The organism is Arthrobacter sp. FW306-06-A, from assembly GCF_021870055.1.
Lineage (GTDB): Bacteria > Actinomycetota > Actinomycetes > Actinomycetales > Micrococcaceae > Arthrobacter.
This window is the reverse complement of the sequence record NZ_CP084552.1, coordinates 2619954-2727669: the sequence shown is the minus strand read 5'-3', so window position 1 is coordinate 2727669 and position 107716 is coordinate 2619954. Positions and strand designations below refer to the sequence as shown.

Annotated in this window: 136 protein-coding genes, 3 tRNA genes, 1 other RNA gene, 3 pseudogenes and 1 riboswitch (2 of these 144 only partly in view); of the genes and pseudogenes, 50 read left to right on the top strand and 93 right to left on the bottom strand. The window is 64.5% G+C overall.

Annotated elements, in window-relative coordinates; all coding sequences use genetic code 11:
* On the top strand, nt 1-1252 hold the 3' portion of the coding sequence (gene ffh / locus LFT49_RS12770) for a signal recognition particle protein (protein WP_237428442.1). The gene continues 332 nt to the left of window position 1, outside the view; the window shows 1252 of its 1584 coding nt (coding positions 333-1584); its start codon lies off the left edge, out of view; its stop codon occupies nt 1250-1252.
* Nucleotides 1253-1355: 103 nt separating this feature from the next.
* A complete protein-coding gene (locus LFT49_RS12765) occupies nt 1356-2090 on the top strand; it encodes an alpha/beta hydrolase (protein WP_237428441.1) in 735 nt (244 codons plus the stop codon).
* Here LFT49_RS12765 and thiC read toward each other — a convergent pair.
* Entirely contained in the window at nt 2087-3913 is a 1827-nt protein-coding gene (gene thiC, locus LFT49_RS12760) for a phosphomethylpyrimidine synthase ThiC (RefSeq protein WP_237428440.1), read from the bottom strand. The genes LFT49_RS12765 and thiC overlap by 4 nt on opposite strands.
* Nucleotides 3909-4016, bottom strand: a riboswitch (TPP riboswitch). (Overlaps the previous gene by 5 nt.)
* 80 nt (nt 4017-4096) lie before the next feature.
* On the opposite strand from thiC, the gene LFT49_RS12755 reads away from it, so the two are divergent.
* The 16 genes and pseudogenes from LFT49_RS12755 (at nt 4097) to LFT49_RS12680 (ending at nt 16327) form a co-directional block, all read left to right on the top strand.
* Entirely contained in the window at nt 4097-5179 is a 1083-nt protein-coding gene (locus tag LFT49_RS12755) for an amidohydrolase family protein (RefSeq protein WP_237428439.1), read from the top strand.
* Nucleotides 5180-5278: 99 nt separating this feature from the next.
* Nucleotides 5279-6154, top strand: a complete 876-nt coding sequence (locus LFT49_RS12750; RefSeq protein WP_236819868.1) for a VOC family protein — start codon at nt 5279-5281, stop codon at nt 6152-6154.
* Between the two features lie 144 nt (nt 6155-6298).
* A complete protein-coding gene (locus LFT49_RS12745; protein WP_236798656.1) occupies nt 6299-6751 on the top strand; it encodes a hypothetical protein in 453 nt (150 codons plus the stop codon).
* A 225-nt stretch (nt 6752-6976) separates the two neighbouring features.
* The gene (gene rpsP, locus LFT49_RS12740; RefSeq protein ID WP_236798655.1) at nt 6977-7399 is read left to right on the top strand and encodes a 30S ribosomal protein S16; all 423 of its coding nucleotides are present in this window, start codon (nt 6977-6979) and stop codon (nt 7397-7399) included.
* A 1-nt stretch (nt 7400) separates the two neighbouring features.
* A complete protein-coding gene (locus tag LFT49_RS12735) occupies nt 7401-7643 on the top strand; it encodes an RNA-binding protein (RefSeq protein WP_018759999.1) in 243 nt (80 codons plus the stop codon).
* 118 nt (nt 7644-7761) lie between these two features.
* A complete protein-coding gene (gene rimM / locus LFT49_RS12730; RefSeq protein ID WP_237428438.1) occupies nt 7762-8310 on the top strand; it encodes a ribosome maturation factor RimM in 549 nt (182 codons plus the stop codon).
* The gene (trmD, locus tag LFT49_RS12725) at nt 8311-9123 is read left to right on the top strand and encodes a tRNA (guanosine(37)-N1)-methyltransferase TrmD (protein ID WP_237428437.1); all 813 of its coding nucleotides are present in this window, start codon (nt 8311-8313) and stop codon (nt 9121-9123) included. It begins immediately after the preceding gene.
* A 235-nt stretch (nt 9124-9358) separates the two neighbouring features.
* Nucleotides 9359-9718: a 50S ribosomal protein L19 gene (gene rplS / locus LFT49_RS12720; RefSeq protein WP_018768283.1), complete on the top strand. Its 360-nt coding sequence runs from the start codon at nt 9359-9361 to the stop codon at nt 9716-9718.
* 82 nt (nt 9719-9800) lie between these two features.
* A complete protein-coding gene (gene lepB / locus LFT49_RS12715; protein ID WP_237428436.1) occupies nt 9801-10481 on the top strand; it encodes a signal peptidase I in 681 nt (226 codons plus the stop codon).
* Nucleotides 10482-11315 (top strand): signal peptidase I, encoded by an 834-nt coding sequence (lepB, locus tag LFT49_RS12710; RefSeq protein ID WP_237428435.1) that lies wholly within the window; start codon nt 10482-10484, stop codon nt 11313-11315.
* 2 nt (nt 11316-11317) lie between these two features.
* Nucleotides 11318-12157 (top strand): ribonuclease HII, encoded by an 840-nt coding sequence (locus LFT49_RS12705; RefSeq protein WP_237428434.1) that lies wholly within the window; start codon nt 11318-11320, stop codon nt 12155-12157.
* Nucleotides 12158-12205: 48 nt separating this feature from the next.
* Nucleotides 12206-12532, top strand: a complete 327-nt coding sequence (locus tag LFT49_RS12700) for a DUF2469 domain-containing protein (protein WP_056335405.1) — start codon at nt 12206-12208, stop codon at nt 12530-12532.
* Between the two features lie 98 nt (nt 12533-12630).
* A complete protein-coding gene (locus LFT49_RS12695; RefSeq protein ID WP_236798650.1) occupies nt 12631-12987 on the top strand; it encodes a YraN family protein in 357 nt (118 codons plus the stop codon).
* Nucleotides 12987-13670: pseudogene (locus LFT49_RS12690) on the top strand (magnesium chelatase domain-containing protein); the annotation flags it as partial. The gene LFT49_RS12695 and the pseudogene LFT49_RS12690, both read left to right, overlap by 1 nt.
* Nucleotides 13671-13816: 146 nt before the next feature.
* On the top strand, nt 13817-15349 hold the full coding sequence (locus LFT49_RS12685; RefSeq protein WP_192477168.1) for a hypothetical protein: 1533 nt from the start codon (nt 13817-13819) through the stop codon (nt 15347-15349).
* A gap of 96 nt (nt 15350-15445) precedes the next feature.
* The gene (locus LFT49_RS12680; protein ID WP_237428433.1) at nt 15446-16327 is read left to right on the top strand and encodes a hypothetical protein; all 882 of its coding nucleotides are present in this window, start codon (nt 15446-15448) and stop codon (nt 16325-16327) included.
* On the opposite strand, the gene LFT49_RS12675 is transcribed toward LFT49_RS12680, so the two are convergent.
* Nucleotides 16324-16776 (bottom strand): DUF488 domain-containing protein, encoded by a 453-nt coding sequence (locus tag LFT49_RS12675; RefSeq protein WP_192477076.1) that lies wholly within the window; start codon nt 16774-16776, stop codon nt 16324-16326. The two genes, LFT49_RS12680 and LFT49_RS12675, sit on opposite strands and share 4 nt — an antisense overlap.
* Nucleotides 16777-17696: 920 nt before the next feature.
* Between LFT49_RS12675 and LFT49_RS12670 the strand changes: the two genes are divergently transcribed.
* Nucleotides 17697-19202 carry an MFS transporter gene (locus LFT49_RS12670; protein WP_237428432.1) on the top strand — a complete coding sequence of 502 codons (1506 nt, stop codon included), beginning with the start codon at nt 17697-17699 and terminating at the stop codon, nt 19200-19202.
* 84 nt (nt 19203-19286) lie between these two features.
* Here LFT49_RS12670 and LFT49_RS12665 read toward each other — a convergent pair whose 3' ends face one another.
* Nucleotides 19287-21119, bottom strand: a complete 1833-nt coding sequence (locus LFT49_RS12665; protein WP_192477086.1) for a sigma-54-dependent Fis family transcriptional regulator — start codon at nt 21117-21119, stop codon at nt 19287-19289.
* A 13-nt stretch (nt 21120-21132) separates the two neighbouring features.
* Nucleotides 21133-22191, bottom strand: a complete 1059-nt coding sequence (locus tag LFT49_RS12660; RefSeq protein WP_192477088.1) for an alcohol dehydrogenase — start codon at nt 22189-22191, stop codon at nt 21133-21135.
* A gap of 245 nt (nt 22192-22436) precedes the next feature.
* Between LFT49_RS12660 and LFT49_RS12655 the strand changes: the two genes are divergently transcribed.
* The 3 genes from LFT49_RS12655 to LFT49_RS12645 all read left to right on the top strand — a co-directional run bounded on the left by LFT49_RS12655 (nt 22437) and on the right by LFT49_RS12645 (nt 26546).
* Nucleotides 22437-23372: an alpha/beta hydrolase gene (locus tag LFT49_RS12655; protein WP_192477090.1), complete on the top strand. Its 936-nt coding sequence runs from the start codon at nt 22437-22439 to the stop codon at nt 23370-23372.
* Between the two features lie 70 nt (nt 23373-23442).
* Nucleotides 23443-25068 carry a flavin-containing monooxygenase gene (locus LFT49_RS12650; RefSeq protein WP_192477092.1) on the top strand — a complete coding sequence of 542 codons (1626 nt, stop codon included), beginning with the start codon at nt 23443-23445 and terminating at the stop codon, nt 25066-25068.
* A 98-nt stretch (nt 25069-25166) separates the two neighbouring features.
* The gene (locus LFT49_RS12645) at nt 25167-26546 is read left to right on the top strand and encodes an NAD-dependent succinate-semialdehyde dehydrogenase (protein WP_192477095.1); all 1380 of its coding nucleotides are present in this window, start codon (nt 25167-25169) and stop codon (nt 26544-26546) included.
* A gap of 53 nt (nt 26547-26599) precedes the next feature.
* On the opposite strand, the gene LFT49_RS12640 is transcribed toward LFT49_RS12645, so the two are convergent.
* Nucleotides 26600-27142, bottom strand: a complete 543-nt coding sequence (locus LFT49_RS12640) for a TetR/AcrR family transcriptional regulator (protein WP_225668760.1) — start codon at nt 27140-27142, stop codon at nt 26600-26602.
* Nucleotides 27143-27346: 204 nt separating this feature from the next.
* Between LFT49_RS12640 and LFT49_RS12635 the strand changes: the two genes are divergently transcribed.
* Together LFT49_RS12635 and LFT49_RS12630 are read left to right on the top strand one after the other, a co-directional pair.
* Complete coding sequence (locus LFT49_RS12635; RefSeq protein WP_192477099.1) at nt 27347-27760, top strand: carboxymuconolactone decarboxylase family protein; 414 nt, start codon at nt 27347-27349, stop codon at nt 27758-27760.
* A 61-nt stretch (nt 27761-27821) separates the two neighbouring features.
* Nucleotides 27822-28658, top strand: a complete 837-nt coding sequence (locus LFT49_RS12630) for an NAD(P)-dependent oxidoreductase (protein ID WP_237428431.1) — start codon at nt 27822-27824, stop codon at nt 28656-28658.
* A gap of 180 nt (nt 28659-28838) precedes the next feature.
* Here the strand turns inward: LFT49_RS12630 and LFT49_RS12625 are convergent, their stop codons facing one another.
* The 5 genes from LFT49_RS12625 to LFT49_RS12605 form a co-directional block, all read right to left on the bottom strand.
* Complete coding sequence (locus LFT49_RS12625; RefSeq protein ID WP_192477103.1) at nt 28839-29720, bottom strand: 3-hydroxyacyl-CoA dehydrogenase family protein; 882 nt, start codon at nt 29718-29720, stop codon at nt 28839-28841.
* Nucleotides 29721-30527, bottom strand: coding sequence for an enoyl-CoA hydratase/isomerase family protein (locus LFT49_RS12620; protein ID WP_192477105.1), 807 nt, complete (start codon nt 30525-30527; stop codon nt 29721-29723).
* The gene (locus tag LFT49_RS12615; protein WP_192477107.1) at nt 30527-31750 is read right to left on the bottom strand and encodes a thiolase family protein; all 1224 of its coding nucleotides are present in this window, start codon (nt 31748-31750) and stop codon (nt 30527-30529) included. Before LFT49_RS12615 ends, LFT49_RS12620 begins: the two co-directional genes overlap by 1 nt.
* Before the next feature lie 66 nt (nt 31751-31816).
* Entirely contained in the window at nt 31817-33022 is a 1206-nt protein-coding gene (locus tag LFT49_RS12610; RefSeq protein WP_192477108.1) for an acyl-CoA dehydrogenase family protein, read from the bottom strand.
* A 66-nt stretch (nt 33023-33088) separates the two neighbouring features.
* Nucleotides 33089-34333: a CaiB/BaiF CoA transferase family protein gene (locus LFT49_RS12605; protein ID WP_192477110.1), complete on the bottom strand. Its 1245-nt coding sequence runs from the start codon at nt 34331-34333 to the stop codon at nt 33089-33091.
* Nucleotides 34334-34439: 106 nt separating this feature from the next.
* Here LFT49_RS12605 and LFT49_RS12600 point away from each other — a divergent pair, with 106 nt between their 5' ends.
* A complete protein-coding gene (locus LFT49_RS12600; RefSeq protein WP_192477111.1) occupies nt 34440-35360 on the top strand; it encodes a LysR substrate-binding domain-containing protein in 921 nt (306 codons plus the stop codon).
* Between the two features lie 91 nt (nt 35361-35451).
* A complete protein-coding gene (locus LFT49_RS12595) occupies nt 35452-35883 on the top strand; it encodes an acyl-CoA thioesterase (protein ID WP_192477112.1) in 432 nt (143 codons plus the stop codon).
* A 127-nt stretch (nt 35884-36010) separates the two neighbouring features.
* Here the strand turns inward: LFT49_RS12595 and LFT49_RS12590 are convergent, their stop codons facing one another.
* Complete coding sequence (locus LFT49_RS12590; protein ID WP_237428430.1) at nt 36011-36448, bottom strand: helicase associated domain-containing protein; 438 nt, start codon at nt 36446-36448, stop codon at nt 36011-36013.
* Nucleotides 36449-36905: 457 nt separating this feature from the next.
* Here LFT49_RS12590 and LFT49_RS12585 point away from each other — a divergent pair, with 457 nt between their 5' ends.
* Nucleotides 36906-37157, top strand: a complete 252-nt coding sequence (locus tag LFT49_RS12585; RefSeq protein ID WP_234752110.1) for a helix-turn-helix domain-containing protein — start codon at nt 36906-36908, stop codon at nt 37155-37157.
* Nucleotides 37158-37161: 4 nt separating this feature from the next.
* Here the strand turns inward: LFT49_RS12585 and LFT49_RS12580 are convergent, their stop codons facing one another.
* Entirely contained in the window at nt 37162-37326 is a 165-nt protein-coding gene (locus tag LFT49_RS12580) for a hypothetical protein (protein WP_237428429.1), read from the bottom strand.
* 77 nt (nt 37327-37403) lie between these two features.
* On the opposite strand from LFT49_RS12580, the pseudogene LFT49_RS12575 reads away from it, so the two are divergent.
* The 4 genes and pseudogenes from LFT49_RS12575 to LFT49_RS12560 all read left to right on the top strand — a co-directional run.
* Nucleotides 37404-38279: pseudogene (locus LFT49_RS12575) on the top strand (YifB family Mg chelatase-like AAA ATPase); the annotation flags it as partial.
* Nucleotides 38280-38395: 116 nt separating this feature from the next.
* A complete protein-coding gene (gene dprA, locus LFT49_RS12570) occupies nt 38396-39532 on the top strand; it encodes a DNA-processing protein DprA (protein WP_237430514.1) in 1137 nt (378 codons plus the stop codon).
* Nucleotides 39533-39578: 46 nt separating this feature from the next.
* Complete coding sequence (locus LFT49_RS12565) at nt 39579-40505, top strand: tyrosine recombinase XerC (protein ID WP_237428428.1); 927 nt, start codon at nt 39579-39581, stop codon at nt 40503-40505.
* A 235-nt stretch (nt 40506-40740) separates the two neighbouring features.
* Nucleotides 40741-41244, top strand: coding sequence for a DUF3145 domain-containing protein (locus LFT49_RS12560; protein ID WP_237428427.1), 504 nt, complete (start codon nt 40741-40743; stop codon nt 41242-41244).
* Nucleotides 41245-41355: 111 nt separating this feature from the next.
* Here the strand turns inward: LFT49_RS12560 and fabF are convergent, their stop codons facing one another.
* The 6 genes from fabF to aceE all read right to left on the bottom strand — a co-directional run bounded on the left by fabF (nt 41356) and on the right by aceE (nt 49335).
* Nucleotides 41356-42591: a beta-ketoacyl-ACP synthase II gene (fabF, locus tag LFT49_RS12555; protein ID WP_236798646.1), complete on the bottom strand. Its 1236-nt coding sequence runs from the start codon at nt 42589-42591 to the stop codon at nt 41356-41358.
* 175 nt (nt 42592-42766) lie between these two features.
* Nucleotides 42767-43012, bottom strand: coding sequence for an acyl carrier protein (locus tag LFT49_RS12550; protein ID WP_009359314.1), 246 nt, complete (start codon nt 43010-43012; stop codon nt 42767-42769).
* Nucleotides 43013-43089: 77 nt separating this feature from the next.
* Complete coding sequence (locus LFT49_RS12545; RefSeq protein WP_236798645.1) at nt 43090-44151, bottom strand: beta-ketoacyl-ACP synthase III; 1062 nt, start codon at nt 44149-44151, stop codon at nt 43090-43092.
* The gene (locus tag LFT49_RS12540) at nt 44148-45077 is read right to left on the bottom strand and encodes an ACP S-malonyltransferase (RefSeq protein ID WP_237428426.1); all 930 of its coding nucleotides are present in this window, start codon (nt 45075-45077) and stop codon (nt 44148-44150) included. Before LFT49_RS12540 ends, LFT49_RS12545 begins: the two co-directional genes overlap by 4 nt.
* An 88-nt stretch (nt 45078-45165) precedes the next feature.
* Nucleotides 45166-46410 (bottom strand): PucR family transcriptional regulator, encoded by a 1245-nt coding sequence (locus tag LFT49_RS12535; protein WP_236798643.1) that lies wholly within the window; start codon nt 46408-46410, stop codon nt 45166-45168.
* 171 nt (nt 46411-46581) lie between these two features.
* Nucleotides 46582-49335 (bottom strand): pyruvate dehydrogenase (acetyl-transferring), homodimeric type, encoded by a 2754-nt coding sequence (aceE, locus tag LFT49_RS12530; RefSeq protein ID WP_237428425.1) that lies wholly within the window; start codon nt 49333-49335, stop codon nt 46582-46584.
* A gap of 427 nt (nt 49336-49762) precedes the next feature.
* Between aceE and LFT49_RS12525 the strand changes: the two genes are divergently transcribed.
* From LFT49_RS12525 to LFT49_RS12510, 4 genes are all read left to right on the top strand, one after another.
* Nucleotides 49763-50182 carry a DUF3052 domain-containing protein gene (locus LFT49_RS12525; protein WP_236798641.1) on the top strand — a complete coding sequence of 140 codons (420 nt, stop codon included), beginning with the start codon at nt 49763-49765 and terminating at the stop codon, nt 50180-50182.
* Nucleotides 50179-50673, top strand: coding sequence for a peroxiredoxin (locus LFT49_RS12520; protein ID WP_236798640.1), 495 nt, complete (start codon nt 50179-50181; stop codon nt 50671-50673). The genes LFT49_RS12525 and LFT49_RS12520 overlap by 4 nt, the downstream gene beginning before the upstream one ends.
* A 6-nt stretch (nt 50674-50679) precedes the next feature.
* The gene (locus LFT49_RS12515; protein ID WP_237428424.1) at nt 50680-51600 is read left to right on the top strand and encodes an NAD-dependent protein deacetylase; all 921 of its coding nucleotides are present in this window, start codon (nt 50680-50682) and stop codon (nt 51598-51600) included.
* Nucleotides 51601-51693: 93 nt separating this feature from the next.
* A tRNA-Val gene (locus LFT49_RS12510) sits at nt 51694-51766 on the top strand.
* 176 nt (nt 51767-51942) lie between these two features.
* Here the strand turns inward: LFT49_RS12510 and LFT49_RS12505 are convergent.
* A complete protein-coding gene (locus LFT49_RS12505) occupies nt 51943-52173 on the bottom strand; it encodes a hypothetical protein (RefSeq protein WP_237428423.1) in 231 nt (76 codons plus the stop codon).
* A 111-nt stretch (nt 52174-52284) separates the two neighbouring features.
* Here LFT49_RS12505 and LFT49_RS12500 point away from each other — a divergent pair, with 111 nt between their 5' ends.
* Complete coding sequence (locus tag LFT49_RS12500) at nt 52285-52977, top strand: SGNH/GDSL hydrolase family protein (protein WP_237428417.1); 693 nt, start codon at nt 52285-52287, stop codon at nt 52975-52977.
* Here the strand turns inward: LFT49_RS12500 and LFT49_RS12495 are convergent.
* Genes LFT49_RS12495 through LFT49_RS12485 form a run of 3 tightly spaced genes read right to left on the bottom strand, consistent with a single transcriptional unit; the run spans nt 52974 to nt 55551 of the window.
* Nucleotides 52974-54290 (bottom strand): SGNH/GDSL hydrolase family protein, encoded by a 1317-nt coding sequence (locus LFT49_RS12495; RefSeq protein WP_237428408.1) that lies wholly within the window; start codon nt 54288-54290, stop codon nt 52974-52976. The two genes, LFT49_RS12500 and LFT49_RS12495, sit on opposite strands and share 4 nt — an antisense overlap.
* Nucleotides 54287-54544, bottom strand: coding sequence for a hypothetical protein (locus tag LFT49_RS12490; protein ID WP_237428407.1), 258 nt, complete (start codon nt 54542-54544; stop codon nt 54287-54289). Before LFT49_RS12490 ends, LFT49_RS12495 begins: the two co-directional genes overlap by 4 nt.
* Nucleotides 54541-55551 carry a hypothetical protein gene (locus LFT49_RS12485; RefSeq protein WP_237428406.1) on the bottom strand — a complete coding sequence of 337 codons (1011 nt, stop codon included), beginning with the start codon at nt 55549-55551 and terminating at the stop codon, nt 54541-54543. Before LFT49_RS12485 ends, LFT49_RS12490 begins: the two co-directional genes overlap by 4 nt.
* A 168-nt stretch (nt 55552-55719) precedes the next feature.
* Between LFT49_RS12485 and LFT49_RS12480 the strand changes: the two genes are divergently transcribed.
* Nucleotides 55720-55911 (top strand): hypothetical protein, encoded by a 192-nt coding sequence (locus LFT49_RS12480; RefSeq protein ID WP_237428403.1) that lies wholly within the window; start codon nt 55720-55722, stop codon nt 55909-55911.
* Between the two features lie 23 nt (nt 55912-55934).
* Here the strand turns inward: LFT49_RS12480 and LFT49_RS12475 are convergent, their stop codons facing one another.
* From LFT49_RS12475 to LFT49_RS12190, 63 genes and pseudogenes are all read right to left on the bottom strand, one after another.
* On the bottom strand, nt 55935-56306 hold the full coding sequence (locus LFT49_RS12475) for a hypothetical protein (RefSeq protein ID WP_237428402.1): 372 nt from the start codon (nt 56304-56306) through the stop codon (nt 55935-55937).
* Between the two features lie 4 nt (nt 56307-56310).
* Entirely contained in the window at nt 56311-57234 is a 924-nt protein-coding gene (locus LFT49_RS12470) for a M23 family metallopeptidase (protein ID WP_237428401.1), read from the bottom strand.
* Complete coding sequence (locus tag LFT49_RS12465; RefSeq protein WP_237428400.1) at nt 57234-57656, bottom strand: hypothetical protein; 423 nt, start codon at nt 57654-57656, stop codon at nt 57234-57236. The genes LFT49_RS12470 and LFT49_RS12465 overlap by 1 nt, the downstream gene beginning before the upstream one ends.
* Nucleotides 57656-58297, bottom strand: coding sequence for a hypothetical protein (locus LFT49_RS12460; protein WP_237428399.1), 642 nt, complete (start codon nt 58295-58297; stop codon nt 57656-57658). Before LFT49_RS12460 ends, LFT49_RS12465 begins: the two co-directional genes overlap by 1 nt.
* A 25-nt stretch (nt 58298-58322) precedes the next feature.
* The gene (locus tag LFT49_RS12455; protein ID WP_237428398.1) at nt 58323-59261 is read right to left on the bottom strand and encodes a hypothetical protein; all 939 of its coding nucleotides are present in this window, start codon (nt 59259-59261) and stop codon (nt 58323-58325) included.
* Nucleotides 59258-60421, bottom strand: coding sequence for a hypothetical protein (locus LFT49_RS12450; protein WP_237428397.1), 1164 nt, complete (start codon nt 60419-60421; stop codon nt 59258-59260). Before LFT49_RS12450 ends, LFT49_RS12455 begins: the two co-directional genes overlap by 4 nt.
* Nucleotides 60422-60430: 9 nt before the next feature.
* Nucleotides 60431-61282: a hypothetical protein gene (locus LFT49_RS12445; RefSeq protein ID WP_237428396.1), complete on the bottom strand. Its 852-nt coding sequence runs from the start codon at nt 61280-61282 to the stop codon at nt 60431-60433.
* On the bottom strand, nt 61279-63954 hold the full coding sequence (locus tag LFT49_RS12440; RefSeq protein ID WP_237428395.1) for a hypothetical protein: 2676 nt from the start codon (nt 63952-63954) through the stop codon (nt 61279-61281). Before LFT49_RS12440 ends, LFT49_RS12445 begins: the two co-directional genes overlap by 4 nt.
* A 160-nt stretch (nt 63955-64114) precedes the next feature.
* Nucleotides 64115-64570, bottom strand: a complete 456-nt coding sequence (locus LFT49_RS12435; RefSeq protein WP_237428394.1) for a DUF7426 family protein — start codon at nt 64568-64570, stop codon at nt 64115-64117.
* Nucleotides 64571-64938: 368 nt separating this feature from the next.
* Complete coding sequence (locus tag LFT49_RS12430; RefSeq protein WP_237428393.1) at nt 64939-65640, bottom strand: phage tail tube protein; 702 nt, start codon at nt 65638-65640, stop codon at nt 64939-64941.
* Nucleotides 65641-65735: 95 nt separating this feature from the next.
* On the bottom strand, nt 65736-65960 hold the full coding sequence (locus LFT49_RS12425) for a hypothetical protein (RefSeq protein WP_237428392.1): 225 nt from the start codon (nt 65958-65960) through the stop codon (nt 65736-65738).
* Between the two features lie 10 nt (nt 65961-65970).
* Complete coding sequence (locus LFT49_RS12420) at nt 65971-66444, bottom strand: minor capsid protein (protein ID WP_237428391.1); 474 nt, start codon at nt 66442-66444, stop codon at nt 65971-65973.
* 19 nt (nt 66445-66463) lie between these two features.
* On the bottom strand, nt 66464-66799 hold the full coding sequence (locus tag LFT49_RS12415) for a minor capsid protein (RefSeq protein WP_237428390.1): 336 nt from the start codon (nt 66797-66799) through the stop codon (nt 66464-66466).
* Nucleotides 66800-66809: 10 nt separating this feature from the next.
* On the bottom strand, nt 66810-67127 hold the full coding sequence (locus LFT49_RS12410) for a hypothetical protein (protein ID WP_237428389.1): 318 nt from the start codon (nt 67125-67127) through the stop codon (nt 66810-66812).
* Nucleotides 67124-67576, bottom strand: a complete 453-nt coding sequence (locus LFT49_RS12405) for a hypothetical protein (protein WP_237428388.1) — start codon at nt 67574-67576, stop codon at nt 67124-67126. Before LFT49_RS12405 ends, LFT49_RS12410 begins: the two co-directional genes overlap by 4 nt.
* A gap of 60 nt (nt 67577-67636) precedes the next feature.
* On the bottom strand, nt 67637-68008 hold the full coding sequence (locus LFT49_RS12400) for a hypothetical protein (protein WP_237428387.1): 372 nt from the start codon (nt 68006-68008) through the stop codon (nt 67637-67639).
* A complete protein-coding gene (locus tag LFT49_RS12395) occupies nt 68005-68370 on the bottom strand; it encodes a hypothetical protein (RefSeq protein WP_237428385.1) in 366 nt (121 codons plus the stop codon). Before LFT49_RS12395 ends, LFT49_RS12400 begins: the two co-directional genes overlap by 4 nt.
* 15 nt (nt 68371-68385) lie before the next feature.
* Complete coding sequence (locus LFT49_RS12390) at nt 68386-69234, bottom strand: hypothetical protein (protein ID WP_237428384.1); 849 nt, start codon at nt 69232-69234, stop codon at nt 68386-68388.
* Between the two features lie 30 nt (nt 69235-69264).
* The gene (locus LFT49_RS12385; RefSeq protein ID WP_237428383.1) at nt 69265-70002 is read right to left on the bottom strand and encodes a hypothetical protein; all 738 of its coding nucleotides are present in this window, start codon (nt 70000-70002) and stop codon (nt 69265-69267) included.
* A gap of 34 nt (nt 70003-70036) precedes the next feature.
* Nucleotides 70037-70513 carry a hypothetical protein gene (locus LFT49_RS12380; RefSeq protein ID WP_237428382.1) on the bottom strand — a complete coding sequence of 159 codons (477 nt, stop codon included), beginning with the start codon at nt 70511-70513 and terminating at the stop codon, nt 70037-70039.
* A gap of 11 nt (nt 70514-70524) precedes the next feature.
* Nucleotides 70525-71664, bottom strand: a complete 1140-nt coding sequence (locus LFT49_RS12375; RefSeq protein WP_237428381.1) for a phage minor capsid protein — start codon at nt 71662-71664, stop codon at nt 70525-70527.
* A 13-nt stretch (nt 71665-71677) separates the two neighbouring features.
* On the bottom strand, nt 71678-73351 hold the full coding sequence (locus LFT49_RS12370) for a phage portal protein (RefSeq protein WP_237428380.1): 1674 nt from the start codon (nt 73349-73351) through the stop codon (nt 71678-71680).
* 22 nt (nt 73352-73373) lie between these two features.
* Complete coding sequence (locus tag LFT49_RS12365; RefSeq protein ID WP_237428379.1) at nt 73374-73550, bottom strand: hypothetical protein; 177 nt, start codon at nt 73548-73550, stop codon at nt 73374-73376.
* A gap of 24 nt (nt 73551-73574) precedes the next feature.
* Nucleotides 73575-74843, bottom strand: a complete 1269-nt coding sequence (locus tag LFT49_RS12360; protein ID WP_237428378.1) for a PBSX family phage terminase large subunit — start codon at nt 74841-74843, stop codon at nt 73575-73577.
* Nucleotides 74840-75334 carry a hypothetical protein gene (locus LFT49_RS12355; RefSeq protein WP_237428377.1) on the bottom strand — a complete coding sequence of 165 codons (495 nt, stop codon included), beginning with the start codon at nt 75332-75334 and terminating at the stop codon, nt 74840-74842. The genes LFT49_RS12360 and LFT49_RS12355 overlap by 4 nt, the downstream gene beginning before the upstream one ends.
* A gap of 276 nt (nt 75335-75610) precedes the next feature.
* Nucleotides 75611-75683, bottom strand: a tRNA-Leu gene (locus tag LFT49_RS12350).
* A 259-nt stretch (nt 75684-75942) separates the two neighbouring features.
* A complete protein-coding gene (locus LFT49_RS12345) occupies nt 75943-76692 on the bottom strand; it encodes a hypothetical protein (RefSeq protein WP_237428376.1) in 750 nt (249 codons plus the stop codon).
* A 35-nt stretch (nt 76693-76727) separates the two neighbouring features.
* The gene (locus LFT49_RS12340) at nt 76728-76901 is read right to left on the bottom strand and encodes a hypothetical protein (protein WP_237428375.1); all 174 of its coding nucleotides are present in this window, start codon (nt 76899-76901) and stop codon (nt 76728-76730) included.
* 61 nt (nt 76902-76962) lie between these two features.
* Entirely contained in the window at nt 76963-77376 is a 414-nt protein-coding gene (locus LFT49_RS12335) for a hypothetical protein (protein ID WP_237428374.1), read from the bottom strand.
* Entirely contained in the window at nt 77373-77555 is a 183-nt protein-coding gene (locus LFT49_RS12330; protein ID WP_237428373.1) for a hypothetical protein, read from the bottom strand. Before LFT49_RS12330 ends, LFT49_RS12335 begins: the two co-directional genes overlap by 4 nt.
* Nucleotides 77555-77779 (bottom strand): hypothetical protein, encoded by a 225-nt coding sequence (locus tag LFT49_RS12325; protein ID WP_237428372.1) that lies wholly within the window; start codon nt 77777-77779, stop codon nt 77555-77557. Before LFT49_RS12325 ends, LFT49_RS12330 begins: the two co-directional genes overlap by 1 nt.
* A 170-nt stretch (nt 77780-77949) precedes the next feature.
* Complete coding sequence (locus LFT49_RS12320; RefSeq protein WP_237428371.1) at nt 77950-78258, bottom strand: hypothetical protein; 309 nt, start codon at nt 78256-78258, stop codon at nt 77950-77952.
* A gap of 82 nt (nt 78259-78340) precedes the next feature.
* A complete protein-coding gene (locus LFT49_RS12315; protein WP_237428370.1) occupies nt 78341-78526 on the bottom strand; it encodes a hypothetical protein in 186 nt (61 codons plus the stop codon).
* Nucleotides 78523-78648 carry a hypothetical protein gene (locus tag LFT49_RS22615; RefSeq protein WP_272912517.1) on the bottom strand — a complete coding sequence of 42 codons (126 nt, stop codon included), beginning with the start codon at nt 78646-78648 and terminating at the stop codon, nt 78523-78525. The genes LFT49_RS12315 and LFT49_RS22615 overlap by 4 nt, the downstream gene beginning before the upstream one ends.
* Nucleotides 78641-78769 carry a hypothetical protein gene (locus LFT49_RS22610; RefSeq protein WP_256371466.1) on the bottom strand — a complete coding sequence of 43 codons (129 nt, stop codon included), beginning with the start codon at nt 78767-78769 and terminating at the stop codon, nt 78641-78643. The genes LFT49_RS22615 and LFT49_RS22610 overlap by 8 nt, the downstream gene beginning before the upstream one ends.
* On the bottom strand, nt 78766-79020 hold the full coding sequence (locus LFT49_RS12310; RefSeq protein ID WP_237428369.1) for a hypothetical protein: 255 nt from the start codon (nt 79018-79020) through the stop codon (nt 78766-78768). The genes LFT49_RS22610 and LFT49_RS12310 overlap by 4 nt, the downstream gene beginning before the upstream one ends.
* A 47-nt stretch (nt 79021-79067) precedes the next feature.
* Nucleotides 79068-79430, bottom strand: coding sequence for a hypothetical protein (locus tag LFT49_RS12305; protein WP_237428368.1), 363 nt, complete (start codon nt 79428-79430; stop codon nt 79068-79070).
* A complete protein-coding gene (locus LFT49_RS12300; RefSeq protein ID WP_237428367.1) occupies nt 79430-80767 on the bottom strand; it encodes a replicative DNA helicase in 1338 nt (445 codons plus the stop codon). Before LFT49_RS12300 ends, LFT49_RS12305 begins: the two co-directional genes overlap by 1 nt.
* Nucleotides 80764-81492: a hypothetical protein gene (locus tag LFT49_RS12295; protein WP_237428366.1), complete on the bottom strand. Its 729-nt coding sequence runs from the start codon at nt 81490-81492 to the stop codon at nt 80764-80766. Before LFT49_RS12295 ends, LFT49_RS12300 begins: the two co-directional genes overlap by 4 nt.
* Nucleotides 81492-81947 carry a hypothetical protein gene (locus tag LFT49_RS12290; RefSeq protein ID WP_237428365.1) on the bottom strand — a complete coding sequence of 152 codons (456 nt, stop codon included), beginning with the start codon at nt 81945-81947 and terminating at the stop codon, nt 81492-81494. The genes LFT49_RS12295 and LFT49_RS12290 overlap by 1 nt, the downstream gene beginning before the upstream one ends.
* A 167-nt stretch (nt 81948-82114) precedes the next feature.
* Complete coding sequence (locus LFT49_RS12285) at nt 82115-82375, bottom strand: hypothetical protein (RefSeq protein WP_237428364.1); 261 nt, start codon at nt 82373-82375, stop codon at nt 82115-82117.
* Nucleotides 82376-82673: 298 nt separating this feature from the next.
* Nucleotides 82674-82892: a hypothetical protein gene (locus tag LFT49_RS12280; RefSeq protein WP_237428363.1), complete on the bottom strand. Its 219-nt coding sequence runs from the start codon at nt 82890-82892 to the stop codon at nt 82674-82676.
* Nucleotides 82889-83569, bottom strand: a complete 681-nt coding sequence (locus LFT49_RS12275) for a hypothetical protein (RefSeq protein ID WP_237428362.1) — start codon at nt 83567-83569, stop codon at nt 82889-82891. Before LFT49_RS12275 ends, LFT49_RS12280 begins: the two co-directional genes overlap by 4 nt.
* Complete coding sequence (locus tag LFT49_RS12270; RefSeq protein WP_237428361.1) at nt 83566-83745, bottom strand: hypothetical protein; 180 nt, start codon at nt 83743-83745, stop codon at nt 83566-83568. Before LFT49_RS12270 ends, LFT49_RS12275 begins: the two co-directional genes overlap by 4 nt.
* A gap of 321 nt (nt 83746-84066) precedes the next feature.
* Nucleotides 84067-84486: a single-stranded DNA-binding protein gene (locus tag LFT49_RS12265; protein ID WP_237428360.1), complete on the bottom strand. Its 420-nt coding sequence runs from the start codon at nt 84484-84486 to the stop codon at nt 84067-84069.
* The gene (locus LFT49_RS12260; RefSeq protein WP_237428359.1) at nt 84483-84743 is read right to left on the bottom strand and encodes a glutaredoxin family protein; all 261 of its coding nucleotides are present in this window, start codon (nt 84741-84743) and stop codon (nt 84483-84485) included. Before LFT49_RS12260 ends, LFT49_RS12265 begins: the two co-directional genes overlap by 4 nt.
* Entirely contained in the window at nt 84740-85117 is a 378-nt protein-coding gene (locus tag LFT49_RS12255; RefSeq protein ID WP_237428358.1) for a hypothetical protein, read from the bottom strand. Before LFT49_RS12255 ends, LFT49_RS12260 begins: the two co-directional genes overlap by 4 nt.
* A complete protein-coding gene (locus tag LFT49_RS12250) occupies nt 85078-85440 on the bottom strand; it encodes a hypothetical protein (RefSeq protein WP_237428357.1) in 363 nt (120 codons plus the stop codon). Before LFT49_RS12250 ends, LFT49_RS12255 begins: the two co-directional genes overlap by 40 nt.
* A complete protein-coding gene (locus LFT49_RS12245; protein ID WP_237428356.1) occupies nt 85437-86111 on the bottom strand; it encodes a hypothetical protein in 675 nt (224 codons plus the stop codon). Before LFT49_RS12245 ends, LFT49_RS12250 begins: the two co-directional genes overlap by 4 nt.
* Complete coding sequence (locus tag LFT49_RS12240) at nt 86108-86878, bottom strand: hypothetical protein (protein ID WP_237428355.1); 771 nt, start codon at nt 86876-86878, stop codon at nt 86108-86110. The genes LFT49_RS12245 and LFT49_RS12240 overlap by 4 nt, the downstream gene beginning before the upstream one ends.
* Nucleotides 86875-87048, bottom strand: a complete 174-nt coding sequence (locus LFT49_RS12235) for a hypothetical protein (RefSeq protein ID WP_237428354.1) — start codon at nt 87046-87048, stop codon at nt 86875-86877. The genes LFT49_RS12240 and LFT49_RS12235 overlap by 4 nt, the downstream gene beginning before the upstream one ends.
* A gap of 100 nt (nt 87049-87148) precedes the next feature.
* Nucleotides 87149-87271 carry a hypothetical protein gene (locus LFT49_RS22605; protein WP_272912516.1) on the bottom strand — a complete coding sequence of 41 codons (123 nt, stop codon included), beginning with the start codon at nt 87269-87271 and terminating at the stop codon, nt 87149-87151.
* The gene (locus tag LFT49_RS12230) at nt 87268-87642 is read right to left on the bottom strand and encodes a hypothetical protein (RefSeq protein WP_237428353.1); all 375 of its coding nucleotides are present in this window, start codon (nt 87640-87642) and stop codon (nt 87268-87270) included. The genes LFT49_RS22605 and LFT49_RS12230 overlap by 4 nt, the downstream gene beginning before the upstream one ends.
* Before the next feature lie 104 nt (nt 87643-87746).
* On the bottom strand, nt 87747-88061 hold the full coding sequence (locus LFT49_RS12225) for a hypothetical protein (protein WP_237428352.1): 315 nt from the start codon (nt 88059-88061) through the stop codon (nt 87747-87749).
* Nucleotides 88054-88335: a hypothetical protein gene (locus LFT49_RS12220; protein ID WP_237428351.1), complete on the bottom strand. Its 282-nt coding sequence runs from the start codon at nt 88333-88335 to the stop codon at nt 88054-88056. The genes LFT49_RS12225 and LFT49_RS12220 overlap by 8 nt, the downstream gene beginning before the upstream one ends.
* Complete coding sequence (locus LFT49_RS22745) at nt 88332-88619, bottom strand: DUF4326 domain-containing protein (RefSeq protein WP_442863708.1); 288 nt, start codon at nt 88617-88619, stop codon at nt 88332-88334. Before LFT49_RS22745 ends, LFT49_RS12220 begins: the two co-directional genes overlap by 4 nt.
* Nucleotides 88620-88660: 41 nt before the next feature.
* Entirely contained in the window at nt 88661-88858 is a 198-nt protein-coding gene (locus LFT49_RS12215; RefSeq protein ID WP_237428350.1) for a helix-turn-helix transcriptional regulator, read from the bottom strand.
* Nucleotides 88855-89316, bottom strand: a complete 462-nt coding sequence (locus LFT49_RS12210; protein WP_237428349.1) for a hypothetical protein — start codon at nt 89314-89316, stop codon at nt 88855-88857. The genes LFT49_RS12215 and LFT49_RS12210 overlap by 4 nt, the downstream gene beginning before the upstream one ends.
* Nucleotides 89313-89489, bottom strand: a complete 177-nt coding sequence (locus LFT49_RS12205) for a hypothetical protein (RefSeq protein WP_237428348.1) — start codon at nt 89487-89489, stop codon at nt 89313-89315. The genes LFT49_RS12210 and LFT49_RS12205 overlap by 4 nt, the downstream gene beginning before the upstream one ends.
* Nucleotides 89486-89641, bottom strand: a complete 156-nt coding sequence (locus LFT49_RS12200; RefSeq protein WP_237428347.1) for a hypothetical protein — start codon at nt 89639-89641, stop codon at nt 89486-89488. The genes LFT49_RS12205 and LFT49_RS12200 overlap by 4 nt, the downstream gene beginning before the upstream one ends.
* A gap of 259 nt (nt 89642-89900) precedes the next feature.
* A complete protein-coding gene (locus LFT49_RS12195) occupies nt 89901-90137 on the bottom strand; it encodes an AP2 domain-containing protein (RefSeq protein WP_237428346.1) in 237 nt (78 codons plus the stop codon).
* Nucleotides 90138-90176: 39 nt separating this feature from the next.
* Nucleotides 90177-90305: pseudogene (locus tag LFT49_RS22740) on the bottom strand (HNH endonuclease); the annotation flags it as partial.
* A gap of 98 nt (nt 90306-90403) precedes the next feature.
* Nucleotides 90404-90667 carry a helix-turn-helix domain-containing protein gene (locus LFT49_RS12190; RefSeq protein WP_237428345.1) on the bottom strand — a complete coding sequence of 88 codons (264 nt, stop codon included), beginning with the start codon at nt 90665-90667 and terminating at the stop codon, nt 90404-90406.
* A gap of 250 nt (nt 90668-90917) precedes the next feature.
* On the opposite strand from LFT49_RS12190, the gene LFT49_RS12185 reads away from it, so the two are divergent.
* The 4 genes from LFT49_RS12185 to LFT49_RS12170 all read left to right on the top strand — a co-directional run bounded on the left by LFT49_RS12185 (nt 90918) and on the right by LFT49_RS12170 (nt 93281).
* Nucleotides 90918-91289 carry a hypothetical protein gene (locus tag LFT49_RS12185; RefSeq protein ID WP_237428344.1) on the top strand — a complete coding sequence of 124 codons (372 nt, stop codon included), beginning with the start codon at nt 90918-90920 and terminating at the stop codon, nt 91287-91289.
* Between the two features lie 116 nt (nt 91290-91405).
* On the top strand, nt 91406-91702 hold the full coding sequence (locus tag LFT49_RS12180; protein ID WP_237428343.1) for a hypothetical protein: 297 nt from the start codon (nt 91406-91408) through the stop codon (nt 91700-91702).
* The gene (locus tag LFT49_RS12175) at nt 91689-92816 is read left to right on the top strand and encodes a tyrosine-type recombinase/integrase (RefSeq protein WP_237428342.1); all 1128 of its coding nucleotides are present in this window, start codon (nt 91689-91691) and stop codon (nt 92814-92816) included. The genes LFT49_RS12180 and LFT49_RS12175 overlap by 14 nt, the downstream gene beginning before the upstream one ends.
* A gap of 174 nt (nt 92817-92990) precedes the next feature.
* Nucleotides 92991-93281, top strand: a complete 291-nt coding sequence (locus LFT49_RS12170; RefSeq protein ID WP_236798638.1) for a hypothetical protein — start codon at nt 92991-92993, stop codon at nt 93279-93281.
* Between the two features lie 197 nt (nt 93282-93478).
* Here the strand turns inward: LFT49_RS12170 and LFT49_RS12165 are convergent, their stop codons facing one another.
* A complete protein-coding gene (locus tag LFT49_RS12165; protein ID WP_237428341.1) occupies nt 93479-94204 on the bottom strand; it encodes a FadR/GntR family transcriptional regulator in 726 nt (241 codons plus the stop codon).
* 256 nt (nt 94205-94460) lie between these two features.
* Here LFT49_RS12165 and gndA point away from each other — a divergent pair, with 256 nt between their 5' ends.
* Nucleotides 94461-95897: an NADP-dependent phosphogluconate dehydrogenase gene (gene gndA / locus LFT49_RS12160; RefSeq protein WP_237428340.1), complete on the top strand. Its 1437-nt coding sequence runs from the start codon at nt 94461-94463 to the stop codon at nt 95895-95897.
* 83 nt (nt 95898-95980) lie between these two features.
* Here the strand turns inward: gndA and epsC are convergent, their stop codons facing one another.
* The 3 genes from epsC to msrA all read right to left on the bottom strand — a co-directional run bounded on the left by epsC (nt 95981) and on the right by msrA (nt 98129).
* On the bottom strand, nt 95981-96565 hold the full coding sequence (gene epsC / locus LFT49_RS12155; RefSeq protein ID WP_142133583.1) for a serine O-acetyltransferase EpsC: 585 nt from the start codon (nt 96563-96565) through the stop codon (nt 95981-95983).
* A gap of 39 nt (nt 96566-96604) precedes the next feature.
* Nucleotides 96605-97540, bottom strand: coding sequence for a cysteine synthase A (gene cysK / locus LFT49_RS12150; RefSeq protein WP_236798635.1), 936 nt, complete (start codon nt 97538-97540; stop codon nt 96605-96607).
* A 64-nt stretch (nt 97541-97604) separates the two neighbouring features.
* Complete coding sequence (gene msrA / locus LFT49_RS12145; RefSeq protein ID WP_237428339.1) at nt 97605-98129, bottom strand: peptide-methionine (S)-S-oxide reductase MsrA; 525 nt, start codon at nt 98127-98129, stop codon at nt 97605-97607.
* A 101-nt stretch (nt 98130-98230) separates the two neighbouring features.
* On the opposite strand from msrA, the gene LFT49_RS12140 reads away from it, so the two are divergent.
* On the top strand, nt 98231-99154 hold the full coding sequence (locus tag LFT49_RS12140; RefSeq protein ID WP_237428338.1) for a Nif3-like dinuclear metal center hexameric protein: 924 nt from the start codon (nt 98231-98233) through the stop codon (nt 99152-99154).
* Between the two features lie 90 nt (nt 99155-99244).
* Nucleotides 99245-99982 (top strand): zinc ribbon domain-containing protein, encoded by a 738-nt coding sequence (locus LFT49_RS12135; protein ID WP_237428337.1) that lies wholly within the window; start codon nt 99245-99247, stop codon nt 99980-99982.
* Nucleotides 99983-100021: 39 nt separating this feature from the next.
* Here the strand turns inward: LFT49_RS12135 and LFT49_RS12130 are convergent, their stop codons facing one another.
* Nucleotides 100022-100786 carry a YaaA family protein gene (locus LFT49_RS12130; protein ID WP_237428336.1) on the bottom strand — a complete coding sequence of 255 codons (765 nt, stop codon included), beginning with the start codon at nt 100784-100786 and terminating at the stop codon, nt 100022-100024.
* A gap of 56 nt (nt 100787-100842) precedes the next feature.
* On the opposite strand from LFT49_RS12130, the gene rnpB reads away from it, so the two are divergent.
* From rnpB to LFT49_RS12105, 5 genes are all read left to right on the top strand, one after another.
* An RNA gene (gene rnpB, locus LFT49_RS12125) (RNase P RNA component class A) lies at nt 100843-101231 on the top strand.
* A gap of 45 nt (nt 101232-101276) precedes the next feature.
* Nucleotides 101277-101810 (top strand): TspO/MBR family protein, encoded by a 534-nt coding sequence (locus tag LFT49_RS12120; RefSeq protein WP_236798630.1) that lies wholly within the window; start codon nt 101277-101279, stop codon nt 101808-101810.
* A 304-nt stretch (nt 101811-102114) separates the two neighbouring features.
* A complete protein-coding gene (locus LFT49_RS12115; RefSeq protein ID WP_236798629.1) occupies nt 102115-103557 on the top strand; it encodes a glyceraldehyde-3-phosphate dehydrogenase in 1443 nt (480 codons plus the stop codon).
* 74 nt (nt 103558-103631) lie between these two features.
* Entirely contained in the window at nt 103632-103841 is a 210-nt protein-coding gene (locus LFT49_RS12110) for a hypothetical protein (RefSeq protein ID WP_236798628.1), read from the top strand.
* 126 nt (nt 103842-103967) lie between these two features.
* Complete coding sequence (locus LFT49_RS12105) at nt 103968-104783, top strand: HNH endonuclease family protein (protein ID WP_237428335.1); 816 nt, start codon at nt 103968-103970, stop codon at nt 104781-104783.
* A 63-nt stretch (nt 104784-104846) separates the two neighbouring features.
* Here the strand turns inward: LFT49_RS12105 and def are convergent, their stop codons facing one another.
* The 3 genes from def to orn all read right to left on the bottom strand — a co-directional run bounded on the left by def (nt 104847) and on the right by orn (nt 106340).
* Nucleotides 104847-105419 carry a peptide deformylase gene (gene def, locus LFT49_RS12100; protein WP_237428334.1) on the bottom strand — a complete coding sequence of 191 codons (573 nt, stop codon included), beginning with the start codon at nt 105417-105419 and terminating at the stop codon, nt 104847-104849.
* A 131-nt stretch (nt 105420-105550) separates the two neighbouring features.
* Nucleotides 105551-105623, bottom strand: a tRNA-His gene (locus LFT49_RS12095).
* 129 nt (nt 105624-105752) lie between these two features.
* Nucleotides 105753-106340: an oligoribonuclease gene (gene orn, locus LFT49_RS12090; protein ID WP_236802877.1), complete on the bottom strand. Its 588-nt coding sequence runs from the start codon at nt 106338-106340 to the stop codon at nt 105753-105755.
* A gap of 197 nt (nt 106341-106537) precedes the next feature.
* Here orn and mptB point away from each other — a divergent pair, with 197 nt between their 5' ends.
* Nucleotides 106538-107716, top strand: the 5' portion of a protein-coding gene (gene mptB, locus LFT49_RS12085) for a polyprenol phosphomannose-dependent alpha 1,6 mannosyltransferase MptB (protein WP_237428333.1). It continues 378 nt past the right edge of the window; the window shows 1179 of its 1557 coding nt (coding positions 1-1179); it begins with the start codon at nt 106538-106540; its stop codon lies off the right edge, out of view.

The following is a 107716-nucleotide window of genomic DNA, read 5'->3' as shown; positions in this document are numbered from 1 at the left end:
GGGTAAGACCACCCTCGCGGGCAAGCTGTCCAAGTGGCTGAAGGCCCAGGGCCACAGCCCCATGCTGGTGGCCTGCGACCTCCAGCGCCCCAACGCCGTCACCCAGCTCCAGGTAGTGGGCCAGCGCGCCAACGTCCCCGTCTTCGCACCCCACCCGGGCGCCACCTCGACTGAGCTGGACCAGCCTGCCGGCGACCCGGTCGCCGTGGCGCGTGCCGGCGTCGAGGAAGCACGCCAGAAGCTGCACGACGTGGTGATTGTTGATACCGCCGGCCGCCTTGGCGTGGACGCCGACATGATGGAGCAGGCCCGCCAGATCCGCCGGGCCATCGTGCCCAACGAAGTCCTGTTCGTGATCGACTCCATGATCGGCCAGGACGCCGTGAACACGGCCCTTGCCTTTGACGAAGGCGTGAACTTCACCGGCATCGTGCTTTCCAAGCTCGACGGCGACGCCCGCGGCGGTGCCGCGCTGTCCGTCGCGTCGGTCACCGGCAAGCCGGTCATGTTCGCCTCCACGGGCGAAGGCCTGGACGACTTCGAGCTCTTCCACCCGGACCGGATGGCCTCGCGCATCCTGGACATGGGCGACATCCTCACGCTCATCGAACAGGCTGAGAAGGCTTGGGACAAGGATGAAGCCGCCCGGATGGCGAAGAAGTTCGCCGACCAGGAAGACTTCACCCTCGAGGACTTCCTCGCCCAGATGCAGCAGATCCGCAACATGGGCTCCATGAAGAAAATGCTCATGATGATGCCTGGCGCGCAGAACATCCGGCAGCAGCTGGAGCAGTTCGACGAGCGGGAGATTGACCGCGTCGAGGCAATCGTGCGGTCCATGACCCCGCACGAGCGGCTTGCCCCGAAGATCATCAACGGCTCGCGGCGCGCCCGCATCGCCCGTGGTTCCGGCGTCCACGTGTCGGAGGTCAACGGCTTGCTGGAGCGGTTTGCGCAGGCCCAGAAGATGATGAAGAAGATGGCCCAGGGCGGCATGCCGGGAATGCCCGGGATGCCCGGCCTGCCTGGTGCCGGCGGCGGTGCCCGCAAGAACGCCAAGAACGCGCCCAAGAAAAAGGCAAAGTCCGGCAACCCGGCCAAGGCTGCGCAGGAGCGCAAGGAAGCCGAAGCCCGGCGCGCCAATGCGGCCAAGGCACTGCCCACCGGGGCCGCCTTCGGCCAGCAGGGCAGCGACTTCGACCCGTCCCAGCTGAACCTCCCCAAGGGCTTCGACAAGTTCCTGGGCAAGTAGCAGTTCACCATCATCGTGCAGCGCCAGGTGTCGTTTTGATCGCTCAAGACGACACCTGGCGCTTTTCGGTGGGGATGTCGGCACCGTGGAATAGGGTTGGGACATGTTCAAGCAGAGGGTAGTGTTCGTGCACGGCGCCGGAAACTTTGGCGCTGCCGCGTGGCCGCGCCAGCACGGCATGGCACTGTCCTATGACGCCCTGTTCCTCCGGCGGCACGGCTACGATGCCGTCGCGGAGCCGCTGGAGTCCTCCTTCGCCGCAGACACCGCCATCATCCTGCGCTCCCTCGCCGATGACGGCCGCGGCGCCGCCGGCGGGCACGTTGTGGCCCATTCCCAAGGGGCAATCGCCGCCATGATGGCCGCGGTGGAAAGCCCGGACCTGGTCTTCTCATTGACCCTGGTGGAACCGGCGTGCCTGTCGCTGACCGCGGAACTGCCGGCCACAGCCGCCCACATCAGCTTGATGCAGCCCCTCTTCGAGGTGCGCCACCAGCTAAGCGACGAGGACTTCCAGCGCGAATTCGTCCGCCGGGTCTATGCCACGGACCTCCAGGAGCCGGCCACCGCCGAGGAGAAGAGGTCCGCCCGCAGGCTCCGGCTCCAGTCGCCGTCCTGGGAGGCGCCGCTGCACATCGTCCCCGGCGTGCCCACGCTGGTCCTGACCGGCGGCTGGGAGCCGCTGTATGAGGAAATCGCCGGGTACCTTCGGGAGACCGGCGCCCTGCACCGCGTTGCCACGGGAGGGCACCGGCCCCAGGACTCCCCGGAGGGGGACCAGGCAATCCGGCAGTTCATTCGGCAGGTCAGCCGGAGCCAGCCGGCCCGGGCGTCCTAGCTTTCCGCGGGAACCCGCAGCTCCGGCAGGTACACCTTGCCGCCCGCGGCCAGGAACTCCTCGCTCTTCTCCCGCATCCCCGATGCCACGCCGGCAAGCGCCGCTTGGGCCTCCGCGGAGCCGAATTCATCACGGATGTCCTGGCTGATCCGCATGGAGCAGAACTTAGGCCCGCACATCGAGCAGAAGTGCGCCGTTTTGGCGGGCTCGGCCGGCAGCGTCTCATCGTGGAACGCCTCGGCGGTGACAGGGTCCAGGGACAGCGCGAACTGGTCCCGCCAGCGGAACTCGAAACGGGCCTTGGACAGCGCGTCGTCCCGCTCGTGCGCGCCCGGGTGGCCCTTGGCCAGGTCCGCAGCATGGGCGGCGATCTTGTAGGTGATCACGCCGGTCTTCACGTCGTCCTTGTTGGGCAGGCCCAGGTGTTCCTTCGGGGTGACGTAGCAGAGCATCGCGGTCCCGTACCGGGCAATCTCGGTGGCACCGATGGCCGACGTGATGTGGTCATAGCCCGGGGCAACATCAGTCACCAGCGGCCCCAGGGTGTAGAACGGCGCGCCCTTGCACAGCTCTTGCTGGCGCTCGACGTTTTCCCGGACCAGGTGGAAGGGGACGTGGCCAGGGCCTTCCACCATCACCTGCACGTCGTATTCCCAGGCGCGCTGCGTCAGCTCGGCCAGCGTGTCCAGCTCCGCGAACTGGGCGGCGTCGTTGGCGTCAGCGGTGGAACCGGGGCGCAGACCGTCACCCAGGGAAAACGCAACGTCGTACTTCGCGAAGATCTCGCATAGCTCATCGAAGTGCGTGTACAGGAAGTTTTCCTGGTGGTGGGCCAGGCACCAGCCGGCCATGATGGAGCCGCCGCGCGAGACGATGCCCGTTACGCGGTTGGCTGTGAGCGGGACGTACCGCAGCAGCACGCCGGCGTGGATGGTCATGTAGTCAACGCCCTGCTCGCACTGTTCAATGACAGTGTCGCGGAAAATCTCCCATGTCAGCGCGTTGGCCTCGCCGTTGACCTTTTCCAGGGCTTGGTAGATCGGTACTGTCCCGATGGGGACGGGGGAGTTGCGGATGATCCATTCCCTGGTGGTGTGGATGTCGTCGCCGGTGGACAGGTCCATGACGGTGTCGGCGCCCCACTGCGTGGCCCACTGCAGCTTGTCCACCTCCTCCGCGATGGAGCTGGTGACCGCGGAATTGCCGATGTTGGCGTTGATCTTCACCAGGAAGGCCTTGCCGATGATCATCGGCTCGGACTCGGGATGGTTGATGTTGCTGGGGATGATCGCGCGGCCGGCGGCCAGCTCGCTGCGGACCAGCTCGACGTCGCAGTTTTCCCGCAGCGCCACGAACCGCATTTCCTGGGTGATGATGCCCTGCCGGGCATAGTGCATCTGCGTCACTGTCCGGCCGTCGACGGCGCGGCGGGGCACCGGCCGGGCGCCCTTCCATTCTGCAGAGGCGGCACCCCGGCGGACTGCCGAGCGGCCGTCATCGAGCAGGTTGCGCTCCCTGCCGGTGTACGCCTCGGTGTCTGCCCGTGCCTCAATCCACTCCGAACGGAAGGGCTGAAGGCCCCGGACGGGGTCGCTGCCCGGCCCCGCTGTCCGGTAGGTGCGGAACGGTTCGTTGGGCCGGCCGTTGGGGGATGGCTCAAGGGAAATTTCCGTTACCGGCACCCGGATCCCGGCGCCGGGATCTTCGATAAAGGCCAGCGAATGCGACTTCAGGGACTGGGTCACCTGAAGTGCTGTCTGAGCGTCCGCTGTTGTTTCTGCCTGGATTTGGGCAGCGTTTAACTGGGTGTTTTGTGTACTCAAGGGAATACTCACTTCCTTCGCCGGCATTACCCGGACAGGTTCAACGGTCGCAGGCCGCGTCAGCCCGATCTCAGCCCCTGCAGGGGCACCCGTGTGGTCAGGAACGAAGCTACCACAGGCCCCTGGGACCGCGTTGTCACAATCCGCGGTGCTAGCCTGTCCGGGCAATGAAAGGAAGTCCTGATGCCACAAGTCATTGAATTCAGCGGACCCGTCCTGACCGGACCCGACAGCATCCGGTACGGGCTTTGGTCCGTGGACGGGAGCCTCACCTTCACCCGTCCCGTGACGGAGCCGGGCAGGGTCCTCCATGGCTGGGTACTGCCGGGTTTCGTTGACGCGCACTGCCACATCGGGCTGGGACCGGGCGGCCCCGTTGACGCCGCCACGGCTGCGGAGCAGGCCCTGGCTGACCTCAACGCAGGAACCCTGCTGGTCCGTGACGCCGGTTCACCGGCCGACACCCGCTGGATGCAGGGCCGCGGGGATTTCCCGCTGCTGATCCGTGCCGGGCGGCACATCGCCCGAACGCGGCGCTACCTGCGCGGCTTCGCGGAGGAAGTGGAGCCGGAGGGCCTCGTGGAGGCCGTCCGCAAGCAGGCGCGCGACGGCGACGGCTGGGTCAAGCTGGTGGGGGACTGGATTGACCGCGGCGCCGGTGACCTGGCTCCTTCCTTTCCCGCCGCCGTCGTCCGTGACGCCGTCCAGGCAGCGCATGACGAAGGTGCCCGGGTGACCGCCCACTGTTTCGCCGAGGACACCCTGGACCAGATGCTGGATGCCGGAATCGACTGCATTGAACATGCCACGGGCCTCCTGCCCCGCCACCTGCCCCGGTTCGCCGAACAGGGCATACCGATCGTGCCCACCCTCATCAATATCGCCACCTTTCCGGACATCGCGGCGCAGGCGGATTCCAAGTTCCCGCGCTACGCCGCCCACATGCGCGCCCTGTGGGAACGCAGGCTGGAACGGGCGGCCGAGGCCCACGCAGCCGGCGTGCGCATCTTTGCCGGAACCGATGCCGGCAGCACAATCCGCCACGGCAGGATCGCGGACGAAATCCTTGAACTGCACGGCGCCGGCCTGCCAATGACGGCAGCACTGGATGCCGCATGCTGGGCCGCCCGGACCTGGCTGGGGGCGGGCGTCCTGGCGGAAGGAGCGCGGGCCGACGCGGTGGTGTGCCGGGAAGACCCCCGGGCCGTGCCGGAGACCATCAGGTCGCTTGAGCATGTGGTGCTGGGCGGCCGCATCATCCGCTGACCAGAGGGCCCTTGGGGACTTGGAATAAATTGAAGCTTCAAGTAATTTTAATGTGTGACAGGCCGCCATTGGGACGGCCTCCAACACAAGGAGCCATCAATGACCGCAGCAGCCAGCAGCCAGGATCTTCTTCCTGCCGACCTCGCCATGGGCACCGTGATGCTCAAGGTGGGCGACATGAAGCTCATGGCCGACTACTACCAGCGCGCGCTGGGACTCGAGGTGGTGGCTGAGCAGGACGGCGGACTCTACCTTGGCCGGCTCGGCAGGCCGCTGGTCCACCTGGCCCCGGCGCCGGGACTGCATATTCCCGGCAGGGGAGAGGCGGGCCTGTTCCACACCGCCCTGCTGTTCGAAGACCAGGCTTCCCTGGCCGCCACCGTCGCCACGGCCGCCCAGTACGAGCCGCGGTCCTTCACCGGCAGCGCCGACCACTTGGTGAGCGAGGCCTTCTATTTCACCGACCCCGAGGGCAACGGCATTGAACTGTACTGGGACCGCCCGCGCAGCAACTGGTCCTGGAACGGGACGGACGTCGTCATGGACAGCCTTGCCCTCCCGCCGCAGCGCTACCTGGAGCAGTACCTCACCGAAGAGTCGCTGGAAGGCCAGCGCCGGACAACCGCAGGCGTTGGCCACGTGCACCTCCAGGTGGGTGACGTCCAGGCCGCCCGGGACTTCTACGTGGGAACCCTCGGCTTCGAAAAGACGGCCGGCTGGCACGGGCAGGCATTGTTTGTTTCCGCCGGCCGCTACCACCACCACATGGCAATGAACGTCTGGAACAGCCGCGGTGCCGGGCCGCGCAAGGACACCCTGGGGCTCGGCGAGGTGCTGATTGAAGTTCCTTCAGGGGACGACGTCGGGGCGCTGGCGGACCGCCTCAAGGTTGCCGGAGTGGCCTCGCACCACACCGGTGCCGAGCTCCGCTTCGAGGACCCGTGGCGCAACCGGATCCGGGTAGCCGTCCGCTGACGGGTGGACTTGGCCCCCGTTTGCGCGGCGGGGCAGCACAGAAAGGGTCCGGCGTGCGCGGGCAGGCGGGCAACTACTAGGCTGATCCCGTACGGCCGGGCAGCGCCCGGCGCGCTGTCCCGCTAACGGAAGAAGGGCAACCCCATGGGCTTCACCGAGATCTTTGTCGCCACCCATGACGCCGCGCTGAAACGCGCCGGCATCCTCGACGAGGGCAGCGGCTCCGCGGCTGGCGGCCCTGCCGCCCATGCGGTGCGGATCCAGGGAATCAGCGACTTCGAGGTTGAGCAGCTGGGCGACCTGGCGGGAACGGCCGTCCACGCGGGCGGCGCCGACTACGAGCTGACCATGGTGGACGTTGCCAGCGACTCGCTCCTCGCCGTGCCGCCGGCCATGGTCCGCGCCCTGGCGGATCTGCTCTCATACGAAACCGAAGGCGAAGGCAACGTCCTCGACGACGTTGCCGAACAGTGGGCCGCCCAGGAGGACATGCCCTTCGACGCAGGCCAGGCCCGGACCTATGTGCAGCAACTGGCGCAGCTCGCCGCCGGAATCGACGATTCAGAACGGACCGGACTGTACGTCTGGTCCGCCTGAGCCGGGTCCTGGAACCCTTCGGCGCTCCCCGTATGGCCGGCGCGCCAGCCACGCCCGCGCCAAGTCGAATTAACCGCGCTCATCTGGCACAATGGACAGGTACTCGATCTGCGCGGCCCCTCTCTCCGCGTCCGGATCCTGTCCTTCGAGCCCGCAAGTACGGCCCGCCCCACGGGTGCAGAAAGCCGGGTTCACCCCTTTTCTGAAACAGGAGTGACCACAAAAGTGGCCGTAAAGATTCGCCTTAAGCGCTTCGGTAAGATGCGCGCACCGTACTACCGCATCGTCGTCGCGGACTCACGCACCAAGCGTGATGGCCGTGCCATCGAGGAGATCGGCAAGTACCACCCCACCGAAGAGCCCTCATACATCGAGGTCAACTCAGAGCGTGCCCAGTACTGGCTGTCCGTCGGCGCCCAGCCGTCCGAGCAGGTTGCCGCGATCCTGAAGATCACCGGTGACTGGCAGAAGTTCAAGGGCCTGCCGGGCCAGGAAGGCACCCTCAAGACCAAGGTCGAGAAGGAATCCTTCGTCGCCCCGGAGAAGGGCTCGGTCATCATCCCGGAAGCCATCACCAAGAAGGCCTCCAAGTCTGACGCTGCCGAGGCCCCTGCCGACGCCGAAGCTGAGACCACCGAGGCTGAGTAGATTGCTGGCAGAAGCGCTGGAGCACCTGGTCCGTGGAATCGTCGATTCCCCGGATGACGTCAAGGTCAGTTCGAAGAACAACCGCCGCGGGGATACCCTCGAGGTGCGCGTTCACCAGGATGACCTTGGACGGGTGATCGGCCGCCAGGGCCGCACGGCACGCGCACTGCGCACCGTGGTGGCAGCACTGGCCGGTGGCGAACCGGTACGCGTCGACGTCGTCGACACCGACCGCCGCCGCTGAGCGCTCGGCAACATTCAGTTCTTGCTCCGGCCCCTCCACCATCAGGTGGAGGGGCCGGTTTGCTTTCAACAACACAGTCCTTTCATCAGAAACACCACAACCCGGAACAGAGGAACAGATGCAGCTTCAGGTGGCGCGGATCGGCAAGCCGCACGGCATTCGCGGGGAAGTCACGGTCCAGGTGCTGACGGACGCCCCGGAGGACCGGTTTGTCCCCGGTACCACGTTCGTGGTTGAGCCTGCTGCGTCCGGTCCCCTCACTGTGAGCAGCGCCCGCTGGAACAAGGACATCCTGCTGCTCGGATTCGAGGAAGTGGCTGACCGCAACCAGGCTGAAACCCTTCGCGGCGCCAAGCTGTTCATCGAAACCGAGGAGCTTGACGAGGACGACGATGACGAGGGCTGGTACGAGCACGAACTGGTCGGCCTTGAGGCCAGGATCGGCTCCCGGGTGGTGGGCAAGGTGACGGCGCTGAACACCATGCCCGTCCAGGACCTGCTCATGGTCACCACCCCCGGCGGTGAAGAAATCCTCATCCCGTTCGTGGAACAAATCGTGCCGGAAGTCAACGTCGAGGAGGGCTACATCCTCCTCACCCCGCCGGACGGGCTCTTCGAACTGAACTCCGACGAAGCTGCTGCCCCCGAAACGGAAGGCAGGGACTAGATGCGGATCGACGTCGTCAGCATCTTTCCTGAATACCTTGCCCCGCTGGAACTCTCGCTGATCGGCAAGGCCCGCCAGGATGGAATCCTGGACCTGCACGTCCACGACCTGCGCAGCTTCACCACTGACAAGCACCGTTCCGTGGACGACACCCCGTACGGCGGTGGCGCTGGAATGGTCATGAAGCCCGAGCCCTGGGCGCAGGCCCTCACCGCCGTGGCGGAAGGGCGCCCGGATCCGCAGCGCAAGCCCGTGCTCATCGTTCCGTCCCCTGCGGGCGAGCGGTTCACCCAGGCCCTAGCCTATGAACTGGCGGAGGAGCAGCATCTGGCGTTTGCGTGCGGGCGGTACGAAGGCATCGATGAACGCGTCATCGAATGGGCGCAGGAACACTTCACCGTCCGCCCCGTCAGCCTGGGCGACTATGTGCTCAATGGCGGGGAAGTGGCCGTCCTTGCCATGGTGGAGGCCATCGGCCGCCTGCTCCCCGGCGTTGTCGGCAATCCCGAGTCCCTGGTGGAGGAATCCCACTCCGACGGGCTCCTGGAATACCCGGTCTACACCAAGCCTTCGGTCTGGCGGGACCGCGAAGTGCCGCCGGTGCTCCTCAGCGGCAACCATGGCAGGATCGCCCAGTGGCGCCGCCACGAACAGTACCGCAGGACGGCAGAGCGCCGCCCGGACCTCCTGCAGGGGTTCGACGCCGGCAGCCTCCCACGTGCCGACCGCACCGAATTGCACAACCTGGGCTACGACGTCGTGGACGGCCGCCTGGTCCGCCGCCCGGAACCGGACGCCGCACAGGAGGGTTAACCCCGGCGGAATTGGCGTAACCCTGCTGCTGTGGCAAAATTAACCCTTGTGTCTGCTGGGTCCGCACCTGCCACAGGGGGTAGCGCGGCCAACAGCGTGGCAACCGGCCCCATCAAGCCTTGAAGCGGCCGGACTACTTTACTTCGGCGGTGATGCCCGGCCTGCTTTCCAGTGGGCCGACTTGCCTGCCGTTACCCAAAGTGAATGACCTGTGGCGTTCACCAGGAGTGCAATCATGCATATTCTCGACTCCGTCGATGCAGCCTCGCTGCGCAACGATGTTCCCGAGTTCCGCGCGGGCGACACCCTGAAGGTGCACGTGAACATCATCGAAGGCAAGAACACCCGTGTCCAGGTCTTCCAGGGCTTCGTCCTGGGTCGCCAGGGCGATGGCGTTCGCGAAACCTTCACCGTCCGCAAGGTTTCCTTCGGTGTCGGCGTGGAGCGTACCTTCCCGGTGCACTCCCCGATCATCGAAAAGATCGAGGTTGTCACCAAGGGTGACGTCCGCCGCGCCAAGCTGTACTACATGCGTGCACTGCGCGGTAAGGCCGCCAAGATCAAGGAAAAGCGCGACTTCAGCTCCGCCAAGTAAGTCCAGCCCGGACTCACTGCCACGCCGGAGCGCGGCCGTAGCCGGCAAGCGCCGGAGCAACACCAGCGCCAGGATACGGACCATGCACCAGACAAAACGCCAGCCCCGCAAAAAGGGCTGGCGTTTTGTCGTTGCAGCGGCGTTGCTCCTTGCTGTTGCCATCAGCGGACTGGTCCGGTCACTGTGGCTGGATGTCTACTTCATCCCCTCGCAGTCCATGGAGCCGCTCCTGGAAGGCGGGGACCGCATCCTGGTATCGCGCACGGACTTCCAGTCCGAACCCATCCGGCGCGGGGACGTTGTCGTCTTTGACGGCCGCGGCAGCTTCGCCCCGCTGAATAGCGGCAAGGGCCCCTTCGCGGACGCCGCGGCGTCCGCCCTGCAGTGGCTCGGCGTCGCCGGCAGCGACACCACCTACGTCAAAAGGGCCATCGGCGTTCCAGGCGACACAGTGGTCTGCTGCGACGCTGCCGGGAAGGTCACCGTCAACGGCGTTCCCCTTGACGAGCCCTATGTTTTTCCGGGGGACGTGCCCAGCACCCAGAAATTCAGCACCCTGGTTCCGGAAGGCAGGCTATGGCTGATGGGGGACCACCGCTCCGTCTCCGCCGATTCCCGCAGCCTGCTCGGCGCCCCGGGCGGTGGCCTGGTGCCGCTGGACCGGGTGATCGGCCGGCCGGTCCAGATCCTTTGGCCGCTTGATAGATTTGCTCCTGTAGCACGGCCGCCCGCAACGGGGCCAACAACACAGAACGGACGGTAAATGCCCGAGAACCACGCGCGGAAACCTGAACCGCGCCACGACGGCGCTTCAGAAACGCCCGCCGTCCAGGCCTCCTCCACGTCGGCTCCGGGGGAGGATCCGGAGTCAACCGCACCCGTCCACCGGCGGAACCGGGCGGAGTCCAAGGCTGCCGGCAAGTCCACCGGCAACCCCTTCCTCGGGTGGCTGAAGGAAATCGCCACGGTGGTGGTCATCGCGGTGGTGCTGTCCTTCCTCATCAAGACCTTCCTCTTCCGGGCATTCTTCATCCCCTCCGAATCCATGGTGAACACCCTGGACGTGGACGACCGCATCTTCGTCAACCTCCTGGTCCCGGAACCGTTTGCCCTGAGCCGCGGGGATGTTGTGGTGTTCCGTGACACCAAGGGATGGCTGCCTCCGGCACCGGCCAAGGCACAGGGCCCGTTCACCTGGGTCCAGGACGGCCTCACGTTCGTTGGCCTCCTGCCGGACAATTCGGAGCAGCACCTGGTCAAGCGCGTCATCGGACTGCCGGGCGACCACGTGGTTTGCTGTGACGCCGGCGGTAAACTGACCCTTAACGGAACCTCGCTCGACGAGACCTACATCAATCCCGCCGAGGTGCCGCAGGTCCGCAACTTTGACGTCACCGTCCCGGAAGGCAAGGTGTGGGTGATGGGTGACAACCGGAACCACTCCGCCGATTCGCGCGCCCATATGGAGACCGACGGCGGATTCATCGACCTCAAGGATCTGGAAGGCAAGGCCGCCGTGATCGCGTGGCCGCTGAACAGGATCAAGACCTTGGACAACTATCCGGACGTGTTCAAGAACGTCCCGGCGGCGAAGTGACCATGTCCCCGGCAGTGCATGCTTCTCCATCGGTGGAGGTTTCACCGTCGGTGGAGGCTTCCCCGTCAGTGCAGGCTTCTCCGGCAGCGAAGGCGCGCGCAGCCTCCAAGCCGGTTGCACGTGGCGCCAAGGCGCCCACCCTGAGGTATGAGCGGACCTTCAAGGCCCAGGGCGTACGGTTCCTGGCCGGCGTGGACGAGGTGGGCCGCGGGGCCCTTGCAGGCCCTGTCAGCGTGGGAATCGCCGTCGTCGACCTGGAGCGCCAGAAGCCGCTGGCAGGCGTGCGGGACAGTAAACTGCTCAGCCCGGCCGAGCGGGAACGGCTGGATCCCCTGGTGCGGCGGTGGAGCGTGGCCTCAGCGGTGGGGCACGCCAGTGCGGACGAGATCGACTCCCTGGGGATCATTGCCGCCCTGCGGCTGGCGGGAACCCGCGCCTGGGGGAGCATCCTGGACGCCGGAACCATCCCGGACGCTGTGCTGCTGGACGGAAGCCACAACTGGCTTTCCCCGGCGGAACAGCTGTCCCTGTTTGACCAGCCCGTGCTGGAGGCGGGCTGCGAGGCTCCGGTCCACACCAAGGTCAAGGCGGACATGCAGTGCCTCAGCGTGGCCGCCGCCAGTGTCATCGCCAAAGTGGAGCGGGACCGGATGATGCGGGAACTGCACACTGAGTATCCCGATTATGGATGGGACATCAACAAGGGCTACGCCACCGCTGGCCACCGGAACGTGCTGCGTGCTGCCGGCCCCACGCCCTACCACCGGGTCAGCTGGCGGCTGTTCGGCGGGGAGCTGCAGGGCGTGGACGTCCCTGACGGGGAAGAGTCGTACGAAGACTGACTCCTGCGCCCGGCGCCAGGCGCGCCGCACATGGTGCAAGATGGAAGCATGAGTGCTGAAGATCTTGAGAACTATGAAACCGACATGGAGCTTCAGCTCTACCGTGAATACCGCGACGTCGTCGGCCTGTTCAGCTACGTTGTCGAGACCGAGCGCCGCTTTTACCTTGCCAACCACGTGGACCTCCAGGCCCGCAGCGCCGACGGCGAGGTCTACTTCGACCTGACCCTCCAGGATGCCTGGGTGTGGGACGTCTACCGTTCGGCCCGGTTCGTCAAAAGCGTCAGGGTCCTGACCTTCAAGGACGTCAACGTCGAGGAACTGCCCCGCAACGAGGAGCTGGCCCTGCCCAAGGATGTGGACCTGGGCAACTAGCGCCACCACTTTCCCTCCACATCAGGCCCTGTCCACATACGGCAGGGCCCTTCTGTCTCCCGCAGACCTCCGCCGCCAGGCTGGTTGCGGAGGTAGAAATGAAATCAAAAGACCTGTTGGGCAGGCACGGCGAGGACCTCGCCGCCGGCTTCCTTGAAGCTTTGGGCATGCTGGTGGTGGAGCGCAACTGGCGGTGCGCCGAGGGCGAGATTGACATCGTTGCCCTTGACGGCGATGCCCTGGTCATCGCCGAGGTAAAGACCCGCCGCTCCCTGGACTATGGCCACCCTTTCGAGGCAGTGGGCCCGGAAAAGCTGGCACGGCTGCACCGTTTGGGCGCTGCTTGGTGCCGGGACCGGGAACTGCGAATGCCGCTGCGCCGGGTGGACGTCATCGCCGTAGTGGACGACGGCGGCGGCGAACCTGTGGTGGAGCACCTCAAGGGGGTGGGGTGATGGCGCTTGGCCGCACCTACTCCATCGCCCTGGTGGGACTGAATGGCTACCTGGTCGAGGTCGAGGCGGATATCGGCCAGACGCTGCCGGCGTTTGTCATTTTGGGCCTGCCGGATGCTTCGCTGAACGAGGCCAAGGAGCGTATCCGTTCCGCCGCCAAGAACTCCGGCATCCCGCTTAGCCGCAGGAAGATCACCGCCAATCTCATACCCGCCTCGCTGCCCAAGCGGGGATCCGGGTTCGACCTCGCCGTGACCATGGCGGTGCTCCGGGCAGCGAACGACATCAAGCCCACCGGACGCACTGTCTTCATCGCTGAGCTGGGACTCGATGGAAGGCTGCGGCCCGTCCGTGGCATTCTGCCTGCGGTCATGGCGTCGGTCCAGGCAGGCTACTCCGAGATCGTGGTGGCACAAGCGAATTTTGCCGAGGCTTCCCTCGTCCCGGGTGCCAGTGTTCGCGGGTACCGCACACTGGCGCGGCTGGCCCTCGACTTCGGCGCTGATCCCCAGGAGCTTGCCCTGGATTTCGAACCGGACGACTCCGACGATCACGCGGATGGTGCTTCGCCGCCGGGGCCGTGTCCGGACATGGCAGATGTCTCCGGCCAAGGCGACGCCCGCAGGGCATTGGAAGTTGCAGCCGCAGGGGCACATCATCTGCTTCTCACTGGGCCGCCGGGTCCCTGTCCTTAACCATCGATATGACGTTGCGCTCGTATATCAGGATTATCTGGTGTTGGCACTGTCGCCGTGGACGTTCTGTAACCGAGTGATCAGTGGCAGTGTCAAAGAGAACCGGGCACCGACCAGCCCGTTAGGATCGGAGCATGATCATCACCAGCAGCACACCTGGATATCCATATCAACAAGGACGGAAATCTGCTAGCTGGGAAGACTTCAAGGGCCAAATCCGCAGCGTTGATCGCGATACTCTCCTGATTCAATGCGCCGCGGCGAGTGCGGCGATTACTCCCAATGACGACCGCGACGATTCCCTGAGTCGGCGGGGGCTCAACCCGTGGAATATTGCCGACGTTGCGCGCACGTCACTTGCATGGGGATCGTTCCAACGACCACAAGCTGACAGCAAAGTCCTTCTGCGCCTTTGTAATATGAACGTGCACCTGACCGATGAGGAACTTCGCTCAAACCCCGATCGGTCTGATGCTTTCGCGAAGACCCTCACGCGGATGTACTTCGAGCAGTTCCCCGGCCAGCGAAATATTTTCCCGGCGCTCTCAAGAACCATTCTCCTCTTTGGCTCAATGAGCGAACATCCAAACGGCTTTTCGCCGGAAAAGATGACCGCAGGTTGGTTCGAGGAGATCACGAACGGCCTGACGCTTGACGACTACGTCGAATCGGTGTTTGTCATATCTGTTGGCGCTCATTCCAACAACGGCGTATTTAGTCTTCAGTGGCTAACCGGTGAGGCATTTCAGGGGCTGGGGGAGGTGCTCTCGTTTAAGGCGCTGCGGCAGACGTTTACTGAGCAGCTCGTCACCTCCGTGGCCGAGTTCAAGCGGGTGAACCGTCAGTTCCAAGACCATGCGACCTCGGCTCAGAAGAAGTTCGCGTTTAACCCCCTTGCGAATCGACCATTCATCGACGGAATTACTGATGATCCGATCGCGCCTTGGTGCCAGGCGATCATTGCCAAGGCCCTTCCGCCGGCCATCTATTTTCTCGGCGTCCAAGCATTCGGCGACGGTTTCGCTCGAGATCTGGGTCACGTGTTTCAGCATTATGTAGGCCGTCACCTGGAACTCGTCAGCGGTGATTGCTCGTCCAAGCCTGAGGTTCCGTATCTTTTCAAGAAGAACCGCATCGATTCTTGTGACTGGTTCCTTGACCTCCCCGGGTTGCTCGTGCTGATTGAGTGCAAGGCAAGACAGCCCATTGAGGCTCTTAGGGTCGGTAGGGACAGCTGGCTCGATTCGGTCTCCGGCTCAATCGGCAAAGGCATTGACCAGCTGAACCGGTCGCATCGAGATATCGAAGCTATCGCAGCCGTCAACCCGGAAATCGACCCGACAAAAACACGCGTAGGGCTCGTCATTACCTTGGAACCGTTCTATATGGACCAAAACTGGCCGATGCGCGCGCAACTACCGGATGCGGATTTCCCTGTGGGGGTGCTGTCCATCGAAGAACTGGAGTCGCTTGTCACGCTCTCGGGCGATGAACTGGCCGACCTACTAACGAAAGCAGCGCACGATTCCGTTGACGGAGTATTGCTGATGACGCCTACCCTGAAGGCGGCGGCCGGACGGGAGAACCTGCTCCTGGCGTCCACCTGGGATTCAATTGGGCTGTTCAAGCGCATTGATGACGAGCAGAACCGCAAGGCAGCTACCTAAGTGTGCTTCGAAGCTTCCGCGTCGATGTTGCCCGGTGCAACGCCAAGGCACAGTGGCACCGACCGCTAGGATCGAAGGGATGGTCCCGATAGTCGAATGACTGCGGGTTATTTTTTGGGGGCAGCTGAAATGATGTTCGGGGAAGGGCTGTTCGCCAACGGCCGGCCTGAGTATGAAAAGGAACTCGGAGCGGGTATCACGGAGGCGAAAGTGCTGATTACGGTCAAGGCCGCTCCACAGCCCTCGGCTAACCATGGTGACACTGTTTGCGTGGCCGGTCTCAGACTTGCGGAAGGTGGCCCGGAATGGATCCGTCTTTACCCGATTCCTTTCCGCTATCTCCAGGCTGACGCGAAATTCAAGAAGTACGACATCGTGAAGCTAAAGCTCACACCAGCGGCCAAAGATCGACGACCCGAGAGCTACACCCCTATCCTTGATTCCTTGACCATCGACTCCCACCTTGAGCCGTGGAAGCCACGGCACCCACACGTTGACCCGCTTATCGATGCATTCAACACCTGCGAACTCAACTCCCGCGCTTTGAACGGATCGGCCGGCCCATCCCTGGCTGCCGTAGTGCCGGCGGACATCGACAAGCTGGAATTACGACTTTTCGACGGGTGGACCTCGGAGCAACAAGCCAAGATGGAAGCCCATCTGAACCAAGACACACTCTTTGGACCCAAGACGGACAAATCGATCCTGTCCCCGCCGAGGTTTGAAGGTCATTATCGCTACCGCTGCACTGGCAGGATTTGCAAAGGACACCGGCAAGGTCTGCTGGATTGGGAATTCACCGAACTTCAGCGGCGGCACGCGGGGGACACCGATGAAGCCGCCAAAGCGGCAATCCAAAAGAGATTCCTGGATCAGCTGTGCGCTCCGGCCCGCGGTCCGGTGTTTTTCCTGGGTAACCAGCTGAAAAGACCCCAGGCGTTCGGAGTCTTGGGCGTTTATGCAGCAGGGGTTCGTTAGCTGCCGACCAGAGCCGCCAGGCGTTCTTTTACGCGCGTGAGAACGTATTTGCGGTGGCAGCACAGCTCGCTGGCCTCAAAGCACAGCACGGCCACACGCTGCCGGGAGGCAAGGTCGGTGAGCTCAATAATCTTTTCAGCAGCTGATTCGCTGTCAAGCAGAGACTCGAAACGCTCGCCCGCAACCTTTGCAGCCGGAGTTCCCGGAGCCCAGAAACCTTCACGGTTGTCTTTGGGATTCCCTAACGCCGGCATGTGGCTGTAGCCGATGCCGGCTTCGGCTAGTGCTTCGCTCAGCGCCCTCTTTGAGAAGCCTTTTTTCCTTGAGATCGGGTTCAACCGAACGTCCACGACCGTCCCGATTTTCCAAGCCGTCAGTTCCTCAAGGAACGACGCAATGTCCTTCCCTTCGTAACCAACACCGATGACGCCGCTCGTTTCAGTCCACATGGTTTCATTCTTGCACGGGCGCAAAATCGGCCGACGTCGCACCGCTTTGCCGCAGCCTCTACCGGTGCGGTCAATCCCATGTCTGGCCGCACCAGCAGCGGCCCTCCTGGTGCTCCTGGATGACAAGGACACGTTCCTCTCCGAGCAGGATGATGTCTTCGTAGCTGAGCATGCCCCCAGTGCAGCATCAGCGGGCCGGCTGCCGGTAGGGGCGTCTTGGTCTATGTGGAAAACCGCAGGTAACGGCATCGGAGCCCTCTGTCCGTGAGCCTGCTGTGACTACCACCGAAATCCGAACGGCGGCGAACCAGGGACGAGTCTCCAGTTCCGGGGACCTACGCTGATGCACCATCAACTCTTTCCCTCACCCTCGACGGCGGGTTTGGCCAGCGTGTGCTGTCGGAACTCGACAGTTAGTGAACATGTGGTGATTGCAGTGGAAGGGGGACGTTTGTGCTGATTTCGCAGGGATCTTCCCCCCTCGTTTATGAGGTGGGAAACATACCCCTCACATAGACCTCCGGGGGTATGACCTTAAACATGTATATGAGAAGGGGCCAGCACGCCAAGCCATCTCACGGCCGTCTCTGGTCTTCAGATGGTCCTGAACTCCATCAGCCCTCGGCCTCGGCCCGTTCTTCCGCACGCCTGCATCGACCCGAATGCCTCTAGGACGACGGGGCCTCCAAGAGGAGAAGGTTTTCGCCCCGACGCGTCAGGTTGTGGTGTGTGCCCTAGCCGGACTCGCCTAGCGCCTGCGTCGCTGTGATGTTAGACGGGAAGGGCGTCCCTGCCGACATCTCTGAACAGTAGCTGGGATTCATGCGTCACTTCACGACTGGGGCCCGGTTGATAGCGGCGGAGGCTGTTTCACAGTTGGAACACTGTGGGCTGCGACACACTCTTTACCGTGGATACAGATGCCGTGGCGGCTGTCACATTTGGGGGCGCCGCGGCATGACTACCCGCGCTTCTTAGAGCGGGTGCAAGGACATTCCCACCTATCTGTTCCGCTGGCCAATGAGCCTGTTTCAAGGGAGAAACACATGACAAGCACCAAAGCATCGCCGCCGGCGATGACGCCCCGCCGGGCGGCGACAGCCGCCCTCCTCGGTAGTGCACTGGAGTACTACGACTTTTTTGTTTACGGCGCGGCAGCGGCCCTCGTTTTCAATGTGCTGTTCTTTCCTTCCGGAGATCCCGCTGTTGCCTTGATCGGATCGTTCGCGACTTTCGCGGTGGGTTATGTGGCACGGCCCGTCGGCGCAATGGTGATGGGGCACTTCGGCGATCGTCTTGGCCGCAAGAAGGTCATGCTCGCCACGGTGGTCATGATGGGTGCCGCCTCGTTCTCCATCGGATGTCTTCCGACATTTGACCAGGTGGGACTGCTGGCCCCGGCACTGTTGGTGGTCTTGCGAGTGGTCCAGGGTTTCTCCGCGGGGGCTGAATCCGCAGGCGCCTCGACGTTGACAGTTGAACATTCCCCCGTTGGACGCCGGGGCTTCTTCACCAGCTTCGTTATGGTTGGCTACGCGGTCGGCTGCTCGTTGGCGACCATTGTTTTCCTTCCCGTGGCGCTCCTGCCCGCCGAACACCTCTATGGCTGGGGCTGGCGGGTTCCCTTCTGGCTCAGCGCGGTCGTTGTCGTGATTACTTACTACGTGCGGAGCCATCTGGAGGAAACGCCCGTGTTCGCTGAAGCGAAGGAAGAACGCGCAGTCCGGAAGCTGCCGCTGAGCGATGTTTTCAAGTACCACTGGCGCAGTGTGATTTGTGTTGCCGGGGCATCGCTGATGGCAGCGATGCAGACTTTGTTCGCTGTTTTCAGCTTGTCCTACGGAACCTCGGTCGGGGTGGACCGGAGTGCGATGCTCGCGGTCATCTCGGGCGCCATAGCGCTGTCCGTCTTCACTCTTCCGGCAGCGGGCTACCTCTCTGATGTCATCGGCAGGAAGCGGACGATGCTGATTTCCTCTGTAGGGTGTGCGGTCACGATCTTCGGTTACCTTTGGGCGATATCGACGACGGACGTCCTGCTGATCGGGGTCTCCGCGTTCATCAACATGACGTTGTTCTTCAGCTGCTACAACGGGGTGTGGACGTCGTTCTTTGCCGAGCAGTTCCCGGCACCTGTGCGCTTCACAGGCATGGCTGTCAGCAATCAGCTGGGCAATCTCCTGGCCGGCTTCGCGCCGATGGTCGCGGCGATGATTCTCGTGCCGGGCCCGTCCGGCTGGCTGCCGGTAGCAATCTTTGGTGCGGTAGCCGCCGGCATCGCGGCCGTCGCAGTCCTCGGGATGCGCGAGACTTCCAAAACCCCCACAGAGCTGCTCGGTGGGCCGCGGGCTCAACCCACAAATCCCAAACGTTCCCTGGACGAGCCTGCCGGGACCAAGAGGACCGTTCAGGCGGTAACGGACTAGACCCAGTAGACCCTAAAAGGATGGGCCCCCGACGGTTTTTCGTCGGGGGCCCATTTATTTTGGCCTGTGTTGCTCGTTCCCGGGCTAGGGTCCCGGAAGGATCATTCGTTCGTCGTCGTCAATTTTCAGGGCACGCATTTTCCGGTACATGGTGGTGCGCCCGATACCCAGAATTTCCGCGGCACGGGACTTGTTGCCGTTGGCTTCCGCCAGGGCGGCGACGATGGTATCGCGCTCGGATTGCTCGTAGCGGCTGAGCGAGGAGAGGGTTGTCTGCCGCATGGGGGCTGGCAGGTCTTTTGTTTGGATCAGGCCGGTGCCGGCCGAACGTCGCAAGTGGGCAAGGAGCCGTGCCATCTCGGCGACGTTACCGGGCCAGCGCCAGGCCAGCAGGCATTGGAGGGCTGCGGGGGAGAACCGTGGCGCCGGCGCCCCGGGAAAGAGTTCGGCCGAAACCTCACGCACGATGTCCAGCAACTCACCGCGCAGTTCCACAAGGGAAGGCAGTCGTACCAGCCCTTGAAGGTCCTCGGCTTCGTGATTGGGGTTGAATGGGCCGCTGGTCCGTTCGGTAAGGATGACACGTGCCCCGGGGTGGACGCCGGGGCGGTGGGCCGCCGCAAACTCGGTGAGTCGGTCCACCAGATCGTGGCCGATGCCTGGTCCGGCGGTAACGAGGATTCCGCAGCCCTCGGCTAATGCCGCTTCCATGAGGGCCCAGGCCGTTGGGTCCTCGGTGAGCATTTCTGCGGTGAATGTCTTGGGCTCTCGCCCAGTGTGCTGGCGCAGCCATTTTGAGGACTGGTGATGCTTCCCGGTACCAGGGCCCCCGGTGACGCGGATCAGGCCATCGGCCGTGGCGGCAGCGGTGAGTTCGCGTTGGAGCACGCCGTAAGAAGTCGTCGTCCGGGCTTGGCGGGAGGATAGGCCGTCCAGCACTTCGCGGAGCGCGGGCGCAGACCTTTGCTCTGGGTGTTTGCCGACGGAAACCCCGCCCTCGGCGGGCGCACTGGCTGGCTCCGTAAATTCCAGCGCGAAGATCGCGTCCTGGCCAGCGCGGCCGAGACGGCGCACCATGGCTTCGGTTCCGAGCACCGGAAGTTCGAGTTGCAGCTTGTCCTGGTCCCAATGGTGCATGCGCAGCATCTCCCACAGGTAGGCGTGGGACTCGGCGTCAAAATGGGCGAGTGCGGGAAGGTCTGTCATCACGGTTTCTGAGTTCATGACCAGGACCGGATGCTTGGAGGACCGGAACTGGCGGTACGTTCGGGCCAGCTCGAGGTTCCGGGAATCGGCCATCAGCTCAAGCGCCTCGGCGATCTGATGACCGGCCTGCCGGGCCATGGAAACCATCAAGGGGCTTGAGGCGTCAACGTGGGAGGCGATGGACAGCGATCCCACGATCCGGCCCGTGATGGGGTGCTTGATGGGCGCTCCCGCGCAGGCCAGTCGGGCCAGGGCATCGTTAAAGTGTTCGTGGCCGCGGACGAAAACCACTCCGCGCCCCTCAATGGGGGTGCCGAGCCCGTTGGTGCCCAGAGCCTGTTCGGAAAAGACGAACCCCTCCGCGGCGTTGGCGTTGTCCAGTGTGCGCGTGTCCTGGGCATCGACAATGCGCCGGGAGACGATCCGGCCCTCCTCATCGGCGAGGAAAAGGGCCATCCGGGTGTCGGTGAGATTGTTTTGCCACTGGTCCAAAATTCTTCCGGCAGCGCGCAGGATTGCACTGTCCGGATCGACTTCGCCAAGGATGTGGGGGCCGGTTGCAGGGTTGACGTGGTTCGAGACGGATCGCCGCCAGCTTTGTTCGATTTCTTCAGCTACCAGCGACGCGGGGATGGAAGCCCTGACGAGGCCTTCCGTGATCAGCCGCTCGCGGGCGCTCCGGAGCGCGTCTTCGCGGCGTGATTTGTCCATCACTTACTCATTCTCAAGCAGTCAAAACGATGCGTCCAGCAATCCCGCCGGCGGTCAGGTCGTCCAGGGCCCGGGACACTTCGGCCGCAGACAGGGTCCTTTCGGACACCGGGATGGTGGGAAGTTCCCCTGCTTTGGCAATCCGGACCAGATCCTGCAGTTGTGAAAGTGTCCCGACAAAGCTGCCTTCGATGCGGATCATGCGCAGCGCCAGCATGGCAGTCGGAAGGGTGACTTCACCGCCGAAGAGTCCTACCTGGACCATTGTCCCCGCTTTGGCGAGGGCGTCGAACGCGGCCGTAGCGGTGGCACCGTTGTTGACGAAGTCGACGACGGCGCTGGCCGGCCCGCCTGCCGCGCGTTGAATGTCGGCTGCCCCGCTGCCGGCTCCGGAAAGGACCGTGCTGGTGGCGCCCATGTCCCGGGCCAGGGCCAGGTTCCGTTCCGCGACATCGACCGCGCAGATGTTCCGGTGGCCCCGGGCACGGAGGATCGCTATGGCGGTCAGGCCCAGCCCTCCTGCCCCGAAGATGACCACAGGCTCGTCCGGCTCAAGCGGAAGAACCTTGTCCACGGCACTGTGGGCGGTGAGGCCGGAACACGCCAAGGTCGCTGCCCAACTCGGGTCAAGGCCCTCAATGTCCACGAGGTACTTCTCGTCGGGCACGATGATGTACTCGGCGTAGCCGCCGTGGCGTGCGACCCCAAGGTTCTGTCCGGCGGCGCAGCGGTTATCGTGGCCTTCCCGGCATTGGCGGCATGTGCCGCAGCCGATCCACGGGTAGATCAGTCGCACGTCTCCGGCGCTGACGGATGCAACGTCAGCACCTACCTGTTCGACAACGCCGACTACTTCGTGGCCCAGTACCATCGGGTACTGGATGCCGCGGTCTTTCATGCTCATGTGTCCGCGGCTGCCCAGGTCGTAGCCGCCTTCGCGGAGGTGGGTGTCGGTGTGGCAGACGCCAGCCCGCATGACCTTCAGAAGTACCTGCCGCCCCTCGGGGCGTGGCGTCGAGAACTCCAGGTCATGGATGGTGGCATCGTCCGGGAGGACGGCGAATGCATGCATTGCGGAACACCTCTTCATTGTGGCAATCGGTATCCATCCATCATGACCAACTATTGCTGCAGCTTCCAATACCAATCCGGGACCCCTTTAGTGGGCGATCCGGTATCAATGCATCCGCTGGAGTGTTTCACATTGGAACACGTGTGGCATGGAACACAGACCTACCTTTGATTCAGAGGCCGCGGCACCCACCACAACAAAGGAGGGCCGCAGGCACCCACAAACCACGTCAAAGGAGACCTACCATGACCACCAACCTTGTTGAACAGTCCGGCACCGCTTCCGCCGAAGCCGGGAGCCAGGACGTACTGCGGAACCTCTACGCTGATTGGGCAGAGATCATGGCGACCACGCCGGACCTGACCATGCGCCTGTTCCGTTCCATTTTTGACGAGTGGCACCAGCCAACGGTCGAGCCCGAGGGCGTCATGTACCGTGAGGACACCGTTGGCGGGGTTCCGGGCATCTGGTGCCTGCCCGAGGGGGCGGACCAGAGCAAGGTGCTCCTGTACACCCATGGCGGTGGATTCGCCGTAGGTTCGGCCTCCAGCCACCGCAAACTGGCAGCCCACGTCGCCAAAGCACTTGGATCCGTCAGCTTCGTGCTGGATTACCGGCGCGCCCCCGAATTCCAGCACCCGGCACAGATCGAAGACGGCGTGGCCGCCTTCGATGCCCTCGTCGCCTCCGGCATCGCCCCTGAGGACATCACCACCATCGGTGATTCCGCCGGCGGCAACCTCGCCATCGCCATTGCCCTCGCGCTCAAGGAACAGGGCAAGCGCACCCCCGGCCGAGTCATCGCCTTCTCACCGTGGCTGGACATGGAAAACAAGGGCGAAACCCTCGTCACCAACAACGACACGGACGCCCTGATCACCCCCGAGCTGCTCGAAGGCATGATCGCCGGCGTCCTCGGCGGCACCATCGATCCCAGGACACCCCTGGCCAACCCGCTGCACGCCGACTTCAACGACTTCCCGCGTCTGTACATCACCGCCGGCAGCGTCGAGTCGCTCCTGGACAACGCCACGCGTCTGGAGCAACGCGCCAAAGCCGCCGGCGTGGACGTCACCTTGTCCATCGGCGAGGGCCAGCAGCATGTCTACCCGTTCCTGGCCGGGCGGTCCGCCCTCGTGGCACAGGAGTTCGACAAGCTCGCGGCCTGGTACCGGAAATAACCCGGCCACCTTACGAAGCCACACCATCCACTATTTCGTCCCCTGCATCAGAACGACAAAGGAGTTCGCCATGACTGCACAGAACACTTTCCAGACCGTTGACGCCGTCGTCATCGGCGCCGGCTTCGGCGGCATCTACGCCGTCCACAAGCTTCACAACGAGCAGGGTCTGACCGTTGTCGGCTTCGACAAGGCCGACGGTCCCGGCGGCACCTGGTACTGGAACCGCTACCCGGGCGCTCTCTCTGACACCGAGAGCCACGTCTACCGCTTCTCCTTCGATAAGGGCCTCCTGCAGGACGGCACCTGGAAGCACACCTACATCACCCAGCCCGAGATCCTCGAGTACCTTGAGGACGTCGTTGACCGCTTTGACCTGCGGCGCCACTTCCGCTTTGGTACCGAGGTCAAGTCCGCCACCTACCTCGAAGACGAGGGCCTGTGGGAAGTGACCACCGGCGGCGGCGCGGTGTACCGGGCTAAGTACGTCATCAACGCCGTGGGGCTGCTGTCAGCCATCAACTTCCCGAACCTGCCCGGGATCGACACCTTTGAGGGCGAGACCATCCACACCGCCGCCTGGCCGCAGGGCAAGTCCCTCGCCGGTCGCCGCGTGGGTGTGATCGGCACCGGTTCCACCGGCCAGCAGGTCATCACGGCGCTGGCACCGGAAGTTGAACACCTGACCGTCTTCGTCAGGACCCCGCAGTACTCCGTCCCGGTGGGCAAGCGCCCCGTGACCACCCAGCAGATTGACGAGATCAAGGCCGACTACGACAACATCTGGGCACAGGTCAAGCGTTCCGGCGTAGCCTTCGGCTTCGAGGAAAGCACCGTGCCGGCCATGAGCGTCACCGAAGAAGAACGCCGCCAGGTCTACGAGAAGGCCTGGGAATACGGCGGCGGCTTCCGCTTCATGTTCGAAACCTTCAGCGACATCGCCACCGACGAGGAGGCCAACGAGACTGCGGCATCCTTCATCCGGAACAAGATCGTCGAGACCATCAAGGATCCGGAGACGGCACGGAAACTGACGCCGACGGGCTTGTTCGCCCGTCGCCCGCTCTGCGACGACGGCTACTTCCAGGTGTTCAACCGGCCCAACGTCGAGGCTGTCGCTATCAAGGAAAACCCCATTCGGGAAGTCACGGCCAAGGGTGTGGTGACGGAGGACGGCGTGCTGCACGAGCTGGACGTCATCGTCTTCGCGACCGGTTTCGACGCCGTGGACGGCAATTACCGCCGCATGGAGATCAGCGGGCGCGACGGCGTGAACATCAACGACCACTGGGACGGGCAGCCCACCAGCTACCTGGGCGTTTCCACAGCGAAGTTCCCCAACTGGTTCATGGTGCTGGGACCCAACGGCCCGTTCACGAACCTGCCGCCGAGCATCGAGACGCAGGTCGAATGGATCAGCGACACGGTGGCCTACGCGGAGGAAAACGGAATCCGGGCGATCGAGCCGACCCCGGAGGCCGAAGCCGAGTGGACCGAGACGTGCACACAGATCGCGAACATGACGGTGTTCACCAAGGTCGATTCATGGATCTTCGGCGCGAACGTTCCGGGCAAGAAGCCCAGCGTGCTGTTCTATCTGGGCGGCCTGGGCAACTACCGCGGCGTCCTGGACGATGTCACCGCCAACGGATACCGCGGCTTTGAGCTGAAGTCGGAAGCCGCCGTCGCTGCCTGACCCGGCAGCCCTCACCGCTGCCGGCCGGCGCCATCGACCTGATGGTGCCGGCCGCCGGCCTTGATTATTACGTCATTCACCACAGAGGAGAACCACCCATGGGTGTGTACACCACGATCGACCCGGCCACCGGGGACGCAACCGCACAATACCCGGAGATCTCCGACGCCGAGCTGGACACTCTCATCAAAAACAGTGCCGCGGCCTACCGTTCCTGGCGCACCACAACCCTGGAACAGCGCCGTGCCGTCCTGACCCGCACCGCCGAGATCCACCGCGAGCAGGCAGAAGAACTGGCCAAGCTCCTCACCCTGGAAATGGGCAAACCAATCGCGCAGGCCAGGGGAGAGGTGGAACTGGTCGCGTCGATCTACCAGCACTACGCCGACAACCTGGAGGAGTACCTGGCCGATGAATCCCTCACCTTCAGGGGCTCCGGCACGGCTGTCGTCCGCACCGAACCGATAGGACCACTCGTCGGGGTCATGCCATGGAACTACCCTTACTACCAGGTCGCCCGGTTCGCCGCCCCGAACATCGCCTTGGGCAACACCATCATCCTCAAGCACGCCCGTAACTGCCCCCAGTCCGCCCTTGCCATCGAAAGAGTGCTCACTGAGGCCGGATTGCCGGCGGGTGTATACGCCAACGCGTTCATCTCTTCGGCCCAGGTCGCTGCCGCCGTCGCTGACCGGCGCGTGCAGGGAGTGTCCCTGACCGGATCCGAAAAGGCCGGAGCTGCCGTCGGCGAGGTCGCCGGCCGGAATCTGAAAAAGTGCGTCCTGGAACTGGGCGGGTCAGACCCGTTCATCGTCCTCGATGATGCCGACATCGACGCCGCAGCGGCCGCCGCCGTTATCGGCCGGCTCTCCAACGGCGGCCAGGCCTGCACGGCGTCGAAGCGGTTCATCGTCGCGGACAGCGTGTACGAGGAATTCCTTCAAAAGTTCCTCGACGCGATGGCCTCCTGGCAGACCGGGGATCCCACCGACTCCGGGACCAAGCTCGGACCACTGGCCTCGGCCGCGGGCGTCGAGGAACTGGACGAGCTTGTGCAGGACGCAGTCTCCCACGGCGCGAAACTCCTGCTCGGTGGGGAACGCCCCGACGGTCCCGGCGCCTATTACCCTGCCACGGTCCTTGCAGGCGTCACACCTGCAATGCGTGCCTTCACCGAGGAACTGTTCGGCCCCGTAGCCGTCGTCTACCGCGTCGGCTCCCTGCAGGAAGCGATCGATTTGGCCAACAACTCACCGTTCGGACTGTCCTCCAGCGTGTTCACATCTGATGCCAGGAACGCGGAGCGGCTGGCCGAGGAGCTTGAGGTCGGCATGGTCTGGATCAACAGCACCAGCAAGAGCTCGCCCGACCTGCCGTTCGGCGGCGTCAAGGGCTCGGGCTTCGGGCGGGAACTGGCCGGGTACGGCTTCAACGAATTCGCCAACAAGAAGCTGGTCCGGAATCCGGGAGCTCGCTGAGTTATGGAAGCGTCATGCTGCGGGCTTATCTGCCTGCAGCATGACGCACCCAGTTAAGCAGGGTGAGGTTCCTTTGCGAAAGCGGGGAAGAGGGCAGCGACAAGCCGTCTGCCAAACCCTTCATCCAGGGGAGAACCGCTGAGGAACAAGCGGTAGTAGATCGGGCCGAGCAAGAGGTCGGTGACCAGCTCGGGGTCAAGTCCCTCCCTCAGCTCTCCTCTTGCAATGCCCCGTTCGACGAGTGCCGTGACCTCCTGGACGCGTTGGCTCACCACCCTCTCCCGGTAGGTTCGGGCAAGCTCTGCATCGGCGGCAACTTCTGAAACCAGGCCCTGCATGATCCGCCCCAGGAGCGTGTTGGACATGAGGTCCACGGTCCGGTCGACCAGCCGCGTCAGTTCAGTCAGTGTGTCAAGAGCATACGGCTGCGTGCTAACGTCGCCGACCATGTCCAGCAGCACAGCAAGGGCCAGATCATTCCGTGACCGGTGGCGGCGGTAGATGGTGGTCTTCGCGACCCCGGACCGTTCAGCCACTCCTTCAATGGTCAGGCTGCCGAAGCCGGATTCCGCCAATAGCTCCCGGGCAGCGTCCATAACCGCCCGTTCCGTCCTGGCGCGCCGCTTCTGATGCCCCGACACTACGCCCCCAGCTGATGCCCCCTGGCCACCGCCTAAAGAATTCATTGGGATACCGCCCTTCCGTCGCCGCGCCATCAAGTGCTAATATTGCTACGCAACGTAGCGTTTTATTTCTATTGTAAGGCTACCACCCCCGGACCAGCCTAGAAGGGCAGCATCATGGCCACAGATCGATACCAGCGCGGGCTTGACCGCATGATGGAACTCGTCTCCACGGAACACTCCAACACGTTCGACCACGCCAAGCTGGTCGAGTCATACCAGGCTCTGGACTCGGAACTGGGGGACTACATCGTGTCCTTTGCCTTCGGTGACATCTACTCCCGCGACAGCCTGACCCAGCAGGAACAGACGATGGTGACCATTTCCACGCTGGCCGCACTGGGCACGGAGGTCCAGCTGAAGCTTCATATCAACGTTGGCTTCAACGTGGGCCTGACGAAGGAGAAGATCGTCGGCGCCCTGATCCAGTGCATCCCCTACATCGGTTTCCCCCGCGTCCTCAATGGCCTGACCCTCGTCAAAGACGTCATGGCAGAACGCGGCAGGACCTCCGAAGCCGGTACCGACTGAGGCCTGACCTCGGGCTCTCCTGCGTCCCGACGCCCCACTACTACGACGAAAAGATCACATCATGAGCAAGAAAATCGGTTTCGTAGGACTCGGAACCATGGGACTTCCCATGGCAGTCAACCTGAATAGGGCCGGCTTCGAGGTGATCGGGTACGACGCCTTCGAGGGATCCCGCCAGAAGGCTATTGCGGCGGGAATCACCATGGCCGAAACCTTGAAGGACGTCGCCGAACAGGCCGACGACGCGATCGTGTCCATGGTCCGTGACTACGCCCAGAACGTCGACGTCATCCTGGGCCAAGACGGGCTCCTGTCCGCCAATCCCAAAAACCTGACCATCATCGTCATGAGCACCCTGGACCCGGACACCATGAACGAACTGGGCCAGCAGGTCGAGGAACACGGCGAGGTCAGGCTCATCGCCGCCGCCGTCAGCGGGGGTTCGACCGGGGCCGAGGCCGGCACCCTGTCGATCATGGCATCCGGTGCCGAAGACGTGGTGACCGCCGCCTCGCCGTACTTCGACGCTGTCGGATCCAACACCTTCTACTACGGCAGCAAGCCCGGCAACAGCCAGGCAGCGAAGCTGGTCAACAACCTCGTCCTCGGCATCAACATGAACGCCGTCGCCGAAGGGCTCAAGTTTGGCGCGCAGTACAACCTGCCCGAAGCCGAACTGCTCAACCTCTTCAAGGTCAGCACTGGCGACAGCTGGGTTGCCCGGAACTGGGACGCAGTCTCGGAGTGGACCGCTGACACCGCCCTCGCAGTGCTGCTCAAGGACCTCAAGGCCGCACACCTGAAGGGCCTCGAGCACCACGTGGCCATGCCCTTCAACGCCCTGTCCTCCACCCAACTGTTCGACTCCATGGGACAGAACAACCTGCAGACCAAATAGCCGAACCTGGAGCGGACAGCACGGCGGAAGCGCGGTCCACCACGCAGTAGTGGTGGGCCGCGCTTGGGTGGAGTAACCGCAGAACCGCACCTGGCGTCCTTGAAGCCGGCCGACGGCAGGGTCATCGACAGGGGCTGCACGGCGGCTGGCGAAAGCGTGGCGTGGGGGCAGCCTGCTGATTCAGCTCCAGTCGAAGAAGCCCTTGCCGGTTTTCCGGCCGAGTTCGCCGCGGGCGACCTTTTCACGCAGTATCTGTGGGGGAGCGAACCGCTCACCGAGGGTTTCATGGAGGTATTCGGCGATGCCGAGGCGCACGTCCAGGCCAACGATGTCTGTGGTGCGCAGCGGCCCCGTGGGGTGTTTGTAGCCGAGGACCATGGCGTTATCGATGTCCTTAGCTGAGGCAACGCCTTCCTCGACCATGCGCATCGCTTCCAGGGCAATCGCTACACCGAGCCGGGATGACGCGAAGCCAGGGGCGTCGTTGACCACGACGGCGGTCTTGCCCAGCCCCTGGACCCAGCTCCGTGTCTGCTCGACGAGATCGGGCCGGGTCTGCTTGCCAATGACCACCTCAATGAGGGTGGAAGCCGGGACGGGGTTGAAGAAGTGCAGCCCCAGGAAGTCCTGCGGCCGTTCCAGCTCCTCCGCCAGGCCGGACACCGACAGCGAGGATGTGTTCGAGGCCAGCACCGCGCCAGGGGTGAGTTGTTCTTCGACCCTGCGGAGCGCTGCCACCTTCAGTGTCCAGTCCTCGGGTACGGCTTCCACGACCAGCTCGCGGTCACCGAAGTCCGCGTAGTCCACAGAAGTCTTCAGGCGGGAGACCATCTCATCGAGGTTGCCACTGTGGGGGTCACGCTCGATGGATTTCGCTGCTGAGGATGCGACCCGCTCACGGCCTGCTTGCGCGGAGGCTTCATCACGTTCGATGACCACCACGTCTGCCCCCTTGATGAGGAAGGCGTGGGCGATGCCCGCTCCCATGCGACCGCCGCCAAGGACGCCAACGCGCGCAGGGAGCTCGCCGGTTCGACCGGATGGCTCTGATGGATTATTCATTTACTTCTTCTTCCTGTCGAGGAACGCCTGCATGCGGTCGAACTTTGCCTGGGACTCGAAAAGCATGCCCTGGGCCAGGGTGTCGATGACGGGATGGACCTCCCGTGGGGCGTGGAACACGGCCTTGGTGAGGCGTACTGCCAGCGGATCCTGCACCGCAATGGCGTCCGCCAGGGCGTGCGCCGAGTCCATCAGTGTGCCCGGCTCCACGAGTTCGGTGATCAGCCCGACCGCGAGGCACTCCTGAGCCGTGAGGACTTTGCCGGCGAGCAGGATCTGCTTGGCTACCGGCTCCCCGACGAGCTCCTTCAACCGCCAGGTAGCACCGGCCGCGGCCAGGATGCCCAGGTTCGCCTCGGGGTTACCCATCCGCAGGGCAGGAGTGCCGATCCGGAAGTCGGCCGAGTACGCCAGTTCCGCGCCTCCGCCGAGCGCGTATCCGTCCAGCGCGGCGATGACCGGCATGGGCAGCTTGGCGATCCGGTCGAAGATCCCGGAATTGATTCCGGCCAGCGCGTCATCACGGCGCCGCTCACGCAGCTGTGCGATGTCAGCCCCGGATGCGAAGACGGCTTTGGTCCCCGTGTCAGGGTTGCCGGGCGTGCCCGAGAGGATCAGGATTTTCGGTGTGCGTTCCAGGTGCGCGCACACTGCGTGCAGCTCATCCACCATGGCCTGGTCGATGGCATTCTTCACCCCGGGGCGGTGCAGCCGAACCGCTAAACGGTCCCCGCGCTCCTCAAACAACAGCGTCTCGAAACGTGAGCCGTCCAGCCTTGTCCCGGCGTCGTTCACTACGGCTGTCATCAGATGCCTTCCAGGAGCAGGGCCGTGCCCTGTCCGACACCCACGCACATCGTGGCCAGGCCCAGCTTTCGGCCATCCGTGGCCTCGCGCTCGAGGCGCCCGAGCAGCGTGATGACCAGCCGGGACCCGGAGGAACCCAGCGGATGCCCGAGCGCGATGGCGCCGCCGTCGTTGTTCACCGTGTCGGGTTCGAGCTTCAGCTCGCGCATGCAGGCCAGGGCCTGCGAGGCGAAAGCCTCATTAAGTTCTACGGCAGCCAGATCGGCTACCGCGACGCCGGTCCGGTCCAGGACTTTGCGGGTGGCCGGGACCGGGCCCATGCCCATGATTTCCTGGGCGACACCCGCGGACGCGCCATCGAGGATGCGTGCCCGTGGAGTGAGGCCATACTTTTGCACGGCTGCCTCGGACGCGACGATGATCGCCGAGGCGCCGTCGTTGAGCGTCGATGCGTTCCCGGCGGTGACGACGCTGCCGCCCTTCACTACCGGGCGGAGGCCGGCGAGGACGTCCACTGAGGTTCCGGGGCGAGGACCTTCGTCGGTGTCCACGTTGGTTTCGGCGCCCTTGCGGCCCCTGACCGTGACTGGGACAATCTCGTCGGCGAAGCGCCCGGATTCGATGGCTGCGAGGGCGCGCTCGTGGGAGCGGACGGCGAACTCGTCGCAGTCAGCACGGGAGATGTTGTATTCCCGGGCCACTTCCTCTGCTGTTTCGGGCATCGAATAGGTTGCCTTGCCATCACGTGAGAGTTCCCCGGACAGGAAGGCAGGGTTGGGGAAGCGCCAGCCGATGGAGGTGTCAACGACGGCGCCGGGTTTGGCGAAGGCTTTGTCCGGTTTCTCCATGACCCACGGAGCGCGGGACATGGATTCGACACCACCGGCAACCACGATGTCCGCGGCACCGGCCTTGACCATGTGGGAGGCCATGATGATGGCGCTCAGCCCGGAGGCGCAGAGCCGGTTGACGGTAACACCGGGGACCGTGTCGGGGAAGCCGGCGAGCAGCCAGGCCATGCGGGCAACGTTCCGGTTTTCCTCGCCGGCGCCGTTGGCGTTGCCGAGGATCACCTCGTCCACGACGGCCGGGTCAAGGCCTGCGCGTTCGACGGCGGCCCGAACAGCGATGGCAGCCAGATCGTCCGGGCGGACGGAGCTCAGGGCGCCGCCGTAACGACCGACAGGGGTGCGTGCCCCGCCGATGAGGAATGCTTCAGTCATGGAAAAGCTCCTTCAGTGAATCTTGGTAAGGGTGAAGATGAGTCAAGGCAGGGCCATGTCCTCGGGTCAGCGGAAGGCTGAGATTCCCGTGATGTCGCGGCCTACCAGCAGTGCCTGGATGGAGTCCGTGCCCTCGTAGGTGGACACGACCTCCATGTCGGTCAGGTGGCGGGCGACATGGTTTTCGAGCAGGAGGCCGTTGCCGGCGAGCAATTCCCGTGCCTCGTTGCAGATCCACTTGCCTTTTTGCGCGGTGGCCATTTTGACCATGGACGCCATGGCGTTGGTCAGGGTGCCCTTCTCGGCCAGTTCAGCCATGCGGTTGACCATCAGTTGCATCGCGGTCAGCTCGCTGAGCATGTTGGCGAGCCGGTGCTGGACCAGCTGGTAGCTGGCGATCGGGTTGCCGAACTGGACCCGCTTGGCGGCATAGTCGGCCGCGATCTCGAAGCACGCCATTGCGTGGCCGACGGCCTCCCATGCAGCGCCGCCGCGGGTTGCCTGCAGGACGCGGGAGACATCGGCGAAGGACCTGCAGTTCTCCAGGCGGTTGGTCTCAGGGATCCGCATGCCCTCGATGACGATGTCGGCCTGCAGGATGGCGCGTTTGCCGATCTTGCCGGTGATGACGGTGGGGTTGTAGCCGGCCGGGTGGTTGCCGTCAGCGTCCTTTTCGACGACGAAGGCGTTGACCTTGCCGTCTTCGGTGTTGCGGGCGAAGAGGACCACGACGTCGGCCGCGTGGCCGTTGCCGATCCAGCGTTTGTGGCCGTCGATGATCCAGGTGCCTCCCTCTCGGCGGGCGCTCGTTTCCAGCGCCACCGTGTCGGACCCATGGTTGGGCTCGGTGAGGGCGAAGGCACCCGTTTTCTCCAGCCGGGCCATGGCAGGCAGCCAGCGCTGCCGCTGCTCCTCGTTGCCCAGCATGTACAGGGCGCCCATGCAGAGATTGGAGTGGACCCCCAGGAACGTGTTGATGCTTCCGTCAGCCCGCGCCATCTCGCGCGCGACCATTCCCGCGCCCTTGCGGCTCATCCCCGGGCATCCATATCCCTGAATGTAGGTCCCGATGATGCCGAGATCCGCGAGGCCGGGCAGCAGTTCGTCCGGGAACTCCGCACGTTCCCAGTAGTCGTTGATGATGGGAAGGACCCGCTCTTCGGCGAACTGGCGGACTTTGTCGCGGATGGCCAGCTCTTCTGGGCCCAACTCGTCGTCGAGGTTGAAGTAGTCGGAGTTTACGGTGCTGCGGGCAGTTGCAGTGGTTGTCATGAGAGGTCCTTTATGGTTCCGCGGACGGGGTGCTGGTTGCTTGTGGGGTGGCTGCTCGGGAGCGGGCTAAGCCTGCGGCGTCGACTGCAGCCACTGGAGAATGTCCCCCCGGTCTGCGTCGATGCCGGGCGGCACCAGGTCATAGCTGGCGGGTGTCGCTGAGAAGGTGATCGGGTTACGGACGCCGGGGATGGTTTCTTCACCGGTTCCCACGTTCACTACCGGTTCCAGTCCCAGGCGCTGGGCAAAATCAATCCCACCGCGGACATCGTTGATCGGAGCACATGGAAGCCGTGCCTCGGTGAAGATGTCGAACCACTCCGATGCGGTCCTGACGGCCAGCAGTTCCTGCAGGATGGGGCGCAGCGCCGACCGGTTGAGGCTGCGGTCCGGGGGTGTGGAGAACCGGGGATCGTCGGCGAGCTCGGGGGCGGCAATGACGTTGCAGAGCGTCCGGAACTGCCGGTCGTTGCCGATAGCCAGGACGATTTCCCCGTCCGCGGTGGGGAGCGGTTCATAGGGGTAGATGCTAGGGTGCTCGTTACCCATGCGGGTGGGCACGTTTCCGCTGAGCAGGTATCCGCCTGTCTGGTTAACCATGCCGGACAGGGCCGAGGACATAAGGTTCACCTCGATGCGTTGTCCGCGGCCGCTCTGGCTCCTTTCATGCAGCGCTGACAGGACGCCAATGGCGGCATGGAGTCCTGTGATGACATCAAAGACCGCAACACCGGAACGGTACGCGGGGAACTCCGGGTCCCCGGTGAGGCTCATGAGCCCGGACATGGCCTGGACGAGCAGGTCGTAACCCGGCAGGGCCGCTCCGCCAGCGGAGCCGAACCCGGTGATGGACGCGTAGACCACAGCGGGGTTGCGTTCGGTGATGGACGCGTAGTCCAGGCCGAAACGGTCCAGCCCGCCAGGTTTGAAGTTCTCGATGACGACGTCGGCGCCCGCAGCAATGTTCCGTGCCGTGTCTATGTCATCCGGATCGCCGAAGTCCAGTGCGATGGATCTCTTGTTCCTGTTGATTGAGAGGTAGTACGTGGATTGGCCATCGAAGACCGGGGGCTTCCAGGCCCGTGTTTCATCGCCGGACCGGCTTTCCACTTTGATGACCGTGGCACCCATGTCCGCCAGGAGCATGGTGCAGTACGGTCCGGCGAGGACCCGACTGAAGTCGGCAATGACGATTCCCGCCAAAGGACCGCTGGCGTTGCGACCGAAGGCGTCCCGGCGTGCGTGATCGGGCTGGCGGTCGTGAGCAGCAGCCCCTGGAGCCAGGGGAGCGGCGTTGCTCTGCAGTGTCATGGGTCCTCTTCCATAGGCGGTTCTTTTTCACTATCCCACCGGGCATTACAGCGCGTCCAATACTTATTGGGAGCCCGATTATTGATGCTCCTGCAATAATGGCGGGATGGAGATTCAACAAATACGGGTGTTCCTCGCCGTGGCGGAGGAATTGCATTTCGGCCGGGCTGCAGCCCGGCTCCATATGGCTCAACCACCTGTGAGCCGGATCGTGCGGCAGCTGGAGCGGGATCTCGGGGTCGACCTCTTCATCCGGAGCACACGCAGCGTCCAGCTAACGGCGGCCGGAGTGGCCCTGATGGCATCAGCCCGGGAGATCCTGGCTGCAGCGGAGCGTGCAAGGGCCGGCGCACTTGCCGCTGGCCGCGGCGAGGCGGGAATGGTCAAGCTCGCCTACGCCGGCGCATCAACCCATGTTCTCGTGGGAGTACTGGCACGGGAAGTCCGAAAGGCCCACCCAGGCATAGAAGTTCGCCTCAACAGCCAGGACTTCGCACTCCCAGCCCTCGCCCGGGTCCTCCGCGGTGAAGTTGATATCAGTCTCGGCCGTTGGGACTTTGTGCCCGCGGGCATCAAGTCCCGCATCGTCGTGGAGGAACATCTCGTGATGGCCGTCCCTGCATCACACCGCCTGGCCTCGCAAGGCGAAGTTCGTTTCGCAGAACTAGCTGGCGAACCGTTCGTCGCACTGCCCCCGCATGAAGGTTCTGTCCTGACCGACCGCCTGCGCCGGTTGAGCCTGGGAGCCGGATTCGATCCCGACATAGTGCAAAGTGCACCCGATTCGTGGACCGCAATGGCCCTGGTGGGAGCCGAAGTAGGATGCTCCCTAACGGTTTCCTCCGTCGCGGAAAACGTAACCGACCCGCATGTACGGTTCTTGCGGGTGCTCGACGAGACCCTGCCGGTCTACCTCAGGATGGCGTGGCGCGGGGATTCGGACAACCCGGCGCTCCCACCGGTCCTCACGCTTGCGGAACAGGTTTGGGTCGGTCGTCCCGACAGCCTCGCCGGTGTCGAGTCATAGCCCACCAATCGGTGGACGCTGCTACGACCGCCAGAACTGGTCTCAAAGACATAAAACCAAACCATCTTCACCGCAGAAGTAAGGTCACACCATGGAATCCTCCGATATAACCTTCCGCACTCGAAAATGGGTGCGCCCAGAAGACCTAAACGCCAACGGCACCCTGTTCGGTGGCAGCCTCCTCAAATGGATCGACGAGGAAGCAGCGATCTATGCCATCCTCCAACTGGGCAACGGCAGGGCGGTGACAAAGTACATTTCGGAAATCAACTTCGTCAGCTCCGCAGTCCAAGGGGACCTCATTGAGATGGGTCTGACAGCAACTAAATTTGGCCGAACCTCACTGACCATGCGAGCGGAAGTCCGGAACATGATCACTCGACGAAGCATCCTCACCATCGAGGAGATCGTGTTCGTGAACCTGAACATCGCGGGTAAGCCAGAGCCGCACGGCTACAAAGAAATCACCTACGACAGAGACAGGATACCCACGCACCACCTTACGGAAACGCCACACGGCTAGGAACGGTAACTGTCTCGACCGGTTGGTGCGCGTTGCAGAGGTCTTGGGCCCCCTGAACGTCTGTTCCACTAGATACCTGCACCGGCCGGAGCGAGTGCTCTGAAGGTATAGAGCTGCTTGCTTCCCGCTATCTGCGCCGGCCGCCCCGGTGACCTCTGCCTTCCCGCCACCCTGGCAGGCGCCTGTCCAGCTGCTCCGCCTTGGCCTGGTCGATTCTGCCAGCGCGGTAGTCGATGCGCTGGGCGTGCAGCCACACGCCCAGCGTGCGTTCGTGGGCATCGTCCGTCTTCTGGTGCCGCGGCCACTCACCGCCGGCAGCCCTGATTCTCTGGAGCTCCTCCAACCGATGCTGCCAACGCGCCTCATCCTCGGCCTTGCGGGTTGAAGGCTTGTCCCAGCCGGCGATCACCGCCAGGGCGTCCCTGTAGGTGGGGGAGAGGGTCTTCTCGGCGGACTGCCGGCGGCGGTTTGCCAGCCATGCTGCCAGCGCCCGCTCGCGCGAGGTCTTCCCGTGGCTGACCGGCAACCGGTCATGAGCCTCATGGAAGGCGAGGACATCAGCCAAGTTCCTCAGGCCCGCCTCGGATGTTCTCGGAGCTGCAGGGGCCAGCGCCGCTTTGTGCTCTTCCCGTATGCCCGGCTCTGCCTTTGCAGCAATCTGGAGGTGATACCGAACGGTCGTTTCCGCGGCGCCAGCCAAGGCGGCAATCCTGGACGTCGGGATACCCTGCCGGTACATCTGCACCCATTCGAGGTCAGGTGCGGTGCGCCTTAAGCCAATCATTGCCGTCCGGAATCGCCCTTAGGTGTTCCAAGTATCCCGAGTATTCCCTTCACGACTTCCCCCTGTGTTGAATTTGACGGGTCGCCCCGGCCAGAGAGCCTGCACAGGTGACTTCCGTTCTAAGCCTAGGGGAAAGCAACGCGACCCTAGCGAAACGTCGCGCGCCGGCTGTCTCCTTTCGCCCTTTCACCATTTGTTCCTGCACTCAGCCGGGCCAGCCCAAACTTAGGATGGTCTGGTGACAGACGAACCCACAAAGCGCCGCTTCCTGACAGTCGAGCAGGCGGCCGAAGAGCTCAACGTGAAGTCGAGCCTCATCCGGGGCCTGATCAGCAGTGGAGAGCTGCGCGCAATTCAGGTCGGCGGGAGGGGCCTGTGGCGCATCGGCCTCCAGGATCTGGAAGACTACATCGCCGAAGCGTACCGGCGCACAGCCTCACACATTGCCGCTGGCGATCTCCCGGACGACGGGGAACAGGACAGCCAGTAGCCGTTTACTGGTGCAGCCTGATGATCAGGGTAGCGACCTGGGGTTCGTTCAGGTCCGGGCTGGTTACGTTCAGGAGGTAGGCGTACTCGCCGTCGGTTCCTTCCGAGTCGCAGACAGTCGTGGGGCCGATGGCGTTCGACCGCCGCTGGCAGATCTGGCTCTTCTTCATCTCAAAGCCAACCTTGGAGACAACCGCCGCGACTTCTGCGGCGCTAGCAGGGCGCGCACACATGGTCTTTACGCTTTCCTGCACCTCCGGGTGCGGGCAAGACCATGCTGGCCGAGCGGCTGCCCGGTTTGCTGCCGGATCTTGGCGACCAGGAGTCCATGGAGGTCACCGCCATCCACTCGCTGTGCGGCCTGCCGGCCTCCGCGGTGCAGCTCCTGCGCCGCCCGCCCTTCGAAAACCCACATCATTCAGCCACCGCTGCAGCCATCATCGGCGGCGGCTCGGGTCTGCCCAGGCCGGGCGCTGCGTCCAGGGCCCACCGCGGTGTGCTTTTCCTAGACGAGGCCCCCGAATACGAACGGCGGGTCCTGGATGCCCTGCGCCAGCCGTTGGAGAGCGGAGAACTGGTGATCCACCGGTCTGCGGGCACGGCGGCCTATCCGGCCCGGTTCCAGCTGGTGCTCGCCGCGAATCCCTGCCCCTGCGGCAAGGCCTCGGGGAAGGGCCTGGACTGCACCTGCACGCCTATGATGCGCCGCCGTTACCTCGCCAGGATGTCCGGGCCGCTACTGGACCGGGTGGACATCCAGCTGCAGGTGGAGCGTGTGTCCCTGGCTGAGTTCGGACAGGCCGGTACCGAAGAGGACACCGCATCGATCGCGCGCCGGGTGCTGGACGCCCGTGCCAGGCAGGCCGAACGCCTGCACTGCTTCGGCCTCGAGACGAACTCGCAGGTGCCGGGACGGGTCCTGCGTGGTGTCTTGCGGCTCCCGGCAGGTGCCACCCGGATCCTGGACCAGTCCCTGGAACGGGGAGTGCTCACCGCGCGGGGGTATGACCGGGTCCTCCGGCTTGCCTGGACGCTGGCGGACCTGGGGCACCGGGACGCGCCGGACACAAACGACATCGGGCAGGCGTTGGGCCTGCGGCAGGCCGCGGCGGTTGCGGCATGACAGGAGTGGCAGGACGGAGCGGGTTGAAGGAACTGGGTGTGGAAAAGGAACCGGGTGTGAAGAAGGAAACGGGTTTGGACGCGGAACGAGTGGCCCGGGCCGCGCTTTCGCGGCTGATGGAGCCGCAGGATACGGCCGGCCTGGCCCTGGTTCAGGTCGCCGGGGCAATGGACGCCCTGCGCATCGCCACCGGCCAGATATCGGCAGGCCCCGACCTGGAGCGCGAGATCACCCTTCTGCTGGCGGACAGTGGTGCCGGCGGAAGCTGGGCGGGGCTGGCCGCCGCGCTGAAGCGCTGGCAGCCTCGGCTTCCCGACCTTGCGCCGGAACGCGACCTTGCCACCATGGCACGCCTTGGTGGCCGTCTCATCATTCCAGGCGATGAGCTGTGGCCGGTCCAACTCGCGGACCTGGGAATCCAGGAGCCCCTCTGTCTCTGGTGGCGCGGCCAGCAGCAGCCGTTGCCGGCCGTGGACAAGTGCATCGCCCTGGTGGGATCAAGGGACAGCACCAGCTACGGAGCAGCCGTCACAGGGGATCTCGCGTACTCGCTGGCGCAGCGCGGCTTTACCGTGGTTTCAGGCGGAGCCTACGGGATTGATGCCCACGCCCACCGGGCAGCGCTTGCCGGTGGCTCCACCGCCATCCCCACCATCGCCGTCATGGCCGGGGGAGTGGACCGGTTCTATCCATCGGGCAACGATGATTTGCTGCGCACTGTGGCAAACCAGGGCGCGGTACTGGCCGAGGTGCCGCCTGGGTCGGCACCGACCCGCTTCCGGTTCCTGCAACGGAACCGCCTGATAGCTGCCCTCTCCGCGGTGACCGTCGTGGTGGAGGCACGCTGGCGCTCAGGAGCACTCAACACGGCCCACCACGCCGAAACCCTGGGCCGCGCCGTCGGTGCCGTTCCCGGATCGGTCCACAGCGCCAATTCCGCCGGCTGCCACCGCCTGCTTCGGGACGGGGGTGCCGTCTGCGTCACCGATGCAGCCGAGGTGGCCGAGTTGGCTTCACCCAGCGGAACGGCCCTGCCGGAACAGCGTACGGCGGAAGCCGCAGTGCAGGACGGGCTGACCCTGGAGGACCTGATCCTGCTGGACGCGCTGCCGCTGCGTTCCACCACTTCCGTGGAAAAGCTTTCCGCGGTGGCGGGCCTTGGCCAGGATTCGGTCCGGGCAGGACTGGGGAGGCTGGGGCTGCTTGGACTCGCTGTCTCCGAGCGGGGCGGGTGGAAACGCGGCAGGGGATGACCGTGTCTGCCTGGGGAGGACGCCATGCAACTGGGAAGGTAGAGGAGTGGATAATGATGAACTGCCCGCGGAGCTCGGCGCGGCCCTGGACGGCTTTGCCGGTTACTTGTCAGGGGAACGTGCGGTATCGGCCCATACCCGGCGCGCTTACCTGGGTGATCTGCGCAGCCTCCTGTCCCATGCGGCATCAGAAGGCGTGGCAGGGCTGAACGACCTTGAACTGGGGACATTCCGCCGCTGGCTGGGCAATCAAAGCTCATCGGGGGCCTCCCGGGCGACCCTCGCGCGCCGGGCTGCTACGGCCCGGACGTTCACCGCCTGGGCGCTCCGTGAGGAACTCATCGACGTGGACCCTGCGCTGCGGCTCAAGGCACCCAAACGCGAACGATCCCTGCCTGGCGTCCTGCAGGCCTCCCAGCTCACGCGGATCCTGGAGCGGCTCGAGATCTCGGCCGTTGAGGGCGAACCCATCGCCGTGCGGAACCGGGCCATGGTCGAACTCCTCTACGCCACGGGCATCCGGGTAGGCGAACTTGTGGGCCTGGACATCGATGACCTGGATCCGGACCGCCGGACGCTCCGGGTGATCGGCAAGGGCAACAAGGAACGCACCGTCCCGTTCGGAGTTCCCGCAGCCCTGGCCCTCGACGACTGGCTCCGGCGGGGACGCCCGGCACTGGCCAAGGACACCAGCGGACCGGCCCTTTTTCTCGGCGCCCGCGGTGCACGGGTGGACCAGCGCCAGGTCCGCGCCCTGGTCAATATGCTCTTTGAAGCACTGGGAGATACCTCCGCGACTGGACCCCACGCGCTCCGGCACTCTGCCGCCACCCATCTGCTCGACGGCGGAGCGGACCTTCGCGCCGTGCAGGAGATCCTGGGCCACAGCAGCCTGGCCACCACCCAGATCTACACGCACGTCTCGGTGGACCGCCTGCGGAAGAGCTATCAGCAGGCCCATCCCAGGGCTTGACCACCGCAGCTAATCGCACTGGCGTAATTCCATGAGGTACGGCACAATAAGAGTCACGTCCGGCAACTTTCAAGTACCGCTTGAAACCCCTGTGGTTTCGTTCGGCGCGGCAAGTCCGGACACAGCTTTATCTGATACATCTGAATACAGGGAACCACCGCCGCAGTGAAGGCATGGCAGTTCCATCCAGGCAGAGGTCGTTGGGGAAGACGTACCTAGAGCTATGGAGGATGGAATGTCTATTGCAATGACCCGTGGTGTGCTGTTCGTTCATTCGGCCCCTACGGCGCTGTGCCCCCACGTTGAGTGGGCGGTCGGCGCTGTGGTGGACAAGCGGACGGACCTTGAGTGGACCGCTCAGCCAGCCGCGCCCGGAATGTTCCGGGCCGAGCTGTCCTGGACCGGCGCGCCCGGTACAGGTTCGAAACTGGCGTCCTGCCTCCGTGGCTGGGCGCACCTTCGGTATGAGGTTACTGAGGAGCCCAGCCAGGGCGTGGACGGCGGCCGCTGGTCGCACACCCCCGAGCTGGGAATTTTCCATGCCGTCACTGACGTCCATGGCAACATCATGGTGTCCGAGGACCGCATTCGGTACGCCTATGAGTCCGGCGCCGGCGACCCATCCGCCGTCTACCATGAACTGTCCCTCGCCCTGGGCGAAGCCTGGGATGAGGAACTTGAGCCGTTCCGCCATGCTGCCGAAGGCGCCCCGGTCCGCTGGCTCCACCAGGTGGGCTGACCGCCGTCGTCCATTCCCGGGCGGCTAAAACAGCAGCAACACTTCCATAGCACAAAGGAGGCCCCGCCAGCCGGCGGGGCCTCCTTTCGTATCCGGGACAACCCGCACGGACTACACGCTGCGGATGGCCACCACGGCGTTGTGGCCGCCGAAGCCGAACGAGTTGCTCAGCGCCACGATGCTGCCTGCGGGCAGTTCGCGGGCGGATGTGACAACGTCGAGCGGGATTTCAGGGTCCTGGTTTTCAAGGTTGATGGTGACCGGGGCCTTGCGCTCATGGACGGCCAGGACGGTGAGGACAGCCTCCACGGCACCGGAGGCGCCCAGGAGGTGGCCCATCTGCGACTTGGTGGCGGAGACGGCCACGTTCTCCACGTGGGCGCCCAGGGCGGCACGCAGCGCCGTGTACTCGGGCTTGTCGCCAACGGGGGTGGAGGTGGCGTGCGCGTTCACGTGAACCACGTCTTCAGCGTGGATCCGGCCATCGAACATGGCAGCCTTCAGCGCGCGGGTGGCGCCCAGCCCTTCGGGGTCCGGGGCCGTGATGTGGTAGGCGTCCGCCGTAACCGAGGTACCGGCGAGCTCGGCATAGATGCGGGCTCCACGGGCAAGCGCGTGTTCCTCTGCTTCGAGGACCAGGGCGCCGGCGCCTTCACCCATGACGAAGCCGTCACGGGCAGTGTCGTACGGACGGGAGGCGCGCTCGGGCTCGTCGTTCCGGCGGGACAGGGCCTGCATGGATGCGAACGCTGCCAGCGGCATGGGGTGGATGGCGGCTTCCGCGCCACCGCACATCACCACGTCTGCCTTGCCGGAGCGGATGAGTTCCAGGCCGAGGTGCATGGCCTCGGTGCCCGAGGCGCAGGCAGATACGGGTGTGTGGGCGCCGGCTCGGGCGCCAAGATCCAGGCTGACGGCCGCGGCAACGCCGTTGGGCATCAGCATGGGGACGGTCATGGGCAGGACGCGGCGCGGGCCTTTTTCCTTGAGCGTGTCCCAGGCGTCCAACAAGGTCCAGACGCCGCCGATGCCGGTGGCAAAGGCCACGGCAAGCCGGTCCTGGTCGAATTCCGTGATGCCGGAATCAGCCCAGGCTTCGCGGGCGGCGATGACGCCGAACTGCGTGGAGGGGTCCATCCGCTTGGCTTCAACGCGGCTCAACACGTCGAGGGCCGGCGTGCTGCACCGGGCGGCGAAGTGGACAGGGAGCTCGTACTTGGCTACCCAGTCGTCCTCGAGGGTGCGGGCACCGGAGACCCCTTTTAGGGCGTTGTTCCACATGGTGGGAACATCGCCGCCGATGGGCGTGGTGGCACCCAGACCGGTAATGACTACTTTGCGTGTCATGGGATCACTCTTTCGTCGGTGGGGAATCCGGCTGCGTCCGCCGCAGGGTCCCGCACATGTTGATGATCGGCCAGTCCCGGTCGGGGTACTGCGCCGGATAAATGCGGCGGGCTGCCGGTCCGGTCAATCCGGACCGGCAGCCCTGCCAAGCCGTAAGACGGCGAAAAGCCTGTGACTAGGCCTGTGCTCCGGCAATGAAGCTGACAGCGTCGCCAACAGTCTTGAGGTTCTTGACCTCTTCGTCCGGAATGCGGACGCCGAACTTTTCCTCGGCGTTGACCACGATGGTCATCATGGAGATGGAGTCGATGTCCAGGTCCTCGGTGAAGGACTTGTCCAGCTCGACGGCCTCCGGGGCCAGGCCGGTTTCCTCGTTGACGATTTCAGCCAGGCCGGCCAGGATCTCTTCGTTGCTAGCCATGTGTGGCTCCTTTTCTTGTATTGCCGGCAGAGGCTGCCGGAAACGGTCCAGGCCGCGGTTGCGGCCCTTGGGCGTATCTAGGGAAGGACAACTACCTGTGCGCCGAACACCAGGCCGGCACCGAAACCGATCTGCAGGGCCAGCCCGCCGCTCAGTCCGGGGTTCTCCTGAAGGAGCCGGTGCGTTGCCAGCGGGATGGAGGCAGCGGATGTGTTGCCGGCCTCGGCAATGTCCCGTGCCACTGTAACCGTCTCGGGCAGCTTCAGCTTCTTCACCATCTCGTCGATGATGCGCATGTTGGCCTGGTGAGGGATGAAGGCCACCAGGTCTTCGGCCTCGATGCCGGCGGCGTCGAGTGCCTGCTGGGCCACCTTGGCCATCTCCCACACTGCCCAGCGGAATACGGTCTGGCCGTCCTGCCGGAGGGTGGGGTACAGCTCCTGCGCCTCTTCCAGAAGCGCGAGGTCGCCCGTGGAGTCGGACTGGCGGGCGGCGAGTCCCAGGTCGCGGACATCCAGCAGGGAGCGGGTCATGCCAATGGCATTCCACTTGCTGCCGTCAGAACCCCACACCGAGGGGGCGATGCCCGGGGTGTCGGAGGGGCCGACGACGACGGCGCCGGCACCGTCCCCAAGGAGGAAGGAAATGGTGCGTTCGCGGTTGTCGATGACGTCCGACAGCTTCTCTGCGCCGACCACCAGGACATACTTGGCGGCGCCGGAGCGGACCAGGGCGTCCGCCTGGGCAATGCCGTAGCAGTAACCGGCACAGGCCGCGGAGATGTCAAAGGCAGGAGCCGGAGTGGCCCCGATCCTGTCGGCCAGGCTGGCTGCGGCGGAGGGCGTGGCGTAGGGGTGGGTCACGGTGGAGACAATCACGGCACCCAGGTCCGAGCCATCAATGCCGGCCTTCTCCATGGCTTCGCGGGCCGCTCCCTCAGCCATGTCGATCACGCTAACGTCGGCAGCAGCGCGGTGGCGGGTGATGATGCCCGTGCGCTGGCGGATCCACTCATCAGAGGAATCGATCCACTGGCATACGTCCTCGTTGGTGACGATGACATCCGGCCGGTAAGCCCCCAGGCCCACGATCCGGGTGTGCTCCTGGATGGGAGCCTGCTTCAGTGTGGGAACGCTCATGCGTTGCCCTCCAGTTCTGCGAAGAGCGCCAGCGCGGCGGAAAGGTCGTCGGGGGTCTTGACTGCAACGGTCTTGACGCCGGGCATCCCGCGCTTGGCGAGTCCGGCCAAGGTGCCCGCAGGAGCCAGCTCGATCAGGCCGGTGACGCCGCGCTTCACCATGGTCTCCATGCACAGGTCCCAGCGCACCGGGCGGGACACCTGGGCGATCAGCCTTTCGACGGCGGCGCCTCCGTCGGTGACTTCCCCGCCGTCGTAATTCGACAGGAGGGGCACCTTCGGGGCCACCGGGTTCAGCTGCGGCGCCAGCGCCTCCAGGGCGGCTACTGCAGGGGCCATATGGCTGGTGTGGAATGCGCCGGCAACCTTGAGCGGAATGACGCGCGCCTTGGCGGGCGGGTTGTCAGCAAGCGCTTTGAGCTGTTCAAAGGTACCTGCGGCAACTGTTTGGCCGGCACCGTTGACGTTTGCCGGTGTGGCACCGGATGCCTCGATCGCCGCAAGCACCCCTGCGGGGTCACCGCCCACGACAGCGCTCATGCCGGTGGGTGTGACGGCTGCCGCGGCGGCCATGCTGTTGGCGCGCTCCCGGACAAACGTCATGGCTTCCTGCTCCGTCAGCACTCCGGCGAGGGCGGCAGCGGTGATCTCACCCACCGAGTGGCCGGCCAGGATGACCGGAAGGGAGTTGAGTTCAACATCGAAGAGGGAGGCGGCGGTGACCAGCCCCGCGGCAACGATCAGGGGCTGCGCCACGGCAGTGTCCTTGATGGTTTCCTCGTCGGAGGTGGTCCCGTGGGCGATCAGGTCGATCCCTGCGATGTCACTCAGGGAGGCCAGTTGGCCTGCCACCGAGGGTAGTTCCAGCCAAGGGGCCAGAAAACCCGGGGTCTGTGAGCCCTGTCCAGGGCAGACTATTGCAAGCACGTAACCAGCTTTCCAAATTACTGTGTGATCCAGCGGTGTTTCTCCGCACCAAGCTCACGGGGTCAGGTTGTAGGAAGTCTACAATGCCTCAGGCCTGGTTCCGGGAAGCCTGCCGCTCCGTGGCGGCCTTCGGCGGGGCTGAAAGACGGCCCACGACCAGTGCGGCCTGCAGCACGAACGCCTCCCGCGGGAGCAGCGGGTCCCAGCCGGTGACGTCGCAGACCCGCTTCAGTCGGTACCGGACGGTGTTTGCATGGACGAAGAGTTCGCGCGCCGTGGCCTCCAGCGAGTGGCCCAGTTCCAAGTACGTTCCCAGCGTTTCCACCAGGCCGTTGGAGGCCGCCAGGAGCGGCCGGTAGATGTTCTTCACCAGGGAACGGCGGGCAGCGTCGTCGCCCGAAATAACCCGCTCCGGCAGCAGGTCATCGGCGGCCACCGGACGGGGTGCGGACGGCCAGGCCCGGGCAGCGGTCAGCCCGGCAAACGCCGATTGGGCGGAGCTGCTGGCCTCCAGCAACGAGCTGGCCTCCGGGCCATAGACCACGGGCCCGGGAGCGAACATGTCGCTCAGCTTCACGTACGCGGTTTCGCGGTCCTGGACCCCGCCAAGGATGAGGATCAGCCGGTCGCCCTGGATCCCCACCAGCGCATCCTCGGCGTACCGCCCAGCCATTCGGCGCAGCTCGCTGACGTAGCTGGCGCTGGGTTCGGACGGCGAATTGCCCACCATGACCGTGAACCGTTCCTGCGCCTTCCAGCCAAGCGCTGCAATGCGTGAGCGCAGTGCGTCGGTGTTTTCGCCGCGCAGGATCGCATCCACGATCAAGGCTTCCAGGCGCGTGTCCCAGGATCCACGGGACTCGGCAGCCCTGGCGTAAACATCTGCGGCTGCAAAGGCGACTTCCCGCGAGTAGCGCAGCACCGCCTCGCGAAGGGACGGCTGGTCTGCCTCCGGTGCGATGACCGGCACCTGGTCCTCCACCACCTCCACCACGATCCTGATCAGCTGCAGTGCTTTCTGGAGGCTGATGGAACGGGTCAGCTCAGTGGGGGCGGTCCCGAAGACGTCGGTGAGAATCCACGACGGCGAGCTGGGCCGCTCATACCAGGTGACAAAGGCCGCGATTCCGTTCTGCGCCACCATGCCCAGGGCCGACCGCTCGTCAGCGCTGAGCCGGCTGTACCACGGCAGCGACTGCTCCAGCTTGCGCATGGTGGCGGTGGAGAGCTGTCCCACATTGGCACGGAGCTGCTTGAGGGTCTCGGACTTCTCCGGGGTGACCTTCGGCGCGGGCGGTTTCCGCTTCGAAGACGGGCTTGCTGGTGCTGGCATTCTTTGAGCATACGGCCACCGCCCCGCAAGCTCCATTTGTGCGAAGGCTACAATCCGCTTTGCGCTGCGTCACAGCGCTCCGGCTGCTTTTGAAACGAACGACGGCGGCCCTCACCTTGTGGGGTGAGGGCCGCCGTCGTTCGCTGCTGGTTCCGCTGTCCAGCCCGAAGGCTAGGCTTCGCCTCCGGCGTTGCCGGTGGTGCCGGCATTGACGTTGAGCAGCTTGTACTTCTCGATCGCCTTCACCGGGGCGTCGACATCCACCTCGCCGCGGCGCGCCAGCATTTCAAGGGCACGGACCACGATGGAGTGGGTGTCGTTCTTGAAGTAGCGGCGGGCTGCTGCGCGGGTGTCGGAGAAGCCGAAGCCGTCGGCGCCGAGGGTGGCGAATTCGTTGGGGACGAACTGCCGGATCTGGTCCGGGACTGCTTTCATGTAGTCGGAGACGGCGACGATGGGGCCGGTGGCTCCTTCGAGTTGCTGGGCGACGAAGGGGACGCGGGCGGGCTGGCCGGGGTTGAGGAAGGCTTCTTCTTCGGCGGCGAGACCGTCGCGGCGCAGTTCGTTCCAGGAGGTCACGGACCAGACGTCGGCGGAGACGTTCCAGTCATCGGCCAGTACGCGCTGGGCTTCGAGGGCCCAGGGTACGGAGACGCCGGAGGCGAGGATCTGGGTGCGGGGACCGTCGATCTTTGCCGGGGCGAGCAGGTAGATGCCCTTGATGACGCCTTCGACGTCGAGGTTCTCCGGTTCTGCGGGCTGGATGATGGGTTCGTTGTACACGGTGAGGTAGTACATGACGTTCTTGTCGCCGTTGTGTCCTTCGGACTCTGCCCCGTACATCCGTTCCAGGCCGGAGCGGACGATGTGTCCGATTTCGTAGCCGTAGGCGGGGTCGTAGGTGAGTACGGCGGGGTTGGTGGAGGCGAGCAGGGGGGAGTGGCCGTCGGCGTGCTGGAGGCCTTCGCCGGTGAGGGTGGTCCGTCCCGCGGTGGCGCCGATGATGAAGCCGCGGGTCATTTGGTCCGCTGCTGCCCAGAAGGCGTCGCCGGTGCGTTGGAAGCCGAACATGGAGTAGAACACGTAGACCGGGACCAGGGGGATGCCGTGGGTGGCGTAGGAGGTTCCGGCGGCGGTGAACGCTGCCACGGCGCCGGCTTCGTTGATGCCGGGGTGGATCAGCTGGCCCGCGGGGGACTCCTTGTACGCCAGGACCAGATCACGGTCCACCGACAAGTAATTCTGGCCCTTGGGGTTGTAGATCTTCGCCGTGGGGAAGAACGCGTCCATGCCGAAGGTGCGGGCTTCGTCGGGGATGATCGGGGCGATGTGCTTGCCGAAGTTCTTGTCCCGCATCAGGTCCTTGAGCAGGCGGACGAACGCCATGGTGGTGGCGGCCATTTGCTTGCCCGAACCGCGTTTGGCCACCTCGTAGGACTTCGCCTCGGGCAGCACGATCTCGGCGTGGGTGTTGCGGCGCTCCGGGACTGATCCGCCCAGCGCAGCACGGCGCTCCATCATGTACTTGATTTCCGGGGCGTCGTTACCGGGGTGGTAGTACGGCGGCCGGTACGAGTCGTTCTCCAGCTGCTCGTCCGTAATGGGGATCCGGAGGTGATCGCGGAATTTCTTCAGGTCATCCAGAGTGAGTTTTTTCATCTGGTGGGTGGCGTTGCGGCCTTCGAAGTGGGGGCCGAGGCCGTAGCCCTTGACGGTGTGGGCGAGGATGACGGTGGGTTTGCCCTTGAATTCGGTGGCGGCCTTGTAGGCGGCGTAGACCTTGCGGTAGTCGTGGCCGCCGCGTTTGAGGTTCCAGATCTGGTCATCGGTCAGGTCCGCGACGAGGTCTTTGGTCTGCGGGGTTTTGCCGAAGAAGTGTTCGCGGACGAACCCGCCGGATTCGGCCTTGTAGGTCTGGTAGTCCCCGTCGACGGTTTCGTTCATGATCTTCACCAGGGACCCGTCGGTGTCGCGGGTGAGCAGGTCATCCCATTCCCGGCCCCAGACGACCTTGATCACGTTCCAGCCCGCGCCGCGGAAGAACGCTTCGAGTTCCTGCATGATCTTGCCGTTGCCCCGGACCGGCCCGTCCAGGCGCTGGAGGTTGCAGTTGATCACGAAGTTCAGGTTGTCCAGGTTCTCGTTCGCGGCGAGCTGGAGCAGGCCGCGGGACTCGGGCTCGTCCATTTCACCGTCGCCCAGGAACGCCCAGACCTGCTGGTCGGAGGTGTCTTTCAGGCCGCGGTTGTGCAGGTAGCGGTTGTTCTGGGCCTGGTAGATCGCGTTCATCGGCCCGATGCCCATGGACACGGTGGGGAATTCCCAGAAGTGCGGCATCAGGCGCGGGTGCGGGTAGGAGGACAGGGCGTGGCCGGCGCGGGACTTTTCCTGCCGGAACCCGTCCATGTCTTCCTCGGAGAGCCGGCCTTCCATGAATGCCCGGGCGTACATGCCGGGGGAGGCGTGGCCCTGGAAGAAGACCTGGTCCCCGCCGCCGGGGTGATCCTTGCCGCGGAAGAAGTGGTTGAACCCGACCTCGTACAGGGTCGCCGCGCCGGCGTAGGTGGAGATGTGCCCGCCGACGCCGATATCGGGCCGCTGCGCCCGGTGCACCATGACCGCGGCGTTCCACCGCATGTAGGCCCGGTAGCGGCGTTCGTACTCCTCGTTGCCCGGGAACTCTGCTTCCTGGTCCACCGGGATCGTGTTCACGTAATCGGTGGTGGTCACCATCGGCACACCCACGCTCTGCGCGCCCGCGCGCTGCAGCAGGCTCCGCATGATGTATTGGGCACGCTCGGTACCCTGTTCCCTGATCAACGCATCCAGGGACTCAACCCACTCGGCAGTCTCTTCCGGATCACGATCAGGCAGCTGGTTAGTCAACCCGCTGAGGATATGGGAGGTCTCTTCTCCTGCAGCCACGTCCAACCTCTCTTTGCGCGCATGAATCGGCGCACTCAGGCCAGGCAGGGTGACTGCCCGGCGTATATACGCCGTGTGCGACGTATCGGTTACAACAGCCCGGTCATGTGTGCCGGGCAGCTTCCTAGCGCTCCTATGTCTGCACGGAGTCACACGGTTGTCGTCCCGCAGGCATAGTTGTCACCAGCCACTCTAGCCCTGACGCGAACCCGATGCGTAGCTGCGGCCCCGGCGCTCCAGTTGTATTTCGTTCGTCATACTGGTTGTGTGACCAAAAGCCCCTGCGACGGGGCTGTTGTCGCGGGATGTGACGCAGAATATGCGCAATCCCGGGGGCGGCAGCTTGAAGCGCAGGCACAAAGGGTGTTGGCTTGGGAGTAATGGAAATCACTATGCACACCGCATATATGAGGTATTGGAGGAACACGTGAGCGAGGCCGACGCCGCCACTTCGGTAAATGTGGCGGAAAAATTGGGTTTCAAAAACGGGGATCTGATTCAGGAGTTCGGTTACGACGACGATGTCGATTTCGACTTGCGTGACGATATTGAGGACTTCACCGGTTCCGAGATGCTGGACGAGGACGACCATGAAGTGGCGGACGCCGTCATCCTGTGGTGGCGCGACGGCGACGGAGACCTGGTGGACAGCCTGGTGGACTCCCTCACCACCCTGAGCGAAAGCGGCGTCGTCTGGGTCCTCACCCCCAAATCCGGCAGGGACGGCTACGTCTCACCCGCAGACATCCAGGAGGCCGCACCAACCGCCGGCCTGCATGTCACCACCTCCGCCGGAGTTTCGAAGGACTGGAGCGCCACCCGCCTGGTCAGCAGGAAGAACAAGTGACGGCAGCGGTTGAGGCCGCTTCTCCAGCTGTCCCTGCGCTGGGAGCAACAGCACCTGACTTCGAGCTCGCCAACCAGTATGGCGAGCCGGTGCGGCTGTCATCCTTCCGCGGGCAAAACGTGGCGTTGGTTTTCTATCCCTTTGCGTTCTCCGGCATCTGCACCGGAGAACTGTGCGAAATACGGGACAACCTGGGCATGTTCGAAAACTCGAACGCGGTGGTCCTGGGCGTGTCCGTGGACAGCAAGTACAGCCTCCGCGCGTACGCGGCCCAGGAAGGCTACAACTTCGACCTCCTCGCCGACTTTTGGCCGCACGGAGCGGTGGCCACAGCCTACGGAGTGTTCGACGCCGGCAGCGGCATGGCCAAACGGGCCACCTTCATCATCGATTCCCAAGGCAAGGTCCGCTACAGCGTGGTGAATCCACGGGGCCAGGCGCGCGACTTCAACGAGTACCGCACCGCCTTGGCGGACCTGAAGCAGGCCTGAGACGTCATGCCCGGGCAGCGGCGGGGGACGGGCCTTACCGGCTTTGCCAGCAGGCCGCCGGTCCTCCCTGTGCCGCCATCCGGGGAGGAACTGGCGGTTCTGGTCCAGATCCGGGACCTGCTCGCCGGCGCCCCGTTCGCCCTGCTGACGGGCGCCGGGCTCAGTACCGACTCCGGCATTCCGGACTACCGCGGTCCGGACTCGCCGCCCCGGTCGCCCATGACGTACCAGGAGTTCGTCCGCCACGCAGCAAACCGGCAGCGTTACTGGGCCAGGAACCACATCGGATGGTCGCACATGCGGCACGCCGACCCCAACCAGGGCCACTACTCCGCCGCCGAACTGGAACGGCGCGGCTACCTCACCGGGCTTATCACGCAGAACGTTGACCGGCTGCACCAGGACGCGGGCAGCTCAAACGTCGTCGACCTCCATGGCAGGTATGACCAGGTCATCTGCCTTGACTGCGGACGTACCTACTCGCGACGGCTCCTTGCCGGTGTTTTCGAGGAACTGAACCCGGATTTCCTGGAACGGGCCGCAGCCACCGGCCTGGTGGAAGTGGCGCCGGACGCTGACGCCACCGTTGAAGACCAGGCCCTCATTGACAGCTTTGTGGTGGCTGTTTGTCCTGCCTGCGGCGGAACCCTGAAGCCGGACTTCGTCTACTTTGGGGAAAATGTCCCTAAAGACCGGGTTGAACGCTCATACGCCATGGTGGACCAGGCAGCTGCCCTGCTGGTTGCCGGTTCGTCCCTGACGGTCATGAGCGGCCTGCGGTTCGTCAGGCACGCCACCAAGGAGGGCAAGCCCGTGGTCATCATCAACCGTGGTGCCACCCGGGGCGACGACAAGGCAACCATCAAGCTCGAGGCAGGGGTCAGCCAGGCGCTGCAATACCTTGCGGCTGAACTTCCCTCCCTTTAGGAAGCGTTTCCTGCCGATTCGCGTTTCCTGCCTCCAGTCCGGTAGAGTCTATGTTCGTTGGTTGCGGCGGAACGGCCGGGATCAACGCGATTTGGGTCTTTAGCTCAGCTGGTAGAGCGCCACGTTTACACCGTGGATGTCATCGGTTCGATCCCGGTAGGACCCACAAAGTTCCCAAACCCCGTCATTCCTGGTTTAGCCCCGGAATGGCGGGGTTTTTGCTTGCTCCCGCTGGGCCTATTGGCCGTCCGCGCTGGGGAACTCTTGCCAAGGAATACTGTGGAACTTACAGTTGGGTTCTTCCGCGTACAGAAGCCCATCCTCCCTGAAACCTCCCTGGGCTCAGTCCAGAGAGTCCCCGAACCACTCCTCCAGGCTCACCTGCTTAACCTGCCATTTCGCATCCCAGCGGCAGTGATACTCACCAAAGCGGACCCACTCGTGAAGGACATGCGTGGGCGTGACAGCGATGGCGCGCCCATAGACGGCCCGCACGTGGACCAGCGGGCGCGGGTCCAATAGTTGGGCCGCCCGCACAGCCCCCGTCCGCCGCATCTCTTCCATCAGATCCACCCCTACAGGGTAGAACGACGAAAGCCCCCACCCTCGCTTGGAGGATGGGGGCGAACGACGCATTTCAGTTAGGGCACTTAACCGGTCTTATTGGCCCCTTATCATTGGCTCATGAGTTCTGGGGGAATCGTCGCGGCTGGTGACAGCATCACAAATGCTTGCAGTGCTGATCTTGTTGTTGATGGGGTGCCTGCGCGGTCATGGGTGGAGTGGGTGGCCGCTGCTGCCGGTGAACCGCTGACGGTCCACGCACGGCCCGGCGCAGCGTCTGCCACGGTGCGCAATCTGCTACCCGATACTGCCGAGCGTTACCGTCTGGGGCTGGTGTACGTGGGCGTGAACAACATCATCTCGTGGCGTTGGTGGCGGCGTGACGATCTTGAGGCGGACCTGCGGGACATCGTGAAGCGGATGTCTGACCGGGCTGACAGGGTATCCGTGATGCAGTACCCAGACACGCTGGGCAGGGCAGGGGCGGTCTTTCCGTATGGTCCGTTCCTTCTCCGCCGCGTCCGCGCCGCTCAGGCGATTGCCGCCCGTGTTGCGGCAGAGTCCGGGGCTACCCTCATCAAGCCGCCAGCCCTGACCGGGGACAGAATGTGGATTGACGGGGTACACCCAACCAGTACAGGGCACCTTGCCATGGGGCAGGCAGCGCTATCCGCGCTGGGCCTACCGCCCGTTGACACCTTCGCCCATGCGTCCGCCCGTCCTGACTTCGGTAGGTGGCGGAGGCGTGAACTTGTGAGGTTCCGCCTCCGCCAGCCCGTCCACGGCATCGGGACCTGGTTGCTGGGCCGCTAAGCCGCACGCTCTATGACGACACCGTACAGGTGAGCTGTGCCGGCGTAGGTGTCGGCTGCGTTCCCTGAGTCCCGGACGATCCTGACAACGAGGTTTCGTGACCCGGTGAACGCGCCGCCAGTAGAGAGCAGGGCGTGTGCCTGCGCGAGGGCAGCGCCAGGGGTTGCCACGGTCGCGGTTCCGCCACCGGCTGCCATGGTCAGCGGGGACGCGCTATTAGCCGAAACCATGTCCAGCCCGATACGGGACAGGTAAGTGGTATCTACCCGCCACACAACGTTACCGGCTGCACCGTCCGCCGTGGTCCAGTACACCCACACGTTGACTTGCCGCCACCCGTTTGGAAGGTGGACGGTCGTGGACGCCCCAATAGCTGAGGCTTGCTTGCTGTACTGGATGGACGGGAGGAAGTCACCCGCCGAACCGATGGAGGGGGAGCCGCCAACGACGAGTGCCGGGACGAAGTCGTTGGGGTTGAGCCAGATCCGGTCGTCGGCGTTCTGGCCTTTTGGGGCGGCGTAGCGGGAACCGCGCCGGAAAGCGTCCCACACATAGGACGCCCAGAGCGGCGAGCCGCCCGTGTCGGTGGGGTGGATGCCATCAGACGGCTCAATCAAGGAAGCGTAATTCGGTGTGTCCAGGAACGCCTGTGTGACGTTCAGGAACGTCCAGCCTTCAGCGGCGGCGAGTTCCTGCAACCTAGTCATCCGCTGCATGTGGATAGAGATGTTCGCGGCGGGGGCCACACGCGGGTTCTGCCCCATGATGACCACGTTAGGCCGGAAGGTCGAGAACCGCAGGAAGTCACGGACCATTGCGTAGTATGTGGCTACGGTGGTGTCGTCGGCGGCCTGGGTGATGTTGTGGCCGTGGTTGAACACGATCACGTCAGGGTTTGCCGTGGTCGGCAGGATGGATAGCGTGTTCTGCTGCGAGTAGAGCGGAGTCTTACCGGATGCTGAGCCGTTCCAAATGTCCAGCACGAAAGGCCCGCCAGCGTTGCCCGTTCCGGTGCCGGTCTGGATGACGTAGGTCGCATCGTAGTTGGTGTTCGTGGTGTTCCAGGCGCGGAAGTTCACCGTGTAGGCCGGGTAGGCGGCTGCAATCTTCTGCGCGAACTGAAACACCCACCGGGTCGGGTTGCCGGTGTCACCGCGGCCCGCGCCGGTTGAGTCGCCAACGACGGCGAAGCTTGCGTTCTCTAACCCTTGGTCGAGCTTGAACCGGAGGGCAGCGAACGGGGAAGCGGTGATGTCTTGGATGCTTTTCTTGGCGCTGGCTTTTGCCATTCCGAGGGTTACGGGGTCCATCATGTCGCCTTCGTGATCGAGGTGAGGTTGCCGTTGGTGTACCCGTAGTTCCGGGTGGTCGTGACGCCGTTGATCGTGCGGGTATCGGTGGCCACCGTGCCGTCAGTGTTGTAGGTGTACGTGGTCGTGATCCCGTTCTCGGTCACACTCTGCACGCTGCCATCGGCGTTGTAAGCGATGGTCTGAGTGTTGGAGAAGGCCTGCGCATAAGTGGCATTTAGTGACCTTGTGAGGGTGGTTTCGTCTTTCAGGCTCATGCGTGGACCGTCCCCGTCAATATCATCGTCACGGCGCCGGCGTACTGTGCGTACGCTGCGATGTAATCGCCTGGGCCGAGCATCGCCCCGGACAGGTAGTTTTGCAGTGATAGCGTGTCACCAGCGGCGAGGCTGTAGGAGGAGATAACGCGGTGCGTGTTGTCCCCGGCTATGGCACCGGCCTTCAGCACTGACAGGTACACACGGCATGAGACGGCCGTGGTCTGTGTAGTAACCGGTGACTGTGCCGTGCCGGTATTGCCGAGGTCCGAATACGTGGCACCCGTGACGGATGCGACAAGGACGTTCTCAGCCCCGGCTGCGGTGCCCCGGTACACGTTGTACCCGGTCGCGCCGGTCACAGCGGACCATGACAAGGGGGCGGACTGGTTCGCGGCGACAGTCGCGGACACCTCGTTCGACGCGAGCGTTTCCCCGGCGGCGTTCTTTGCTGACACCTTCCAGTAGAACGTCCCGGACGTCACAGCGGCCGGTGGGGTAGCAGTGGTACCTGCATCACCGGTGTCAGTCCATGACGTGTCGGTCCCGGCGAGCGTGGCGACAAGGACGTCCTCCCCAGCAGCGGCCGTGCCACGGTAGATCTTTGTTCCTGTGGACCCTGTCACGGCAGACCATGACAGGGTAATGGTCGAGGTTGTGCCGGTCGTGGCCTGGGAAACCTCAGCCGATTTAGCGGTCTCACCGAATGCTGTTGTGGTGGTCGCAACGTAGTAATACGTTGCCGCGGCGAGGGTGCCGCCCGTGGTGGCGGTGGTTGGGCCTGCGAGGGCTGGGGCGGTGATGTTCGCCTGCGCGGCCACCGTACCTGCGGTCAGCCCTGTCGGGGCGGGCATCGTACCCGTCACGTTGCACAGCGTTCCGCTCGCCACCTTCGCTGAGGAACCGGTAGGGGTCGTGTAGATGGCATCCTCACTCGCTGGCAACTGCTGAGAGACCAGCACCTGCGGTGAGACGGATGCTGCCTGGATGATGTTCGTGCCAGTCATTAGTTACCTCCAAGAATGAATGCGAGCGCAGCAGCCTGCCCGGATGGGGCAGCAGGACCGGCAGGACCTTGGGCGCCGGGCGGGCCCGGGACAGGATCCGTTGTTGTAAGGACCGTGGCGAACGAGGCCCCGTTCTGTTTCCATACACAGGATGTCCGGTCAAGGATTGTGAAGTCCGGCAAGAACCCTAGGGAATCGCTGGAGATCGTGGTGACCACCGAACCGCCAATAACAAGGGTGATGTCCAGCGGGGTCGTGTATCCCGTGTCCGTGATCGCGTACACGCTTCCCGTCGCGGACCGTGCAATGGACGGGGGAGTGGTGTTGAAGTTCACGGTGGGAAGTTTCGAGTACGTGTAAGCGACCACGGTGGGCTCCTGAGGTTAGTTGGGGGTGGTGGGCTGCAGCACGTCGGGCAACTGGACGGCGGCGGCGTCAATGCGGGCCTGGGTGGGGGCGAACGACACGGCAGGGGCAGGATCAGCGGCAGTGGCGGGCGCGTTCACGACAACAGCGGCAGGCTCCGGGGCGGGAGGCTCACTGGGGACCGGCTGGGTGACCCGTAGCGGGTCGTTCTTCAGGTACCCGGCCACCGCTGTCACCACGGCGATCGTGAGCCCGTACGCGAGCCCTGACCACTTCCCCAGCCCGTCGAACAGGTCAGGGGTGATCAGGGTGATCACGGACAGCAGCAGTGCGGAGATGACACCGGCCAGGCCGGCGGCCGTGACCTTGGGGGAGATGGGTGTCTTCACTGGGTTACTCCTTGGGGAGGGCGGCGCCGAGCGCCACGATGAACTGGTGGGCCTGCTGCGTGGACAGCAGTGGTGCGAGCTGAGCCGCGAGGGCCTTCACGTCCACGGGGACGCCTCCGGTGAGGGACTCCTTGATGGAGTTGGTCAGCCGCGCCTGGGAGGTGGCGATGGCGTCCGACCAGCCAAGCGCCAGAGCGGGGGTGGTGGTGTGGCGCTGGCCTTCAGGCTGCCTTTTGCCGTCAAATCCGAACCACTCCACGTCCCGGTAGAGGACCGCGTCAGCGATCGCCGGGAGGTCCTCGTTGGTCAGTACCTTGGCGCGGGGCCGGTCAAGGACGAACAGTCCCCGGTCAGCCCAGGCGAGAATACGTCGCTGTTCTTCGTCTGTGAGTGCCATGAGGAACCCTTCTATGCTGGTGGTGCTTTCGGTGCTTGCGTAGTTGACCCCGCCGGCCCAGTATTTGGTGAGGTAGATGTCGGGGTTGACCCGCCCGTAGGTGCTGGTTCCGAGATCAAAGTTTGGGGGCAGGCATCCCACGTGGAGGTGCGGCCCGGTGATGACATGGGTGCCACCGTCGTCGGCCCCGGAAAGGGCTATGACCTGGCCACCAGTAACCCGGTCGCCAGTCCTGACAAGCAGTTCAGAGTTGTGCCCGTACTCCACGTATGGGGCGTCCGCGCCGTCCAGGTTCAGGATGATCATCAGACCGCCGAAGTTGAGGTTCCATCCCCAGTTATCGGCGTATGTCGAATCGAACCGGCCGGCGTAGACCACGACACCGTCCCCGGCCGCGTACACCGGGGTGCCGGTCGGGGAGAGGTAGTCGTCACCGTTGTGGCCCCCGGCCGGGTTTGGACCCCAGCCGGGGTTAGCACCGAACCGCTGGCCCCGCGGGATCTCAGGCCCGAACGGTTTGTAGTAACCCATCAGGCCACCCCGCCGGGTTCAGTCAGTCCGGGGAGCACGTTAATGGTGGTCTGTGGCGCGTTCAGGTGCGCGTCAAGCTTCTCCGTGAGCGCCTTTGTAGCTTTCTCCGTCCGCACTACCGCGTCCTTCACGGAGGACCCATTGTTGAACTCCACCTCGTGCTTGATCACGGCGAGTTGCTCGTTCTGGTGCGTGAACTGTGTGTTCTGGTGCGCGAGGGTTTCGGCTTGGGTCCGCTGCCCTATGGTCAGGGCAGAGAGTTCCAGGGCCATCTCCGGGAGTTTCTCCAGTGCCTGCCCGATGGCTACGGCTTTTTTCAGCAGCGGCCACCCCTTCACGAGGGCGACGGGCAGGCCGATGATCGCGGCGAGGGCGGTGCAGGCTGCACCGATGTTGACGACGAGCTGCAGTGTCGGATCCATCAGTCGATCCTGTACGTGAGGGTCGTGTGGACTTCGGTTTTGGACTCCGCCCACCCGTACCCTGCGCTGCCCGGGCTGACCGCGATGCCGGTCCCGGAGCCCGGAGAGAGCAACGAGGCCTGGTTGTTCGATGGCGGGTTGGAGATGAACAGGTTCTGAATCCCGCCGAGGGGGCCGTTCCCCAACCATTCGCCCTGACCCACGGTCACCTGATCCGAGGCGGACGTGAACGGCAGGGTCACGGCCAGTTGGTCGGTGCCCATGTTCGCCCCGGCCCCGCCGGCCACAAGCTTCATGCGGACGTGGCAGAGTTTGCCGATCAGGAAGTATGAGCCGGTGGACACGAACCCGTCCCCGAGGTTCGCCCAGCCGCCCCACGTAGGCGTGTACGGTACCCATGACACGCCCTGCCATGCGGACCCGTCCCAGGTCTCCACCGGGCAGCCGGGCAGGTCCGTGCGGATCACCTGCATGCCCGCGTACTTCCCGGTCGGCGGAGCCAGGGCGTCCCGCTCCGCCACTGTGGACACAGGGACGGGGAAGTTCGACGTTTCGATGGCCTTCCGCACGTCGGTGGTGAGGTTCCAGCCATCAGCCCCGGCCGGGGCGGTGCTCTTATTCCATGTGGTCACGCCAGTCATGCCGGCTCCGTTCGAGGGTAGGGGACTAGCGTTGCCAGTCGATGAGGATTTGCCCGGAGGACGGGTCTTCTGCCTTGCCTTTGAGTCCCAGGTAGGGGTCGCCGCTGATTGACAGGCCGCCGTTGTTCACCAGCAGTGGTGCGGTGCTGGTGGGAAGGTCCACGAGGCCCCCGCTGTACCCTGCCGGGAGGGTGAAGTCGTATGGTCCGGCGATCCGGTTGACGTCCCCACCGGGCCGGGTGGGGGAGGTGTGGACGTAGACGTGGACCGTGGCGGGGCTGTTGAAGTTACCGCCGGACTTGCGGGCCGGGAGGCGTACCCGGACCCGGTTGTATGCGGCGCCGGCCAGTTCAGCGAACGCCCCGGAGTAGAACCAGGATCCGCTGTTCGCGGACGGCCCACCCCAGGGGCTGCCGTTGCCTTGGTAGAGGTTCTGCCCGTAGTAGCCGTTCCACCCGTACCCGGCCGAGAACGTGGCCGAGTCCGTGCAGGCCCGGTCGAACGTCCCCGACGCGGCAGGGGCCGGCGGGGGCGGGGTGGTCGTCGCTGCCGGTGCCGGGGCCGGGGTGACCCCGACCTTCCCGACGACCGTCGCGTCACGGCCCTGCCACAACACCCGCACCCTGTCACCCACGGTGGGGGTGTAGGAGGCGAGGAACGTTGCCAGGTAGTCGGTGGCTGCGGCAGTGACCGTGATGGTGTCAGAACCGCCCGGGGCTGCGGTGACCGTGGCCTCCCGCGGCCCTGCGACCCCGACCCGGGAGACGACCACGTTCTGGGTGGGGGCGTCGGCCTTGCTGATCTGGGCGACAATGATCGGTTCGCCCGGGGCGGCGTAAACGTTGTCCGGCCACGCCGCGACCTGCTGGTTACCGCCGATCCGCACCAAAGGATAGGTGTCAGCGAACGCCGGGACCAGGGTCACCCCATCGGAGGGGTTACTGACCGCTCCTGCGAGGCTCATCGGTTCCTCCGCACATACTGGCCCACGGCCTGCACATCCGTGAGGCTGCACTCAACAGTCAGGGACATGGCCTCCACCCCCGCGGCTGAACCCTTCAACCCCATCGCGGACACGAGCCCGTCCAGCGGGTACTCCGCCCCGTTGATGACAGGCTGCGCGACCCTCACCCAGTCGCCGATCTGGATCCCCGGGTGCGGGGTGCAGATCACGGCCAGTGGTACCGTCCGGGTCACCGTGGAATTCTCCAGAATGGCGTCCGCGTCCTTCTGCACACCATCCGCTGTGTTCGCCAGGGCGGTGTGGTAGTTGACCTTCCGCCCGAGCGGCCCGTCCCAGCGCAGCGGCCCGGTGGTCAGGGTCGCGAGCCGGCGGATCTCCAGGGACGGGTCGTTGGAGGTCGAGAGGACGCCGTTGATGACATCGGCACGGTTCTGGGTCCGGTTCACGGACACCATGGCCCCGCCGTCCTTGCCCTGGATCGTCCACACCGGGGCGGTCTTCACTAGCGGGTAGATCTCCAACTGCCCGGCACCGTCCATCCGGTACCGGCACCCCAGCGACTTCACGAGGTCGAACACCGGGGCCAGCCGGTCATCCTTATACACGATGGACCCCGGGACCGGGCCGTCCACGACACCGTCCGCGACCGTGACCGGGCAAATCCCCTGCAGCAGTCGCCGGACCTCGGAGATGACCGTCGCCCCCGAAGGCGGGGACTCCGGGGCGATGAACTTGGCGTCACTGATCAGCAGCGTCAGGTCATCGGCCGTGACCGGGATCGACGCCCCGGCCGCGACCCACTGGGCGACAGGTCCGGCCGTGCGCCACTGTTCCGTGGGAGCGTTCGAAGACACCGCATACCAGCCAAGGTCCACCGACTCCGTCCCGCACACGAACGACGACTGCAGTTTCGACCCGGCCACCGAGAGGGGTTCATCGAACCCCCACGGGGCGAGTTCCCCGGTAGGGTCACTGATCGTGAACGACGCCTTGCCTTGGATGAGGTTCTGGTCCGACCCGGACCACTGGATACTCCAGTTACTCACCGGCAGCGGGTCCGGGGTGGCGAGCTTCCCGTCATACCAGGGGTACACCACCAGCCGGGCGTCCGGTACCGACCCGGCGATCGCGTCCAGCATTTTCGAGGATAGCTGCCTCATGGTTGCCTCCTAAAGCGTGCTGAAGATGAGCGGGTTTTTCTGCCAGTCGAGATAGGTGGTCGCCGCCGCCTTGGCCTGGACCTGGTCGTAGGTGTAGCCAGCCAGGAGTTGCTGGACCTGGTCGTAGGTGACGGTCCCGGTGATCGCTGCCTGCAGGACCGCGGCGACCAGGTCCCCGGTGACGGTCCAGTACTGCTGGTACTCGCCGGGGAGGTGGGTGGTGAACGGCGCCTGGTTGACGTCCCCGTTCAGGTACGCGACCGCGGGGACCCCGACCATGCCCGGGAGGGGCCGGACCAGCAGGATCGGGGTTTCATCGATGAGCGCGGTCATGGTGTCCGCGTCCGCTTCGGTGAAGGTCCGCAACTGGTAGGTGACCCCTGACGCGGCCTGCCGTTGCCCGCCGAACACTACCGGTTCCGGGGAGCCCATGATCTGCACTGCCGCGGCGTTCGCCTTGTGGGTGAACTGCTTCAGCGCCTTGTGGTCCAGGACGGCGGTGGTCCCGTCGCGGGAGAGCCCGAACCGGAGGCACCTGTCCGGCTGCAAAGGGTCCTGCAGCCACGCGTACGCGGAGGGGAGGGTGATGGTCGCGGAAGCCACCACCACCCCGCCTACCAGCAGTGTGTAGGTCACGGGCCGGTTGGTGGGGGCCGCCCAGTCCAACTCCGAGTAGGAGTCGATGAACTGTTTGGCCCGCCACCCGGGGACGGTGATGGTCTTGCCCTCGCACAGGCGGTTCAGGGTGAACGTGGTGGTGGCGGCGACACCGGACACGGTGACCCGGACCGAGGGTGGTGCACCGTCCACGGTCTCCAGTTCGAGTACCGCGGACCCGTCCGTTGAGATGACAACGGTCATCGGCGCATACCTCCGATCTGGCGGGCCACGCCATCCAAGCCGGCGGCCACACGGCCGTCAGCGACATCTGCTACGTATGCGGTGAACTCGCGACCATCAACCACGAGGGTCAGTGTTGGGGGGAGCCCCGACCCGGACTGTTCCGGCCATGTACCGGTGCGGTTCGCTTGCAGCAGGTTCCCCAACCCGAGTGACGCCACTGAGGACCGCTGCATGACGACCTCCCCCGGGGTGAGCATCGCCGGGACCGTGTCCGTGCCGGATGGCCGGAACGGCACCCCGCCGCCGCCGGCCCGATACAGCACCTCACCGCCAGAAGCATGCTGAGCCGGGTTCAGCGCCGTCATCGACGGGTCATCAGGGCTGCCACCACCGTTCACCTGGGTGGTGATAGCCGTGATTTGCACCGTCCGGTGACGGGTCAATGCCGCCAACGCAGCTTCCGCCGCCGCCGTATCAACTTGCAGCTGAGTCGGTGGGATGCTTGCCGGGATTTGCAGCAGCTTGTTGATGTACTGCTCCACGGCGGCCCGGTCAACACCGTGTGCTACGGCGTTGTCGATGATCTGTTGCCGCATGGCGGCCATCTGCTGCTTGGCCTCAGCGGTGGAGTTGTTCAGCCCACCGTTCGCCTCGATCACGGACTGAAGGCTGGAGACCTGGTTGTTGAGCTGCCCGCGGAGAGCGACAGAGGCCGCAGACATGTCACCGATGTTCGTGGTGGTGAACGTGATCTTCTTCCCGACCTTGTCCACGTGGTCGCCCATGTTTGCAAGGGAGGAGTCGAAGGCGTTTTGTGCTTGCGCTGCGGAGATGGCTTTGCCGTTGAGCCCGTCAAGGGTCATCTTCAGCAGACCCGCCGCGTCGTTCTGCAGCTGCATCTTCAGCGTGGCGTCGGCGGTGGACTGTGCCGTCTTTTCCTGGGCGTCCTTGGCCGACTGCAGCGCCTGGACCGTGGTCCCGAACGCGGTGGCCTGCATCCCAAGCGCGGACGTCTGCCCCTGCACGGCTTCCGTTGTGGGGTGCAGCATCTCGTTCAGGAGTTTCTGCTTATCCAACTGGTCCTGCACGGCCCCGGATGAGGCCAGCACACTGTTCCGCATCAGGTCCACGTCGGCGGACAGGCGCTTGTTCTGCTCCGACGCGTACGCCCCACCCGAGGTCCAGTCAATGATCTTCTTGGACGCATCCTCCGTGACGTTCTTCACGGCCTCGATGGCGACCTTGTTGCCGATCGCGGCCTGCTGGACGGTCATCAGGGACAGTCCGAGGCGCTGCGCGGCTTCGGCGGCGCCGGAGTCCACGAGTTCCTTTGCGACCTGGGCCTTGACGTGGTCACCTATGGCAAGGTTGTCGTCCTTCAACGCCTGGGTGTAGTCGCGGAGCGCCTCAGTACCCTTTGACGTTCCCAGGGCGGAGGTGGCCGCCATGACACCGATCCCGGCGATCGCGGCGGTGAGAATACCGACCACGGGGACGGCGAGGTTCGCCATCACCCCCGTGTACCCGATGGCCTCAGCCACGGCGATGATCAAGGTGGACACGCCGGGTGCGAACGCCAGCCGCAGGGCAGTGCCGAGCAGGGTGGCGGTCGTCACGAGCCCGGCGAGGACCGGCAGGGGAAGGGAGTTTAGCCCGTCCGTGAGCCCGTTCAGCAGGGTAATCATGACCGGGCCCAGTGGGGCGAAGGCGGACAGGATATGCCCTGCGGTGATGACCAGGTTCTCCAGCAGATGCATCACCGAGGGCAGGTTGTCCATGGAGTAGACAATGAAGTCGTTGAACCCGGACGTGCCGTTGAAGGAGAACAGCCAGGTCACGAACTTGCCCAGCTCCGCTTCACCCATCTGCAGCAGCGGGTTCATGGTCCGCAGCCCGTCCAGCACGCCACGGAGAGCGGTGCCGCCCATCTGGCCCAGCGCTACCGACCCTTGGCCTATCATCTGGGTGAGGAACGGCATCCGGGAGTTGATGTCCCCCACCATGTCGTTGAAGGATGCCAACATCGCGTTGGCGCTGGTCCCGGCGAGGGCGTTCAGGTCGCCCTTGATGCCCTGCAGGCCGACCGCGTAGGTGTTCCCTACACTGTCCCCGACCTCCATGGCGTCCTTGATGCCCTTGAACGCCAGCACGCCGGCCACGCCCATGACGCCGAACCCGACAGCGAGGCCCGTGGCTGCCCCGGCGATCGGGGCGGCGGCGGCGAGGATGCCCGGGGCCAGTGCCAGGAGGACCTGCAGCCCACTGACCCGGTCACGGTTGGCCCGGACCCCGGCCTTGGTGGACTCGGTGTTCTTGTCCTGCTCTTCGGTGTCCCGTGCCAGCAGGTTGGCGTGCTTGGCTTGGGCGTCTGATTCGGCGTTGGTGGCCCGGGTCAGGGCCAGCCGGGCGGACGCTGCCTGCAGGGAGTCTTCCCCGTACTTCTTGGTGACGGTGTCCAGCTTTTCCTGGGCGATGGTGGAGCGCTGGAACGCGATGTCCAGGTCCCGCTCCGCTTTGGCGACCGCCTCCAGCTTCGCCAGGGCCGGGCCGACATTCGCGTCAACCTTGACCTTGGGTTCGAGGGCGCCTACTTCCTTGGCTTCTGCCTTGGCTTCGGCCATGCCCCGCTTGAAGTCGGAATCATCAACGGTCAGTTTCGCGTCGATGGAACCGGTCGTCGTCGTCCCCATGGTCACCCTTCCGGTGGTTGGTCTGTCTCAGGTTGGGTGGCCCGCCAGAGACGGGAGTCAGGGTGGGAGAGGAGCCCGCCAATGTGGTCGCTGAACTCCGCCCACGTGATCTGCTCCCGATGGAGGCGGATGCTGTAGTAGTGGGAGAAGTCAGCGACGATCAGCTTCCAGTGGGTGAGGATTTCCTCCCACGTGATGCCGGTGCCTTCGGTGTCTTCGTAGTAGTCCCAGAGGCCGGTGGCGGGGTCGTACTCTCCGCGTCCGCGGGGGTCGTCTGCGCCTGCGCGAGGACCTTCACCATTTCCTCCAGCACCGCTTTTGGGACCCCACGCTCCCACACCTGCTCCGCGTGCTCGCGGCCCTGCTGGAAGTCTGCGATGCCGGTCCACAGTGCCCGGTCGATCACGGCGACGGGGACACCGTCGTCCAGCATCTGCTGGCGGGTGTCACCGAGGATGATGACGGTCAAGTCCTCCAAGGAGAGGTCTTCGCCGCCGCGGGCTGCGGCGTGCATCCGCAGCCCGTCCTGCAGGGAAACGGTCGGCAGGGTGTATTCCTTGCCGCGGACCGGGATAACCAAGGGTCCAATGATGTCTTCGTACGGTCGCAATGCCATGTGAGTGTCCTTGCTGTGAGTGGGGTGTGAGTGAGGGGGTGGAGAGGCCCGGCCAGCGCACTCACAACGCCGGCCGGGCCGGTCTGGTTAGGGAACGAAAAAGCGGCCCGCTGGTTGGCGCGAGCCGCTTTCGTGTATTCGATTCTCTAGAGTTTGTTGTGCCGCAATTTCCATGCTGCGTAGTCCCGCTTGCTCTTCACCTTCATGCAGGTTTTGCAGCGGTCGCGGTAACAGGCTTCCAAGCCTCCGAGGGTGCGGTAATATCAGGCATATCGAATCCTTCCCGATTCGGTCATGCCCCCGGCTGTTAGCGCAGCGCGGGGGTCTCCTCTTATTCTACCGGAGACCCCCGCTTTTAGAGGCCTAGACTACGCGCCCCTCGTGTATGCATACGCGGTGGACGCGCCGGCGGCGTTGGTGACCACGATGTTCGCGGCTCCCGCGGTGCCGGTCGGCATGACGGCCTCAATGAGGGAGTCGGACACGACATCCCAGGTCGTGGCGTTGTTGGCGCCGAACTTGACCCCGGTGGTGGCGACCGTGCCGGTGAAGTTCGCGCCCTGAATCCGGACCAGACCGCCCACAGCCACACCGGACGGGGTGGCCGTGGTGATCACGGGGACGGCGGCGGCGTTGTACGGGTTGTCGATGTCGGAGAGGACACCGTCACCCTTGAACGTGGCGGTGACTTCCTCGACGTCGGCCACGCCGGTCTTGGACTGGTTCCACTCGATCAGTGCCCGGCCGGACTTGGCCCCGTCGGCGCCGTTGCGGTCGTAGTAGCGGATGTACACGCGGGCGGCGTCACCGAACTTGAACTGCGCAGCACGGACGAGCTCCTGCCCCGGGTCGAACACGCCAGCCGAGGTGGGACGGTTCGCCTTGATCGTGACACCCCAGCCGGTGAGGGTCTTCTCAAAGGAATCGAACCCGGCGTTGTCGTAGGTCGCGGTGGACTGGGTGGTGGCGTTCTCCTGCGGGGAGAAGTCCTGGATGCCCTTGAACGGGACCCAGTTGGTGCCGTCGTTCGAAACATCTACTTTGAAGCGCCTTGCGAGGGATACTGACATGTTGGTTGCCTCCTACGGGGCTTTTGGGCAAAGGAAAAGCCCCGCAGGCGTCCTACGGGGCTAGAAGGGTTGGGCTATTCAGTTATGGGCTTGGGTCAGGCGGTGGTACGCTCCGGCGCCGGTTTCCGGACCGTGCGGGCGGCCAGCAGGTCGATGGCGGTGGCGAGCCGGTAGACGCCCACGATGAACTGGTACGCGCCGATGAGGGCGAGGACCAGGCCGACCCACAGCATGATGCCGCCGAACACGGCCACGACACCGCCGATCACGCCGAGGATGAGGCCGGAGGTCATGTTGATCGCGGAAGGCTGTGGTGTCATGCGGGTCATTCTAGTCCCATCCGCCGTCTGGGCGGTTGGTTGTGGGCGCATAGTCCAAGTCTATGTAGAAGTGATCGACGCGCTCCCAACGCCGGGAGGAGTCCTGCCCCATGGGGACGGAGGAGTTCCGCAGGCACTGAATCACGTGCACGGCGCCGAATGTATGGTCCGTCAGGCCGTGGAGGAGGTCGAACACGGCATCCCCCAAGTCGTCCACGTCTAAAGGGTCACCGGGGACGCCCCTGCAGCGTGCCTGGACCAGGACCATGCCCATGGGGATCATGACCTGGTCCGTCATCGGCACCGCAGTCAGGACGATCGCACGGTCAGGGGCGGACGGCATGGATTTGAACACGACCGCCGTCTCATTCGGCTGGTACCCGCCGGTGAGGCGGTAGACGCCGATGCCGGAGTCATGGAGCATCTGCGCCAGGCCGGTGAGCAGGTCACGGGCGGTGGAGGCGGCGCCGACAGTTACGGGCATCGGGTCCCCTTTCGTGGGGTCAGTCTAGGACGGCGCGTAAATCGTTGGCAACGATCTCCAGGATCTTTGGGGTTTCTTGCACCAGCGGTTGCTCCAGGTAGAGGGCCTGGCCTTCCTCGTGGCGATAGTCCAGGCGGTAGTGTTGCGCTCTCGCGTACGGGCCAGGGTAGTAGACCTTCGCCCCGTCCGGGATGGGTTCGACCGAGGCCGAGCCGCGCAGGTCGCCCGTCTCGATCGGGGTCTTGGACACGGCGACTTGCCGGAGGTGTTCCATGGCTTTGAACGTCGCGCCGGGGAGCGCTTCGCGGACGGCGTCGGTGATCTCGTCAAGGTGGATGCTGAACGTCTCACCCATGGCGCACTCCTTACTTCAGGTAGATCGCGGCGTGGTCGGGGAGGGCGAGTCCGGGGGCGTCGTTGGTGTTCTGGGAGATCACGTAGGCTGTGCGGTCCCCGGTGGTGACTTTGGAATCGGGCGTGAACCGTGCCCCGTCAGCCACCGAACAGTAGAAGGTGGAGTTGGAGACGACTTCCTGCCCGTCCGTGCCGCGCACGAGCTGGATCTTGCCCTCCAGGAACCCGTCCACGGTGGCGGGGGTGTCGTAGGTGTCCCCGAACGCCCCGGCACCTGTGTGGGTTTCCACAGACACGGTGTGGACGTAGAAGTCCTCGATGCCGCTCACCCGTACATCCAGACGTTGGAGTCCATCAGGTTATTCTCCACCAGCTTCCGGGCAGCTTCCGGGACCAGGGTGACCAGCGCGTCAGCCCGTGCCTGTGCGGCTTGGCCGGCGTCAGCGTAGGTCAGGTGCGCGGTGCCGATGCTCTTTTGCGAGGCGATGGCCGCGGTCTGCACCCCACCCAACAGGGGGTCGATGCCCATGGCGGCCCACGCCGCGGCCTGGATGCAGGTCGCGTCCTTCAACACCTTGATCACCGTGGCGTCCGTTGGGAGGCCCGTGGTGGGGTCGGTCGCGTAGTAGGAGGACCCGGACGCCGACAGCACCAGGGAGGTGGCCGAGCGCAGCAGTGGGGTCGCGTTGGCCGGGGCCGCCTGCCCGGTCCAGGCGGCGAGGTCATCCGGGGTGGCGAGGGCATCGGGGACGATGATGTTGCCGAACAGACCAGCCATGCGGTACTCCTAAAGGTTTGGGGGGTGGGGCGGCACACCAGTACCGCCCCACCGTTGTGCCTATTCGGCGGGTGCACCCTCAGGTGTGGAGCCTTCCGGCACCTCACCTTCGGATCCGTCACCCTCAGGGGTTTCCTGGCCGGCGCCGAAACGCTCAACCAGGTCAGCCTTCGTCAGACCCTCAGCCTCATCCGGCTTCAAGCCCTGCACCACAGCCCAACCCACCCATTCCGCTTTCACAGCGTTCAAAGCAGGCCGGGACTCCGGCAGGTTCGGGACACCCTCCGGCCGATCACCCTCCACGTACGGGGTGCCGTCCGGCTGGACGCGCCGCAGGTGACCCTTGGCGAGCTTGTCAGCGATCGTCTCGTGCAAGGGCAGGGACAGCTCGAAAACGCCCCCGCCCTCGCCCAGGATGTGGACTGTGCTCATCGGCGGTTGACCTTGAATGCGGTCACGTTTCCGGTGAAACCGGCGCCCAGGTCCAGGCTGATCGAGCCGTCGTTCTGCAGGAACCGGGCGGACTCCAGCGGGCCGATGAACACAGACCCGGAGGTCGCGGCGACCGACACGGTCAGGTCGCCCTGGCCGGACGATTCAGCGAGCGGGAAGGTGCCGGCCTTGACAATCGCGTTGACCGCGCCAGCGGACGTGTTTCGGACCCGCAGGACCAGCACCTCAGGGCGGACCCCGGTGATGGTGTGGCCGTTGGTCGGGTCGGCGGTGGTACCTGCCGGGTCCTCCACGGAGGTGGCGGTGGTCAGGTCGGTCAGGGGTACAGCGGTGCGTGCCATGGTTCAGCCTTTCGGTTAGGAGATGGTGACCAGTGCGCTGGCCAGGAAGTCGGGACGCACGAGCTTGCCGCCGTACAGGACCAGGCCCTTGACGGCGTCCGAGAACGAATCCTGCGGGCGGTACGCCTCGACCTTGTTGATCTGCTCAGCGAAGGTGTACGCGGCGTTGGTGCCGGCGATGGTCACGTACTCCGAACCCGAGGTGTTCGGGGCGTTGTTGGTGACCATGATGTCGAACCCGGCGGCGCGGCCAACCATGCCGTTACGCAGGCCCTCCGAGGTGCCGGACTCGTTGACCTTCACGAACCGGGCGTCACGGAGGAGAGCGCCGTGAGCTTCTGGGCGGACGTTGATCCAGCGGCCCTCGGTGGGGACGTTGGCAAGATCGAGCTTGATCTTCAGCGGGACCAGGACCTTGTCATAGAAGTCGCCCGGGGTGTTCGCCGCGATAGTGATGGCCCCGGCCTGGTTCGCGGACTGGATGCCCGTGTACATGCTGTTCGCAATGTACTGGTCGATGACGTCAGCGAACCCGTAGGCTGCCTCGTTCATCGACTGGGGGATGACGTTGCCCTTGGCCTGGCGGGCGTCCACGTCGTCCACCGCGAAGGCGAAGAACTTGGACTGGTCCACGACCAGGGTGCGCTGGGAGTCGTTGACCTGCTCCGGGGTGATCTTCGTGCTGTTGGGCACGTAGTTGGAGATGGTCGGGCGGCCGATGGAGGTGATGCGGACTGTGTCGCCCGCGGCCGAGATCTCACCCTCGTAGTCGCGGCTGATGCAGTTGCCGAAGATCAGGTTCTTGCGGGTGGCGACCAGGAGGTTGGCGGACCAAATCTCTGGCCTGAAATTCAAAATTGACACGTCAGTGTCCTTTCAAAGGAGTGGGTGGCTTTATCCGAGGAGGTTCCGCAGCAGGCCCTTGGACTGGGCTGCGACGATCTGCTCGGGTGTCATGGTTTTGAGCTGCTGCTCAGTGATTTGACCTTGCTCCCCGGACCCGCCGGAGAGTTCAACGCCGCTCGCCCCAGCCGCCCGGGCTGCTTTGAGTGATTGGTTTGCGGTGACCGCTGCTTTGATGGCGTCGGCTACCGCGTCCCCGTCAGTGGGATCCAGTCCCTTGACGGAAGTCATGAATGAGTTGGAGTCCAGGAGTTTGGCCGGATCAGCACCGTGGACGGAGGCCGCCTTGAAGATCGCCAGTTCCCGGGCGGTCGCGAGCTTGGCTTCGCGTTCGGCGGCGAGGTCGGCTGCGAGCTTCGCCGGGTCGGGTGCGGGCTCCCCGTCCTTGGTCAGGCCGAGCTTCTGCAGGAGTTCCTGCCGTGCTTCTTCGGCGGCGGCCTGCTTGGCGTTGATCCGTTCGTCGCCGTTCTGCTTGCGGAGCTTCTCGATCTCAGCCCGTGCGGCGGCGGGGTCATCCCACACCGCAGGGGCCGGGGGATCTGCCGGGGCCGGGTCGGCGGCAGGCGCTGGATCTGTCGGTGCCGGATCAGTAGCGGGGGCAGGATCAGTGGGTGCCGCAGGGTCGGCTTCCATGACGGCGTCCCCGAAGGTCAGCCGGTGATGTGCCAGCAGGGCGTCGATGCCGCCCGGGGCGTAGGGGTCGATGCCGTGGATGGTGCGCTTGCTCAAGGTGTCCTCCCGGGACGTTGTGAGTGGATGGGTGTTAGAGCCAGCCGAGGTGTTCGAACAGGCGTTCGAAGTCGCCCGGGGTGACGAGTTCGGGAATGTCCGGGAACAGGTGGAACCCGGCCAGGGTGTAGATGTCATCGGAGAGCTGCGAACAGTTCTCGTTCGGGCGCCGTGCGAGCCATTGCGCGACCCAGCCGTCCACCTTCCGGCCGGTGAGGCGTTGCCACAGCAACGGACCGTAGATGGCGTAGTTGTAGGGGCGGCCTTCGTAGTCGGCGGCGGCGTCCCGGATGAGGTCCTGCTGGGCGGTGGTGAGCCCGAACCGGGACCAGACCAGTGACGGGTAGTCGGTGATGGGCCGGTACCGTGCCCCGCCCGGCTCAGCACTGATGCATACCGTCTCTGACACGGCGATGACGACGTGGTGGGTGTGGGAGCGGGTCGCCCACTCAATCGCCTTGCCAACCCAGCCGGTGGAGTGCCGGCGCAACCCGATCTGACCAGTCAGCACGGCATCCCCCTTTATGGGCTCATGGCGAGGTTGAGTTGTTCACGGTGCCGGCGCCGCAACAGCCCAGTCCGGGCGGTGAACTCCCGGATCCGTGCCTGTCCGGCCCGCACGTCCCGCATCGCACGGGCACGATCCAACGGGGTTAGGGCGGCTTCGGCGGCGAGCTTCGCGGCCCGCACATCCCGTTCCAGGGCACGGAGGGTCTGCGTGGTCTTGTAGGCCAGTTCGTCGGCGGCTGACCAGTTGTTGGCCCGGAGGATGGTGACACCGGGCAGGTACGCGGTCAGGGTATGGCGGCAATTTGGATGCCAGAGGCCAGCCGCTTGGGCTTCCTCGATGGTCGCCGCGACCCGGAACGTCACCGTGCCGTCCTGGCTGGCGTGGGGTTCGGTGACTTCCCCTTCACCCCGGTCCGCCAGCACCTTCCCCTCCCACGGGGCGCACAACCCGCAGGGCCTACCCGTGGTGCTGATGGTGAAGTAGTGGATGCCGGCTTGGGTGAGCCGGTCACGGTGACTGGCGTTGTACGCCCGTTGTGTCGCGGTGCGGACGGCCATCTCCACATACGTGGACAGGTTCCACTGCCTGCCTGCTTTGTCGGTGAAGCCGGTGACGCCGCGGGACACCAACTGTCGCCACGCCTGCGCCTGCGCCTCCCGCGGGGTGGCCTTGGCTGGGAGGATCTGCTCCACCGCGGCAGCGACTTGGGCGGCGCGGTAGGCGTCGTCAGCGAACCGGGAGATCCGGGACGCAGCAGCGGTGAGCCGGTGCTCCAGGTCCTGGGCGAGGTGCCGGGCGCTGTTCACGTCATGCGGGAGGAGGGGGAGGACGTTGCCGGGGGTGTAGCCGGCGAGTTCCCGTGCCGCCGCGGTGTTGCCGTTGCGTGCCGCCGTGTCCGCGACCGTGGCGGCCATGACCCGGGCCTGTGCCCGCACCGTGGCAGTCGTGCGGTCTGCTTCGCGGCGGAGGTCGGCGTACAGCGACATCATGGGCACCGAGCCCGGCCCGGCCGCCAGTGCGTCACGCACCAGCGCCGCGGACCGGACCAGCAACCCTTCCTCCGCGTCCTGGTACACGACCAGGACGGCGGCGGCGAGGGCGTCTACCGTGACGGGCAGTGAGTCCTGCTCCTGTTGCTCGGGTGCGCCCACCGGTCACCGCCTTCTACATGAACTTGCCGCCGATGCCGTGCTGGGGCTTCTGCTTCAACTGGTCGTGGAGCTTCTCGTTCTGCTTCCCCAACCCGCCACCACCCTGCGCAACCGGTGGGATGTCAGGGGCAGCGAACATCGGGTCAGGCAACCCGGCGGCCTGCTTCTGCTCACGGATGAGCTTGATCTCTTCCTGGATCTGCTCCTCATCCCAGTCGGGGTGCAGCATCCCGATGATCACCTCATCCGAGGCCGCATCGGCGGCGCGGAGTGCCTGGATCGTCTGGGACAGGGTCAGCAGGGACTCCTGCACGCCTTCAGCGATGGCGCAGTCAATGTCCACGTCATCCGGCGCCGCGTGGTTGTGGAACAGTGCCTTATCCACAGCCAACAGCTTGGCAAGAACGTCCTGGAGGGCCGGCCGCCACAGCCGCCACTTCCGATCCCGGGACAACAGGGACCGCTGCTGCTTCGCCTCCACCTCAGTCGCCGTCTTCGTGGACCCGCCACCCTCGTAGATCCCGAAGGTCTCCGCGGAGTAGCCGGCCATCTGCAGGATGTTCATGGTCAGGTGGGAGGCGGTGTCTTGGTGTTCGGCTACCCGGATCTTGAACTGGGTTGACTGGATCAGGTCCTTCAACGGGGCATCACCACCACCGAGCATGTTCATGGAAGCGTAGGCTTCCTGCTCCGCGTTGAACGCACTGCCCTGACCGGGGCCAACATTATTCAGCAACGACTTGGCGATCATGATGCGGGCCTTGCCGAGGCGGACGTCACGCATCCACGACGTCATGGTCTCATCCAGGGCGTCCATCAACTGTTCGACCCCGTCAAGGTCGGACCGGCCGAGGTTCCGGCCGAGCTGGTGGGTGCGCCACCGCCGGTTCGGGGTCTGGTTCGGCACGTACACCACACACAGCCCATCCGACTCGGAACTGATCATCCCGAACGCGTCCACCAACCCAGCCAAGGGCGCGGTGGCCGGCTGCTCCGTGAGCGGGATGGGGTGGCCGAGCTTGTCCTCTTCACCCTCGTACAGGCCGTGGAGAATCACCCCCGTACCGTCCGCCAGGGTTTCGTGGCGTTCGAGGTGCCGGTACACGCGCTTCCCGTCCCGGGCGACGACCTGCCAGAACGTGACAGCCGTCATCCGCCCCCAGGAGAACTCCGGGATCGCCTGGTCGGCGTCCACGTGGGTGAGGAACGGCTCGTCCCGTGCGGCCTGGTCCCATGCGACACGGAGGTACACGCCGCCGAGGGCCGCACACACTTCAGCGGCGCTGACGAGTTCGGCGTGGAAGTGGTCATCACACAGCGCGTCCAGCCGGTCCTGCGCGTCCTTGTTCTCCGAGGTGATGGTGATCGTGTCGGAGAACAGCAGGTCCGCACTGGCTTGGCAGAGTTCCGCGGCGATGGGGACGTGGAGCTTCACCCTGCGGTCGGGGCCACGGGAGGCTTCGCCCCAGAACCAGCGGGTCAGGGCACGGCCGACCGTGGCACGGAAACCGCCATGATCGGACGCGAAGAACCCCGTCGCGCTGGGGTCAGACCCGGTCGCGCCACCGTATACGGACGAGAGTTGGTCGGTGTCGCCGGAGTACCAGGCGGACCACACCCCCATGGAGGGGAGGATGCCGGTGAGTTGGGTGGGGGGCCATGACTGGCTGGTCTGCGGGAGTGCCAAGGCATGCCCCTCTCAGTAGTGCTTACGTGGTGATGTTGCAGGGGCCGTAATGCGCATAGTGGAGGGAACACTGCTTGTCTCGGCAGGGCCCTTTGAGTGCCAGTAGCTCCCGCTCCCTGTCGTGCAGGACGTGCCGGAGCAACCGGATCTCGTCCATTGCTGGCAGTACCTTGACGGTGATGTCTGCTGCGGCTGCCATGGTGGTCTCCTTGGGTTGTGAGTGTTAGGCGGCGAGTTCTCCCCGCCACAATGATTCAGTCGTCACCACCGCATACCGGCCCGCATCCATCGAGTCGTCAGCACGCTTCACCGGCTCATCCACGCCACGCTCCGTAGCCTTCGGATCCCACACATAATCCGTGACCTCATTCGTCCAGCCCGTGCACCGGTCCGTGAAGACCAACTGCCCGCGCTGCAGGAGGGAGGAGACGATGCCGATGCCATAGGTGACGTCTTTCCTGGCGCCTTGGGTGGCGAGGCCGTCCACGTAGAGTTCCTGCCGGAAGTCGGCGGCGGCCGTGTCAACGACCACCCATTCCGGGGTGAGCGCGGTCTGTTCGGGGTGGTGTGGTTGCTTCAGCCAGTCCCGGACGGTCTTGGACTGCTGGGACGGTGACTGCCGCAGACTGTTCACGGCGACGTCGATGCGGAGCTCATCCATCATGTACAGGCGCCGGTCGTAACCGAGCCCCAGGAGCATGACGGAGGTGGCGTGCTGCGTACCGTAGTCGATCGACGCGCACAGGACCCGTTTGATCGGCGGCAACCTGTCCCAGGGGATCACGTGCCTGGTCGGGTCCCACATGTCATAGACCGCGCCCTCAGCGTTCGTCCACAACCCACGGATCATCCGGTCATAGAACACCCCGGTGTAGGAGGCTTTCATGTCCGCGATGTACGCCGGGCCCGGGTCGCCGCCCTCAAAGTATTGGGGGTTGTCGTCCATGGTGAAGTGGAAGACCACCATGTTCTTCGCGGAGGCTTGGAGGATCCAGTCGAGCCGGAGCCAGTGCCGGGTGGAGCCGGGGTTGGTGGTGGCGAGGCAGCGGGCGCCGGCCACACGGAGGCGGGAGATCAGCATCTCCCAGAACCCGGGCGGCAACAGGGTCGCCTCATCCACATACGCCAACTCGACGGTGGAGCCGCGGATCTTCTCCTCAGACCGTGAGTCGTTCGCACCCACCAGGTGCACCTCACGACCCAGGATCCAAGCCGTCCCGGAACCCTTCGTGTGGATGATCTGCTTGGACAACTCACCGAACAACCGGTCATCCATGAGTGGGGCGAGGATGTTCCGCTCAATCGTCTGCAGCGTCTTACCCACGATGATGACCAGGCCCGTACCACGTGTAGCCCGGACCGCGAAGAGGAACGCGAACAGTGAAGCGATCGTCTTACCCGCCGACACGGCGCCAACCCACAGAGCGATCTTCGCCTGAGCGGACTCCACCACACTGGAGACCTGCTTGAACGACAGAGGAGGGGGCGTCACTGCCCCGCCTCATACACCGTCCGGAAACCAGCCATGAGCCGATCCACCACAGAATCAGCAGCCGTCGTGTCATGGCCGGCATCAAGGGATTCAAGCTTCGCCGTCGCCGCCAACGCTGTACTGATCGTCTGCACCAGCGTCCGCCGATCATTCGGAGGAACAAACTGCAGCGTGACATCCTTGTCCCGCCCCTGCGTCCCCTTGATCAACGTCCGGAACGTCGCACCCTCCAGAGTGTCCAACGCCGTCTCAGCCTGCGCGTACAACCGGTCAGCAATGTTCGCCCGCCGCAACTTCCCATCCACAACCTTCGCCTCAACAGCCTCACGTGTGGAGTCGGTTCGTACCGTACGAACACGAGCCTTCTTAGCCCAATGCATCACGGTGTTCTTTGGGATGCCGAGTTGCTTCTCTACAGCAGTCGGACCTTCTGCCCGGTATAGCTCTACGGCTTCGTCGCGCTGCTCTTGCGTGTACTTGGATGCTGGCACAAGAGCTTCACCGCCTCAGTCTGCTTTGATGTAGCCTTCCGGGTTACCCCAGTAGGTGGGCCCGTAGTATGTTCCCTGGTCGTTGTCTACTTTCGCCCCGCATTTACCGCAGGTCAGCCACACACAGTTGGGGCTGGTGCAGTGGAGTCGGGCGTCACGCATGGACGCTGTACACGCCGGGCAAGCACCCATGCGATTCCCCCTCCTGGTAAGAGAGCTACTGGCTAACCCGCTTTGTACGTCTGTGCGTAACTTGCCCGGGATGCTGTCGCTCAGTGGGTCTCCCCGGATTCGAACCGGGACTGTGCCGCTTTTGAAACTGCCGTCTCTGCCGTTGGACTAGAAACCCATGCACCCAACAGCGGCCACGTTGTCTCGACGTGACTTGATGGGCGTTGCCCGGTGGAAGTCGGGCGTTGTGCCAGGCCCCGCCGTGGTGCACCGTGGCGGGGTCCAGCATTGCGGTGGTCTTACCCAGCCACCGCGCTGGGGGACAAAGGTGAAGGCCCGCCGTTGCTGGGGGGCCGGCGGGCCTTCGAGGGTTACTATAAGCGGGGTCTCAGCCACTAATCGCAACACTAAAAACATACTACCCAATAAATGGGAACTTAGCTAGCTTTTCTTCCCAAGTCGCCAAGATTCTTGGGGGCGACTTTCCGGCCGGATGGGGTCTGCCAGAATGCGTGCATCACAGCGGCCGCCGTGTACAGGTTCCCCTCTGCCGGCACAAGCTTGCCCTTCTTGATCCACCACTCAACGCGTGACATCGGGAGTGTGGCGTGCTTGCCCTGCTTCAGTGCCCGGAGGATGCGGGGGAGCGGGGCCTTGACGTGCCACGCGTCCGCGATCCGAGTGGCCCGGTACTCTGCGATGTCCACCTCATGCCCGCAGGTCCGGCACCGGCCATGGGTCTGCCCCTGGATCGCGGTGATGCTGTCCGTGCAGGTGGCGTCTTCGAACACGTTCCCGCAGGTGCCGATGTGGACGCGTTCCGCGGCCCGGTCCATGGCCCGCCGGCAGTCATTCAAGGCTTCGCGGAGTTCCTGGGCGAGTACGGGCGCCCAGTCCTGTTGCCGTACTTCGCGGATCTGTGCGAGCAGTACGGAGGATGCCGGGACGGGCTCCCGTACCGTGTGGCCCAGCACATCGCACCATCCGGTGAGGATGGTGGAGAGTGTGCGGCCGGTTTCCATGGCGTGGAGGTTGAGGGGTTCGGATGCTGTGGCGTGGCCTGTGCTTCCAACGCTCCCGGCCCCGACGTCTTGGCGGGCGATGGAGGTCCATAGGTCTTCGACGGTGGTGTCTACTTCTGCGAGGTCACGTTCCAGGTGGTCTGTGCATGCTGCGCAGAGAGTCATGCCTTGCCCGGTTTCCCCACCACACCCGCCACATGTCATACCACGATTTTAACAGAAGTTCCTAAGAGTTCCCCAGTGTTGGGGGTGTCGTGGCCGGTGCATTTCGCCGTCGCCAACCCCTTTAGTTTGGGGAGGTCCAGCTTCCCCGCACCCCACTGGATCTCCAGCTCGAACGCGAGCTTCATCAGCGCTTCCTGGGCTTCACACATGGTGCCGGCTCCTTTGCCTTGTCGTTTGCCTGCCGGTAGTCGGGGTCCCTCACTGACCGGCTCACGACACGGCCCGCAGGGCAGCGGCACGGGCGCGGAGCCACTCCTGGTTATTGGTGGCGTTGTCGTAGGCCTCGACTGCCGCGTTCTCTTCGTCGTTGCACGACTCTTCGGGGTAGCTGCTGAGTCGTTCGAGGCAGTCCATATCGTTGGCTGCTTCTTCGAGTGCTTCGGCTTTGGCGTCGGCCACCAACCCAAACCCAGCAGCAGACAACGCGGCGGCCTGGTGGGCGGCGAGCTTGTGATTCAGGAGTGGATCCGTGCCGTTCTCATCGTCGCCAAGTTCGGTGTACAGGACATCAAACTGCTCACCGCATGAGCAGTACCGCGAGTTTCCACCACCGTTCATGTTGAAGCTGCCAAATGATGCTGTGGGAACATGTTCACCAAGCACTTCGGCCATGGTCTTGCTCATTCGGACTCCTTAGCGTTGATCCAGGGAGAGCGGATCTCGCGGCCCGCTGAGGATGTTGCTGTGCCGTCTGCGTACTTGACGCGGGGCAGGGGGTGGGGGATTCGGAAGTTGCCGGCCGCCGAACGCACTTCGGCGTTGCGGGTTCGCTGGTCGGCGTCGTACAGGTCAGCGAGTACCATCACGCGTCCTCCCCGTCCCCGTTCGCAGCAGCAACAGCGGCGCGGAGGAGTCGGGCACCTTCGAGGTAGCCGATGCTTCGACCTTCGTTGATGTTGGAGTTGATGGAGCCGTTGTAGCCCTTGGCTTCGATTGCCGCACCCCGAGTTGCGAGGTCCGTTGCCACGCCTTCCACCCGTGCGAGTGCTTCGTGTGCTTTCCGTAGCTCAGCCAGCAGGTAAGCCACATCAGCCTTATATGGCTCATCGGCACACGCTAGGCCATCCTCACAACTCCAGTAGTCGCACTGCGGGCACCACTCTTCCCCGCCTTGCACCCGGCATTTGCCGCAGTCGGAGCACTTGACGTGGGCACTCAGCCTTGCCTGTATTTCGTCCAGGCGCGGGTCCGGGGCCGTCACTCCGCACCACCGGATGCGCAAGCAAGGATGTCGTATACGTCGCCCCAGTAGTCCTTGTCCGGGTCATCCTTCTCACGGCTGAAGGATTGGAAGGGTCCACACATGGATTCGATGGCCGCCTCAACGGTGGGATGCACTTCGCCGTCCCAGTCAATAGCACCGGTCTTCTTGTCAGCGATGACGTAGCCTGCAGGGTCGGACGCAGGGTTATTGATCAGGATGCTCCTGATTCGAGACTTTGTTATTTGGCCGGGCGCTTCAAGTGCATCCAGTAGCGCATCACGCAAGGCTCGTTCGGTGTTCATGCTGCCTTCCTAGGCTTTACGGGTTGATGGACTTGGAGGCGGCCGAACCACTCGATACGGGCAGGGGCCGGGGTAGGGGCGGTCACGACTGGGCCTCCTTGGCGTGATACGGGCAGAGGATATAGGCGTCCGGGTCGCCGTATGGGTCGTACTTCCATTCGCCCATCAGCTCGCGCCAATTGGTGGCCGTCATCTCGTAGTAGTCGATTTCCCACTCTGTGCATCCGTCTTCGGAGTCGCAGGTGACAATCGGTGCCTTCGCCTTCATCGTGTTGTTTCCTGTTCCCATTCGCGGGGCCGGTACGTGGCCTTCTCGTCCTCCGTCAAATCCCGGTCGTTGCGTGCAGCGGGCTCCCACGACCGGGACTGGAATTCTTCCTGCTCAGTCATCAGAGTCTTCCTCCCGGTTCACCAGCGCTTGGAGGACTCCGACGAGTTCACGCAGGACCCGGAAGTTGTCCGGGGTTTCCGGGACGGAGAGGGCCAAGGACAAGGCCATGGTGGGGGTCATGCCGCAGCCTCGAAACGGGGCGCGTTCGTGATGTTGTCCCGGAGGTCGGCGCGGTCACGGTCGGTGAGGCGCTTCCACTGGGTGAGGGTCAGATCCCAGGCATAGGCCGCTTCGAGGTCCTCCCTGGTGATTTGTTGGACCGTGACCGGGGTAGGCCGGCGGCGGCGGAAGTAGCGGAGCATTGTGAGACCTTCCGTGTTGGCCGCCCCGGGGGTTTCTTCACCCGGGGCGGCGCCTGTGTTAATAACCACAGTCTATCAGTTTGTTCCCCAAAGTTACACACAAATGGGGAAGAAAATTAGGAAAGTTCCGTAACCGTCAACACCAACGCGGCAGGCCCCTTACCCCCATGCCGCATATCCGGGCCCTCCACATGCGCGTGGTCGTCGTCCACCAGGAACCCGGCCTCCACGAGCCCATCAACCGCGGCCTTGACCGTGGGCCACAGGTTGTTTGGGTCATACCTCCCGCCCCGTGGTTTCCACACGTGCGCGAAGATATGAACCCGCCCCGTGAACGGCTCCCACCCCAGGGAATGGATCTTCTCCGAGGCCGCGGCACGCCACGCGGCGGTCAGCTTCGCCTGCTGCATCCGGTGCAACCGCTGGTTCGAATTGATCCATGCGGCCGGGGCCTCCAGCGTCAGTGTGCAGACCCGCATCAGAAGCCCACAACGCTCGACAGTGCGGGCCGCTCCTGGGCCTGCCTAAACGCCGGGTACTCACGGTCCTCCACAGGCGAGACGTGTTCCTCAACGGCCTTGGAATAGTGTCCGTAGAACTTCAGCTTGAACGAACCAGTCACGCCGGAACGGTTCTTCGCCACCCGCACATAAAGATCCCCCGGCTGGTTCATCAAATCCCGGTGTAGCAGAAGCACCACATCCGCGTCCTGCTCAATCGCCCCGGAATCCCGAAGGTCCGACATCACCGGTTCCTTGTCCGCCCGCTGTTCAGACCCGCGGTTCAACTGCGCGAGAACAATCACTGGGACGTCCATCTCCTTGGAGAGAACCTTGAGTTGCCGTGACATGTCAGCGATGAACTGGTGGCGTTCGCCCCGATACCCGAACGGGGTGGACATTAGTCCGATGTAGTCAATGACAATGGCCTTCAGTGGGCTCTTGCGGTTCACCGACCGGGCGTGGCGTTTGATATCCGTGATGGACAGGCTTGGGTTGTCATTCACGTACAGCGGCATCCGGTGGAAGTCCGGTTCAGACGCGATGATCTTATTCGTGTCCCGGGCCAGCAGTGCGTCGTCCCGCAGCCTTTGGTAGGGGATGTGGAGTTCGGACGCCAGGAGCCGCTTATTCAGGTCATCTTTGGTCATTTCCATGGAGTAGAACGCGACAGCCCCGTGACGAGCGATGCACTGCGCGAGCTGCAAACCAATCACGGTTTTCCCGACAGCAGGCCGGGCGCCGACCACGTACATGGCCCCACCGCGGACCCCGGCAATGGCGTGGTTCACCGAAGACCACGGGGTGGGGATGAACGGGGCCTTGTCGGCTTCCATTGACCGGAGGGTTTCGTAGATGCTCTCACTGAATGACACGACTTTCTCCCCGGCGGCCCGGGAAACCCCATCCACAGCCTTCCGCGCCTGCTCCACGAGTTCATCTTCATCCCCGGGCTGCTCAGCCAGGTCGGCCACCTTCAGTCCCGCAGAAGCGATCCTGCGGCGCACAGCCTCCCGCGCCACGATCCGGGCGTACTCGGGACCGTTACGGTAGCTGTGCGCCGCGTCCCCGCACTTGGGCAGGTAGTCATTGCCGACTGCCCGCAGCGTCTCCCCGTCCCGTTTCAAAGCCTCGAACACGGTGGCGTAGTCCGCCGGCTCATTCCGGGCGTACAGGTCCACGATGGCCCGGAAGATATTCCCGTTGGCCGGGCGGTAGAAGTCGCCCGGTTCCAGGATGTCCATGACGTCCGGGATGGACTTGTTGTGCAGCATCATCGCGCCAAGGACGCTCATCTCGTGTTCTGCGTTGTTCACTGGTCAAGTCCTAACGTCCACCCGGGCAGCCCGGTCTGTTCTGGGAGTTCATCGGCCCACCGGCCGGCGTTGAGCCAGGTTGCCGGGAGGGCAAGGTACTGGCGGTCTTTGTCCTTGGTGGCTGCCACGTAGCGGTCCACGCCTTCAAGGAGTGCAGGGAGGTCAACGGTCTTCCGGGCTTTAGCGAAAGCTTTCCGGGCCGCTTCCTTAGCTTCCTTCTTCGGATACCGGGAGTACCACTGGTCGAACTCGTCCGGCTTGCTGGACAAGTTCTTTTTAACTTCCCTTTCCCTTTCCCTTTCCTTACGGAGGTTTCCAGAGTCCTCTGTACCGTTCAGGGAATCCTCTAGAGATTCCTGGGCGGGAACCGCTTGTTTCCGGGGTTTTCCGTCGGTCGGGGCCAGTTCGACAGTGGAGTATTTGGACTTCGAGGGGTTGGAGACCTTCTGATGCTTGGACCATTTGGCTACGTGCAGGACTTGTCCAAATTCTGAGTCGAACAACTCGACTGCACCGATGGAAATAAGACTCTGTATTCCTCTAGAGACCTCTAGAGAATCGCCCGGGAAGATCTGCATCTTGATCCGCTTGGGGGAATACGGCATGTACCCCTCATCGTCTGCGAAGTTCCAGAGGCCAATGAATAGCAGTCGCTCCCAGGTCTCCAGTTCAACCAGTTTTTCGTCCGTCCAGAAGTCCGGCTTGATATTTCGGATACGCGCCATCAGGCCGCGGCCTCTGCGCGTGGACCCTCCATAAGTGCCGATGCCCGCTCCCACGGGATGCACAGCACGTCGGCCACGGCGCTATCTGACAGGCCGTACTCGGCGCACAAATGCAGCCTTTGGTCAAGGTCGCTAGCCGCTGTCATGTCCTTCCAGAACAGGTCGAGGGCTTCGGAGTTCCCGCGGAACCCAGAGTCAGCAAACTCTGAAACGTCTTCTTTCTCGGCGGTGTCCTTGATGTACTGGCGGACCCAACCTTCGGTGCGCCCGAGCACTTCGCCAATTTCCCGGTGGGACAAGCCTCCATTGCGTGCCATCCGGACGTAGCGCGCCATCTGCAGCCGCTGGTCGAGTTCCTGGACACGTGCCCGGCGCAGCGCATACCGGGCATGTTCCTTGGCATCGACGCCTGTCGGTGCTGGCCCTGTGAGGAGTTCAAGGGATACGATATTCATGGATTCACTTTCATTCTCAAACGGTGAGGTGGATACGGGCCGGAAGTTCGCAGCTTCCGGCCCTTTTCGTTGGGCTTTACGCTCTCTCGATTGTACCTAAGAGTTCCCCACTATTACCTAGTTTCGGGGCGTGTCGGTACTCAGAGTTCCCTAGTGTTGGTACCTGCTCAGGCGGCCTTACGCCGGTTGTAAGCGTTCGCTTTGGCCGTGTTCGCGTCCTTGCACGGCTGGCACTGCTCCATCCCGTGGCGGCGGTGCTGCCGGACCCCCCGTTCCGTTCCGCACGCGTCCGGGTCATCCGGGCGGCGTGGACGGCCCAGGGCAGGCTTCTCGTCGGCACCCCCGTACTTGTACCCCATCAGGCCGCCCTCTTCCGTGACCGCCAAGCACGCCGGTACTCCAACCACGCCCGGTGACAATCCGCGCACGGGGGCACCTCGGACCGGAGGTGCCGGGCGTACCCGGCATAGGTCCCGCAGGCGCCCGGCTGGAACTCCCGGATAGCCGGTGCCGTCCGGCCACCCCGCCGCTCAATGTAATCCCGGCTGTACGCAGCCTGGGCGTCCTTGCACGGCCGGCAGGCAGGCATCAGCCCATACTTTTGGTGCTGCCGGTAGCCGGCGTACGTTCCGCACTTGGACGGGTCGAACACGCCAAGGCGCGGGGCCGGGGTGGGGGTTGATTCTTCCTCAATGTCGCGGATCGTCCCGCGGTACTGGTAACCCATCAGGCCGCCACCTCCTTGTTGAAGCAGCCCTTGGCCCGGCAAGACGCCATGATCCCGTCAAGCTGGCCCTTCACGAGCTTCCGGCGTTCCTCCGCCTTTGCGTGGTACGAGTCCACTGACATCTTCGCGGGGCCCTGATGGACCCAGCCCCGGTACGGTTCCTTATAGTCCAGCCACCCGTCATAGAGGACCTGGCACTTCTCGTGGGGGAAGATCATGCCGCCCACCCCGCCAGTTCCCGCTGGGTCTCAATCAAGGCCATAAGCTGGCCGCCAATGAGGCGCGTATACGCCGGCGGGATTGCCTCCGCGATCGACTTGCGGTTGTCCGTCCAGTCGATACCCATAGCGGTCTGCCACTGGGCCACGGTGCCCTTACCCCCGCCCTCGCCGTAGACAGCGAAGTAGGGCCCATCGAACCACTCCCCATGCCGGTACCCGGCCACACGGCCGCGGTGCTTCTTATGCTCCGGGGCGATAGCCGCCCACCCGCCCAACTCGAAATAGCGGTGGCGGATGACGCCCAGGTCGAACATCTCCCCGCAGAGAGTCAGGTCCCGGCGGAGGTCGGAACCCTGGACGTTCTCAATCACAGTCGGGACATTCAGCAGCGCCAGGAGAGCGCGTGTTGCCGGGATGAGGTTCAGATATTCGGCGCCCTTATTGGTGCCCTTGGTCAGTGCGCAGGATGCCTGGCACGGGGGAGAAGCGTGGACGGCGTCGTACTCGTGTCCGTGGGCGGCGAGGTAGGCGAGGGCGTCCCCCTGGATGAATGTGCCGGGGTAGTCCGGCTGGGGTGCGATGTCTACGCCATCGACGTCGAACCCGGCATCCATATATCCCTTGCCGGCGCCGCCTGCACCGCAGTACAGGTCCAGGATCTTCGGGCGGCTCATGCCGCCCTCCCGTTGATGCGGATCCAGGTGGTGGACCGGTCGATGCCGATGGCGTCCCCGGTGCGCTGATAGGTGGCGCCGGCCTCGATGGAGAGTCGGGCTATGTCGTCTTGGATTTCCCGGAGTTCCGCTTGGACCTTTGCGAAGGCATCGTGCGCTTTGGAGACCCTGCTCAAAATGTTTAGTAAAACGTCTGGATTAGTTGTTGCATTGGACTCAGGCGCGGTTGTATTGTTTTTCAAGAAGACCATTCCCTCCCAGTGGATGGTTGGCCCGTCTCGATGTTGACGCAACGAGGCGGGCCTCTTTGTTTTGTTTGCTGGTAGTAACAGTCTACCCGATTGTTCCCCAATTTTGGTAAGTGACGGACCAAGGATTACCCGTGTCGCCCGACTTTTGTACTCAGTTTTCCTCAGCCCTCCTACTTGGGTGGCGGAAGTTCCCGGGCACACAAAAAGGGCCAGGAACCGTAGTCCCTGGCCCTCCCGTGGTGCTGACTAGAACGGCGGCGAGTTGTCAGCGCCGTTCCATGGGTCAGAGGCCGCCTGCTGGCCGCCGCCCCAGTTCCCCTGCTGCGAGGACTGCTGGCCCTGCTGCTGACGCGGGATGATGCCGATGTCACGGGCGTTGATCTCCAGCGTCTTGCCGGCGGTCCCGTCCTTGCCCTCCCATTCACGCATCCGCTCCTGGCCGGTCACAATCACCCGGTCACCTTTCTTCAGCACCTCAGCGAGGGCTTCGGCCTTCTTGTCCCAGATGGACACTCGCCGCCATGTGGTGCCGTCCTCATCCCAGCCGCCCTGCTGATTCTTCTTGCTGTGGTTCTCTGCGAGGGAGAACTCCAGGACCGGCTTCCCGGACGGGGTGAACTTCAGGGCCGGTTCCCCGATGTTGCCTACTACTGTTGCGTCGCTCATGCTGCTGCCTGTTCTGTGAGTGTGTACTTGGTGAGGTTGTCGGGGTGGAAGCCGTGCCAATGGAGATCCGTTTCCGGGGTGCGGCCCGCGACGATGACGACGGGCACGCCCTCATACCCCAGGGCCTTGATCGCTTCCAGATCGGCCGGGGACGTCGTGACATCCACGGCGCTGTACTCGACGCCCCGGTTATCGAGCCAGCGTTTCGTGGCCCGGCATGGCTGGCAGTTCGGTTTGGTGTAGACGGTTACGGTCACGCTGCTGCTTTCTCTGTGATGGTGCGGTGGTAAAGGTTGTCGATGAGGTACCACTCCCGCGTGGCAAGGTCGTAGAACGGTTCGTCCTCCGGCACCTGCCAGCGCGAAAGCTTCCAGCCGTAGTCCCTGGCACGTTTAGCCCACGTGGCGTTGGATTCGATGAGCCCGTTGACGGATGAGCACATGACAATGACGTTGGCCGGCCGGTCAAGAACGCGGGAACCTCCCATGCCGCGGCCTGCCCGGTGGTTCGGCACGAGTGTGTCTTCCCGGCCGACGCACCCACAGATGCAGTGGAGGTCCCGGGCGAGGTACAGGGCGAACTGGCGGCCGTTCACGCCGTCAGCCCCTGCCCCGTACCCTGCGCCGACCACTCAGACTTGATAGCGGAGTTGAGGGAGCGCCCAATATCCAGCCGGTCCCGAAGGACCCGGATCGCTTCCCGCGCCGCCCTCAACACCTGGTCCGCGATCTCCGCGTCCAGTTTCAGATCCGCCGTGTCCACGATCGCCTGATGCTTGCGGACGTCCATGGGGCCTTCGGCTTTGAGGAAGTTCCGGGAGAGTGTTACTTCGTAACGGGCCCGTGCGCGTACGGCCGCCTCGTCTAGGTCCCGGATCTCCCTCTGTTTGTTATCCAGATCCCGCCCGAGTTGGGCGAGCTGCAGGATCACATCGTTGGTGGTGGGCGTGCTCACGCCGCGGCCTTACCAGCGGCGACGATCATGGCAAGGATCTGCTCCGGAGCGCCGTCAGCCTTCGCCGTCTGCCAGAGTGCCCGGTAGTCGTCACTGTCTTGACACTCGTCAATCTGGTCCTGCCACTGCTTCCGGACCTCTTCACTGACGGCCGGTGCACGATTGAGTGTCCGTGCCGGCGCGGGCTCCTCAGCGGGAGCGTCCACCTTGCCCTGCTCCTCCGCCGCGTCATGCAGGTCTCCCTTGTGCCACAAATCCAGGGCGGCGCCGAACCTCATCCCGGCGTTGCGGAGCGCGTCACCGATGGCTTCCTTCACAGCGTTCGCCCCGCGCTTGCCCTGCGAGTCCCCATAACCGAGACGGGTCACCCCGCAGATGGTCAGGCGGATCCACAGCCCGCCGTCCTTGTCGAACTGGGGCAGCCCGTCCGGGCCGATAGCGAGGGGCTCCCAGAACCATTCCGGGTCCACCTCCAGGAGCCGGTCCGTGAGGGCGGCGTGGCCCACATAGTCCAGGTGCACGGCGGGCAGCCCGTGGAAGCCGCCGCACTCCCGGCACTGGCCCTTCTGGGAGTCGGCGCGGTAGGGCTTGGGGAGTTTGTTGATCTGGTTCGGGGCGAAGGGTTCCCGCAGCCGGGCGAGGCCGGTCGCCTTGTCAGTCTTGGTCGTCATGATGCCTCTTCGAATTCGATAGCGGGGTAGGGGATGGGGTCCAGGACTTTGTGTTTGGCGAGCCCGAACCGGTAGATCGCGTGGGCGTGCTTGAAGATCTCGAAATGCTCCAGGAGTTCGGCGCGGTCCCTGGCGAGGGGGTGGAGTTCGGTGCCTTCCGGGGTGATGTGGGCGACGTACGACGCCTGGATCACGGGGAGTGCCAGCTCCGTGGCGGGGTCGTCCGGTTCGACGTAGAAGTCAGCGCACGAGTACGCCGCGCACTGGGCCTTCGTTTCCCGGTACACCCCGTTGGAGGTCTTCAGGTCCACCATCACCGGGTCCGAACCATTCAGGCCCGGGAGCCGGACTATCGCGTCGAACCTGCCCGCGTAGCCCATGCCCCGGTGCGCGACCGTCTTCTCCACCAGGACCGGTTCCACCCGGAACGCGTCCAGGAACCGCACATACCCGTCCACGTACGGGTAGAGCTCTTCGGGGACGTCCACGGGTGCGCCGTGGATGATGCGTTCGGCTATGTCGTGGACGGCGGTGCCGCGGATGCCGGCGGTGTCGCGTTCCCGGTCCGGGGCGGTCCGGATCTCGTCCAGGGATGCTCCGGGGTTGGCGATCGCGTACTCAGCGGCGCGGCGGGCAGCCCACGGGACAAGGAAGGGCTTGGGGATACCTCCGGAGAGGATGGTGGTGACGGAGGTGGTGCGCTTCCCGTCCAGCGTGTACTTGTGGCCCTCCTCATGGAAGACCAGGCCCTTAGTCACGGTGGTCATCGGTTCATCTCCACATAGGTGGCTGTGATGCCGAGGTCCCGGCCGCCGCAGGAGCGGGCCACCTCTTTGGCCCGGTACTCGTCCTGGCCGTAGGAGCCGATCACGGCGCCGATCTCGTCATAAACGATCCACTCCCCATAGGGTGCGTCGTCTTGTGGTTCCCAGCTCATGAGTCCTTCTTCTGGTCGATGTCGTCACAGGTGCAGTCGGTACAGGTGTGTTCTCCGCAGTTCGCGCATATCCCGGCGCCCCGGCAGTAGCAGCCCACGGTCACATCCCCAGGAAGTCGCCAAGGACGGCGAAGCAGAGGACGATGGTGAAGACGTAGACGGCCCCGGCGAGGGAACCGAACACCAGTTCCCCGCGGCGTGTCAGGCGGATACGGCGGCTCATGCTGCCAGCTCCCAACGGGTGCGGACGCCCACGACCATGAACGTGATTTCCTCGAACAGGAGGGCCGTGATCCGGTCGCGGAGTTCGGTACGGTTGTCGATCGTCCCGGACTGGTTCACGTCCAGTTCCTCGTGGGTGCCGGCGTCGATGCTGGCGAGTTCACCCACGTACATGACGATGGTGTCCAGGTCGGCGGGGTTGATGTCCTTGGCGAGGATCCAGGAGAGTTTGCGGGCGAGGTCTTGCAGTTCGGCTTCGGTGTAGCCGCCGATGGGAAGCTCGGCGTGGAAGCGTTTCGCTTCGGTGTGGACGATGTTCGCGGCGAGGTCCTTGTCGAACAGGTAGCTGTGGGTAAAATCGAGGGAGTCCATTGCTAGTTCCTTTGACTGGTTAGCGGTGGGTGGGGGTCCGGTAGTTCGCGCTGCCGGACTCCTTTGCTGATGGGAATAAACTTACCAGTTGTTCCCGAAAGTTACTAGTCGGAATGGGTGTTTGGGGAAGAATCTTCGGAAAGTTCCCAAACGCCGATCGGCCGACGCTCAATCACAAACCCCGTCAGGCCCTGCTCCTCCGCGTCCCGCACCGCCCCGGCGTGTGTGTGGAACCCGCAGGAGAGCGTCACGTCCCCGGACCGGGCCGCGTACTCCCACCCCGCCTGCTCCACCCACCCCGAACGCACCATGGCCTCAATCGCGGCACGGGCTTGCACGTCCAGGAGTTCATCGGGGGAGTGGGCCGCACCCTCAGCGTCGTTGATCGCCTGACGCACAGCAGGGAACAGGTCAGTCATGACCGGGCTCGTCATAATGGGGGAGTGTGGCGAAACGGTGGAGAGTGTCCGCCCTCCGCGCCTTGGTGAGCGCATCCGGTTGCCCGCAAATCACTGCGACGGCCATGTGCCGCTGCTCCTGTTGCCACTCGGCTGCGAGTTCCGCGTCTGTCAGGCGCTTGGATTCCTTCAGGGCGCTCTCTGCTTTGACCTGCTGCCGATAGCCCTCGATCTGATGCCCGTACAGAGGACGCTCCAGCTTCGGGTACACGGTGAGTTCCAGTGGCCGGCTCATCGGTTCGCCACCTCCAGCAGGACATCCGCGTGGCAAGGCTCATCCAGTCGGCAGAAGCAGGCCAAATTCTTACCCCGGAGCGGCGCGAAAACCTCCGGCCGTTCACGGGCATCAAACTCAGCGCAGAAACGGAAGCACTCAACTGCCTGCTCCCGCGTCAACGGCTCATGCGGTTCCTTACTCCACACGCCGGAGTCATCCACCGGAATCCAGCCCGTGCTGCCGATGGAGAACGGGTTGCCCCACCTACCCGGACGGCACACGCTCACGGTGTTCTCTGGCATCCGCCAGCCCTTGGTCCGCTTCCGCTGGACACGTACCGGGCTCATCGGTTGGCCCTTGGCTGCTTGGCCCGCCACGCCTCAACATCAGCCCACGGGATCCGGATAGGCGACGTCCGCCCGTTCGTCTTGTACGCGTTCGGGAAATCTCCGGAGCGTGCCATGGTGCGGACCGTCTCCGGGTGCATCGACAGGTATTCGGCCACGTCCTTCACCCGGGCATCCCCGGTCAGCGCGGTCATACCGTCACCGCCTGGCGGATGACGTGGTGACCGCGTCCACTGCAGGAGGGGCAGAAGTCCGCGCCCCGGTAGCAGTTGGCGGCCCTGCAGCGTCCCCTGCTGCGGCGCCCGGTGCCCTTGCACTTGGGGCACTCGATACCGCGCCCCGTGCCGCCACAGTCCGTGCAGGCAATACCGGCAGCGAGAACGCGCTTCATCTCTTGGTAGGTGGCGGGCGCATTGCCGTCCGTGCGGGTATCCATCTCATGCCGCAGGAGGGCCGTCAGGTTGTCCCACTCCGGCAGCAGCCGGTCCCATTGGGTGGATCGGCCGGTCATGCGCTCGCGCAACTGCTCCGTGCTGATCCCCCGGAAGTTGCAGTAGTTCATGCAGCGGCGGAGGTCGGACGGGTCATGTGGGTGATCTCGGCCGCCGCCTGCGATGGCCTGCGCCGAAAGCCCCATCTCCGGGAACGTCACGCGGTCACCTCCTGGGGGAGCTGCGTGGCCTCGTACCCGGCGTAGAACACCGCGTCACGGTAGCTGCTGAACGTCTCCCGGCCCTGCGGCGTCCGCACATACCAGAACCTACGGGACGGGACACGGACCACACAGCAGTCCTGCTTGCACTGGTAAACCTTGATCGGCTTCATGCCGACACCTCCAAGCTGAATAGGTAGTCGCGGAACTCGTCGTCCGCTTTGTTCATGGCGCGATCCGTGGCGTTGCCGAAGTCGTAGGCGCACTGAGTGTGGATGGCCTTGCGGTGCAGGTCCAGGAGCTTGTCCCGCTCATCCGGGGTCACGCTGCGGCCCGCCAGACGCTCACCAGGGAGCCACGGCGCTGAGGCCGGCGCGACTTCCGCGCACCAACCCACCGGATCACCCCGTCAGCGGCGGCCTGCCTAAAAAGGGATCCCCACATCGCAGATGATGGGGGCTCACGCAGGTCTGCCTGTTGCGTAAGGTCATAGGCGTCAAAGGGCCGCCCCATCTGCGCTACCTTCTCCAGCGCCTCACGAGCATCAGATTCCCAATCGAGATCAGTCAGCGCTATTGCTTGGCTCATACTGCCGCCCTCCTGTCGAGGTCGTTATGGGTGAACAGTTCGTTTCGTTTGGCGCTGACGGATGCAGCGGCATCCTCCAGGCGGTCAAAGATGCCGACGTAGATTGAATGGCCGGAGTGGTAGACGCTGCCGCGCCACTTCCTGCGGTCTCTGTCCCATGTCACGCCGCGGAACCCTGACTTGTTATCCCGGTCAAGGCCGCCACGGTTCTCGCCGTTCTGCTTGTTGGTCACAGCCCGGAGGTGTTCGGGATTTACGCACGGGGGGTTATGGCATATGTGGTCAATGACCAACCCTGCCGGGATGTCTCCGTAGTGCAGCGCATACGAAACTCGGTGGGCGGTTGAAGCCGTTTTCTTACCGTTGCGCAGTCCGTTGATGCTGCCGTGCCCGAACCGCATCCTTCCGCCTGTCCAAATCCAGCACGTTGGGGTCTTGTTGATTCGCCCCCAGAAGGCATCCGGGTAGATAGCAAGGTCCCCGGCTTGTATCCGCCCGGTCATCGGGCGGCCTTCGGGGCGCGGATCACAGACGGTGCTACACCGAGGTAGGCGGCGGCCTCATTCAGGCGCTTATCCGTCATCCCCCGGTAACCGGTCTCGATGTGCGTCACCCCCACATGGGTGGTGAAACCAAGGGCTTGGGCGAGCTCGGCTTGGGTGATGCCGCGGGCGAGGCGGACGGCGCGGAGGTTCTCTCCGGTGGCGGCAGGGTCGGGGTCGTTGTGGCGGGGGCGTGGGCCCCGTTTCTTCGTAGTAGTCATATAGGGAATATTACGGAACACTAGGGAACTATGCAAGTAAGAGCCGGGAACAACCCGGGAATACTTCCAGAACCACAACCAAGTAGTTTTCGAACATACTTTCGAAAGTCCACTTACTTGCCGAATGTTGGGAAGAGTTGCCCGGAAAGCGCCGCTTGTTTCCTCAAACAAAGTCAGCGATTCTTAGCACGTGGAATACACAGAAGCACTCACACGAATAGGCGACCTCGTCCGAAAAGGACGCCTCGCCATGGACCTCGCACAACAACCCTTCGCCAAACATGCCGAGGTGGACCTCAAAACCCTGCGGTCCCTCGAAAAAGGCGAACGCGCCCCCTGGGACACCACACAATCCAAGGTGGAAAAGGCTCTAGGCTGGCGGCAAGGAGTCATCAAGGAGGTCCTCGACCACCACGAAATCATCCCGGCAGAGTCCATCACCGCCGAGTACATGCGCGAAGGAAACGGCGAAGCGACCTGGCTCGACCTGTCCGCCGAAGAGGAAGACAAAACACGCCCCGTCACCCGCGCCGGCCTCCTCACGAATGAGGAACTTATTGGCGAGCTTGCATATCGTTTACGTCACAAATCCAGGGGTATAGCGGGGGCCTTCCCAGCCTAACAAGCACCCCCGACAATACCCGACTCATATATGCCGGTTATGGAACTTTAGGGAACTGGTCTTATCCTGAATCTGCCCGCTCAACTGGCGGGTACTTCACTGGGGAAAGACCGCACATGCTCACCACCATCAACACCGTCTCACAGGCCATGCACACCCGCGCCCACACCTTCTACGGCACCGAGTGCCCGACCGGGTGCGAGGACGCCAAGAAATGGGCCGCCCGCCGGCTCATCACACCGAGGGCGTTCCTCACAGCCCGCCGCGTCTCCCGCGACCTGGACCACCTGGCCGAACTGTTGAATGTGACGGCGTCTGACGTGTGCAACTACATCGCCTCACTGGACCCGGATGAGTGGCTGATCATGGCCCGCCTGACCGGAAGCACGGGCGGCTGCAATGGCCAGGGTTGAGGACCGGTGGACCCGGAAAGACCGCACCCGCACCCCACTGTACGGAAAAGGGCTCCGCTGGCTCGCCGTCTGGTCCGAAGGTGGGGATGAGCGGAAGAAGTCCTTCGCCACCAAGGACGCCGCCAAAGCGCACCTGACCTGGGTGGAGCACAACCAACGCTCCGGGACCTACGTCAACCAGGACCGGGGCCGCGTCTACGTCAAGGAACTCCTGCCGGACTGGGTAAACGCCCAAGCCCACCTCGCCCCCTCCACAATGGCAGCCACCGAGTCCGACGTCCGCGCCACCATCGCACCGTACTGGGGGAACCGGATCCTGGCCGACATCACCCGCGCCGACGTCCAAGCCTGGGTGACCGGGATGGGGAAAGCCGCCCGGACCGTAGACACCATCTACGGCCGGTTCCGGTCCTTCCTGAACTGGTGCGTGGAGGAAGGCCGGCTGGTCACCTCACCCGCCAAGGGCGTGAACCTCCCGGCCGGGAACAAGCGGGAGCACATCTACCTCACCATCCCCGAAGTCCGGGCCCTGGCCGACGCGATCGACGCCCACTACCGGGACCTGGTGTGGTTCCTCGCCACCACAGGTCTCCGGTTCGGGGAAGCCGCCGAGCTCCGCACCAAGGACGTGGACCTCCGCCGGAAACGGATCCGGGTCGCCCGGGCCGTGACCGACGTCAAAGGCCGCATGGTGGTGGGGCCGCCGAAGAACGGGGAGTCCCGGGACGTGCCGCTGACCGGGTTCATGCTCGACCGCATCCAACCCCACCTGACCACCAGGGACGCACTCGTGTTCCCAACCCCGCGGGGGAAGTGGATGCGGTCGAACAACTTCAAATCCAGAACCTATGACAAGGCGGTGGAGGCTGCGGGTCTGCCGCTGGACCTGTGGGTCCACGACCTGCGGCACACGGCCGCGTCCCTGTCCATCCACGCCGGGGCCTCCGTGAAGTCCGTCCAGCGGATGCTGGGGCACGCCTCCGCGAAGATCACCCTTGACGTCTACGCGGGCCTGTTCGACCAGGAACTGTCCGATGTCGCGGCGCGGATGGACTCCCTGATCTCTGACTCTGGGATTCTGAACCTCCCTAGAACCTCCCTGAGGGCTGTATAGGCCGCGCCGTTCCGGGGTTTATCTGGACGTTTACACCGTGGATGTCATCGGTTCGATCCCGGTAGGACCCACCAGCAAAACCCCGTTGCCCGCCGACCCGGCGAAGGCAGCGGGGTTTTTTCTTGCCGGTCCTCCTGTAGGCCGATTGTCTGACCCTTGCCATAGGTTGCAGCAATGGAACACGTCATAGTGCACACAGACAGCGACGGGATGCCGACGGCGGTGCTGAGCAGGGGCAGGGAATGGGCCGTGGGTGCCGAGCCAGTCAGATGGTTCGAGCGCATCAACTGGTGGGAAACCAGCCGCCGGATGCCAAAGGGCAGCGGCGGAGTGGACGTGGAGGTCCTTCAGCTGCAGGTCAGGCTGGGAAACAACGCCAAGTCGGCCCTGGCCACCATGTACCTGCAGCGCGACGGCCTGGGAGGCGGGTGGCGGCTGAGGGAATCCGCAGCAGGGGCGGCCTGAGGAGCCGCTCGCCGCCGGCCGGTCGCGGGCATTGGAAAACCCTCCACCGCGACTATTGGGGGATGCCGCGGGGGAGGGCTTGGGATGAATATACCGTGAACTGCCGGAAACAAAAAGCTGTCCGCATTTCATGACTGTCACTTGGGCATGGCGCCCATGGCTTTGGGCGGAGCTTTGGCTGCGACAGTGGGTACCGCTTATTGCCGGACGGGGATGAACACCCGTGGCTGCTCCGTCCAGGTATCGGCCATTTGGGACATAGTGCGCCGCATGATCCGGTCGGACGCTTCACGGGCAGCTTCGGCGTCACCCCTGGCTATCGCCTCCGCCACGTCCTCATGCCACTGCAGGGCTGCCTTGTGCGGGTGGTCCGGCATCAGTCCGTGGACAGTACGGCCGGTCAGGGTTTCGGCCACCTGGCCCATGAGGTTGGCGAACATCTCGTTACCCGAACCCGAGAGCAGCAGCGAGTGGAACCGGATATCCAATTCCAGGAAGCGGGAAACTTCCCCGTTGTTGCCGGCCTCCCGCATGGCATGGGCAACATCCACGAGCTCCATCCGCAACGGGGCCGGGGCGTTCTGTGCTGCCAGTTCGGCAGCCGCCGGCTCCACCGCGGCCCGCAGTTCGGCAAGGGAGCGCAGCTGCGCGCCGCGGGCATCGCTGGCCAGCCGCCACCGGATTACCTGCGGGTCGAAGGGATTCCAGCGGCTTGCCGGCAGTACCCGGATGCCCACCCTCTTGGTGGTCTCCACCAGCCCCAGCGACTGCAAAACCCTGACTGCTTCCCGGATTACCGAACGGGAAACCTTCAGTTCATCCTCAAGCTGCTCGGCGAGCATGACGTGGCCGGCAGGGAGGTCCCCCGAGATAATCCGGGTGCCCAGGTTTTCGATGGCACGGTGGTGGAGGCTGCTGGTCATGCTGCTAAGCCTAGTTGTTGGAAACCCCGCGTTTGCAGCCGGGAACTGTGCAGGCCGGGCGTCTGGGAAGGGAGCGGGGTGGGTCCCGGGCAGTCGTCCTAGACTGGCAACGACACACAACGGGTTCCATGACGCGGACGTTACTTTCGCGTCACCGCCAGAATATATATGCTTTATTCCGACCCCCTGATCTGCCCCGGTGACTTCCCGCCTGCGGAAGCCGGCAGCCGAGGCGAACAATGAATTGGAGTTATTGATGTCTGCACACATCGGTGTCACCGGCCTCGCCGTCATGGGCGCCAACCTGGCGCGCAACCTGGCCCGCAACGGATTCACGGTTGCCCTGCACAACAGGTCCGTGGAGAAGACGGACGCGCTGCTGGAAAAGCACGGTTCAGAGGGTGACTTCATCCGGACTGAAACCCTGCAGGAACTGGTTGATTCCCTGGAGAAGCCGCGCCGCGTGCTCATCATGGTGAAGGCCGGCAAGCCCGTGGACTCCGTCATCGAGCAGTTGGAGCCGCTGCTGGAGCCGGGCGACATCATCATCGACGCCGGCAACTCCCACTACGAGGACACGCGCCGCCGGGAAGCGGCGCTGGCCAAGAAGGACCTGCACTTCGTGGGCGTCGGTGTCTCCGGCGGCGAGGAAGGCGCCCTGAACGGCCCGTCCATCATGCCCGGCGGCTCCAAGGAGTCCTACAAGGCCCTTGGCCCGCTGCTGGAGAAGATCTCCGCAAAGGTCGACGGCGAGCCCTGCTGCGCCTGGATCGGCACCGACGGTGCGGGGCACTTCGTCAAGATGGTCCACAACGGCATCGAGTACGCCGACATGCAGGTCATCGGCGAAGCCTTCGACCTGCTCCGTTCCGGCGCAGGCATCGAGCCCGCGGAGCAGGCGAAGATCTTCTCCGAGTGGAACAAGGGCGAGCTGTCCTCCTTCCTGATCGAGATCTCTGCCGAGGTCCTGGGCCACGTTGACGCCAAGACCGGCAAGCCGTTCGTCGACGTCGTCGTTGATGCCGCAGGCCAGAAGGGCACCGGCCGCTGGACCGTTATCTCCGCGCTGGAACTTGGCTCGCCGGTGTCCGGCATCGCCGAATCGGTTTTCGCCCGCGCCCTCTCCTCCCAGGCCGCACAGCGCAAGCTGGGCCAGGAACTGCTGGCCGGCAACGAGGCAACCGTCGAGATCCCCGAGACGTTCGTTGAGGACGTCCGCCAGGCCCTCTACGCCTCCAAGCTGGTCTCCTACGCCCAGGGGCTGGACATGCTGACCTCCGCTGCCAAGGAATACGGCTGGGACCTGAAGCTTGACGAAATCGCCTCCCTGTGGCGCGCAGGCTGCATCATCCGGGCCGAGCTGCTCAAGGACATCACCAAGGCCTATGCCGCTGACGAGAAGCCTGCAAACCTGCTGTTCGGCCCGGCGTTCACCAAGGCCATCGCCGACGCCCTGCCGGCCTGGCGCCGCGTCGTTGCCACCGCCGTCCAGCTCGGCATTCCGGTGCCGGTGTTCTCCTCATCGCTGGCCTACTACGACGGTCTGCGCCGCAAGCGCGTAGCCGCCGCCCTGATCCAGGGCCAGCGCGACCTGTTCGGTGCACACACGTACGGACGCATCGACACCGAAGGCACCTTCCACACCCTGTGGGGCGAAGACAAGTCCGAAGTTGAAGCGGTGGACACGCACTAGCAACTGCCGCCGTACAGCAAGAGGCGGGCAGTTCCCCGGTTTCCCGGTGGAACTGCCCGCCTCTTGCTGTACCTGCTATTGGATCAAATGCGGTATTCGATGTCGTACTCGGCCGGATCAACCGCGGGCTTGGTTTCCCGCTGCGCATCCCGGTGCCGCCACTTGGCGGGAACCCCGGTGACGATCGATTCCGGCGGCGCGTCCTTGACCACCACTGCGTTGGCGCCTATGGCACTGTCGCGGCCGATGGTGATTGGCCCCAGGACCTTGGCTCCGGCCCCGATGGTGACCCGGTCGCCGATGGTGGGGTGCCGCTTGATCCTGGCCAGGGAGCGCCCGCCGAGCGTCACTCCGTGGTAGATCATCACGTCCTCGCCGATCTCGGCGGTCTCACCAATCACCACGCCCATGCCGTGGTCAATGAAGAACCGCCGGCCGATCGTGGCGCCGGGATGGATCTCGATACCGGTCCAGGAGCGCCCCAGCTGCGACAGGAGCCGCGCCGGGAAACGCAGGGCGGGGTTCTGCCACATGCGGTGGGTCAGCCGGTGGATCCAGATGGCGTGCAGGCCGGAATAGGCGAAAAAGTTCTCAAAAGAACCTCGAGCCGCCGGGTCATGGGACCGGGCGGCGTCGAGGTCTTCCTTCAGTCTTGCGAAAAAGCCCACAAAGTTCTTTCTACAGGAAACGGGCGGACAGCGGACTGATCAGCCGCGGATGTCGTCATAGAGCACGGTGGAGATGTAACGCTCACCGAAGTCACATACGACCGCCACGATCAGCTTGCCCGCGTTCTCGGGACGCTTGGCCAGTTCCAGCGCACCCCAGACGATGGCACCGGAGGAGATGCCACCCAGGATGCCCTCCTTGATGCCCAGGTCGCGGGCCACGCGGACGGAATCTTCCAGCGTGGCATCCAGGACCTCGTCGTAGACGTTGGTGTCCAGCAGTTCGGGGATGAAGTTGGCGCCCAGGCCCTGGATCTTGTGCGGGCCGGGGGCGCCGCCGTTCAGGATGGCGGAGTCCTTCGGTTCCACGGCCACGATCTGTACGCCGGGCTTGCGCTCCTTCAGCACCTGGCCGACGCCGGTGATGGTTCCGCCGGTGCCGATGCCGGCAACGAAGATGTCCACGGCGCCGTCGGTATCGGCCCAGACCTCCTCAGCGGTGGTCTTGCGGTGGATCTCCGGGTTGGCTTCGTTGGCGAACTGCTGCGCCCAGATGGAGTTCTCGGTGTTGGCGACGATTTCCTGGGCCTTTTCCACGGCACCGCGCATGCCCTCGGAACCCGGGGTCAGGACGATCTCGGCACCGAAGGCGCGCAGCATGACCCGGCGTTCGGTGGACATGGTCTCTGGCATGGTCAGGATGACCTTGTAGCCGCGGGCAGCACCCACCATGGCAAGGGCGATGCCCGTGTTGCCCGAGGTGCCTTCGACGATGGTGCCACCGGGCTTCAGGGCGCCCGACTTTTCAGCGGCGTCGATGATGGCAACACCGATGCGGTCCTTGACGCTGTTGGCCGGGTTGTAGAACTCCAGCTTCACGGCAACGGTGGCGTCCAGCCCCTCGCTGAGCCGGTTCAACCGGACCAGCGGGGTCCCGCCGACCAGTTGCGTCACATCGTCATAGATCCGTGCCATGTACATACGCCTATCTCTAAGGGGTGGATACTGAGGTCAGCCTAACGAGGCCGTGTAACGGTGGCTAAGCGTTAAGCCATGCAGAGTAATATTTCCGCGCCTTGGCCAGCTTAGGGTTGATGATCACCTGGCAGTATCCCTGGTCCGGGTGTTTGGCGTAGTAATCCTGGTGGAATTCCTCCGCCACGTGGAAACGGGGCAGGCGGCTGACTTCCGTGACGATCGGGTGGGACCACAGCGCCTGGTTGCGGTCAATCGCTTCCTCGAACAGGACCTTCTCCTCGTCGGTTTCGTAAAACATCGAGGAACGGTACTGGGTGCCCACGTCGTATCCCTGGCGGTTCAGGGTGGTGGGGTCATGCAGGGCAAAGAACATGTCCAGGACGACTTCGGCAGGGATGACCTCCTCATCAAAAGTCACCGCCACAACCTCGGCGTGCCCGGTGGTGCCGCTGCAGACAGAGTAATAGTCGGGCTCGGGATCGTGGCCGCCGGTGTAGCCCGATACCACCGAGGTCACGCCCCTGGTCTTCTGGTAGACGGCGTCAAGGCACCAGAAGCAGCCTCCGCCCAGAACAAAAGTTTTCATGACCTCTTCAATGGTTGGCGGCGCCGGATCATTCCCGGCACCCTGCAGCGCGCCCGGCGCAAACTGCGGCGGCCCGAAGCCGATGGGGTAAAACTAAGACTATGCAACCTGAGGACACCGACGTTACCGGCAAGGCAGATCACGACGGCAAAGCCTCCTCCGACACGCCGGCTCCGGCCGGTTCCGCGGAGGCTCCCACCCTGGCCGAACTGCTCCTCGCGGTGGAGGAACTGTGGCCGGAGTCCCTGGCGGAGGGATGGGATGAGGTTGGGCTGGTGGCAGGGCACCCGTCCGCGCCCGTATCCAAGGTGATGTTCGCGGTCGACCCCACGCTCGAGGTCATCGAGGAAGCCGTTGAGTGGGGCGCCGAACTGCTGATCACCCACCATCCGCTGCTGCTGAAGGCCGTCACGTCGGTGGCCGCCACGTCGGCCAAGGGCCGGGCTGTCCACCGGCTCATCGAGTCGGGCACGGCACTGCTGACCGTGCACACCAATGGGGACTCCGCCGTCGGAGGTGTTTCCGATGTCCTGGCCGACGCCTTGGGGCTCCAGGACGCGGCCCCGCTCACCACTGCCGCCAACGGCTTGCCGGAGGAAGGCATTGGGCGGGTGGGCGACCTGGCTGAAGCCATGAGCCTGGGTGACTTCGCGGCGCGCGTGTACGGGATTCTTCCGTCCGTTGCCGGGGGAGTGCGCGTCTCCGGAGACAAGGACGGACTGGTGCGGCGCATCGCGGTGTGCGGAGGTGCAGGGGACTCGCTGTTCGCTGAAGTACGGGCCAGCAACGCCGACGTCTACGTCACTGCCGACCTTCGCCACCACCCGGCATCGGAGGCGCGCGAGGCTGCCCTCAACGGCCGGCCCTACCTGGTGGATGTCTCGCATTTTGCCAGTGAGTGGCTCTGGCTGCCTGCCGCGGCAGCAGCCTTGGGCAACGTCCTGGCTGACCAAGGTCATGAGGTGGAGCTCCGGGTCAGCACCACCAACACCGATCCCTGGGACTTCATCCTGACTCCCGGCTAAGCGAGGCGGGGGAGCAGGCCAGGCGCTAGAGTCTAGGAAGCGCCGGTACGGTGCCCGGCCCCGGCCGGAAGGAATCTAGCGGAGGTAACAGTGGCCAAGGCAGCACCGGCGGAACAGTTGAAGTTGCTCGAACTGCAGGGCCTTGATGCAAGGCTGAAGGGCCTCGCCAACCGCCGCCGGACGCTGGAAAACGATCCCCGCATCAAAGACCTTGAGGCCGCACTGTCCGTAGCGAACGGTGAACTGGGTGCGGCCAAGGTGGCCGTGCACGACGCCGAGGCCGAGTTGAAGAGGGCCGAGGCCGACGTCGAACAGGTTGCCTCGCGCATCGAACGCGACGAGGCCCGGCTCAACAGCGGTACCGGCCTTTCCAAGGACCTGGTGGCCCTGCAAAAGGACATCGCTTCCCTGAACAAGCGCCGCTCGGACCTGGAAGATGCGGAACTGGAAGTCATGGAGCGGCTCGAATCGCTGCGGGAACGCCAGGCGGCCCAGCAGCAGATCGTCGATGACATCAAGGGCTCCTTCGGCACCATCCGGGCCGAACTTGATGGTGCCCTGGCCGAGGTGGAAACTGAAGCCGCAGGGCTGCGCTCCCAGCGCGCCGAATTCGCCGCCGGCCTGGACGCGGCCATGCTGGCGGTCTACGAAAAGACCCTGGCCAAGCGCGGAGTGGGCGCGGCACGGCTCTTCCACGGCACCTCGGAAGCCTCCGGCATGAAGCTCAGCCCCGGCGACCTCGCCGAGATCAAGGCCGCAGCTGCCGACGAGATCGTCTTTTGCCCGGACTCCGGCGCCATCCTGGTCCGCTCCGACGAGTGGTCCTGAGCGCCCGGCGGCCTAGCCCTGCTTCATCAACCCGACAGATCAGCCGGCCAGGATGATGTTGAGGGCGTGCGGCTTGCGGGCGGTGCCCGGCACGAGTTCTGCATCCCACTTTTCGCGGGCGGCCTTCAAGAGGTCCGACGGCGCGGCGGGGGCTTTTCCGCGGCGTACCAGCAGGTGCCGCGCCAGTTCCCCGCGGGTGTGCTTGGCGAAGTGGCTTACCACCTTGCGGACCCCGCCGGTCTCGGTCAAGACGTTCACGGAGACCGTTTGTTCGGGCGGCGGCGCCCAGGCAGCGGCATAGGTGCTGGACCTGCAGTCGACCAGCAGGTGCCCCTGGGCTGCGGCGCCCAAAGTATCGGTGAGCTGCCCCTTCCAGAACGAAGCCAGCCGGCCGACGTCGGGCAAGGCCGTCCCCATGGACAGGCGGTAGGCGGGAACGCTGTCGGAAAAGCGCAGGGCCCCCCACAGCGCCGAGATCACCAGGACCGATTCATCGGCCTTGCGGCGCTGGGCCGACGTCAGTGTCCGGTAACCCAGCGCGTCGTAGAGGACGCCGGAGTAGATGCTGTGTGCCGGCGCCGCCGGTTCGGCGTGCAGGCGCGTGTTGCGTTCGACGTCGCCACGCAACGACGCACCCACGCCCAGCATGGCGAGGGCGTCCTGGTGTGCGCTGACAGTTCCCAATGCCTCAAGGACCTTGGCGCGGTATGGGTTGAGCTCCGGGAAACCCAGGGCGGACCAGTCGATGGCGGAACCACGCAGGGCGGGCGTCTTGCCTTCGGAAGGGGGAAGCAGAATCAGCACCGTCCGATCCTACCGGCGACGAAAGCGGCCGGCCGCGCCGGTAGACTGGACGCGGATGGGACAGCCAGACGGCCGCGCGCTACGCAAGTGGCTCGAGGAACGTCCGGGCTCCGCAGGGCAGGGTGGTGGGTAACGCCCACTCGGGGTAACCCGCAGGCCAGTGCCACAGAAAACAGACCGCCCGCATTTCCGGTTCCGGCCGGGGAGAGCAGGTAAGGGTGAAACGGTGGTGTAAGAGACCACCAGCTTCCCGGGTGACCGGGAAGGCTAGGTAAACCCCACCCGGAGCAAGGCCAGACAGGACACGTTCGAGGGCTGCCCGCCCGAGTGTCCGGGTAGGCCGCTGGAGGGTGCCGGCAACGGCACTCGTAGATGGATGGCCGTCGCTCCCACATCCGGTAACGGAGGGGGAGAACAGAACCCGGCGTACCGGCTGTCCCATCCGCAAACCCGTGTTTGACCACGGGCAACGTGTCGGGGATGCTGAACCGTGCCCGTAATTCCTGAATCCCGCCCCGCACCTGCCGCGGGCATTCCCGGCGCCCGTTCACAAGGTGTGGCGCTCGCCGGTTTCCTGGGCCTTTCCGCCCTGGCCTGCGTCCTCGCCTCCCTTCCGATCGTCCTCAACTCCAACGGCTGGTACGCAACGTCACTGAAGGCCCCGTGGATGCCGCCGTCGTGGATGTTCCGGACCACCTGGATGGCGCTGTATGCGGGTGTGGCCGCTGCCGCCTGGCTGGTCTGGCGCAAGGGCGGACTCACCGGAGGCGCCCTTGTCGGCTACGCACTTCAGCTGCTGCTCAACACCGCGTGGCCGGTGACCTTCTTTGCCCTGTACCCAATGCTCGGAGAGGTGGCCCTGTGGTCTGCCTTCGCGGTCATCTGTGCCCTCACCGCAACCCTGGGGTTCCTCGTCCTGAGGTTCGGACCGGTGGACGCCGCCGCCGGATACCTCGTGCTGCCGTACTTTTCCTGGCTGGTGTTTTCCGCCAGCCTCAACCTGTATTCGGCCATCCACAACTGAGGCGCAGCTGCAGCCTTGCGGGCGGGCCGGGCCTGTGTGAGTGATTTCACGCAGTGCAAGCGTGTTCCCCGGGGCGCGCCAAATTAGAATGGAACCCGGACGCAGGAGTTCTACCGCCGAAAGTTGCGTTCGCAGCCGGCGGTTTTTCTTTGCACGCGATCCAGGCGCCCGGGGGTCATCCCTGCAGGTGCCGGTGCCCCTGGATATCATCAGGTGGCCAACATCTGTGTACGAGGACGTACACGGCTGAACCGAGGAAGGTATTTCTGTGAGCCAGACGTCTGATTCTTGTCTTGATACGTGGATGGGCCGGGAGGCCCTTGCCGAGGCCATGATCCCGGTCATCGGCAGGCTGTACCGCGAAAACAACGTGGTGACCAGCATCCACGGACGGAGCCTGATCAACAAGTCCACCATGAACATCCTCAAGGCACACCGCTTTGCGCGCCGGATGGCCAAGGACGAACTGCTCCTGGAGGAGACCGCACCCCTGCTGAACACCCTGGCCGAACTCGAGCTGGGCGCCGCCGCGATCGACATCGCGCGGCTGAACCAGAAGTTCAAGGAAGAAGGCAACGGCGCCACCCTTGAAGAATTCCTGCGGGACGAGCTGGCAGAGATCGTAGGCAAGCGTGGTGCCGACGACCGCACCAGCACCGACGTCGTGCTCTACGGCTTTGGCCGCATCGGGCGGCTCCTGGCACGGCTCCTCATCGAAAAGGCCGGCGGCGGGCACGGCCTGCGGCTGCGCGCCATCGTGGTGCGCCGCGGCTCCGACAACGACCTTTCCAAGCGCGCCAGCCTCCTGCGCCGGGACTCCGTCCACGGCTCCTTTGAAGGAACCATCCGGATCGACGAGGAAGCCAACACCATCACGGCCAACGGCGTCCGAATCCAGGTCATCTACTCGAACGACCCCGCCACGATCGACTACACGGCCTACGGAATCAACAACGCCCTGGTGGTGGACAACACCGGCCGCTGGCGCGACGCCGAAGGGCTTGGCCAGCACCTGCAGAGCAAGGGCGTTGCCCGGGTCCTGCTGACGGCCCCCGGCAAGGGTGAGTTGAAGAACATCGTCCACGGCATCAACCACCGGGACATCACCGATTCGGACAAGATCGTTTCCGCGGCGTCCTGCACCACCAACGCCATCACGCCGGTCCTGAAGGCCATCAACGACAAGTTCGGCGTGGTCCATGGCCACGTCGAAACCGTCCACTCGTTCACCAACGACCAGAACCTGATCGACAACTTCCACAAGGGCGACCGCCGCGGCCGTTCCGCAGCGTTGAACATGGTCATCACCGAAACCGGTGCCGCGAAGGCAGTGGCCAAGGCCCTGCCCGAACTCCTGGGCAAGCTCACCGGCAGTTCCATCCGCGTTCCCACCCCGGACGTGTCCCTGGCCATCCTGAACCTCACCCTGGAGAACGGCACCACCAAGGACGAGATCAACAACTACCTGCGCGAGATGTCGCTGCACTCTGACCTGCGCAAGCAGATCGACTACATCGACTCGCCCGAGGTTGTCTCCACCGACTTCGTTGGTTCACGCCGCGCCGGCATCGTGGACGGCCTGGCCACCGTGTCCACGGACAAGAACCTGGTCCTCTACGTCTGGTACGACAACGAGTTCGGCTACAGCTGCCAGGTGGTCCGGGTCATGGAAGAAATGGCAGGGGTCAACCCGCCCTCGTTCCCTGCCAAGGAAAGCGCCGCCGCCTTGGCCGCGATCGCTGTCTAACGAGTTAGGTGTCGTCCTGCGAATTCCCGGCTGGTTCTCTGGAATCAGCCGGGAATCGGGACCACACTGGTGGCATGGACAACGAATCGACACTTCAGCACGAAACCACCCTCGAACACGCCCTGGACGTAGCCAAGGCCAACCACAAGGAAGCCGTCCGGCTGCTGGAGCGTGCCCGCGCCGCCCAGAAGACCGGCGACGTCTCCGACGAGCGGGTGCGCCAGCTCGAGGGACTGCTGGCCATCGCCGAGGAAGACCTCCGCAGGGTCACCAAGGAGCAGTAGCCCAGTACTCACCGCCCGCCGTGTGACCCATCACTCGTCCCCAACAGTGTGGATATCAACGGCGGGACGGGCTCTTTGTCCTAAGCTCGCTGGGGTGCCCGACTATTCCCTTCCGCCGTCCACCCCGTGACCGTCAGCTGGTCTGCCTACCGCCGCGCACGCCGCCGTTCCCGGCAGGCCTGGGCATTGCTCATCACAGCGGCCGCCGGCATCCTGGCCGCGCTCTTTTGGTTCTTCACCGCCGGCCAGTTCGCCGCGGCCGGACCCGCACCGCAGGGACCAACTGAGGCACCGGTCTTCGACGCCGCGTGGATGAAACCGGTACAGGAGCCCAACCCCGTACCTGCCGGGACCGCCGCATCCGCGCTGGAGGGCCTCGCTGTGAAGGGCCGGACGCCCAACACTGGTTACAGCCGGGAGGCTTTCGGGCAGGCCTGGCTGGATGTTGACCGTAATGGCTGCGACACCCGCAACGACATCCTGCGCAGGGACCTTGCCGATGTGGTCTTCGCCGAGGGGTCCACGTGCAAGGTAACGGCCGGGCACTTCCGTGAACCCTACACAGGCCAGGATGTGGACTTCCGCCGCGGCTCCGACAGCAGCCGTGCCGTCCAAATCGACCATGTGGTGGCCCTCGGCGATGCCTGGCAAAAGGGAGCCCAGGGACTGGGGCCGAAGGAACGCCAAAGCCTGGCGAACGACCCCCTCAACCTCATTGCCGCCGACGGCGCTGCCAATCAGCAAAAGAGCGCAGGGGATGCAGCCACCTGGCTGCCGAAAAACACTGCTATCCGATGCCATTACGTTGCGCGACAAATCTCGGTGAAGGCGGCTTACGGCCTCTGGGTGACGGCAGCTGAAAAGGACGCCATGAAACGTGCCCTCTCATCCTGCCCGCAGCAGCAAACCATCAGGGTGCAGCAGGCCGTCACTGCCCGATAAGCAACGCGCTGTCCAAGGGCCATTGGGCCTTTGCGCGTGTCAGTGGAACGGGGCTTTCAAGCCTCAGTGGCCGAACGGGTCGGGATCCACGCCCGGCATCCACGTCAGTCCGGGCACGCCCCATCCGTTCTTCTTGGCCTGCTTCATGGCCTTTCGGGAATAGCGGTCCATCAGGCGGTTGACGTAGAGCTTGCCGTCCAGGTGGTCGTATTCGTGCTGGATGACCCTGGCGAACCAGCCTGTCGCCTCGAACTTCACCGGGTTTCCGTGCCCGTCAAAGCCTTCCACCCGTGCCCACTCTGCCCGTTTGAGCGGATACTGCTCGCCGGGGAAGGACAAGCAGCCCTCTTCCTCCTCGTCGGGGTCGGGGGCGGCACCGGAGACCTTGGACAGGGTCAGGACGGGATTCACCAGCACGCCTGTTGGGGGAGCGCCGTCGTCGTTGGCGTACTTGTACACGAAGATCCGCTTGCCGACACCGATCTGCGGGGCTGCAAGGCCCACGCCGTTGGCGGCGTCGTTGGTTTCGAACATGTCGGCTATCAGGCTCCGCAGTTCGTCGTCGAAAACCTCCACCTCGCTGGCGCGCCGGTGCAGGACAGGTTCGCCCCAGATGGTGATCGGCAGAACAGTCATTTCAGTAGTCCTTCGGCTTCGCGGTGTCCCCGGCTGCAGTGCACGTACCCCGGTGGGGCACGACAAAGGAGGCCGCACCGGATATCCGGTGCGGCCTCCTTTGTTGACGGCTGCATGTGCCGCCCCGTGAGGGTGAGCGACGGGGGTTGAACCCGCGACCTCCTGGACCACAACCAGGCGCTCTGCCAACTGAGCTACGCCCACCATGTGCCTCAGGGGATTTCCGCCTTAGCGGCTCCCCGGAAACGCAACTCAAATAGCTTACCTGCTCGGAAGGGGTGCTTTGTCCACTTTCTGCGATTTGGAGCAAAAATCATTAAAACGTGGCGCAGATTACTCCGCGGGCTGCCCGGCGGCGTCTCCGTTGACGATTCCCTGGGCGATCTTCTGGGCCGTGGCACTGTCCGGTCCGGGCGCGGGCACGAAGACCGCTTCGCGGTAGTACCGCAGTTCGTCGATGGAATCCTTAATGTCCCCAAGCGCGCGGTGGCCGCCCTTTTTTGCCGGCGACTGGAAGTAGGCCCTGGCGTACCAGCGGCGCGACAACTCCTTGATGGTGCTGACGTCGATCACGCGGTAGTGCAGGTGCTCCACCACGGCCGGCATGTCACGTGACAGAAACACCCTGTCGGTGCCCACGGAGTTGCCGCCCAGCGGTGCTTTCCGCGGATCCGGAACCCAGGCAGAGATGTACTCCATCACGGCGGCTTCTGCTTCTGCCATCGTCTTGCCGTGCGGGAGTTCCGCCAGCAGCCCGGACTTGGTATGCATGTCCCGGACAAAATCGGACATCTGGGCCACCGCGGCATCGTCGGGCTTAATCACCACGTCCACGCCGTCACCCAGGATGTTCAATTCCGAATCGGTGACCAGGGCTGCCACCTCAATGAGGGCGTCGTTCTTGATGTCCAGACCGGTCATTTCACAGTCGATCCAGACGATTCGTTCGTTAGATATAGGCACCGGACCAGCCTACCGTTACACCTCCTGGCGCCCGGCCGATGCTAGGATTTCGGGTACGCGGCGGGTCGCCCTTCGGCCCTGAACCGTGTCCCGGCCCGGCCCGCATGACCCGCCGGGCAAACCGCGGAAAAACAAGAAGATTGGACGATCCTGAGATGACGGCGCCTGTGCCCGCAACGGGGGAGATGGCGGCGGCCGGCATTGCCGGAGACGGCAGTGCCGAGGTGGACAATCCGCGCTCACCCCTGATTGCCGGTTTCGTGGGCTCCATGTTCATGCTGGTCGGATCCTTCGGCGTGGGCTGGCTGGCCCCCGTCTCGGAACTGCGCCGCATGCCCCTCTTCATCTGGATGCGCACCGAAGCCCCCGGTGTCGCGCTGTCCATCATCCTGGTGGCTGTGGGTGGCATGCTTCTGGTGCGTGCGTGGCTGCGGCTCGGCCAGAAGGTCCGGGTGTGGGGCGGAGAGGCGCGGAGGGCAACCCTGGCCGCAGTGGTGGCCTGGGGCCTGCCCATGATGTTCAGCGTGCCGCTGTTCAGCCGCGACGTCTACGCCTATATCGGGCAGGGCCGCCTGATGGTGGAGGGGTTCAACCCTTATGAAAACGGCATCTCCGCACTGTCCAACTACTTCCAGCTCGGCGCAGACAAGATGTGGACCGAAGCGCCCGTTCCCTATGGCCAGCTGTTCCTGTGGATCGAGCAGTTCGTCGTCTGGGTGACCAATGTCCAGCCGGAGGCCTGCGTCATGCTCTTCCGGCTGGTGGCACTGGCCGGCGTGGTGCTGTGTGTCATTTATGTCCCCCGGCTGGCCGAACTGCACGGCATCAACCCGCACCGCGCCCTCTGGCTCACCGTAGCCAACCCACTCTTCCTGACCAACTTCATCGCCAGTGTCCATAACGACTCCCTGATGATCGGGCTGGCCCTGGCCGGACTGTACTACTCAGCCACCCGGCGGCAGCTCAGAGGCATCCTGCTGGTGACCCTGTCCATTGCAGTGAAGCCCATCACCATTGTCTTCCTGCCGTTCATCGGGCTGCTGTGGGCGGGCAGGAATGCCGGGTGGCTGCGGAAGGCGGCGTTCTGGGCGATGACGGCCGGCCTCAGCCTGGTCCTGCTGACCGCGATGAGCTTGGTTAACGGTTTCGGCTTCGGCTGGATCAACGGGCTTTCCGCCCCGGGCAGCATCTCCATCTGGTACGCCCCCGTGGGTTTGATCGGCATGGTGGTGGGGTCGCTGGCCGGTGCGCTTGGCTTTGACGGGTCGGTGCCCGCTGGGTGGGTGTTCGACGCCGGGAAGCTGGTTGCCGTGGGCATCATCGCCTGGCAGATC

Excerpts from the sequence above, each read along its gene's own strand:
- cysK (WP_236798635.1), bottom strand. The coding sequence starts at position 97,540 with ATGGCACGGATCTATGACGATGTGACGCAACTGGTCGGCGGGACCCCG.
- LFT49_RS12685 (WP_192477168.1), top strand. The coding sequence starts at position 13,817 with ATGATCATCACCAGCAGCACACCTGGATATCCATATCAACAAGGACGG.
- LFT49_RS12235 (WP_237428354.1), bottom strand. The coding sequence starts at position 87,048 with ATGAGCTGGGAACCACAAGACGACGCACCCTATGGGGAGTGGATCGTT.
- LFT49_RS12485 (WP_237428406.1), bottom strand. The coding sequence starts at position 55,551 with ATGACTGGCACGAACATCATCCAGGCAGCATCCGTCTCACCGCAGGTG.
- LFT49_RS12170 (WP_236798638.1), top strand. The coding sequence starts at position 92,991 with ATGGAACACGTCATAGTGCACACAGACAGCGACGGGATGCCGACGGCG.
- LFT49_RS12445 (WP_237428396.1), bottom strand. The coding sequence starts at position 61,282 with ATGACCGTTGTCATCTCAACGGACGGGTCCGCGGTACTCGAACTGGAG.
- rplS (WP_018768283.1), top strand. The coding sequence starts at position 9,359 with ATGCATATTCTCGACTCCGTCGATGCAGCCTCGCTGCGCAACGATGTT.
- LFT49_RS12610 (WP_192477108.1), bottom strand. The coding sequence starts at position 33,022 with ATGACAACCACTGCAACTGCCCGCAGCACCGTAAACTCCGACTACTTC.
- LFT49_RS12680 (WP_237428433.1), top strand. The coding sequence starts at position 15,446 with ATGACTGCGGGTTATTTTTTGGGGGCAGCTGAAATGATGTTCGGGGAA.
- LFT49_RS12295 (WP_237428366.1), bottom strand. The coding sequence starts at position 81,492 with ATGGCGCGTATCCGAAATATCAAGCCGGACTTCTGGACGGACGAAAAA.
- LFT49_RS12460 (WP_237428399.1), bottom strand. The coding sequence starts at position 58,297 with ATGACTGGCGTGACCACATGGAATAAGAGCACCGCCCCGGCCGGGGCT.
- orn (WP_236802877.1), bottom strand. The coding sequence starts at position 106,340 with ATGACCGGTCTGGACATCAAGAACGACGCCCTCATTGAGGTGGCAGCC.
- LFT49_RS12650 (WP_192477092.1), top strand. The coding sequence starts at position 23,443 with ATGACTGCACAGAACACTTTCCAGACCGTTGACGCCGTCGTCATCGGC.
- LFT49_RS12670 (WP_237428432.1), top strand. The coding sequence starts at position 17,697 with ATGCCGTGGCGGCTGTCACATTTGGGGGCGCCGCGGCATGACTACCCG.
- LFT49_RS12580 (WP_237428429.1), bottom strand. The coding sequence starts at position 37,326 with ATGAAGAAGAGCCAGATCTGCCAGCGGCGGTCGAACGCCATCGGCCCC.
- LFT49_RS12365 (WP_237428379.1), bottom strand. The coding sequence starts at position 73,550 with ATGGCAGCCGCAGCAGACATCACCGTCAAGGTACTGCCAGCAATGGAC.
- LFT49_RS12490 (WP_237428407.1), bottom strand. The coding sequence starts at position 54,544 with ATGAGCCTGAAAGACGAAACCACCCTCACAAGGTCACTAAATGCCACT.
- LFT49_RS12745 (WP_236798656.1), top strand. The coding sequence starts at position 6,299 with ATGGGCTTCACCGAGATCTTTGTCGCCACCCATGACGCCGCGCTGAAA.
- trmD (WP_237428437.1), top strand. The coding sequence starts at position 8,311 with ATGCGGATCGACGTCGTCAGCATCTTTCCTGAATACCTTGCCCCGCTG.
- LFT49_RS12660 (WP_192477088.1), bottom strand. The coding sequence starts at position 22,191 with ATGCATGCATTCGCCGTCCTCCCGGACGATGCCACCATCCATGACCTG.
- LFT49_RS12600 (WP_192477111.1), top strand. The coding sequence starts at position 34,440 with ATGGAGATTCAACAAATACGGGTGTTCCTCGCCGTGGCGGAGGAATTG.
- LFT49_RS12515 (WP_237428424.1), top strand. The coding sequence starts at position 50,680 with ATGCCCGGGCAGCGGCGGGGGACGGGCCTTACCGGCTTTGCCAGCAGG.
- LFT49_RS12185 (WP_237428344.1), top strand. The coding sequence starts at position 90,918 with ATGGACCTCGCACAACAACCCTTCGCCAAACATGCCGAGGTGGACCTC.
- LFT49_RS12305 (WP_237428368.1), bottom strand. The coding sequence starts at position 79,430 with ATGCGGGTCTGCACACTGACGCTGGAGGCCCCGGCCGCATGGATCAAT.
- LFT49_RS12750 (WP_236819868.1), top strand. The coding sequence starts at position 5,279 with ATGACCGCAGCAGCCAGCAGCCAGGATCTTCTTCCTGCCGACCTCGCC.
- LFT49_RS12335 (WP_237428374.1), bottom strand. The coding sequence starts at position 77,376 with ATGAGCAAGACCATGGCCGAAGTGCTTGGTGAACATGTTCCCACAGCA.
- LFT49_RS12190 (WP_237428345.1), bottom strand. The coding sequence starts at position 90,667 with ATGACTACTACGAAGAAACGGGGCCCACGCCCCCGCCACAACGACCCC.
- fabF (WP_236798646.1), bottom strand. The coding sequence starts at position 42,591 with ATGACACGCAAAGTAGTCATTACCGGTCTGGGTGCCACCACGCCCATC.
- LFT49_RS12550 (WP_009359314.1), bottom strand. The coding sequence starts at position 43,012 with ATGGCTAGCAACGAAGAGATCCTGGCCGGCCTGGCTGAAATCGTCAAC.
- LFT49_RS22605 (WP_272912516.1), bottom strand. The coding sequence starts at position 87,271 with ATGAGCCGCCGTATCCGCCTGACACGCCGCGGGGAACTGGTGTTCGGT.
- LFT49_RS12290 (WP_237428365.1), bottom strand. The coding sequence starts at position 81,947 with ATGAATATCGTATCCCTTGAACTCCTCACAGGGCCAGCACCGACAGGC.
- LFT49_RS12275 (WP_237428362.1), bottom strand. The coding sequence starts at position 83,569 with ATGAGCCGCCCGAAGATCCTGGACCTGTACTGCGGTGCAGGCGGCGCC.
- dprA (WP_237430514.1), top strand. The coding sequence starts at position 38,396 with ATGGAGCCGCAGGATACGGCCGGCCTGGCCCTGGTTCAGGTCGCCGGG.
- msrA (WP_237428339.1), bottom strand. The coding sequence starts at position 98,129 with ATGAAAACTTTTGTTCTGGGCGGAGGCTGCTTCTGGTGCCTTGACGCC.
- LFT49_RS12165 (WP_237428341.1), bottom strand. The coding sequence starts at position 94,204 with ATGACCAGCAGCCTCCACCACCGTGCCATCGAAAACCTGGGCACCCGG.
- LFT49_RS12110 (WP_236798628.1), top strand. The coding sequence starts at position 103,632 with ATGGACAACGAATCGACACTTCAGCACGAAACCACCCTCGAACACGCC.
- LFT49_RS12705 (WP_237428434.1), top strand. The coding sequence starts at position 11,318 with ATGTCCCCGGCAGTGCATGCTTCTCCATCGGTGGAGGTTTCACCGTCG.
- gndA (WP_237428340.1), top strand. The coding sequence starts at position 94,461 with ATGTCTGCACACATCGGTGTCACCGGCCTCGCCGTCATGGGCGCCAAC.
- LFT49_RS12425 (WP_237428392.1), bottom strand. The coding sequence starts at position 65,960 with ATGACACCACAGCCTTCCGCGATCAACATGACCTCCGGCCTCATCCTC.
- LFT49_RS12620 (WP_192477105.1), bottom strand. The coding sequence starts at position 30,527 with ATGACAGCCGTAGTGAACGACGCCGGGACAAGGCTGGACGGCTCACGT.
- LFT49_RS12265 (WP_237428360.1), bottom strand. The coding sequence starts at position 84,486 with ATGAGCGACGCAACAGTAGTAGGCAACATCGGGGAACCGGCCCTGAAG.
- LFT49_RS12450 (WP_237428397.1), bottom strand. The coding sequence starts at position 60,421 with ATGAGGCAGCTATCCTCGAAAATGCTGGACGCGATCGCCGGGTCGGTA.
- LFT49_RS12675 (WP_192477076.1), bottom strand. The coding sequence starts at position 16,776 with ATGTGGACTGAAACGAGCGGCGTCATCGGTGTTGGTTACGAAGGGAAG.
- LFT49_RS12535 (WP_236798643.1), bottom strand. The coding sequence starts at position 46,410 with ATGCCAGCACCAGCAAGCCCGTCTTCGAAGCGGAAACCGCCCGCGCCG.
- LFT49_RS12245 (WP_237428356.1), bottom strand. The coding sequence starts at position 86,111 with ATGACGACCAAGACTGACAAGGCGACCGGCCTCGCCCGGCTGCGGGAA.
- LFT49_RS12180 (WP_237428343.1), top strand. The coding sequence starts at position 91,406 with ATGCTCACCACCATCAACACCGTCTCACAGGCCATGCACACCCGCGCC.
- LFT49_RS12500 (WP_237428417.1), top strand. The coding sequence starts at position 52,285 with ATGAGTTCTGGGGGAATCGTCGCGGCTGGTGACAGCATCACAAATGCT.
- LFT49_RS12655 (WP_192477090.1), top strand. The coding sequence starts at position 22,437 with ATGACCACCAACCTTGTTGAACAGTCCGGCACCGCTTCCGCCGAAGCC.
- lepB (WP_237428436.1), top strand. The coding sequence starts at position 9,801 with ATGCACCAGACAAAACGCCAGCCCCGCAAAAAGGGCTGGCGTTTTGTC.
- LFT49_RS12635 (WP_192477099.1), top strand. The coding sequence starts at position 27,347 with ATGGCCACAGATCGATACCAGCGCGGGCTTGACCGCATGATGGAACTC.
- LFT49_RS12280 (WP_237428363.1), bottom strand. The coding sequence starts at position 82,892 with ATGATCTTCCCCCACGAGAAGTGCCAGGTCCTCTATGACGGGTGGCTG.
- LFT49_RS12440 (WP_237428395.1), bottom strand. The coding sequence starts at position 63,954 with ATGGGGACGACGACGACCGGTTCCATCGACGCGAAACTGACCGTTGAT.
- LFT49_RS22610 (WP_256371466.1), bottom strand. The coding sequence starts at position 78,769 with ATGACCCCCACCATGGCCTTGTCCTTGGCCCTCTCCGTCCCGGAAACC.
- LFT49_RS12695 (WP_236798650.1), top strand. The coding sequence starts at position 12,631 with ATGAAATCAAAAGACCTGTTGGGCAGGCACGGCGAGGACCTCGCCGCC.
- LFT49_RS12405 (WP_237428388.1), bottom strand. The coding sequence starts at position 67,576 with ATGGCTGGTCTGTTCGGCAACATCATCGTCCCCGATGCCCTCGCCACC.
- LFT49_RS12605 (WP_192477110.1), bottom strand. The coding sequence starts at position 34,333 with ATGACACTGCAGAGCAACGCCGCTCCCCTGGCTCCAGGGGCTGCTGCT.
- LFT49_RS12455 (WP_237428398.1), bottom strand. The coding sequence starts at position 59,261 with ATGAGCCTCGCAGGAGCGGTCAGTAACCCCTCCGATGGGGTGACCCTG.
- LFT49_RS12640 (WP_225668760.1), bottom strand. The coding sequence starts at position 27,142 with ATGGACGCTGCCCGGGAGCTATTGGCGGAATCCGGCTTCGGCAGCCTG.
- LFT49_RS12415 (WP_237428390.1), bottom strand. The coding sequence starts at position 66,799 with ATGGGTGAGACGTTCAGCATCCACCTTGACGAGATCACCGACGCCGTC.
- LFT49_RS12315 (WP_237428370.1), bottom strand. The coding sequence starts at position 78,526 with ATGAAGGCGAAGGCACCGATTGTCACCTGCGACTCCGAAGACGGATGC.
- LFT49_RS12395 (WP_237428385.1), bottom strand. The coding sequence starts at position 68,370 with ATGGCACGCACCGCTGTACCCCTGACCGACCTGACCACCGCCACCTCC.
- LFT49_RS12465 (WP_237428400.1), bottom strand. The coding sequence starts at position 57,656 with ATGGATCCGACACTGCAGCTCGTCGTCAACATCGGTGCAGCCTGCACC.
- LFT49_RS12765 (WP_237428441.1), top strand. The coding sequence starts at position 1,356 with ATGTTCAAGCAGAGGGTAGTGTTCGTGCACGGCGCCGGAAACTTTGGC.
- LFT49_RS12700 (WP_056335405.1), top strand. The coding sequence starts at position 12,206 with ATGAGTGCTGAAGATCTTGAGAACTATGAAACCGACATGGAGCTTCAG.
- LFT49_RS12755 (WP_237428439.1), top strand. The coding sequence starts at position 4,097 with ATGCCACAAGTCATTGAATTCAGCGGACCCGTCCTGACCGGACCCGAC.
- LFT49_RS12175 (WP_237428342.1), top strand. The coding sequence starts at position 91,689 with ATGGCCAGGGTTGAGGACCGGTGGACCCGGAAAGACCGCACCCGCACC.
- LFT49_RS12230 (WP_237428353.1), bottom strand. The coding sequence starts at position 87,642 with ATGGACTCCCTCGATTTTACCCACAGCTACCTGTTCGACAAGGACCTC.
- LFT49_RS22615 (WP_272912517.1), bottom strand. The coding sequence starts at position 78,648 with ATGACTGAGCAGGAAGAATTCCAGTCCCGGTCGTGGGAGCCCGCTGCA.
- LFT49_RS12625 (WP_192477103.1), bottom strand. The coding sequence starts at position 29,720 with ATGAATAATCCATCAGAGCCATCCGGTCGAACCGGCGAGCTCCCTGCG.
- LFT49_RS12615 (WP_192477107.1), bottom strand. The coding sequence starts at position 31,750 with ATGACTGAAGCATTCCTCATCGGCGGGGCACGCACCCCTGTCGGTCGT.
- LFT49_RS12645 (WP_192477095.1), top strand. The coding sequence starts at position 25,167 with ATGGGTGTGTACACCACGATCGACCCGGCCACCGGGGACGCAACCGCA.
- def (WP_237428334.1), bottom strand. The coding sequence starts at position 105,419 with ATGACTGTTCTGCCGATCACCATCTGGGGCGAACCTGTCCTGCACCGG.
- LFT49_RS12225 (WP_237428352.1), bottom strand. The coding sequence starts at position 88,061 with ATGACTGACCTGTTCCCTGCTGTGCGTCAGGCGATCAACGACGCTGAG.
- LFT49_RS12665 (WP_192477086.1), bottom strand. The coding sequence starts at position 21,119 with ATGGACAAATCACGCCGCGAAGACGCGCTCCGGAGCGCCCGCGAGCGG.
- LFT49_RS12560 (WP_237428427.1), top strand. The coding sequence starts at position 40,741 with ATGTCTATTGCAATGACCCGTGGTGTGCTGTTCGTTCATTCGGCCCCT.
- LFT49_RS12400 (WP_237428387.1), bottom strand. The coding sequence starts at position 68,008 with ATGAGCACAGTCCACATCCTGGGCGAGGGCGGGGGCGTTTTCGAGCTG.
- LFT49_RS22745 (WP_442863708.1), bottom strand. The coding sequence starts at position 88,619 with ATGCCAGAGAACACCGTGAGCGTGTGCCGTCCGGGTAGGTGGGGCAAC.
- lepB (WP_237428435.1), top strand. The coding sequence starts at position 10,482 with ATGCCCGAGAACCACGCGCGGAAACCTGAACCGCGCCACGACGGCGCT.
- LFT49_RS12220 (WP_237428351.1), bottom strand. The coding sequence starts at position 88,335 with ATGAGCCGGCCACTGGAACTCACCGTGTACCCGAAGCTGGAGCGTCCT.
- rimM (WP_237428438.1), top strand. The coding sequence starts at position 7,762 with ATGCAGCTTCAGGTGGCGCGGATCGGCAAGCCGCACGGCATTCGCGGG.
- LFT49_RS12430 (WP_237428393.1), bottom strand. The coding sequence starts at position 65,640 with ATGTCAGTATCCCTCGCAAGGCGCTTCAAAGTAGATGTTTCGAACGAC.
- LFT49_RS12470 (WP_237428401.1), bottom strand. The coding sequence starts at position 57,234 with ATGGGTTACTACAAACCGTTCGGGCCTGAGATCCCGCGGGGCCAGCGG.
- LFT49_RS12205 (WP_237428348.1), bottom strand. The coding sequence starts at position 89,489 with ATGAAGCCGATCAAGGTTTACCAGTGCAAGCAGGACTGCTGTGTGGTC.
- LFT49_RS12595 (WP_192477112.1), top strand. The coding sequence starts at position 35,452 with ATGGAATCCTCCGATATAACCTTCCGCACTCGAAAATGGGTGCGCCCA.
- LFT49_RS12140 (WP_237428338.1), top strand. The coding sequence starts at position 98,231 with ATGCAACCTGAGGACACCGACGTTACCGGCAAGGCAGATCACGACGGC.
- LFT49_RS12115 (WP_236798629.1), top strand. The coding sequence starts at position 102,115 with ATGGGCCGGGAGGCCCTTGCCGAGGCCATGATCCCGGTCATCGGCAGG.
- LFT49_RS12545 (WP_236798645.1), bottom strand. The coding sequence starts at position 44,151 with ATGAGCGTTCCCACACTGAAGCAGGCTCCCATCCAGGAGCACACCCGG.
- LFT49_RS12345 (WP_237428376.1), bottom strand. The coding sequence starts at position 76,692 with ATGACTCTCTGCGCAGCATGCACAGACCACCTGGAACGTGACCTCGCA.
- LFT49_RS12330 (WP_237428373.1), bottom strand. The coding sequence starts at position 77,555 with ATGGTACTCGCTGACCTGTACGACGCCGACCAGCGAACCCGCAACGCC.
- LFT49_RS12240 (WP_237428355.1), bottom strand. The coding sequence starts at position 86,878 with ATGACCACCGTGACTAAGGGCCTGGTCTTCCATGAGGAGGGCCACAAG.
- LFT49_RS12320 (WP_237428371.1), bottom strand. The coding sequence starts at position 78,258 with ATGAACACCGAACGAGCCTTGCGTGATGCGCTACTGGATGCACTTGAA.
- LFT49_RS12420 (WP_237428391.1), bottom strand. The coding sequence starts at position 66,444 with ATGCCCGTAACTGTCGGCGCCGCCTCCACCGCCCGTGACCTGCTCACC.
- LFT49_RS12215 (WP_237428350.1), bottom strand. The coding sequence starts at position 88,858 with ATGACCGCGCTGACCGGGGATGCCCGGGTGAAGGACGTGGCCGAATAC.
- LFT49_RS12340 (WP_237428375.1), bottom strand. The coding sequence starts at position 76,901 with ATGTGTGAAGCCCAGGAAGCGCTGATGAAGCTCGCGTTCGAGCTGGAG.
- LFT49_RS12630 (WP_237428431.1), top strand. The coding sequence starts at position 27,822 with ATGAGCAAGAAAATCGGTTTCGTAGGACTCGGAACCATGGGACTTCCC.
- LFT49_RS12495 (WP_237428408.1), bottom strand. The coding sequence starts at position 54,290 with ATGATGGACCCCGTAACCCTCGGAATGGCAAAAGCCAGCGCCAAGAAA.
- LFT49_RS12435 (WP_237428394.1), bottom strand. The coding sequence starts at position 64,570 with ATGGCATTGCGACCGTACGAAGACATCATTGGACCCTTGGTTATCCCG.